Genomic DNA, 115,343 nt, shown 5'->3' on the forward strand with positions numbered 1-115,343 from the left:
CTGGAACGCATTGCATTTACGTGCCCGTTCAGTGTCTGGTATATCAGGGGATTTTAGACTTGACGCATTTGCAACTCGATTGGCTAGTTTCGATGGAAGTCAACTTTCATTGGAAGGTATATTGAGTTTAGTTGTTGAGAAACCACCACGAGATTGGGTTGACAGACACATTGATGCAGCCTACCTGGAACTTGCCAAATTTTCACGTCGCTTTCGTGAAACAGAAGCATTTGTATCGATACAGGGCCGTGAACCACATAGTGCGGCCATTGCGTTGGTGATCGGTGCGGGCTCAGATACTAGGACAATCTCTCGCTCATTCTTAGTATCTGAACAATACAATCAGGCTATTGATAATAAAGTAAAAGAAATCAATAATATATTGGAGGTCGGTGGTTTAAATCAAGAAGTACTATTAGCAATATTGGCTAAAGTTGGCATTAAGTTACTCTTGGATGATAAGGAAGTAGCCAATGGTTGAGCGACATGTTCTTGGCATTTCTGGTGGTAAAGATAGTGCTGCGTTGGCTGTTTATATGCGTGCTCATCACCCTGAAATCGATATTGATTATTTTTTTACTGATACAGGTGAAGAATTGCCTGAGGTTCAAGAATTCCTTGGAAAGCTTGAAGGTTATTTAGGTAAACCAATTATAAGGTTGAATCCGGGTAGAGATTTTCGATTTTGGCTTCGGCAATATAATAATTTTTTGCCAAGCCCTCAGACACGTTGGTGCACAAGACAGCTTAAACTTGTCCCTTTCGAACAATGGGTGAAACCTTGGCTTGCTGCTGGGGATCATATTATATCCTATGTCGCAATACGTTCAGACGAAGAATATCGAGAAGGGTATTCTTCTAAAGCAAGCAATTTAGTAGTTAGAATGCCATTTCGTGAAGCTGGTATCAACAAGACCGATGTTATTGATATTTTGGAAAATTCGGGTGTTGGTTATCCAAAATATTATGAATGGCGATCTCGCAGTGGCTGTACTTTTTGTTTTTTCCAACAAAAGATAGAATGGGTTCGCCTTCAAGAAAGACACCCTGATGCTTATGAAGAGGCCAAGGCATTAGAGAAAGATGCACTTGAACATGGTTCTCCTTTTACTTGGTCTAAAGGGGAATCCCTCGCTGATATGGAGAATCCAGCGCGAATAGCTACAATAAAGTCGGAATATGAGAAACGGCGTGCATGGGTGCGTAAAAGTATTCCTGTTAATCCGTTGAGGCCGATAACATCAGTACCCGAGGATATTGATGATGTATATGGAGAAGATGAAGGTAACGGCTCCTGCAATATTTGCCATAAATAAAAATTTAGCAATATTTTCTACTTCTTATTTTAATAGCGCCCTATTAGGCGCTATTTTACCTTGAATAAATATGTGAATTTGATAAAACTAACCTAAATAAATAAATAGAACTTTTATTTTATTTTTAATTAAATTACCTAAATGAATTTCTTCTATCACATGCGTAGCCTCTGGTTCTGAAAAACAATCTTTTAGAAAGTAAAGATTATCGCTGGGTGAGTCTTGTGTGAGTCGTAGTTTATTCTTGTTGGGAATAGAGACACCACTAACCAATCTGTCAAAAACATCTCCATGTAAATCGAGCGTTGAGACAATAAGTGTTGCTTGGTCGGGGGAGAAGTTAATAATAACAGTACTACTGCTAATCGCATGCCCTTCACCTGAATTGAATATTTTTAGCTCTCCTTGCTCATTAGAACCTGCAATTAAAAACTTTAAATCGAAAAGATTTGGAATCCGTATTGTAGCGACCCTACTTATTTTTGCAACATAACGGTTTAATATATATTGTGTTTGTTCAGATCTATGCTGTCCAATGATCTCGTATTCTTCGAAGACATTGATAAACGAGAAGATAGATGGTGTAAAAGGCCTGGATAAATCCCAATTTATATTTCGCCATGAAGAGTCAAGAAAAATTGCAGTAGATATTGCTGTTTTATATGAGCTATTTTCCCGCATGCTCATATGTATGTCATTTCCATGCATTAAAAGAAGGTTTACGCCATCCATCTTATTATTTTTTAGGTGTGCAATATCACAAGGTTGAGTTAAATTAATTAATAAATTCCTATTTTTTTTATTTCTTAACACAGTACCAAATCTTAGATTTCTCTTTATCCAATTAAATTGGTAGTTATACAATGCAGGTAAATCATAGGCTGTAAAATTAGATAACGGGAAATTACCCAAAATCTTAAACCAATTTTCCTCATGCCAACTTGAATCTTTTAATAGCATTTTGAGGACATTTCTAGAATCTTGAACTTCATTACCAGGACTTATCAGCTGATCACTTTTTAAGGCCATCTCTAAATCATTACCTAGCAAACGAACATGCTGTTGGTGATCATCTAATGAGTTTTCGAATTCGGCTAGTACCTTTTTAAAAATAATCTCAGAAAAATAATCAGATAAACTCATACTATCTTCTAGGGCTGTTCTCCTCATAACATCTATGTTATGAGCATCTAATGCCCATAGTGTTTTAGATAAATTTTTAGTTGCTGATTCAAAATGTAAAATCCAATTATTTATGAAAGATTCGATATGTTTAACTAAGTATTTTTGCTCAAATATTTGCTTAAATGTAGCTTTCCAAGTTTCCTCGTTTCCCCCGGTAGCTAAAGTCGGTTTTTCCATGATCCTAAAACGAGAGCTAGTCATTTCAAGTTCTGATTTTATTTCAAGAAAATTTTCAGAAATTTTTCCACTATATGATGACATTAAGATAAAAGAAGGGATTGTACCTAAATTTTCAATCCTTTCTTTAATGGTTTTAATAAAGGGGATAGTTTGAGATTCTGAATCGTTAACTAAAAGATAATCTACTAAGATTAAATCATAAGATAAATTATCTTTAGTCAAAAAATTTTCTGGGCAAGCGAATCTATCAATGTCTATATCCGTAATGCCCAGATTTGCATCACATAACCATTTCATAATACTAATCACGGGAGCAATTAAGAGAGTTTTCCTAGATAAAGCCTCAGTTTTTAATTGCTGAATTTCAGGTGGCAACGAAGTTGATATTTCAGAGTCGTTTATATATCTGACAACATCATCAAGTGAATGAAAGTCTAATCCTAAAATGGTTAGTTTGGTAGTTAGATCTTCATATTCTTGGGATGTTGAGTCTTCTAATTGATCAATTAGATCATTGTTATCAACGCGACGTAAATCACTTTCAGTTATTTCATCAGAAAAATCATCATCAACTACAGCGATTTTATATTTCATTTTTCATCACCCTTAGGTAATTCAATAACAAATCGTCTTAGTCGCCCATCTTCGAATGGATTAGCATCTAAATATATATTGGAGCCATAATTAAATGAAACTTCTTTTGCTATATACAGACCATAACCACCACCATCTTTTCTAAGAGAGAATCCAGGATTAAAAATTCGGTCTTTATCAGTGGGGGAAATTCCAGGCCCATTATCATAAACCTCAATAACATTCGTCAGCGAATCAATATTAATATATATTTTTGATTTATCATGACCTGCTAAGTAATTTCCTGTTTTCAACCAATAAATCGAATTCAAAATTAAATTTTCTAAAGTTAAACTTACAAATCCTTTAACCATTTTTACTATTAATTTTTCTTTATTCACTGGAGCGTCATTTAGTGTTAATAAAAAGTCAATATTATGTCTTTCAAATCTCGATTTATAGCCACTAATGATAGTATTTATAAGCCCAATAAGGTCGAAATCTCCTTTTCTATTCCTACCACTAGTGCTTAAAGGATCAAGTTGACTTAGTCTAATATTCAAGGACTTGATTTCTGACTCTAATTTTTTTAGAAGATCTGCTGTTTCCGCATCGGCTTTCTCTGCTACTTTATTTAATAATGTGCGAGTCTGACTTGTTGTTCTATTAAGTTCATGCATGATACTACGCATTACGTTGCCTACGCCGGCAAGCTCAAGTATATCTTCTCTCCTCTCTTGTAATTCTGTAATAGCAGTTTTAAATTGTTTGACACTATTGGTTATAAACTGCATATTCTGGTGCAAAGATGTAACTTGTTTTTTTGCATTAGGCGACAAATTTTGAATTTCATGTATGATCTTTTCTGACTCATATAGCCTAAGTTCAATAGAATTTATTCCATCATCTAACAGCTGATTTTCTAATTCTTTTTGTTGAATCTTCTCTTCTGATTGAGCATGGTTTCTTAGTTCTGTAAGCGCGAATTTTTGTATAATATTTCTTAATAAATCAAACATGTCACTATCAATGAGTCCTTCGCGGTTAGAACGGTCTATCAGCTTCGGATTATCATTTTTTGAAATTTCGAGTGCTCCTACTGTCTGTATTCTATTTAAAGTAAAGCCTCGCCCTCTAAATGCTTGATTATCGATACCCAGCCAATCTCCATCTTTACTAGAACCCGATAAGCCGATGCGAAAACCATCTCTATAGATAGCTATGCCGCCATTCCATAGATCTAATTCATCTCTATATTTTTTTAAGTCGGAGCCTAATCCTTTCTTGGCTAATTTTGCTCTGTTATACCATTTTATTTTTAATGTGAATGGCCCTAATGATTTCAGGTCATCTATACTACAATCAAATTTATTTTTCATATCTCTAACAGTTCTTGATTGAGGAACCATTGAGTCTTTCCGCCCGGGTATTTCGATAGTACTTTTCAATATTTCACTTGAATCAGCGGTTGCATTTTCTGGAAAAAAATTCATGACGAAGTCCCTATCCGCCAATTCAAGAAGTTTATTGTCAATTTGCTTGATGGGAAACCTTTTGGAATTATTCAAATATAAATCTACTGGGAATCTTTTTGAGTCTTTCTCAAATGGATTGTTTAATCTTCTTAAAAATCTATCAACAATTTCATTGTCTATGCGTTCTTTGTACCAATTTGAAGTGAGGGAATAGATGGATATTTTTGTTCCGCTGACGTTTTTTTTCCCTACATCGATAATTAAGGGGAAATTTATTTGGTCGAGTAACAAGTCAGAGGAATCAAAGTCACTCCAGTTAAATTCAATTTTGTAGGTATTTTCATCTTTTGCACTCCATGTCTCAACTAAAGATGAACCACCTAATCTCATCATAGAAAGTCGTCCTATTCCTTTATTTCCTAAGACAGGAGTGCCATCCTCTTTTGAGCTATGCGTATTCTTATATGATGTGCCGATTTTTAAGAATGCGTCAATTAAATTAGTTGCATCCATTCCACTACCTGAGTCTTCAACTTCTATGCGATTTAAAATAGAGCAAGATTTCATCAGGGATGGTATGTTTATAGACTCTAATATTTGATTAGTTTGTTTCTCGAATTCTATTGGTTTCCCCAAATTATCTAGCAACGTCCAGCCTTCTTTTAATCTTTTTAAAATATTCTTTTTAAGAACCTCAAATTTTTGATTATGTTCATCAAAACTTGAGATTTCTTTTATACATTCTTTCAATGTGTTCTGTTCGACGGGGACAAAAAAATGGATGGAGACTCTAGAAGAACCTGCATCAAATGCGTTTTTGATCAATTCGTAAAGCGCTACCTCATCAGAGGTGATCAATTCTGAACCTAGATGGAGTAAGGTTCGAGCTGTAACTTCAAACTTGGCCATTGTTAATCTCACATTTTTGTTGGATTAGGCTAGCTTCTTTAGATTGATAGTTCTAGAAAAAGTGATTTATCACATGTTAATCATATTATGTATTTCATTCATTAGTAAAGACTTTATACCTCATCTTTCTCTGCGCCTAAATCGTTGCCCGTCATGCCGAGGCTATACCTAAACCCCATTTCACCGCTGTAGAGCAAGGGGCGCCTGCGTTCTGGTATGCAGCGACAGCTTTTTTCTCCAGTGAGTTTTTCGTTTCTGTACTTGCTTCCGGCTAATCGTTTCCCAGCACAACCCGTCCCACAAGGGTAAATGGCACGCATTCTGCGCCCTTGCTGGCCGGAACGATGCCAGGAAAGCGGACCGTCAGGCGATACGAAGACGAAAATCACACCACTGATGGAGAAAAAACCATGTCCATTTCCCTGCATATCCAGACCAGCGCCCCTAACACCGCCGCGGCGACCAGCGTATCCCCGCTGGACCCGTCAGGCTCCTCAAAAACGAAATGTACAAAAAACAAAACCGATATTTATCAGACCGTAACAGACAGCATCATTGCAGCGCTGGAAGCCGGAGTTAAGCCGTGGTCGTGTCCGTGGCAGCGAGTTCCAGGGATGTCCGGATTACCCACTAATCATGCCACCGGCGTGGCCTACAGTGGCATGAATATTATGTTGTTGTGGTGTAGTGCTTCAAAACAGGGATTCAATGATTCCCGCTGGATGACCTACAAACAGTCGAAGGCGGCAGGGGGACAGGTGCGTAAGGGAGAGCACGGAACGACAGCCATTTTCTATACCACGCTGGAAAAAGAAAGCGAAGATGGGGAACTCGAACATATCCCGATGCTGAAAACGTTTACGGTGTTTAATGTTGAACAGATTGACGGCCTTTCTCTGGCGACTGAGCCGGGCAATTCAGCAGAGACGTTCGATCCGATGCCGCAGGCTGAAAGCTTGTTCAGAAATAGCGGTGCTAAAATCATCGAGAAAGGACAAAACGCCTTTTTCAGCCCGTCAACTGATGAAATCTGGCTGCCGGAGCGCCGCCTTTTTTCTGATGCTGCTAATTTTTATGCCACTGGCTTGCATGAACTGGTTCACTGGAGTGGCGCCAGAAACCGTCTGAACCGCGAAATGAGAGGGAAGTTTGGCAGCGAGGATTATGCTTTTGAGGAGATGATCGCCGAACTGGGAAGCGCGTTCCTGATGGCGGATCTGGGGATCGTCGGAGAGGTTCAGCACGAGAGCTATATCGCTTCCTGGCTGAAAGCATTGAAAAACGACAAACGCTATATTTTCAAAGCCGCCAGCGCGGCCTCAAAAGCGCATCGTTATTTGATGGAGAAGATTTGAACGGAAATAGAGGAAGCTGCAAAGGAATGCGGCTTTAATCATGCATTCGCATTCCAGATTATAAGTGCTTACTGTATTTTCTGGTGACGGTAGATATACCGCTCTTTTACTGAAAACCGTTTAATGGCATTTAAACACCCCAGAACATGAGATTGATAGCATTTTTGATATCATCGGCACAATGGCTTACATCCGCGATAATTTCACCAATGACCTCAACGGAAACGCTTGATAATTCAGTTGTCATCAGACGGTAATTTTCGCCGTCGATGCGGATCAGGGGGAACAAGGTTTTATTCACCTTTTCAGACAGATGATGCGATTCTATCAGCGGGATGACCATTCGCCGCCCTGGCGTATCGACAATATCACTTTGCACATCGACAATCATTTTGTAATGGCTGGCCCGCTTATACTGATAAACAGTAAATTGCATGATCACCAGTTCCTGTTTTCATCGGCGAAAGAGCCATTCTGGGCGATAAATCTGGCGACTTCCTCCATCCCTTCGTGGTTCTCTTTCTTCCATTCTTCAGCCTTTATGCGACGGGCTTCCTTGCCGATGACTTCATTCACCAGACCAGAAATATTGACGCCGGCAGCATTCAGAACCTGATAATTATCTTTGTCCACGGTAACGCTGACTCTGTGTTTCATGGTCGTGCTCCTTTTTGTGCATACTGTGAGTATATACCTTAAGTAGTTACTCATCAATCGACCACGCGGCAGGCTTACCGTATGGGTAAACCTGCCAGCACAAAAGTACTGGCTTAAGCGTAGTGATGCAGCTCCAGTTGGTGCAGTTCGTCGAGGGTATAGACACGAAAAACATGGCGGTGGCGTGCTTCCAGCGAGATATGCTGATGGTTAACGATGACGTATTTTATACTGTTGAACAACAGTTCAATGGCGCGTTTTTTCTGCGGGTCGGGCACGATATAAAAAACGTAAATCCAGTCTTTACGGGTCCGGGCTAGTAAATGGCTGGCGATGATCGATTGGTAACGGGCTTTGGTTTTCAGACGGCGCTCAGTCTCAATCGCGATGACGGTTCCGTCTGGGAGGGTGATTAGCCCGTCCGGACGGTGACTGACCTGATAGCGATTGAGGAAGGTCGTACGATCACCGTTTATCCATCCGGTAGCGCCTTTTTTCTCAAGGATGATCCGGGCCACCTGATTATCAAGGTGGTGCTCCAGCGTCCAGCCGGTAACTTTTGATAGCTCAAACCGCACCGGGAAAAGGTCATCGTCAGGGGTTAACACGACGGCCAGCCCGTCGCTGGTTATTCCCCACAATGAAATTTTCATCGTCCGCGATTCAAGCACATGTTTTTGTATTAACCCCATTCCCTCGACTTTTGACAGCAGCGTATACAGTGATTTGTGATCCCTGAAGCCGAAAAGCAGCATCAGCGTTTTAAAATCGCTGTAGGTTTCTTCTTTCAGGAAATTCAGCAGTCTTTTTATTTTCTCGCTATTGCGTGCGGTGCGCTCGCTATGCGTGGCGATAAGCATTTGGCCTCCTAAAAATCGAGAAGGGACAGTTTTTCTTCTTCGTCAGGCGTCGGCTTTGTGGTTTTATTGTCTTCATCCGTGAAGAAAAGATCGGGCCGGGTTGCCATGACATTCAGCGTTGATGTTGTGGGTACGGGTGTGTTTTCTTCCTCGCTGAAATCTAGCGAGACTTTTACCGATGCCGCTGAGGCGGCGATTTCAGGAGAAACTAAAAAAATCTCAAGATTGCGCTTTTTCACCTTGATCGGTGAAATTAATGATGCTGACGGGAGTTTTTTGGTCGTAAAGATGAAGCTGACAAAATCGGGCAGGTTCAGGATCATATTGCTGTCAATAAAGAAACGCTCCGCCTGTCTGATTGTGCGTTCATTGTCGATGGTTTCTGTCAGCATAGTATCGGTTTTCGCTTTGCGGACTTCATCATCCACTAATATGGTGCCTGACATTCTTGCCACCCATTCGGCGGTATCGGGGTCCATGACACGATAAACCAGTTTGAACTTGGCATTCTCAACGACTGCGCCGACAACGGCGTCACCTTTTAAATCTGCCGGGCAGTCTTTTAGATCGGCGACGGATTGATGCGCCATAATAATATGAACACCTTTATCCCTTGCCGCCCCCAGTCCTTCGAGTGCGGGTTTGGAAAGATGGTATTTCAGTTCATCAAGGAAGATGGCAATGGGGCGGGGGATATCATTTACCCGGTCACGCCGTTCGGCCAACTGATAGAGGCGAACCAGCAGCATTCGCTGTGCGGTAATAATTTTGCTGTTTCGCATTGAGCCAATCACATAACAGCAACCGCCTTCATCAAAGATATGTTTAAGTGAAAATCCCGTCGGCGCGTTGATGGCATTGAGTAATGCCAGTTCCTCAATCTTGCCGAAAAAAGCTTTGATGTTTTCCGCAATACCCTGAACATACTCGCCGTTATAAATATCACGGATGGTTGAGTCTGGATGGTGACTGACGAATTGCGACGCCATGCGCGCGGCCTTTCTGTCGTCGATGCGGTAAAAGTCAGATTCCTGACCTTTTTCCGCCAGGCTGAACCCAGCGACGAAAAGTTCTTCCAGTTCATCGGGGGTAATATCTTCAATCAGATTTAATTGGTATTGCTGTTTTCGCAGGTCAATTAAGGCGAAGGGTTTGTCTGCATCCTCACAGGCTTTCCGGTAAAGGTGCGGCGCCCATTCATCATCTTTGGGGTCCATGACAAAGATGCCTTCACCGGCCAGGATACTTTGATAAAGTAATATCCCGGTAGCCACCCCTTTACCGGCGCCGGTCGTGCCGATAATATCCGCGTGTTGTCTTTGCCAGTCTTTTAACGGGAGATACATCGGTTGTTTCTCCCGGTCCACCCCGATAAAAATGCCTTTGCTCAGGTCGATATAATCCAGCGGATCATAATGCAATGTTTCCGGCAGTAACGATTTCACCGTGCGCACATCGGTGCGTAATTCCCGTTCAAGCGTTGACTTTTTGACGAGCCGTTTCTTTATTTTGTCCAATTCTGGCGTTAATACCCTGCGCAGCAGAATATGGAAAATAAAACCTGCTACGGTGAAGGCAATCAGCACCGACCATGCCAGAACGGGAATGCCGGCGACTATCCGGCTTTTATAAAGCCACTGAAAAATCCAGATAACAACCGGGACCATCGTACCGAAAAGAAAACACAGCATGGCAAAAGCAATAATCCCCTTTTGCCAGAACGGGGCTTTTTGCCGTTCATCGCTTTTCATCGACGCGAAAAATGGCATGGACAGCCCCGAGAGCAACGCCAGCATCAGTTGATGCTGTTGCGTAAAATCAATAAATGTAAGCGCGCCATTCACTATCGGCGACAGTGAAACGGCCAGCTTATTTAAGATCATGATGCCTCCTTCGTCAGCAACTCGACCCATGCTTTCGCCCCGCCTTTTCGCCCAACACCGTGGGGCGAAAAGGCGGGGCGAAAGCATGGGGCTCGTGAGGTGGCCGCGTTGCGGCCATGTGCCGGAAAGTACACTTCCCGGCCCGAACGGCGTCCGCCAGTTCAAGCGGGCTGGACGCCCTTATGGACTGTCGCATGGGGGTAATGTCGCGGCTGGACGCCGCGCCAAAACCCCCAACGTCAACGGCGGCACACCGTCGCCCGCTACGCGCGACCACCCCCTTTGAGACGCCGTTTTTCGCCTATTTTTTCTTTTGTCCGTTCCGGCCAAGCGAAAAAATGGGAAAACGCCTTCAAAGAGGGTGGTCGCGCCACGCTACCGGCTTTTGGCCGGAGACTTAGCCGCGACGGTGTGCGGGGCTGACGCCCCCCAAATAAACCGACGCGTGGGCGCGTCTTTTTGCTCGCTGGGGCGGCAAAATTTATTCGGCTCCCCCGGCCAGCTCGGTTCACCTGGGGGTGAACGCTCGCCAGTGGGTTCGGGCGACGCAAATTAGCAATTTCTTCGAAATTGAATTACTCGCCTCACGCTACTTTTAATCCTATGCTGGAGCCTAGGATTAAAAGCCAAAAAAAACCGTCTGTGAGTATCGTTATTACCATTACTGGTTGACGTTTTAGATGCGATGAAATTAACAATCTTGTAGATTGAATTTCAACGCTGAGTTCGGTAGTAATGAAAATATAATAGCCTTCGATTTGAAATTTTATGGATAGATATAATTCAATGCGGGCAAAAAAAATTTGCGCTGGTGAAATGCGAATTACGGCAGCGTAATTATATATTGAAAAGACAATCAACCTCAAAGTAATAACTTCGATCCCTATTCCTGTGCCGGAATTAATAATTAATATAGTGGGGTTGATTTTCACGGCTAAAACCGTTGCGCGAAGATCTCACCCTTGGTAAAATATCTCTGGCTTTGAATGATGATAAAGTCATTGTGGTAATGTGATTTTTCTTGGAGAGTGTTTAATTTTTGCCACATATGTTTTATTGTCCTGACATTCGATGATGCAAATTCTTTTTGCGCTTTATTTTATGATATCCACGAAGTTCTTATATTGGCTGTTTTTGTCATATCCTTTTATTTAAAATGCGCCTTTACTCTTTTATACTATCAGCATTGTATTATCGGCAAATACTCAGGTGTGTTTGCAAGCATGACTCCAGCATTTGTGGGGCTTAATCTGGTGCGAGGGGCAGGGCTGTGCCGGATTTTACTTTGCTCATCACTACCCAGGTAGTAAAACTACGTACGTTCTGTTCGGCCATTATGACCTCTTGCGTAAAACGTTCATAATCCAGAAGATCGCGGCAGACTACCGTCAAAATAAAGTCATACTCTCCGGTGACGTAATAACACTGTTGGACTTGTGCTTGCTTAAGCATCGCTTGTTTGAAAGATTTGATCTGTTCGTTGCGTTCTTCAAGCAAATCGATACCCACCAGGCAAGTCACGGGGTAGCCGAGAGCGTGAGGGTTCAGTGTAGCGGTTTCCTGCTCAATGATGCCATCCGTGCGCATCCGTTTAAGCCGCCGTTGCACCGCAGCAGCCGACAGGCCAACCTCTTCACCGATGCTTTGCGCAATATGGCGGGTATCGCGTTGATAACGCGCCAAGATACGGCGGTCGAACTCGTCGATAGCGGTTATGCTGTGGCTCTGTTGCGGTTTAGCCGCTTTTTTATCGCTCATTTATCCGTTAGTCCGCAAGAAAGTGCCTGAATATGCCGTCACCAGGCGCTGCAACGCCGTTAAACTACGTTAACACTAACGGCAGAGGGGGAAAAGATGTCCAGAGTGCTCACCATTATCACCGACAACGCGCCGGGATTGCATGGCATTGCCGGTCCGGTCATTGATTTCGATTCCGAACTGCGGCGGATTATCGGCGATTTGCAGGCCACGCTGGCGGATTTTCGCCTGGGGGCTGGTTTTGGCCGGGCGATGGCCGCGCCGCAGGTTGATATCCCGCTGCGGATTATCGTGCTGCAACTGGGCGCCCGTCCTTTTGCCATGATAAATCCCCGTATTTTATGGCGCAGCGACGCTATGCAGGAAGTCTGGGATGATTGCCTGAGCGTACCGGAGGCGATCGTCAGGGTGCTGCGTCATATGAGCATCAGCGTGGCATGGCAAGACGAACAGGGTTTCTCTCATCAATGGGATAAGCTGCCGCCGGATATGTCGGAACTGATCCAGCATGAAATCGATCACCTCGACGGCATCTTGATGACCGACCGGGCGATAGGTGCCGATGCCATCCGACCCATAGCCGAACGTTCAGCCCTGATCGACGGACAGCGGCCCGCGCACCGGCTCAGCCTGGACCATATTCGCCAGGCGCCCGATGCCATCGACCCGGTATTCCTTAATTCGCCGCAGTACGAATGCCCCCAGTTATCGGCTCAGCTCGGGCGCGCCGTATGGCTCAAAGTGGAAACGCTTAATCCGCTGCGCTGCTTTAAAGGGCGCGGTGCGGGCCTGGTTATCGCCGGCGCGCTTGCCCGTGGCGAATTGCGTCCGCTGGTCTGCGCCAGCGCGGGCAATTGGGGTCTGGCGCTGGCGTACTATTGCCATAAGGCCAGCCTGCCGTTGACGGTATTTGTCGCGCAAAATGCCAACCCGCTGAAAATTGGGGCCATTGCAGCCTATGGCGCCGATATCAGGCAGGTAGGCGTCGATTTTGATAGCGCCAAGGAACAGGGCCAACGATATTGCGCCAGTATCGGCGGCTGGTTTATCGAAGACGGCCTAGAGCCGGAAGTGAGCGAAGGGGCCGGTACTATCGGTCTTGAGCTGTTGTCAGCCTGTGTTCCGTTCCGTGCAATCTATATCCCGGTCGGCAACGGTGCGTTGGTTGGCGGTGTGGCACGCTGGATCAAAGCGTCGGCGCCGGATATCCGCATTATTGGCGTGTGTCCGCGCGGCGCTGACGCCATGTACCAAAGCTGGCTGACGAATCGGGTAGTGATCGGCGAAGCGGTGAATACCCAGGCCGACGGCCTGGCTGTGCGCGTGCCGGTGCCGCAGGCACTGGAAGATATGCGCGATGTGGTGGATGAAATGATATTGGTTGAGGAGGAGCAGATAGCCGTGGCGACACGTTATGCGCTTAAGTATGCCGGGCTTATATTAGAGCCTTCCGGCGCGGTATCCCTGGCTGGCATTTTGTCACATTTGCCAGAGGAACCTGCGTTACGCTCTGGCCCGGTCGCTGCTATTCTGACCGGAGCGAATATAGCATGTGACTAAGCGTCATTATCTGACAATATTTTTGTATATCAAACCGCATGGAAGCCAACTTTTTCACTGGCAATCAAACCGAGATCCCTAATGTGTGCCGTCGGCGAAACTATTGTGATAATGCCGTAGCCGAATTGTCCGTTAAAAAAAAGTCGTGGCGATATCCGGCAATGTAAGATGAATATTGTACAATTTGTTAAAGTACCTTTTTTTGAGGTTAAAAATGGCCAAGTTTGCGGCTTTATCTGTTGAACGTCATCGCTATCAGGTTTTAGCGATTTTTTTGGTGGTGCTATCGACTCTTCTTTATGTCATTGGATATTCAATATCCAAAGTAATGGTAACATCGTATGGATTCCCAGCCATACAGGTCACTTTCTTGAGATGCAGCATTGTGCTTATAAGTGGACTGTCATAAACCCAGGCAGCCTCAACCGGAATTACCTGGCGTCGAATCTAGTTATTGTTCGTTCCTTGGAACAAAGAGCAGCGGCTGCGGCGTTATTATGCGACTCATCCATGAACTCAAAGCGGCAAAAAACTATCAATCGATAGTTAAAGTTGATTGTATTCGACTGTTTTTCAGACAATTATATACTTGAGAAATACAGCCTATTCCTCGCCGGTTACAGCGGGGGGAATAGTCATCCACACTGCCGCTTAGTGAGTACGCTCGGCGTATGAGCGTTCTTACCCGGCCTGTACCTGTACCCGGTGAAAGCTATCAGAAAATGCAAAACGAGAGGGACTGATTCGATGTTTTACATGGCTGAAAGAAAGGATATTGACACCATCGCAGAAATTGTTAGGGAGACCATATCCTCTACTTATCCGAAATATTATCCAGATGGCGTGGTTGAATTTTTTTTGAATTATCATTCTACTGACAGTATCAGGGATGCCGTTGATGCTGGAGGGGTTTATATTCTCACCGCTCAAGGAAAAGCAGTCGCCACAGGGAGCATAAAAGATAATGAAATATGCAGGCTGTTTGTTTTACCATTATTTCAGGGTAAAAGACTGGGCAGTTACATGATGGACAAGCTTGAGACACTGGTGTTCGGTTACAGTAACGAAATCAGACTGGATGCATCTTTACCTGCCTGTGGTATGTATCTCAAGAGGGGCTATAAGCCCGTTTCTTTTGAGTCGGTTCTGACCACATATGACCATCGGCTTTGTTATTTTATTTTAAAAAAACAAAAGATAACTGATCCGGCGACTAAGGAAACCGGAAGCTAGAATCCTTTAGCGAGAACGACACACCATTCATGCGCGGCGCGATAACGCTTTCAGGGGGGCTTGATCACGAGCATGAGAAGCGCCAGTCAATTCAGCGTTTCGTCAAACCGCCATCAACAAAGTACTGGCTACCGGTGACAAATGAGGCGTCGTCCGACAGCAGAAAGAGGCCGACAGCCGCCGCCTCTTCAGCCGAACCCACCCGCGCCAGCGATAATCGATTTACCACATCGGCTTCAAACTCTCTTCGGAAGTTGTCGCTCATGAAATTCCGAAAATTCGTGTCGATGGGGCCGGGCACCAACGTATTAACGCGGATACCGCGCTGACCCAGCGCTGATGCCCAACAACGAACAAGCGATATCAATGCGCCTTTGGCTGCCGCATACAAGCTTGCCATCGCTGCGCCTTCATAGGCCGATGTCGACGCGGTGACGACGACGGATGCCCCATTATTGAGATGGTCGGCTAACTTTGCCAACTGGAGCACGGGACCTCGTACATTAGCCGCCATCAACGCATCAAATGCGGCGGCGTCTATGTGCTCAAACTTGCCGACCGTGGCATATCCCGCATTAAGCCAGAGTCCATCAATTCGCCCATGTTCGCGGATTTCGTACGCCAATGCGTCAGCGGCAGTTGGATCTGACGCATCGTTCTGGAAAACCACCGATCCATCGGGCAACAGAGTACGCAACTTTTCAAGCCGTTCGGGATCGCGTCCCGTGGCTATGATCGAACCTCCTTCACCCGCAATGCGTTTAACTCCCGCCAGACCAATACCGCTGGTGGCGCCAGTGACAAGGATTCGTTTTCCAGAGAACCTGTTCATTTTTTGTTTCCCGCTTTGTGAAGTCTCTACCGGGAATGGTAAACCTTGTTCTTTTGTTTGATAATAACCTTTATATCAATCGAACTGTTTGAGAATTCAAGCATAATGCGCGGTAGCGAATACGCAGAACTCAGGGCTTTTGCGGCAGTTGTTGAGCATGGCAGTTTTTCCAAGGCTGCGGCCCATCTCGGTATCACTTCCTCGACGTTAAGCCTCACTATCCGCAAGCTTGAAGAGCGTCTGGGGGTTCGTCTGCTCCATAGGACAACGCGCAGCGTGGCGGTGAGTGATGCGGGGTTACGAATGATGCAACGGCTGGGACCTGCGCTGGAAGAGCTGGAAGGTGCAGTGACCGATGCGGTTCAGGAGGCAGATCGCCCGTCTGGCCTACTGCGGCTTAACGTTGCGAGAGTGGCTGCAATACACTACCTGGCGCCAATATTAGGCGGCTTTCTTAGCGCTTTCCCGGATATCACCGTGGATGTGGTGACTGATGACCGGCTGATTGATATCGTGGCCGAACGTTTCGATGCCGGGATACGGCTTGGTGAAAAGCTGCATCGTGATATGGTGGCTGTCAGGCTCAGCGGCGATCTGGAAATGAAAGTCGTTGCCAGCCCTGCTTATATAGCGAAGGCAGGGTATCCACGCAAACCGCAGGATCTGGTTCGTCACCGGTGTCTGACTTATCGCCGTCCAAGCGACAACAGCGTTTACCGGTGGGAATTCCAGCGTCAGAGTGAACAACTGGAAGTGAACGTCAAGGGTGCGCTGATTGTCGATGAACCGGCGATGCTTACTCAAATCGCACTGGATGGTGCAGGAATAGCGTATCAGTTTGCCCACCAGGTCGATCCCTTTCTGGAAAATGGACAACTGATACAACTTTTAAAAGACTGGACGCCCGCTTTCCCTGGTTTTTATGTGTACTACACCAGCCGCCGGCAAATGATCCCACCATTACGGGCATTTCTTGATTTTTTGGCAAAGCGTTCCATCTCATAGCCTTGACGTCATAATCAGCTCACCCGGCAAACGTGCCGGTAATTGATCAACTGCGTATACGGCCAAATTTATTAATAATCTGGCCGATAATTGCCGTGTCGGCTGACTGACATTCGAGCAAAAAGGCTTTACGGGCATCAGCAGTATGGCTGGGGAGAAAGCCGTGTTTGTTCTTTTTCACGATATTAAAGAAAGAACGTTCAGCAGAGCTGCATTCTTTTCCTCCGCCATTTCCCGTCGCCTTACCATACATGCATAAAACGACCTCACAGGCATCAGCGGCCATCGCAGGGGAAGACAATAACGACGCAATACAGAGAAAAAATGCAGGTAGCATGATCGATTTCATGTTAATTACCTCTGAGTGGGAATGGACTATTGAATCGACGGGATGGGCTATCTGGATAAGCTGAGATGTAAATAGAGTTAACGATAAAACTCAATTTCTGTGGTATTACAGGTCAGGCAATTATTCAGTTTTGGTAGGAAGGTAATGACACCGGAGTAACCGTTTTTTCGTAGCCAGGCTTTCGCCCTGAAATAACGTTCACCATCCGATGCGTTAACGATAACCTGACTGGAATGGACTACGGCATACCAGACGTCGGGCGGGTAAACCGCATCAGGGGTGAGAGTCATTTTTATTGACCAGTGGTCGTCGACTGTGGAAGACGGCAAAATAACCCGGTTCTCTGACCACTGTGGAAGACTCGTATTCATTTCCACGCCGGGTTTTCCCCATTCGGGCTGCACAGGCTCTGGTGGGGATGAACAGCCAGAAAGGATAACTATCATCGCGCTGGTTAAAAATAGGTCAATTGTTCGCATCGTTGAAGTCCTCCTTCATTTTATCCAGGTGAAGATATTTGTAATAGATATCACCCATCCGGCGGATATCGCCGTGAATATCAATACTGACGATAATATCCACGCTTTTAAGCACCTTGCGCAGCAGCACCGCAAACGGAATATTCTGGCAATCAGGGTTTTCAAAGCAGCGGTCAATAATGCCTTCAATACAGTCTTGCGGACTGCCCGCGTGTAGCGAGGTGATAAGTCCTTCATGACCGGAGCCGACGATTTTCAGCGCGTCCCAGGCTTCCCTGCCACGAATTTCCGCCAGCAGAATGCGGTCCGGGTTCATCCGGTAATTGGCCCGGATAAGCCTGCCGGGTGTGACGATGGCGTCCTCCCCGGCATCCGCCGGATAAAACAGATGAACATAGTTGGCGTGGTGATAAAACTGGATTTCGGGGGTGTCTTCAATGGTGATGAGTCTCAGGTGTTGCGGTATATAATACAGCAGCGTTTTCATATAGGTGGTTTTGCCGGAGCCGGTTTCTCCCACAATAAAAATTGTCCTGCCATATTCAACGGCCTTTTCAATAAAGCGGGGGACATCCCCGCTGGTATAATATCGGGCCAGTTCATCGTCCTTGCTTTCAGTTCGCTCCTTACCCGTCACCCGGTTATAAAAACCGGCATCAATCCAGGACTGATGCGTTTTCTGCTCGAATGACGGTTTGCGCAGCGTGATGGAAACCGTATTCCGCTCGCAGGCCGGGGGAATAACGGCCTGAATACGTTCACCGGAACCCAGCGTGGCGGAGAGGATCGGCGACGTATCATCCACGTTGTCCTCATTCCATGAAGCCAGCACTTTAGCAAAGGCATGACACTGACGCAGCGTGACCGGGGAATCGTGCATCTGCCATTTTCCCCGTATTTTGGTGTGGATCTCGCCGGGACGGTTAATGGCGATGTCGGTCAACCCCCCCATTGGCAGAAAATCACCGAAAAGCTGATTTTTCATAAAATCAAGAGACAGGTTTTCAGTTGTCATATACCCCTCTTTGTTTCATGCGCAGTTGATAGACAGAGGAAAAATCAATATCGGTGCCGGTCATGATGCTGATAATGTCGCCCTGGTTCAGATACATGGTGGGTGGAATATTGATGCTGTTTTCTAGCGTCGTTTTCGCCATTTCCGACGCTGCGGCGCGGGTGTTTTCGGTATAGTCGGTGTTGCGGTCTTTTCCCGGTGCTGAATCCGCCGCTGCCGCAGCCACATCCTGCACGGTGCTCAGCATCAGGGCATTACCGAAACGCGCCCAGAAATGGGTATCAATCCAGCCCGAAATACCCGCTTCACCCAGCGGGCCGGTGGCCCCGGTATCCGTGAGCGGGATTTGCAGACTGCCGGGCTCCGGCGTGCGTAACTCCGTCCAGATGACAAACATCCTGCTGCGTCCGTGTTGCAACGCCCCTGAGCGGTATATTCCCCTGGCGACGGTGCCCGCCGGGAGCAGCTTCACATGGTTGCTGGCGCTGTAGATATCCTCGCTGATAAGGCACGAAATCGCGCCGCCCACATCGGAGACAAACCGCCGCATCATTGAGCAAGGAATATAGCGGTCAACCGGAATATAAAGGTCAGGATCGAGAATCAGTCGCTTGACGCCGGTGACCTTAGCCACCCCCGGACTGTCATTGTTACCCTTGGTCACGGAGGCGGTTGCCTGACCGCCGGTCGGCACCGCGCTGTCGCGCGGTTCGATTCGGGTGGTTCGCGTATTGCCTCGCTGCGCGGTCCCGGTGGCATTGCTCAGCCCGTCAGCCAGCGCCGTCGCCTTGTTCAACGAGGGTAGTTCCTGTGGTGACGGTGGTACGGTGGTTTGCGCGTTGCCCTTGTCCGCCGTCGTTTCCGGCTTGTTCTGTCCGAACAGACCGAACGGATTGCTGTCCATTCCGAGATTGGTACGTGTATGTTGTCCCGCGCCGGTCGAAGGCGGAGGCGCGGTGTCGGCCTCCTTTTCGTCTTTGTTTTTCAGCGCCCCGAGCAAGCGATCGCCGCCGAGCGCCAGTGCAATCAGTAAGGCCAGGCTAACCAGGCATACCAGCAGCGTCCGGCGACCGGATGATTTACGAAAGCGGGTCACTTCGGGCTGACCGGGCGGCGTTTGTTGTTCCGACTCCGGGCTCGCCATCGCTAACCGGGCGTGCTCGCGGGCTTCTGCCTCCAATTCTGCCGTGGTTTTTTGCGCTTCTTCCGGGGTAAGTTGGTCTGTCATTTGGCCTCCAGCGTGACGGCGGGGGACACGGTGTCGCCACTGGCGACCGTGGCTTGCCCGTATGCTGCATTTTCAATCCCGACCACGGCATTGCCGTAGCGCAGTACCAGGCGCGGCGACAACGCCCGTACCACCATCACGGTGTAATTGCCCTGGCTGACAATTCGGGGCGTGACCGCCTGCTCCTGACCGTTAACGACCAGAAACGCAGAGGGGAGGATTTTGACGGGTGAAAAACCGATATAGGTAAAGCGGCCATCATCGTAAGTGAAGTCTGGCGCTATTGACGCCGAGCCTGCCGCCACCCGTTTGGTATAGCGCCAGTTGCGTGGTATCGTGGCTCGTTTAAATGCCGTTGCTATCCGCTGTTTTTCCTGTTTTTCCCGCAGCATTTTTAGGCGGGTCGCGCTGGCAGCGTCTGATTGCCGGCGGGCCTCTTCCGGATAGCGATAGCGGATAACAAAAGCCTGAGAGGGCGAGTCGTTATCCAGCACGTTCAGTTCTAGGCTGTAATCACGTTTTGACGTCACGACAAAAAGATTGGTTTTCCAGTCCTTTGCGGTAGGGAGAAAGACCTGACTGACGTTATTGCCGCTGGCATCCGTCACCGGCTGGGTGATGGGATTCGGACTGATGCCCACCCGGTTATCACTTTTCGTGACTGTCCAGCCTTTGGGAAAGCCCGCCTGCGCATCAATAACCTCCTCATCATCGTCGAACAGCAGCGTGGTGACGTAGCCGGGGCGGGTGTTGACGACCGTGGCGTTCTGGCTGTTGTAAAAGACGTTCTGCATCCGGCTGTCCCAGGTACTTCCACGCGGCATGGCCACCCCCCAGGCAACGCTTGACGCCAGGATAAGGGTAAGGCCCAGACTATTTTTCAGCATCATTCAGTCCTCAGTTCTTTATCGCGCTGGTAGCTGGTGACGATGAAGCCCATCGGGTTCACTTCGCGCTGGCTGTCGGTGAGTTGTTTGCGTGGGAGGTGGCGGTATGTCAGGCGAATATTCCAGACATCCGTTTTGACCGAGTTATCCGCAATGCGGCGTATAGTGCGTCTGATGCGCAATGTCGCCAGATGATCGGGCGCTGTGGCGGAGGCGTGAACGTTAGAAATAATGTCAATATACACGACATATTCCGCTTTATTGAAAATGACATCCGGCGCCTGGTCGCTGTTAAACTCTTCCAGAAAATCTTTATTCACGCTGTCGCTGTTAAATAACTGCACATCGTCATAATCGCGCTGGAGCGAAAAATAGTTATACCCTTCGCGGAGTCTGACGTAATGCGCCGCTAACGAATGCGCAAGGGCGTCTTCCGCCGAAATATCCCGCTCTTTAATCCGGGTCATGTATTCATAACGACCGGTCTGTTTGTCCACCGACCATAACTCAATGTCGGTGGTTTTCAGTGGCAGCAGGATAATCAGGGCCGCAATGGTCATCGCGGCAAGAATAAAGCCGACCGCTGCCATCAGCCAGGCAACCTTTTTTTCACGCGCATCCTTTTCCAGAATGACGGTTTCAAAATTTCGGGATGACGCAATGACGTTTTCTGTTTCAGGCATGGTTTGTCAGCTCCGGGATGATGGACGGGGAATTAACCGGTTGTGGTTCGCCGGATACCGGCGGGAGAGTGGCGTTATGCTGTGTGCAGCCCATGAGCGCGCACAGCATCAGAAGGAAGATGCTGAGTTTCATATCAGGCCCTTTATTTAACGGATGCGGTGGCGTCAGTGTTATTGTCACGACGCGATACGAGTGCGGATGTGATGAGCGGGGAAGAGATTTAGTGTTAACACAGTTTCTAGTTGCGAGCTTAAATCTAATCTGGAAGTTGGCACCATGCCAGAAGCGGACTTCCCTGCTTTGGACCAACACAGACGATGAGCCGAAGTACTTTTGTGATAAAAGAGAGTATTCGGGCAGTTATGCCTTAAACCTGACGGAGCAGTAAATGAGAACGCAAAAGCGATGCATGGGGTACGTGGCCGTGGTGGTCGACGACTACGACCGCGCGATTGAGTATTACACGGACAAGCTAGGCTTTACCCTCGTTGAGGATACGCCACAGCCGAGGAAACGCTGGGTGGTGGTCACCCCGAATCCGGAAAGCGACTGCAATATTCTCCTGGCCCGCGCCTCAAATGAGATGCAGGGAGTCTTTATCGGCAATCAGTGCGGCGGCAGGGTATTCCTGTTCCTGCAGACCGACGATTTCTGGCGCGACTACAATGGCATGAAGGCGAAAGGGGTTCATTTCTGCCAGGAGCCGCGTGAGGAAGAGTATGGAACGGTGGTTGTGTTTGAAGACCTCTATGGCAACCGCTGGGATCTCTACCAGAACACGCAGAACTGAAGCACCAAGCTCCATTATGTGCTGCTAAGTACGCTTCTCGTTCATAACCGCCCGAGGCCGTTGTTGCGGGCAGTTTTGTGCAAGAAGCGGTAAGTGAAGTAAACCAAAACAGTACGGTTGAAATCTGTTACACGCTAGGAAGTGTATTTTTTTTTGGCGAAATAGACGCCACTGGAATTGAATGGCATAGTTGTAAAGAAAATTTCTGATAGAGCCTGGATGCTATTCAGGACGAAACAATCCGTGGTGCTTTTGTCATCCAATGAACAGACTGGATAAACGCATAGAATACAAGAGGGATATTTATGACAGATAATTTAATTGCACTATTTGCTATTGGGGCCGCCATTCTTTTTGGCGCGATGAGCCCAGGAGCCAGTTTCCTTCTCGTTGCCCGTACGGCTATGTCCAGCTCGCGACGGGCGGCAATATACGTGGCGGCAGGTATGGGATGCGGTGCGCTTGTCTTCGCCGTTATAGCGCTGGCGGGGTTGCATGCTCTACTGACTTTAGTTCCGTCACTCTATACAGCTTTAAAAATTGCTGGCGGCTGTTATCTTTTATGGCTTGCTTTGAAAATGTTTCGACGTCCTTCAAACAGACTTATTGATTCGGCCAGTGTAGGGAAAATGAGCTTTTTAAGAGCTTTTACGACAGGCATAATTACACAAATTAGCAATCCCCACACGGCGCTGGTATTCGCCAGTATTTTTTCCGCAGCACTTACAACGAATATACGACCCGCCATGTATATTATTTTGCCCTTAATGGCGTTCGCTATTGATATACTCTGGTACGCAGTTGTCGCAGTTTTATTATCAACCGATAGACCACGCCAGGCTTATGTTAAGTATCGTAAATTCATAGACAAATTAAGCGGAGGGATAATGGCCGGGCTAGGAATACGGTTGCTGTTAAAGTAATTCGCTAAGGTCCGTTTCTCGCTCTCAGCAGACCTTCAGCGTAACGTGTTTGTCTGCTGTGTGCAAAAACCGGAAGTTGCCAAAATAACTTTGGCAAAGGTATGATAATCTAGGTGTTAACTAATTATGACCTATTAAATTAGAAGTGCCTAAGTAAAATATATAAGGTGTTTCTATAAGATAATTGTTAATTATTAGGTTAAGAATAAATGGAAAAATATATAATCTCACTTTTAAATATATTGCAAATTTATGAGAGGTGTGAATGGCTACGATTGCGTCTTATTTACCAGAGTCACAGATTATAACTTTAAGCAAGGATTTTCCAGCGCTTTCTGACCCTGAAAATTTAGCGGGATTTACAAATCCGGTGCAATTCGGTGTTTTCTTTCATGAATGGATTCACTTCCTTCATAATATTTCTACAATTAATGGTTTCTCTCTTTTTTGCACGCAAATCACCCTGTGGTCTAATTTTCGTTGGGCAATGGACAATCAAGATGTATGTATTGGTTCGTGTGGAATGGATCAAGGAAACATTGAATTTAACAAAAGATTTTACAGCTACATTTATTCTAATAGGAAGTTGAACACTTGTGGATTGCCTACTCATGTAAAAGTAAACGACTTGTCTTTTGAATCGGCAAAAATACATGATATGGAGGTTGCTGACGATAGCGTTGTTTGCACATCATTAATAAAATGCACCATTATTTATTCCGAAAGCAAGTATAAACTAGATATAGGTGTGCTTGAAATACTTGAATCTGCAGCTTTTATGCTTGAGTGCAAATGTATAAGTGCGATGAATGGATCACCTCAGGAAGCACCCTTTCACCCATATCATACTATCAAATGGTTAGCAGGGGAAATTGCACCTTCATTAAACGAGGAAGACATAATTTGTTGTATGTTATCCGCTCTACAATCCAATAACCCTCCTCATGTCTTATTTAATCTACTAAAAGAAAGTGAAACATTACATGCTGGTTGCAGGTATGAAAATCTTGTGTCACATGTTAAAAAACAATTAAACGAACAAGATGAAACCATAAGCAATTCACTTAGCCAAATATATTCAATGTTTCCTATTGATGAACCGATGGGTAAATTTATAAAGCTTACTCTTGATAGAATAAATAAGAATTTAATCTATAGAAAGGAAAATCCATTTTTTGAGTTAGACATAATAAAAAAAGTAACAGAAAAAACTGAGCTTATGAATGAAATAATTCAGCAGTTTGGTGCCTGCACTATCATCCAGGAAAAACATGAGGATGATGAGAGACCACAGTGTGATATTATGTATGATTTTGCATTGCCTGAAAATGATGAATTAACCTTGTTCGGATCAAAAATGTTACGCACCTGCTTTCACTTTATTTTTCGGCACTATAAATCTTCTGGTGAAATTATAAAAACAGAAAGTTTAGTTGATTCATTGAATAATAAATGCCCATTTTATACTGTCTGCTGTTCATCTATTCGGACTAGTAATAGCAATGTTTGCTCTAAATCTCCTTGGAAATCAATGCGTATAAATGATAATGAGAGTTGTTATTATGCAGCAGCGATTAAAGCAACTAATCCGCCAGCTTAACCTTTTTAGGGATGACGCCTTTTCTGATAAATTAAACAATAAATATGGTTGTGTTAGGTCCGATGATCGCTCATATCGGACTATTCACATCAGCATGTCTGCTTCGTGCTGTGAGTTCAACGGGTCGACGCAACGCTATCCTTAAACAAGGGGGGACGTTGCCATGAAACGAAGAACGCGCATTTACTACACGCCAGAACAGAAAGCGATTATCTGGGACAGGTATAAGCAAGGTGATTCCCTGCATGATATCGCCAGAATGTTCGACAGATATCACTCTTCTGTTATGCCCACTATTCACCAAACTGGTGGTTATCGCCCTTCTGTCAGAAAGCGACACCGGCTGGCTCTTTCACTTGATGAAAGAGAGGAAATATCCAGGGGGCTGGTAGCAAAAAGTAGCATCAGGGACATCGCCGACAAATTATCAAGAGCCCCTTCAACTATTAGCCGCGAGATCAAAAGGCATGGAGGTGCAAAACATTACCGAGCTGCAAAAGCGGATAAGGACGCGTGGGACAGTGCCCTGAGGCCAAAACCTTGCAAGCTAATTGGATGCCCCGCATTGTGTAAAATCATTGCAGAGAAGATGTATCAGGACTGGTCGCCGGAACAAATCGCCGGTTGGCTTAAACGCTGTTATCCGGATAATCAGGAAATGCAGGTGTCACACGAAACGATTTATAAAACGCTTTTTATACAAACCCGGGGAGCTTTAAAAAAAGAGCTGCAGCAGTGCCTAAGAAGCGGGAGAGTAGTACGTAAATCCAGAACGACATCACTTAAAGGAAAGGGATTAGGCTCAATACCGGATGCAATACCCATCAGCGAAAGGCCATCTGATGTTGCAGACAGAGCTATACCAGGTCACTGGGAGGGAGACCTAATACAGGGCTCTAAAAACTCATATATTGTCACGATGGTAGAACGCCATTCCCGCTTTGTTATGCTTGCCAAAATCAGTGATAACAAGACAGCCACAGTCATATCCGCACTAATCAAACAAGCCCGGCAGCTGCCTGTTGAACTTTATAAAACATTAACTTGGGATCGAGGGGCGGAAATGACTAATCACACCCTTTTTACTGTAGCAACAGAAATTGAGGTCTATTTTTGTGATCCACAATCTCCCTGGCAACGCGGCTCCAATGAAAATACGAACAGATTGCTTAGGCAGTATTTTCCAAAAGGAACTGACTTATCGGTTCACAGCCAGCAAAGACTAAACAGTGTTGCCAGGCAGCTCAACGAGAGGCCAAGAAAAACGCTAGACTATGAATCACCCGCAGAGCGTTTTAACCAATGTGTTGCATCCATCGGTTGAACTCACAGCCAAAAGCGGACATAGCTGACATCAGGGTGTATTAATGAACTGGGGTAGGTTATGATTAATTATTTCTTCAAGTGTTGGCTCAGGAATTCCAAGCCTAATCAGTAATGCTAATTTTGTAAGTTCCTCTGTAGTATTCATATGCTTGTAAATTTTTTCAGGTGTTTCCAAAAATAATGGTTGATGTATGATTTTGTTGCGAGAATTACATATCTCACTGATATTTATATCTTTAATATTCAACCTTTCGACCACTATCTCGGGAAGGTTTTTTATAAAATGATGGATGCAACTTTCAGTATTTTGCTTGCTTTTGTTTGCTCTTTTTATTGCTCTAAAAAATTCGCTAAGAGATGTGCTGGGGAATTCTTTTGCTAATAATTTTCTTGATCTTTTAAGTAAATTTGACAACCGTTCCGCATCTACATAACAAGATTTTTTAGCTGTCATTATTTCAATTATTCTATAGAAACCTAAAAATTTCTCTTCATTATCATGAATCATAGAATATGTCATATATTTTTTTATTAGCTCTTTAATTTCATTATTTTTGGGATTATAATAGTTTTCCCAAACCGACTCGGGAAAACTATTCTCTGAGTCATCACGATAAATAGTAGAGTAGGGTAAAAGCATGCTGATATCGATAGCTCTCTTACCTTCTTTTTTTTCTGCTAGATAGAACTGAGTATAATTTCTTCCATAATCAGAACAATTCTGGGTTTTGACATTTGAAATCATTAGTGGACTACCAATAAAAAACCTTAATATCATATACAAATCAATGTAATGTTCAATTAACTTATCGAGACAAATAGGTGTCTCAAAGGTAATGGTAACGTGCGGTTCAACACTCATTCCGACTGTGTGCAAACCATTTAACCCACCGTATCTATATGAATAATATAACCCAATAGCCCCAACGCTGGGAATGTCTTTTTCAAATTCTACGCAATCTTCCTTATCAGGTAATTTATTGCCAATTCCACACTCAATTATTTTATCTAATTTACGGGTGTAGCCAGACCATTTTTTTATATTCTCTCCGTAAATACTTAAATTTGCAAATAAAGTATTATTTTTTAATTCCCCTTCTGAATACAAGAACCCTTGAGCGAAGAATGTATAATCGTCGAAGCTTTCATTGGTTCCTATTGTCATAAATGAACTTTCATTTAACTTCAAACCGAACAAAAGGTACTGTCCATTCCCCTTTTGGAATACAAGTGAATGTAAAGACATCATTTCTATGTAAGTGCGATTTATTTTACTATTAAAATCAAATAGCCGAATCTTTATTTCATCAACATTTATGAATAATTCTGCAGCATAACTTTCATCGTCAATTATGACTTGCCCTTTAAGGCGCTCGCTAATGTTATCTTTATAATAATTAATCTCATCCATAACCCATCGTCCTATGCATGTATTTAGTTATTAACTCGTTAAACCTTATTTAATGAATTTGCAAGTAAATTTTTCAGCTTTGGTGTTTTTATCGACTTTAAACTCTCTTAACCTGACTAAAAATTTCGAATCGACATGAAATTATCAGAAGAATCAGAATTAAACATGACGACTTAAAGATAGGTTAAAGGCAGGGCCGTTTCACCCCATAGCAGTCTGTCAGGTCTAGTCATGTTGTTTCGGGTTGAGTGGTGGCTTAATCCAGATGGGGGTTAGCGGTTACGCTGCTGATTAAAACGTTTCATATTCTCGATAGCGGCGGTGCGTTTTTGCCATGCAGAGATGGCTTTGCCGGTGCTGGCGGCGATGAGTTTGCCTGTTGCGCCGGCAGCACTGACACCGCCTTTCGCCGCCAGTTTGGCTCCGACCGCCCCGATCTTCATCGCCGGTTTGGCTGCGTCAGAGGATTTTTTTACCAGTCCGCCCAGTCCACTCATCACCGCGCCCTGTAATGTGGCCTGGACAGCTGCGCCACTCAGCGCACTGGCAATCTTCGCGGAGAAATAAACGACAACTCCCGACGCGATCCCGGCCAGCAAACATTGCGCCGCCAGAGTCACCATATTGCTATTGCTGGATGTGCCTATAGCGGCATCCAGTATTTTATTCAGGTAATTGATGGCGATCCGGATGGATAAGGCAGAGAACATTATTGTCAATATCGCCGTAAAAATGGTTTTTAGCCAGTTATCAAACATGGGCTTCAGGAAACCGTACAGCAGACAGAAAATAAACAGGGGTGCCGTTGTGGTCATTAACAGTAGGGTGATTTCGGCGAGCAGGTTGACAAACGTTGCGGCAAGTAAAAGCACGATTGCGCCACCCCATACCAGCACTTCGGCGAAGCCCCCGCTCAATTGGACATAAGTGGAGGTATCCAGATTAAACAATGTCTGCCCCAGCGTTTGTGCCTTCTCCCATACGGTATCGAGCAGGACCCAGACATTATCATCGCCGCTTACTCCATCCTTAAGTCCTTCGATGGCCGCGATCACGGCATCCAGCCAGCTATCGCGATTTAACACAAAGGTGGTAATGAGCAACATCCGGCCCACATCCCAGACGACATCTTCAACCGGGGTCTGTAATTTTCCCCCCAGTGTTTGATACCCCCGATAAACGATGAATAAGGTGAAAGAGCTGACAACTATAATGCTTATCATCGAGCCGTAGGTGGAAGACTGACCTTCTAAAACGGCGTTGAGTCCTTCCATGATGTTTTTGTCCATGCCAACAAAAATACCACCGGACATAATGCCTCGCTTGATATAAAAATAGACAGGAAATAAAAAACAGGGAAGCGTCCCTGTTTTTACTGGCGGGGATATTACTCGGTAACGGATTTTATTTTTTTAGCTTCCTGCTGAAACAGTGCTTCGAATTTTTCCTTTATCCCTGGTTTGCCTATTTGCGCGTACATAATGGCTGCCCTTTGGGCAAATTCGCAATTATCGCTGGCCTCGCCATCTTTAAGACATTGTGTATAGACTGTATACGTCTCATCTGGATGTTGCTTATACCAAGCTTCGGACTTTGTCTCTTTACAGCCGGATAATGCGATAATGCCTGAGGCGACGATTAAGGTTAAAAAGGATTTGGACATGTTTAAGCTCCCTATAGAGTGTTCAGATCAGCAACCGGTGCAGTTAACTGCTGCTGCTCAAAGGCTTTCTGTCTTTGCTGCTCCAGCAGTTTTGTTCGCTGCTCAGACTGCCTGAGTGACATCTCCCACTGGCTGGTCAGCGCATTTAATTGTACGCTTTTGGCCGCCACGGCGTTAGCCAGGTCCTGTGACTCTTTCGAGTCCTGCGCGTTCGTTATGCGGTCAGATAAGTCTGATATATCGCTGAGTGTGCTGTTGATCCTGTTTTCCACATTGCTGGTGTTCTCAATGGACACCGCCTGATTGAGAACGATTTGTTTGCAGCTTGCCAAGTAACTCTGTGACGTGCTGGACTGATTGCAGACATCGAAAGAGTTGTATTTACTGTAAAGGCTTTGAAGTTCAGAGGAATATGAACCGTTCTGGTTCGTGAGCAGGTCATTCAGCGAAATGCCATTCTTGCGCAGCGCATCAATATCGGTTTTCAGGCTTCTGGCGTCGCTGAGAAAACCTTGAATATCCCGTACGCCCGTCGCCGTGGCTAATTGCTGCTTGTAGGCGTTAAGCTCGCTTTTATAATGAGTCACGGTTTCTTCCCATTGCTTGAGCTTTTCAGTCCATTGGGTAATGGATTCCGCATTCTGCACGGCATCGAAAACCGGTATTCCGGCGCTTATCGACGGGGCGGAAATAAACAACGATAATGCCAGGATTTTATATCGGGTACGCATTGATTTTATCTCCGGTGTGAATGTTATATTGCCTGTTCAAGAAATGCCTCTTTCCATTCCTCAGGCGTCATGCCGTCCTGATAAAGGGCGTCGAATATTTTCAGGTTGTCTTCGCTCCCGCTCAGCAATTTGGTGATTTTCCCCAGTCCCGACAGGTCCATTTTTGCCATCGACACAAACGGTCGGGTTTCACCGGCGCGCAGGGGCGTTTTCAGTACCACCATGTAGTGTTCGCCCGGATCAAGAGTGCGCACGATGTCATACACACTTTCCGGCACTTTCATTTTTTCCACGTAATCCGCATGGCTGGCCTTCGGGTTGGCGAGGAATAGTTGTGTGCCGCACTGCTCAATGATTGCCGGGGCGATGGGATGCTTAACGATTTCATCGGGCGACTGGGTGGCGGGGACAAAGATGCCATTGAGCTTGCGGATGACTTTCAGCATATTGAGCGAGAATCGGGAAAATTCGACGTCGGCCAGCCACTTCCAGAATTCGTCCATAAACATCACCAGGCGGCGTCCGTCCAGCAGGCTGGTGACGCGGTACAACAGGTAAAAAGTGATGGGGCCGCGGATGTCGTCGTCGTCCAGGAATTCCGTGCCATCAATACCAAAGTTATCAATATCGCTGATAGTGAAGGTATCTTCTTCGTTATCAAATACCCAGCCGAATTCGCCACCCTGCGCCCACTGTTTCAGCCGGATGCGCAGCCCATTGGTGTGGGCGTCTTTGGTTGGCGGCTCCGGCAGCACTTCCAGTAGTCGGGTAATCCCATAACGGCGGTATTCCGGCGGGTAGTCCAGCATGATGGTATCCACGGCGGTGCTGATACGCTCTTCGTCGCGTGGGTCGAGCGGCTTGCCGTTACGGCGACACAGCATCCGGACCAGCCGTTTAATAAAGCTGATGTTTCGCCGGCTCGGCGCCAGTGAAAACGGATTAAACCCGGTGGGGACACAGGTCCGGATGCGGAAGTAACGCCCGCCCATCTGGCGTATCGACATCTCTGCCGCCCGGTCCTTGTCAAAATAAACGGTGGTCAGCCGTTTAATCGTGGCCGACGAGGAAAACGTCGCCGGGTTGCGGTACTTCTGCATCAGTTGTTGCATCATCGTCATCAGCAGCGTCTTGCCGGACCCCGTTTTCCCGATAATCGCCGTATTGCCCGGCGTTTTTTCATTGAAATCATCCCGCCCGGCCTGACTGTCGTGCAGGTTCAGGTAATAACCGCCGCCGCCCGGCGATGTCAGGATGGCGATGGCCTCACCCCAGGGATTGCCGTCCCGTTTGTGAGGATGGAAGTTATGCAGGCTGGCCATATCGGCATAGTTCTGGCTGCTGAGCGCAACCAGCCGGGGGCGCAGCGTATACGCCCCCGGCAGTTGCGCGAGGTAGGCGGCGGGTAATGACAGGGTGGACAGGGCTGTCATGATGCCGAGGTCGGCAAAGGGCTGGGCCAGCGCGTTGGTGTCTTTTACCACCTGGTCGGCGTTGTCTGAGGAGACCAGCAGGGAAAAGTGATATTTCCCGCACGAGATATGCCCGGATTGGAGCAGGTCACGCAAGACAATCAGCTCTTCACGCTGCAAAAGGGCGTCATCATCCGCCGAGTTCAGGCGCTTTTCCGCCAGGCGGATGTGATTTTGCGCTTCATCCCTCGCCATGCAGGTGAAGGATTGCGTCAGCACATACTCGCTTTCGGCATACAGCAGCGCATCCAGTAAACCCGTATGGGTTTGGGGTGAGTAATCTTTGATTTCCAGACTGCGGAAAAAACGGGAGCCGCCGACCGTCTGGCACTCGGCGGTGTCGGTACTAAAGAAGACATCCGGTGTGCTGAGCGTGTCGTAAAACGGTGAGCGGGTCACCGCCACCTTCTGCCATTTGCCGGTGATCAGGCGATGATAAAACGCCAATTGTGAGGAATACACGCGCCCATTTTCTTCATAAACCCCCAGTGGGGTCGCCATATAGCGGGACAGGGCGGACGTCAGCGCCTCCTGATGTTCCAACATTGCTTTCAGGGCGTTATCCAGCGCAGCGTGTCTTTTCCCGACCGGCTGCGTCTTCATGACCTTTTTCTCAAGCCGCGAGAATGGCGCATAACAGACGGTGAAAAACAGCCGGTGCCGCCAGAAGGGTTTTTCTTTAATCGGCCGGTAATAATGCGCTGAAACCTCATCCGAAAAAGGAATACCCGAATGGGCCTCAAACGTATCCCGGTATTGTTCCCGAATGCGGTGAATATAGAAGGTGACCGGCAGCCCTTCATACGAACGAATAACATTGTTGAGATGGGTTGCCAGAAAGGTCAGGTGGTGTTCATCCTCGCATTCAAATACGGCTCCAGCCAGCTCCCAGGTGGCAACCAGGTCGCCATGGCGGTTCCTTATCACCTGGGGGTGAATATGAGAGGAATACGGAATGTATTTATCCAGCGTGATGCGCTCGTTTAGCTTCATCTTATGGGTTAACTCCGACACATCGACGGCATCATAGCGATTGGCCAGCATGGCGTTCGCGCCGTAATGCCGGTTGGTGGCGAACCGGCCACGGGTTTTAAACGCCAGCCAGAGCAGACCGAAATAATGGATATCCGTCCGGGCTTTGGCCTTCATTTCCATCCAGGCCGGTATCAGTAACAACGCCAGGTAATAGTTGAGATAGACCGACAGCAGGACAAGAGTCCCGCTGACGATAACGAACGGCACGAGGGGAATGCCCATGATGGCGGCGGGGCGCGTCAGCGCCTTGTTGAGCGTGGTCATTCGTTCCCCCTACGCCGCCCAGTAGGCCCCGAAGCCTGACGCGCCGACAATCAGGATGGCGCCAATAATGACGTTGCGCATGTCAGAAAGACTCTTGCCATCAAACAGAACCTTGTAGCCAATCCACATGGTGGCCAGCGTGATGGTGACGGCGGCCAGCCCCAGCAGGCCGGTGGAGGTGTTGCTCAGTGTATCGCTGGCTTTATCAAATCCGCTGTCCGCCGCCAGCACGCGGGAAGCGGGTAACAGGTAAGCGACCGCAGGCCAGTATTGACGTTTTTGCATGGTCATTTCTCCTCTTGGGTAACAGGGATGGGTAAATCGCCGCGAATAAGGGTGTTCGGATAGCGCAGGGTTAGCTGCGCTGGCGTGGAGTTGTCGGTTATGACACCGCGCAGGACGGTAGCGGGATAACGCATCTCCGGCCCCGCTTTTATGGCGGCCTGGAGTTGTTTATCTTCCTGTGTTGACGGGACGACGTAGCCAATACGCTGCACATAGCTGGACTGGTTAAAGGCGGATTCCGGCTGCTGGCCGGTATTGAAATTGCCGGAGTAGTAACAACTGAGTGCACGCTTCAGGGAGCCGCCGCGCCGGTAACAGTCGGTGAGGATGCGCTCAAAGACGGAAAGATTGGTGCAGGGGTCAAGCAGGTCACTGGTGGTCACGCCGTAATGGCGGAAATTGGTGCTGGTGATTTGCATCAGCCCAATCGAATAGCGGCGGCCCTGTGCCGCCAACCGGTTGACGACGCGAAGAGCGTCCGCCTTGTTAGTGGGCAGATAAGAAATAACGCCGTTGCTGCCGGGCGCTCTTTCACTCTTGGGTACAATTTCAGCGATGGCGTAAGGGTTAAAACCGGATTCGACGCGGGCCACATCGAACGATGTGGACGGATGAACACTGGCGGCGCACTGCATGGCCGCCGCCAGAAAGGCAGTGGGGGAAAGCATGGTGGCCTCGGTAAAAAAAGTCTGGCAAAGTGCACAGCTATTTGATGCGCAATGCCGGGTGAAGGAAGAAAGGCGTTGTGATGTGGGTTGACCTTGTTCTGGTGCTAGCTGGGCTGGATTTCCTGCGGGGTATTGTTATCGTCTCTGGGCTCAAGGAGGACCAGCTTGCCGGAGACGGCAATACCGGGTGTCAGCCACACGTTCAGGCCGGGTTTGCCGTTATGAGTAAACGCCACGCCAACTTTCGTCCAGTACGTGGTTTTTTCACCTTGTGGATCAGGCTGGCTTTCTTGGGTGACATACACATGATAAGTGGGTTTTCGCATCTTGTTTCCCTCGAATGAATAAACAGCAGTGGATGAAATAAATGGATCACATCCCGATCCTGCATTCCGGTTTCAACGGGTCAGCGAGGACATTCAGCGGCACCCTGAATTGTGGTTACGTGACAGCCCGACCCTGTTGTTAAAGAGCGAATACCCGGCCCGGACGAATAAACGTCCATAAGGCCTGCCAGCGAATGATGGCGTGGTCAGGGTGCGCTTTCTGATTCAGGCGGGTAACAATAAAATCAAACGAGGAATTAGAAGAAAAATAGCGAGGAATTAACGGTGTTTGAATTTGATTAAATACTTGAGTGAAGGGGGGGCTGAAATATTCAGACGGGTTCTTTTGTATTTGAATCAATGCAAATATGCATAGTGATTTAAGCAGATAATAAAAAGCGTGCGGATAAGAATATCGCTCCGCACGCAAAGCGTCGTATTCTCAGCGTTGACAGCGTTCGAGTACTGTCTGGCATTCAATACAGGTTGTCACGCCCGGCAAAGTCTGACGCCGCTTATCGGGAATGGACTTACCGCACAGGCGACAGTTGGGCAATGATGGCGTTGCTGTTGATTTGAAACGGTTCTGTTCAATCATATCCTCCAGACGCTGTTCATTAAATTCCTGATCGCGATCGATTTCATCCGGCATGCGATGACCTCCTGTCCAACGCTTCTTTTTCGCAAAGCGTAATACGGTTCAAGACGGCAGTGAGGGACGGACCATTCCCCTGTGAGGACAACTCTTCGGTTACCTGCATCATGACATCCAACGCGTCGAGCGATGCGATATTTCCCGGATGGCGTTTCTGCCATTGCCGCCAGATCTCGGCATCGGTCTCTTCATCTGGTATGGGCGTTCGGCCATGAGGGATAGTGATCCCCAGCAACCGGCGACGGATGCAGACTTCATTGGAGGTGAGGCCAAAATACTGGTTCAGCAGCGCAATTGAACCACCCAGAACGATGGCCCGGTTAATCTGTTGCTGGCGCTGAACCTCCTGATGCGACAATGCCAGAATTTGGTGTAAAGCGTCATGATGGACAGTGACAGCCATAAACTGCGCTGATGCCCGGCTGATGATAAACAATTCATCCAGGGACAGCCGATTGAGGGCGTTCATTTCGTCGAAAGTGAAACCCAGCGCTTCGCAGTGGCGAATGTTGCCTTCCTTAAGGGCGTGCAGGGCGTCGATTAATACAGCGTAATTCAGAGACGGGAGCATAATTTCGTCTCCTCAAACAGTTTAACGAGGAGCCTGTAAAACAGGTGAATTGCAATGGGCTTACCTGAAGTGGCAAGAAAATATGTGCCTTGTCTGTTTTTCATAAATATTCTCCCTCAAATATTTTTAGCGACTCTCTAATTTAAGGTTGATCCATTCGTCAATCTCAGATTCGAGCCAGGCCACGCTAGTCGGGCCAATCTTGATTGAACGAGGAAAGATGCCGCTTTTCATATACAGATAGATTTGCGAGCGTTTCAGACCGGTTTTTTCTTCAACCTGTTTCAGGCGTAATAACTGATGGGATGTCATAGCTACCTCCAGTGCGGAAATGGGATATGCTCGGAGATAACAAAAAACACAAGGAAGGACTAGGGGGAAGTGAATGAACCCGTATTACGGGTTTCGCGATCCTTAATACGGGTTTTCATATCGAATGGAGGTCATTTTTAATTTTTCGCCGAGATAGATGTGGGTGAACCACGCTCAAGCGCAGTTTTCAGCGTGTCCCCACTGAGCCGATCGGTAATGCCATCGGTGGATGCCCATTGCTCAAAAATGGACAGGAGCTTATAAGGTTGCCTGATTAACGGGCTAATAGTTTCATTATGTTTACAGGAGAGCCAGAATAGGCGGGATAATGGCGTGGATATGCGTGTAGGGGAAGCCTGGTTACCCTTGCCTTTGACCGGCATATTGAGTAGTTTCTCAAGTTCTGCATAACGGATAACAAAACAGGCATCTTGCGGTAAGTCATGTATGGGGAAATAATCTTTGTGGCAGTCTCCTTGCATGCTTTGCCGCGAAATAATTTTATAAATATTTGGCGAAATATTTTCAGGTAATTGCATGATTTGCCGTTTTAATCTTTCCTGCCATGTAACCTTTTCGAATATCTGAAATACTTCCCCTGCTAGGGTGACTGAAATACCATAATTGATAACCTTTGCCCCCACTACAGGTAATGGAATTCCTAAAGCGCGTGCAAGTAATCGCTGAATCAAAACATATTCATATCCCACCAATGCAGTATCAATTACTCTTTGAGTAGAAGTTACATATGAACCTATGGTACTGGCGATTAATGTCCGCCCACTGATAAAGCAGTTACGGTCTAACAAGCAAATTCGATGAATCAAAGAGTTATCTATTGAATGAAGATATACCTTAAAATTTGATATTTTTACTTTTCGCAACATGGTAGGAGACTGAAAATAAATGGAGAGGGTAATGTTTCCATATAAAGCATGGCGATAGATGTCACTATCTTTTATTTTTGTACTGGTTAACTCATTCGCTATCTTAACGGCTTCTCGTATAGTCACCCAATCTGGTACTTTGTTTTTGGTATTAAAGATGATATTATTTTTTGACATAACGTATCTCCTTTCATTCGACAATTTTGAATAAAATAAAAACTGATTGTGTTATGTGTGAGCTTTTAATATATTTTTGTAGCTGAACTCAAAAGTAGATTGAGTAGGAATGTCTTATGATTGGATGGATGTTTCTTATTTGTTGGTAAAATAAATTGGTCATGTAAAAAATAATAGGATGTTGTTATTTCATGAAAATTATTGTGAATAAAAGATTAAATGGATCTGTGATGCAAATGAAGATAAATTGAATGTTTGCTTTGGAAAGAGAATCTGAGCGATTAGATGCTAAATTCTATTTAATGAATTTTTCTCTTGAAGAAAATATTCAAAAATTTTAAAAATTATTGATTCAGTGTCCATGTAATTTATTTTGGCTGAATTCATCAACTTTATTTTCTGCGGCCAATTAGTGGATGCAACCAGTTAGTTAACTTTTAGGCGCCGTAGAATATTTTATGGTAAAAAAGCAATGGTTGAAATAAATACTTTCAAGTCCTTAACTCTTTATTTAGAATGAATATGTGCTCACTAATAATAAAAAGTTATCCGATAAAAGATAAGATGAAATAAATCCCCACCCCCGACATTACAGCTAATCCAGCATTATGGAAAATCCGTAATACAAAAATTGTTATTACTATTCCCACTAGATAGCTTAGCAAAGGTGTAGAACCTGTATTTATAGCATTTTGGAGACCAGGCAGAATCGTCACTACGGTAATTGCGGCCAGCAACGACGGTCCTAGGGCTGCCGCCATCGATGAATATTTATCTGGTTCGGACAATTTCGCTTTAACTTTCCTGAATAAAAATGGCATTGCTCTAGTGAAATAGGTAATGAGGGCCATGCCCGCTATTGCTAACCAGGCTTTATCAAATGACAGCATCATGTAATATTTCTCTCAGTAGGACTGCACCACATCCACATAATGCTCCGGCCAGTAAGCCTAGAGCCATCATGCCCTGGAAATAAAAGATCGCAGTGACGATAGCTGAGATCATTACCGGTAGCCTGGAATCTTGATTCAAACTTTCGTAAACTAACACAATAAATAATGCCGGCAAGGCAAAATGCATGGCAGTAGCAAGTAACGGCATTTCTATGCTTAACTTAACACCAGCAAATACTCCCAATGCTGTACCCATGATCCATGATAGATAGCTACAGATGCCAAGCCAGCTCAGCCAGTAACTCCTTTGTGTTCTGTTGATTACAGTCATCCTCACGAATGCGGTTGCAAAAACTTCATCTGTCAGTGTGAATGCCAACATCAATTGTCGTTTTAGACCTGATGGTAATTTAGGGATTAACACTGCCCCATATAATAAATGCCGCGCATCCATCAACCCACATAAGCCTAGGACCAATAACCAGGATGTACCGGAATGGATCGCGGCTAGCAGTATAAACTGACTGGCACCGGCAAATATAAACATTGACATACCAAGTATAATCATCGGAGGTAATCCATTAGCTATACCCGCCATACCGAATGCAAAAGATATAGGTAAATACCCGATAATCACTGGGAGAGATGCCTTAAAGGCATTTCGCTTAATAATACTAAGATTATTCATAATTTGCTGAGAACAAATAAATGCGTTCCAGCGTCCCAGTCTTCCCTACCACTGGTAGCATAAATACGCTGATGGTGACTCACACTGAATCCTGCGGAACAGGCCAGATCTGCGAAGCATTGCGGATTTGTTTTTTGTTCAACTTCATAGTCAAAACCGGCGACCAGAGCTTCTAGCTCCAGTAAATGTAGCCGATAAAATGATAATAATGGATGGTGCGATTTAATAGGTAGTGCCAATAGTCTGAGGGATTCAAATAAATGGCGGCAACGATATTCTGCCCGGGTTAGATCATCTGTCTTGGCTTCAAATAAAGCCAACGGGATATTATTTTGAATTTCTCGGACAAGCAGATTTTCCTCTGGGGAAAGGCCATTAGTATCTATCGGAACCAAGGTATCTGCTATGTACTGGAGATGGTGTTTTATCAATTCAGTTTTACGCTCAAGACTATCGCTGAAGGGACTTATCATTTCATCTGCAACAATAAAAATGGCCCCTGATGAGAGCTGATTTCTAACAGATGAGAAAAAATCTAATGTGTCAAGATGATGGGACGCACCAACAGATATTGCTGCTGGGTAGGGCTTTTTCGGACCATCAAGCTCAGTAATACTGGCTTTCAATGAGTGGACGTTTGTGTATCCCTTAAACAATTTTTGCTGATGTTGGAATGCTGTTTGGCTAGGATCTACTGTCGTCACTTCCAATTGAGGCATTAACTCAAGCAACATCTTCAGCGGTAAACCTGGCCCTGTACCAATATCGAGTATATTTCCGGGTTGTCCCTGGAAAAATTTTTCTAAATGCTGCGCTATAAAAACCGATTGTTGTGCATAAGCTGGATGTACAAGTTCATATGCTGCGTAGGCATCAACATTAATACGATCTTCAAAAAGTACCGCGTCATCCTTTTTTTTCTTTGGCAGTTCCGTAAGCATATACTCTGGAGCGGCACGTAACGGGACTAAAGGATACCCATGCCGTGTTAATGTCTCAGCTGCCAGAGTAGCCAAACAAACAGTATTCGTTTGGGCAAGTGAATTTAATGCTGTTATCTCTTCTTGTTGTAGAGGTGTCCATAATGAACTACTGCGATTACAAAGCTCCATTGCTTGATTTAGCAATGTATTTTTCTCTGAAAATTCGGTAAAAAGTGTTTTGCGCCCCTGTCTGGAGAGATTAATAAGCATGGGTTCTTGTTCATCAACCACGAAACATTGAGTACAAGGCTTGCCAGGATAAGCAAGGAATGTCATTTTCTCTTTGAGTTGCGATACCGCAGCGTTTCTATCAGCTGGTAATTGCTTAAAACTCAGGCGAACTGCAGCAATGCCTTGCCGGCTTTCCAATGCCATACGCTCTGTCTGATGTCTTAGGCCTATCCAGTCATCTTCAGATAAAGGCCAGTAACGTTGGACGTCGTTATTTCCCAAGGTGATTTCAGAAATAACAGGATAAATAACGCTGACAAGAAGCGAAGAGAACTCATCCAAACTTTGGTAAAGATGCGGAACATCACCCTTGAAGCTATGACTTTTGCCGGTTGACACAAAAGCCGGCTCAGCCATACTGCCTACCAGAACCTGCCCTTTGAGCACCACAATGTTTTCTTCAACTCCGGGCATATGTTTATCAGCATGGCGTTTTGTTCGTGGGGCCAGTTCCATAATATAAGTTTCAATAACATGCGGACTGCTTTGGCGATGAATTAGCCTGACACTGACCCCTTTAGACATTGAAACAACCGTCTGCTCATCGTCGGACTCAATTAACTCCCCAAAAGGAACATCCAACGCTCTAGCAAGTCGCCAGACAGTTTCAATGGTGGGATTTCCTTTCCCTGCTTCAATACCCGATAACGTTGCCTTACCTATACCGCTGATTTCTGCCAGACCTGATAAGGTCATTCCTCGTGACTGTCTGACCTTTGCGAGATTTACCGAGACGGAAGAACGAATTTCGCTGATCGTAGCAAATGATGTATCCATTTCCACATTCCATATAACGAACGATTTTTTTCACTATACTGATCGAGTTCAAATGTTGTCAAGATCTAGATCTTGATACTGAAAATCTGACTGATTTCCCGAACAAAACAGGGTCTAGCTGGGTAGATTAGTCAGATTGAAAACTCAAAATGGCAGTTGTACTAAGACTCTAAAAGTGACTGCTTCAAAGCCCATCAGGATCGCATCGAGTCCTCAATCAAAAGATAAAAAGGATAATTATTCTATAAATTTGAATAAAAATAGATATTTAATTCAATTATATAGTTAAATTTAGATTAATTATCTTAATTACAAATGAGTACTTGAAAAATATTTTTAAAGGATTAGGTTGAAAAAAAGCCTATGTGTTCGCTTTAATGAACGGAGCCATATTCCCATGAACAAATTTCCATTGAACGAACTACAAGTTAATGAACTGGAAAGAAGGTTTGGAACTCCATTACACATCTATTTTGAAGGCTTTATAGAGGAACAAATTAGTGAGTTGAATAATGCATTCTCATGGTGTCAATCATTTAAAAATTATTTTGCTGTTAAAGCCACCCCCAACCCTTATATCCTAAATTATATTTATAAAAATGGCATGGGGATGGACTGTAGCTCTTTAACTGAACTTATCTTGATGGAGAAGATTGGCATAAGAGGTGAAGATATTATTTTCACCTCCAACGACACACCTGATGAAGAGTTTATTAAGGCATATGAGCTAGGCGCAACAATTAATCTTGATGATTATTCACATATTTCTCGCTTAAAAGAGCTGAAGATCGTCCCCAATATAATTTGCTGTAGATATCTTCCAAGCGAAAAAAAGGATGAAGCTTTTTTCAATGGAATTATTGGCTCTCCCGTCCAATCTAAATTTGGTATCCCACAAAACCAAATCATAGATTCATATGCAGCTCTTAAGGATTTAGGTGTGAAACGATTCGGCATTCATACAATGCAAGCGTCGAATGAGAAAGATGAAAATTTCTTCATTGAGACCGCAGATGAAATGTTTAGGTTAGCTAAAAAAATTAGTTACACACTTGATATAAATATAGAGTTTATTAACCTTGGTGGTGGTCTCGGTATTGCTCAGCATCCAGATGAAAAAAAATTAGACATAATTAAAATTGGAAGTGAAATAAAGAAGCTTTATTATTCCCATTTTTATGATAACAGTTCAATTTTACCAGAAATCTGCATGGAAAATGGTCGGTTTATAACGGGCCCAGCAGGATTTCTAGTAACTAAGGTTCGGCACAACTCAGTCAAACATAAAAAATTTATTGGAGTGGATAGTTGTATGTCGGATTTAATGAGACCTGCTTTATATAAAGCATATCATCATATTAGTACCTTTAAGGATCATGACTGTAATAAGTATACTTATGATGTGGTAGGGTCACTTTGTGAAAATAATGATAAGTTTGCAATAGACCGAGAACTTCCAAACCTTGTCAGAGGTGATTATTTAATAATTCATGATACAGGTGCTCACGGTTTATCTATGGGTTTTAATTACAATGGGAAATTAAAATCTCCTGAGGTAATTTTCTCAAAAAATTTAGAATATTATAGGCTAATAAGACGTAGAGAAATCCCAGCTGATTTGTTTTCAACATTAAATTTGGAGTAAAAAATGCCAAAAAAAAGAAATATCGAGACTTACAACAATAGCGTGAACATCCCAGTTTATAACAGTGCGTCGTATTACTTTGATGACCGAAAGCAAGTTATTGAAGGTCTTCATAAAAGGGAACTCCCGGTTGGTCGTTATGGAAGGTATAATAACCCCACTTGGGTTTATGTCGAGAAAAGGCTATCGGAGCTGAGCAAAGCGGAAGATACTCTGATTTTTTCTTCCGGCATGGCCGCACATTTCACGACATTTATCTCTTTATTAGAATCGGGAGACCATGTTATTTTTCCTGCCGAATGCTACAGGCAAGTAAGGAATATTTTTCATAAAATTTTACCAAAATTTGGTATCATCGCACATGAAGTTTCCATTGTTGACCCTGAAGAATTCATTAATCAAGTATCAATTTTAAGTAAGAAACACAATATTAAATTAATTCATCTTGAGATGCCATCATCACCTCATATGTATCTAATAGATCTTTGCAAAGTAAAAGCAGTTCTTGATAAAAAAACGATCGTAACAATGGATAGTTCATTTGCTCCTCCACCAAATTTTTATGCTTTAGACTGGGGTGTAGATATTGCTATATTTAGTGGTACAAAATATCTTAGCGGCCATGGAGATATTATTGTTGGAGTTGTTTCTGGTAAAAAATATCTGCTTGAGAAGATCAACTGGTATAGGGACACCACTGGCCCGATACCTGACGGTCAAGTAGCTTATTTATTAAACCGAAGCTTACATACCTTGAATCTTAGAATGAAGGATACAAATGAGAAAGGCTTAAAGGTCGCAACATTTTTACAATCGAGGTCAGAAATAAAAAATGTGCTTTATACAGGGCTCGAAACACATCCTCACTTTTCCTTAGGTAAAAAATATTTAAATGGACATGGTGGTGTAATTACGTTCACCTTAGATCTAAACGAGGAAAGAACTGGACACTTTGTTGATAAGCTGAAAGAGCCTTTTATGGCCTCAAATTTTGGAGCTCCTCAAACTCTAATAGAACAAAGCACCTTCTTCACTTATTATGAATATAGTGAAAAAGAACTTGATGACATAGGAGTTTCATATGGAACCGTTCGATTGGCGCTTGGCTTTATAGATGATATAGATGTGATAATTGCAGATATAAGAAAAGCTTTATCTTCACTATAAAAAAAAGGGTTATACCAATGATAAGTACAGAAAGATTATTTGATCACGCACCATATGATTCAACTTTCAAAGCTAAAGTTATAAGTATTGGGCCGGACTATTTGGTATTGGATAGAACGCTTTTTTATCCCTTATCAGGAAATCAGGTCAACGACAGTGGACGCATCAACAACATTGATGTTACAAACGTGTTATGTAAAGATAACAATGTAGGAGATTATATTTCATTAGAATCTCAAATTTGGCATTATATGGATATCTCTAGTTTTCATATAAATCAGGAAGTCGATGGTATAATCGACATTCAAAATAGATTGTTAACTATGCGACTTCATTCTGCAAGTCATCTTGTCGAGCATTTTATTTCTAAATTGTCTGGCTTTGTTTCAGTAGAAGGTTCTTTCGTTAATTATGAGAAAGACAGAACAGACTATAAATTCACGACCTCTTTAACCATAGATGATTTGAATAATGTTGGAGAAGAGGTTAATAATTTTATTGCGAAGCATATAAAAATTGAAACAAAGATCAGCAATGGAATTAAACAATGGATTTGTGGTGACATCAAAATGCTTTGTTGCGGCACTCATGTAGATAACGTGAGTAAGATTGGTAAAGTCAAACTCAAAAGGAAGAATAAAGGCAAAGGTATTTATAGAGTTGAAACGTATTTACTGGAAGAAAATAATGTTTGAAATTTTAAGAAAGCGATCCCATGCAATTGGTATTTTATGCGCTGTATTGGCAGCGATAATCAATTCGAGTATTGGTATCTTAAATGAATTTGCTTTTTCGAAAGGTGTTAAATATCAAGATGTGGCATTTTACAAAACACTGATTGCTTTCATAATCATTACATTATACCTTGTGATAAGCCAGCAGTTTAGAGCTCAAGTTTTCTACTTGCGTAAGAGAGTCAAAGAGTTATTGATCCTAAGTTTTACAGGCGTATTTTGTTTATATTTTTTTGAGACATGGGCTTTTTCAGAATCTAACATTCCCCTTACAGCGTTTATGATTTATGCTCCCGGGATAATTACTGTCATTTTAAGTGTTGTTTTTCTTAAAGAAAGAGCAACTTTAAAAATGTTATTTTCCGTTTGTATGGTTTTTGTAGGGTGCTATTTATTAGTCGCTGGGAATGTAGTCCCAGTTTATGGGGAAGGGATTCTTTACGCTTTTATCGGTGGCCTAGGTTATGGATTTTTCATATTCCTATCGAAAATATTTAAGATTGAATATGCTTTTGCAGCACTCTGGTGGTGTTTTTTATTTGGTTCAATATTGCTTTTTATCCCCTATTATTACTTAAATGATTATAAAGTGATTTTTTTCCCTCTAAATTCAATGATTTATATAGTATTATTGGCTGCATTTCCCACTATTTTAGGTTTTTTATTAACAATGTATGCGGTTCGACATGCACCGGCTAGTTATGTACAGATCTTGGAGACCAGCGATCCTCTTTTCGCTTCAGTCGCTGCATATATTATATTCAGTCAAACATTATCAAATATTTCTCTACATGGCTCTGCCTTAATACTTATTGGATTATTTATCCTTTCATTCAGCAAAAAAAATAAGGAGTTGAAAAATGTTAATGACTTCTAATCCAAAAATAATTAATACAAAATTCGCTTTAATTGGTGAAGATGCTAAAAGCACTATACCTTTTCTATCGCATGCTGGAATCACTTCAATTTCTTATTATCACAATTATGATGAATTTAATTATAGTGTCGAGGTGGACGTTGTTTGCTTATCTGGTAGAGATGTTGTGCCCGACTTTTTTTTTGAAAAACTTGAGAAGTTATCAGCTGTTGGTTTGATTTCATACACAAATTCTGTTTTAGATTTACACATAAAAAACCCCAGGGAAATACCTGTGTTTAGCTCCAATATGTCAAGTGTTAGGTCTGCTGCGGAATATATTATTGCAGCTGTTTTTTTCATCTTGCGCAATTTCCACAATCTGCATATCAAAAAATATCCCACATATGAAGTTATGGGGAAAACCTTAGGTATTGTTGGTTATGGTAAAGTTGGTTCACAAGTTTCTGTTTTGGCTGAAGCAGTTGGTATGAATGTATTTTTTTATGACCTAGACACCAAACTTAATATTGGTAACGCTAAACAAATATTGAGTTTACCTGATCTATTTAGCAAGTCGGATATTATAGTGTTTACTGTGCCTCGCTCTGAAAATCAACTTTTGAAAAAAGAAGAATTAAAATTTATCAAGGCCAAATCATCTATAATAAATATATCTGGGCATAATATTTTAGACCTGGAATCTATAAATCATATGCTTTCTCATGGAAATCTAAGCACATTTGTAATGGATGTGGAACCAAACTTATCATCCGACAAAAAGAATGTCATAAAAAGTTTATTCTCTCAATTTGATAATATATTAGTTACCTCAGGAGAATCTTATCGAACCATTGAATCTGTTCGAAAAATTTCAAAGGAAGTTATAGATAACATATTATCTTTTCTCGAAAATTCAAGCATTAAAAAAGAATTGGTCGGGTCTGACCTTAAGTCAAAAAACTATAATATTTCATGCTTGTAGATATGATAATTTTTATTTTCTGGATTTACCTTTTCAGTTATCAAAGTATTTTATGCTTTAGAATTCAAAGGATTCTGTTTAATGTGATAATGGCTTCTAACGAAAAATATGACTTTAAAAGATTGACATTTATAAAATGTAAAAATTCATTGGATTCAGATCTGTATATACGATAAGGAAAAAATGATTCTATCAAGCGCAATGCAAAAAGAGGATTAAGCATGGCACACTATAATCAATATTCGTTGCTGCTGAGATTAAGTTTTAATATATCATATTTCAAGAAATTAGCATGAAGTAGCTGAGCGGGAACAATCAGAATTAAACGTTTAAAGATTAATGTTCTCTAGATCAATGTTGTATAAACCAATATTTTTTATTTTATTTTTTTTGTGTGTCGGATCAAAAAAATGATATGGATCTGCGTGAAATTTGTAATGTAAAAATCTTAATTAATTATAAAAATATGAAATATTTTTTGAATGTGTTGATATGTTGATCGAATGATTTTATATGTTTGTTAACGCTTATTCCGCGTGAAGCCGTTTAATGAAATAAAGTAAAAAAATGTAAGGATATCGAAATAAAAAACATACCTATGTGACTAAGGTGAATATATTTCAGAGCTATAGATATTAAAAAATATGCTGAAGTTAAGTTACATTCAATAAAGTAAGTTAATTGTAAGGATACCGTAATGAAATCATATTATGCCGAAACCGGTAAGCGAAATATTTTCCAACTATGGGAATCGAAACTAAGTGATGGAGATTCAACTACACCTTCAGTTTCAAGTCAGAGCTATAGGGAACAAATGGTTTCTATGATCTCTGCGTACATTCCTCTGGGAAACACGAATCGCATCCTGAGTATAGGCTGTGGAAATGCATTTGTTGAGGCTGAATTGGTCAAAAAGGGACTATCTGTCGATGCATTTGATCTACACGAGGAGGCGGTTAGTTATGCACTGGAGAAAGGTGTACATGCTAGACAGGTAGATTTAAATACATGGGAGCCAGAAAAAGAGGTATATCAGCTTGTATACTGTGATGGTATCATGGGACATCTATATCGAAAAGATGGATTGCAAAGTATTCTGAATAGATTACACGTTACTCTATCTGTGAATGGAAAAATAATTATTTCTAATGATCCAAGCACGAATAATAATAATGTTCAGGAGCATCCTTCAGTACCAGGTTTTAAGTGGTTTTCAGAGGAATATATTCAATCACAATTATTAGAGGCAGGCTTCAAAAATATGAAATTCATCTACATTGAATATTTGCGACCGCTTTCTGGTCCCCGGAATCGTCTTATAGTAGCGGCAACAAAATAAAAGAGGCCTATAACCATGAAAACAAATATGGATGGGACCATTTTAGAAAGATATGTCAATAAGCATCCAAATTCACAAAAGCATAATCACCTAGCATTACAAAAACTCCCAAGTGGAGTGAGTCGAGACGTTGTTTATACAGACCCGTTTCCATTATGTATTTCTGAGGGCCATGAGGGATCAGTGACCGATATTGACGGAATTTGCTATGTTGATGTCGTTATGGGTAACGGTGCTCTACTCTATGGGCATTCAAATCCAGAGATATTAAAAGCGGTTAGTACCCAGATTGCGAACGGGACTCATTTAGGCAGTTGTGTTGAACAAGAATATTTGTGGGCGCAAATGGTATGCAATCTACTTCCTTCAGCAGAACAAGTGAGGTTTACTTCTACTGGGTCAGAAGCTACGCAACTTGCAATACGTTTGGCAAGAGCATATACGGGCCGAAATAAATACATCCGTTTTTCAGGCCATTATCATGGTTGGCATGATGGAATCGCTATCGGGAGCAATTTAACAAATAAAGGTGCCGATTCGGCGGGCATCCCTAAACAAATTGTTGAATTAGCGAACATTGTTGATCCTAGAAATTTACAGCAATTGCAATGTGCTTTAAAAGACGATGCTGCTGCCGTTATACTCGAACCTTCAGGGGGAAAAGCTGGTTTAGTACCTTTAGAACCCGGTTTTATTCAGATGTTGCGCGAGGAAACAACCCGTCTAGGAGTAATTTTGATTTTTGACGAGGTTGTATCTGGATTTCGCTGGAGTACTGGTGGTATCCAGCAGGTTATTAATATACAACCAGATCTTACAACACTGGGAAAAATACTAGGAGGTGGATTCAGTTGTGGCGCAGTAGCAGGTAGAGAAGATATTATGGCGCAAATGGCATTTCACAGGGACTTCCCTGGCGCGATAAACAATGTGCGTGTGCATCATGGTGGTACCTTTAGCGCTAATCCGATTGTTGCAACTGCCGGCTTGGCTACATTACGATCATTGGATGATGGAACAGTATTAAAGACCTTAAACCAATCTTCTCAAAGGCTAAGGGAACGACTTAACACAGTGCTGCGAAAACATGGAATAGCCGGAAAAGTATATGGTGAAGCTAGTGTTTTTCATATTCAGTTCGAAAAAAAAATAGAAGAAAAAACAATATCAATTGGGCAGGGAATTTATGATGCCTTAAAGATGGAACTTGCTAATCAAGGCGTTTTAATGCGACGTTTTACAGGAATTTTAAGTAGCGTGCATACTGAAGAGAACATTGAATGTATTGTTAAAGGATTTGATTCAGCATTCAATCATTTAATCGAAGAGCATTTTTTAGTACCACTATGACGGAAAAATATAAAGAGATGATACGATTCAACTTTAAGATGAAGGGGGAGATAAAATGGATATTTTAAAAAGCGCGAGGCTTATAACGGCAATCAAAACTCCTTATTCTAGCAATGGAGAAATAGACATTCATATATTTGATAATCTTGTACAGCGACAAATACAATATGGCGTCGATGGAATAGTAATTGCGGGCACGACTGGGGAGGGGCATCTAATGGATTGGGATGAGCAACTTTCTTTAATATCACACGCCATTGAATATTTTGGTAAGAAAATTATTATTATAGGGAGCACAGGATCTAATAATACACGCGAAGCCATTCATGCTACAAGAGAATGCTTTGCACTAGGAATGCATGCATCACTGCAAATAAACCCTTATTATGGACGCACTTCAATAGATGGAATGCAGGCTCATTTCAATAAAGTTTTAGAGTATGGGCCTACAATATTATATAATGTTCCAATTCGTACTGGGCAAGATATACCAACTGAATTGGTTTTATCTATATCAAAACATCCAAACTTTGCTGGTATTAAGGAGTGTGCTGGAATTGAAAGGATTGCATATTACAGCTCTAAGGGTATAAGAGTCTGGTCTGGAAATGATAATGATTTTTATATCGCGATGAATACCGCTAAATCCTTTGGTGTGATTTCAGTAGTAAGTAATGCTTTTCCTGAATTGATGAGAGATGCGGTTCATTTGAAAAAAGAGTGTGCTGTGAATAAATTGTCTGCATTGATTGACTGGCTGGCCCTAGCTCCTAACCCTATTCCTATAAATACATTGTTGCCAATGTTGGGATTATGTGGACCAGTATTCAGGTTGCCTTATGTTCCTTTGAATGAATCTCAGCGCAGGGAGTGTTTAGATATATTATCAAAACTTGATAATTCTATTTTTGCAAAAAATATAGATGAGTCTGATTTTAAGATATTATGAGGTCGAGTATAGCAATTCATATGTTTGCGCATATTATACAGATTTAGGCTATACAAAATTTGAAACTAAATGCGAAGAGGAAACCTGATGTGCGGAATTTTTTTTGATGCAAATAATAAATGCTTCACCCCTTATTCTTGGGAGTCTTTTATTAAATCAAAGCATAGAGGACCTGACGAAAGTAGATTTTACACAAAGGCAATATTTCTGGGTCGAAATGCTACTAATTGTTCTTATGGCTTCCATCGACTATCTATTACGGATTTGACTGAGTACGGAAATCAGCCTTTTGTGATGAAAGATGGTTCTTTTTGTATCTGTAATGGCGAGATATATAATCGAGATGATCTTGCTAGAAAATACCTTGCGGAGCACATTTTCCAATCGGAATCTGATTGTGAAATACTCTTACCACTATATTGTAAGTTTGGTGAAAATTTTGTTAAAATGCTTGACGGAGAGTTTTCGCTAATTATGTATTTAGCCGACACAAAAAAAATCATAATTGCACGAGATCCTATCGGAGTGAGACCATTGTATTTTGCAGAAACTGAAGGTCATATTCAATTCGCGTCGGAGTTGAAATCTCTAAATGTCGATGGAGCATTGCATTTTCCTCCAGGCTCATATGCTATAATTGATGACTTGCATGATACTATTCATCCAGTCAAATATTTCAATTTGGATGAAAATGATTCAATAGATGATATTTTCATAGATGCTTCTAAAGAAATAAGAACACGTCTCGAGCTTGCGGTGAAAAAACGACTTTCTAGCAAAGTTCCAATTGGCTGTTTACTATCTGGTGGTATAGATTCCAGTGGCATAGCTGTGCTGGCTTCAAAATATTCTAAAGAGCCTCTTGAGACCTTTACATGTTTAATCGAGGGTTTGGAAAATGAAGATGCCAGACATGCTAAAAAGGTAGCAACTCTTATTGGTTCTAAACACCACGAAATAAAAGTAACATTAATAGAAGTTTTTGAAATAATTAATAAACTTATTTATGTTGTAGAAACACACAACATGGAAATGATACCTAACCTAGCTTTGATATACTTAGTTGCGAAATATATTAAAGAGAACACGGATGTTCGTGTAATACTTGATGGCACCGGACCAGATGAATTGTTGGGGGGATACTGGTTTTTCAAGCACGCACCGGATAAGGAATCTTTTGATCAGGAAACCATAAAACAATTGAACGATATGCACAAAACAGAATTATTGGGGGACCGTGCGTTGGCAAGTTTCGGACTTGAAACTCGATATCCATATTTAGATAAAGAGGTTGTATCTTATATTGCCAATCTTCCTGCTCACTATAAACAATGTGGTGATGGATATTCTGGCCATAAGCCTATTGAGAAATGTATACTTCGTCTTGCGCTACAAGATGTTTTGCCTGCATCTATTGTATGGCGCGAAAAACTCGGTATGACTCATGGGGCAGGTAAGAAGTTCGAACATCTTTTTGATGAGGAAATTAATTGTCGCTTGGACGGGATGAAATGCGAAAGCCAAGCCTTGTCTCATGATAGAATTATTGGCCTAGAGGGTTATTATAAAAATATATTCAATAAATATTTCCCTTATGCCTCAAATCTAGAGATTAGTGTAACACCATCATACTGGAGAATAAATGATCCTCTTGCTGTTTGGCGATAAGAAGTTCTACTATTGTTTTAAATTTACTTAATGGAAAACCAGATATGAATTGTAGTTATAAAACTATAAAAAATTGCAAATCCATTGTTCAATTAGGCATGCCTATATTTGTGGCCCAGATGGCAGTGCTCTTTTGTGGCATCTCGGACTCTATCGTTGCTGGGCATCTCGGTGCATCGCAACTTGCTGCGATTGGGATAGGTTCAAGTATTTGGATCGCTATATTTGCTACTTTCCTCGGTGTAGTACAAGGAATAGCGCCAATGATTGCAAAACAATTTGGCGGTCAAAAATTTGCTGAAATTGAAAATAGCATAGCTGCGGGATTATTAATTGCTGTATTATTGTCATTTATTGGAATTTGGACATTAATCCATTCATCTACTTTACTCACCTTGATAAATGCACCTTTAGATGTGAGACTTCTGGCTAAAGGTTATTTGGATGTATTCATCTATGCGCTACCTGCTGCAATGTTAGTACGAGTATTTTATGCTTTTACCCCAGCTGTTGGTATTTCGCATCCTGTCATGTTTATAAATATTGTCGCCTTTTTTATTAAAGTTCCTTTAAGCGTTACGCTTGCATATGGGTATTTTGGTTTTCCTCAGTTGGGAGCTATCGGATGCGCAATAGGATCTGTGGTTATGTTCTGGACCATGTTGGTGGCTAGTCTAGTTTACGTATATTACTCATCACGGTATAGTATCATAGGCATACGTTTTCCTCGTCGCTTGCCAACTTTTAATATTTTATTCTCAACGTTACGAGTTGGTATACCAATGGCAATTTCGCAATTTTCGGAAATTGGTTCTTTTACTATTCTTGCCTTATTTATTGCCAAATATGGTGCCAATACATCTGCTGCGCATCAAATTATTGCAAGTATTACAAGCGTTTTTTATATGATACCGATGGCTCTTGGTATCGCAACACAAGCATTAGTGTCGCAAAATAGAGGTGCTGGTGAATATTCTAACGCCAAGGGAATTGCTCTAGCCGGTTTAGTGCTGACACTATCCCTGGCCATGATATCTGCAGTTATATTACTTACAATCGGTATGGTGTTACTTCGTATATATTCGGATGATTTAAAGGTCGTATTACTTGCTTCTATTATCTTGCCGATATCCGCAGGCTATCATTTATGTGATGCAGTTCAATGTGTAACTTCTAGCATTTTACGAGCATATGAAAAAAATGTTGCACCGACGATTTATTACGTACTGTCACTCTGGGGGATTGGTGTTGGTTGCGGCTGGTTACTATCGAACTATGGAGTGGAATTATTGAGGTTGAATTTGTTCCTAGATCCCATGGGGTTTAAAGGGTATTGGATTTCGTCAACTGCAGGTTTGTTATTGGCTAGTATAATAATGTTAATAATGTTAGCAAATAAAATCAAATACGACGTAAAGAGTTGTCATTTGTCTACCACAACATCATTATAATTTGAAATTGTATTATTTAGGAGATTTTATGGAAAACAAATATATTTTTGAAAAATCATTACTTTCTGCATGGCCAAATTATTTATTTGAAAATAAAATTGAGCCAGATATTGAATATGATTTTTTCCAAATGAAAATGAAAATTGCCCATCCTGAGTATCCAGATGTTATATACCCTCCTCTCATTTTTGATCGTGAATTCGTATGCAATTTGCAAAATGTTGCTGTGCAACTTTTAAGTTTAATTACATCAATACCAGATAGAATTTTTTCTGGAAATCATGAGGCTTGGATGTCTTTTTTAAAGTTTGATAAAAATGAGATTGAGTATTTATTGCCAATGTGTACGCCACGTTTTTTATCTATGGCAACACAATTTTCAAGGCCTGATTTTATTTTGACAAAATATGGGTTTAAGGTGGTTGAGATAAACGTAGCACCACCTATTGGTGGTCTGGGTATTTATGATAGAATGGCGCAAGAAATTTATAAAATGCCGTTTTATAATTATTTAATAAAGCACCGAGAGTTTTGCACTGCTCCAAATATGACAACAGTTTGGTTAAAGGCAATTAAAGCAATTTCACGTGTTAGTAATGCTTATGAAAATCCTATTTTCTTCGAAGGAATGGCAAATCCAAATGAAAATTATGCTGCTGATTTCGGTCGACCTGACTTTGTTCGGATGATTGAAAGTTGCGGTTATAAAGTTGTCACAGGACCAATGAGTGAGCTTACTGTCTCTGACGCTGGAGTTTACTTCGAGGATATGAAGGTCAATACTGTTTTTACATGTTCAACCTACTATGAAATGACTAGCCACGGTGTTGCAGACTCTTTAATCACGAGTTTAACCAAGGCTGACGAGGAGTTTTTAATAGATTTTGTTTGTCCTCCAACAAATACATTGTTTGATCATAAATTGAATCTTGAGATTCTCACCTCACCTGAATTTGAATCATATTTTTCTGCTGAAGAACTCTCTATTGTGAAGCGGTATGTTCTCTCAACCCGTCGTCTTAATACTGATAACTTGTCTAAGGCTTTGAGCGAAAAGGATAGCTGGATACTAAAACCAGCTTCTGAATTCGGTGGAAATGGTGTGATAATTGGAGAGGCTGTAAGTGGCGTTACATGGAGAGATAAATTAAATGCAGCCTTATCGTCAGAATCAACTTATGTCTTGCAGGAGAAAGCAAAAGATATGTGGAGTTATGAGACTACTCATCATGGAATTACGAGGAATTTTTCAGTTTGTCTTGGGCCGACAATTTTTGGGCATGAATATGGCGGTTTATATTTACGGCAGTCAGAATTTAACGGTGTGGCTCGGGTTATCAATGCAGCGCAGGGTGCAGCGGTTGGAACAGCATTTGTAGCGGAAAAATCCACTGATGCTCCAATATCTGGCATATAAGTTTATGCTTAGTTAATCATTTACTTGGCTTCTTTTGCCTTATGGAGTTTTATATGACATCGAGAAACGTAGTTATCGTCGATCCCTATTCAAGTGGAACATTGTTAGCGCCTGAATTCATTAAGCGTGGGTTTCAATGTATCGCTGTCCATTCTAAGCCATTGTTAGGTGACACGTTGTCATCTTCATATCGCTCGGTAGATTTTATACACGAATTTTTTTTCAATTCAGATCTGGAGCAGCTTTGCGAAAAAATTTCTTCTTTTTATCCTATTTGTGTGGTACCAGGGACGGAATCTGGCGTGTTATTAGCTGACGAACTAGCTTACAACCTAGATTTACCTCATAATTCAATTCTACTTTCAAGTGCAAGGAGGGATAAATTTTTGATGCAAAATTGCATTAAAGCGGCTGGTCTGCGGAGTATTGAGCATTATGTTACCGAAAATCTACAGGATGCACTCTTATGGCAAGCAGGTCAGGCTAATGGAATAGTAGTCGTTAAACCCCTCAATTCAGCTGGCTCAGACAATGTTAGATTGTGCGAGACAGTCGAGGAAATGGAAAAAGTCTTCTTAAAAATCCTTTCATCACCTAATCTTTATGGTGAAAAAAATGAAAGAGTATTGCTACAAGAATATATACAAGGAGAAGAATACGTTGTAGATGCAGTGAGTAAAAATGGAAAGCATGTAGTTACAAATATATGTAAATATACAAAAGACATTGTTAATGGGTCATTCATTTATCGTGAAACACGATATTTACCTGCAACTGGTAAAATAGCATCTATACTAACAGATTATAACGACGCTGTATTGGATGCGCTTGATATTCTTTTTGGTGCATCCCATAGCGAAATAATTCTTACTGATAAAGGCCCTGTATTAGTTGAAGTTGGAGCACGACTTCATGGTGGTATTACCAGTCCTCAAGTGATAGAAAGTTGTTCCGTAAAGGGGCCAGTAACGCTTCTAGTTGACTGTTATACAAATGAAAATGAATTCCATAAGTGTACTGGCTTACCCAATCTTTTTAATAGCCACGCCGTGGCATTTACCTTTGCTAATAAAAAAGCCGGAATTTTAACCGAAATACCTGCAATAAAAATTTTATCAAACCTTTCTTCTTTTTTTAGCTTAAAGTTAAATGTAAAAAATGGAGATTATTTGAAATTTACTACTGACCTTTATTCCTCTCCAGGTTGGGTGGTTTTGAAAAATAAGGATGAAAATCAGTTAGAAATTGATCTTGATTTTGTTAAAACACTTGAGAGAGACGATAAACTATTCACTGTTAGATAGAAACATCTTGGTGATGTAGTATTTTTTCAATATTTAATGACGGCGTAGTCTTCGCTATTAATTAAAAAAATGGCACAATCAGCCATCGAAACGTTGACAATTTATCAATCGGATAGGTCAGACGATGCATTGCTGTATATTGAGAGGCCGGACATCTCTTGATGTCCTCCCAGTAAACTGATTTCTTGCCAATAAATTGGATCAGGATATGAGAGAGGGTCAATGCCGTGAGAGATCTAAATGCGAATGGTACGATTATGTGGGATGGTGACACTATCGCCAGTGTCTTTAGCAAGGTTTAAATATATAGTTCATAGATTTTAGGACGTTTTAATAAAAATTTCATGGGTCCATAATAAACAAATTGAGGCATCTTATAAAGCAAAAAAGCAAATCCTGATGAAAGGGATCTGCTTTTTGCCCGCTAATTGTCATTCGGCCGCTTTATGCTGCCGGGCATAAATATACGGCGCAACATATCTCTCACGATTTACGTGCAGATAATCGGACCACCATTGCATCATTTCCATCCGTGCTTCCAAATGCTCCGCTTTGTGCACATAGGCTGCCCGTACGCCGTTACGCTCCTTATGGCTCATCTGACGTTCGATGGCATCCCTTGACCACAGCCCGGACTCGTTTAAGGCGCTACAAGCCATTGCCCGGAAACCGTGGCCACAAACTTCGGTTTTGGTGTCATAGCCGATGGTGCGCAGCGCTTTGTTGATAGTGTTTTCGCTCATCGGTTTATCCAGAGAACGTACACTTGGAAAGACAAATTCCGAGTCTCCAGTAAGCCCTTTAATCTGTTTCAGCAGGTTGACCGCCTGCCGGGACAGCGGCACCAGGTGCTCGTCCTTCATCTTCGCGCCACGCTCTGAAAATCTCACGCCCTTTACGGTTTCGCGCTGCGCGGGCACCGTCCAGATACGTGCTTTAAGGTCGAACTCTTCCCAGCGGGCGAAGCGCAACTCGCTTGAGCGTAGAAAGACGTGCAGATTCAGTTCCAGCGCCAAACGGGTCAGTACCCGGCCTTGGTAGTTTTCCATGTTCACCAGCAGTTCAGGCAAGCGTCGCAGTGGCAAAGCGGGAAGATGTTGGGTCACAATCGGCGTCACGACACCGCCCAGATCGAACGCGAGGTTGTATTTGATTAGGCCCTGTTGCACGGCGTGACGCATGATTTTGGTCAGATACTGGCGCATCCTGCCGGCCACGTCATGCACGCCTTTGTCGTCGATGGCCTTGATAAGCTGTGCCAGATGCCGTGTTTCGACTTCCGCGATATCCATTTCGCCCATGTCAGGGAAGGCATAGCGTTTCAGGCAGGTCAGAATTTTATCCGCGTGGCTTGCCGACCAGTGCCTGAGGCTGCTGGTGTGCCACGAGGTTGCGATGTGTTTAAAGGTGCGGGTTTCGTCTACAGCGGTTTTTTCTGATTCGCGGGGCAGGGAAGGGCAGATGCCGGATGCCAGCAGCTTGCGCGCAGCGTCGCGCTTTTCTCGGGCCTCCGCCAGCGTTACCTGCGGATAGGCGCCTAAAGCCAGGCGGGATTCTTTGCCGCCGAAGCTGTAGCGGAAATACCACAGACGCGAGCCGCTGGTTGATACCAGTAGATACAGACCGTAGGCATCGGTGATTTTGTAGGATTTTACAAAGGTTTTAGCGGCGCGGATTTTACTGTCAGTCAGAGCCATGTGGGGGTCTCTCCATTCATCGAACTGAATGACCCGCAATTTGACCCCACATTTTCCGGATACCTAGGGATAAATCAAAACGTATCGGAAAGGGTTTTTACGCTAACCTATTGAATTTCAGATACATAAAGATTCATAAGAAAGCATAAAAAAGAAGAAGTGGTGCCCGGACTCGGGAACATTCAGTTATCTATTAAGTTGAATTTCATCATAAATTCTATCCCCGCCGGTTGACCCGTATTTTTGCTTGTAGATCAAACGGTGGGAGAAATCAAAGCTTCAATTTCAGCCTTACATTGCTTGAGAGAGGCAACCAGGAAATCAAAATTTTCATCGAATCGCGATGCTGGCACTGCCACAGAAATGGCATAATTTTCGTTCAGGGAATAGGGGATGCTTACGCCCAGACCACAAACGCCTTTTGCGTGTTCTTCACGATCACTAGCAAACCCTTCTGAGCGTATTTTTTCAACTTCATCAAGAATTCCGGCCACTGTTCTCAGAGAAAGTGCCGTTCTTGTTTCAGGTTTTTGTGTGTATATCAAAGATATCTGCTCGTCTTGTAAACCGGCAAGCAGAGCCTTACCAGTCGCAGTGCAGTGGCAGGGAAAAGCAGTGCCAACGGGCGAAACGACCCGCAGTTCCTGATCAGATGCGTATTGGCTAACCAAAAGTGCATGCGACCCGCGATACACGCAAAGATCGACCGTTTCCCGTGTTCGCCGGCCAAGTGTCTCAATCGACGGACGCGACAGTGAAATGACATCCGTATGAGCGGAGGCTGCAAGACGTGCAAGCGCCGGACCAAGTCGGATCATGCCTGAGCTGTTGAGTAATAACTGTTCGGCTTCGAGAGAGGCAACCAGTCTGTGAACGGTTGTCCGCGGCAGTCCCGTACTTCGTGAGAGTGCGGAGATAGTCAAACCCTGAGGTTGTTCTTCAACCGCTTTGAACAATTTTGCGGCTCGGGCAATTACCTGGGAACCCGTGCTATCTGTATCAGTTTCCATAGATCCTCTTTACAGTTGTTATAGATTTAGAAACATTTATCTTACATTTTGCGCATTGACATAATCCGACAATACCATGAAAATTATATCCTAATAATGGTTAACATATCCATATAGTGGACAGTTGGAGTTTGTATGCAACAGATAAACAAGGCAGGAGGATTTACGCTACTTGCTGTAGCCTGCCTAACCATCATGGTGGGATGCGTGATTGTACCAGGCCTGACCACTATCTCCACGGCACTTGATGTTAAGGGTGCAGAGAGCTGGCTTGTTACCTTGCCGTCTTTGGGGGTGGTGGTGCTCGGGCCATTAGTGGGGAAACTTGTTGAAAAGGCTGGTCTTTATAAAACCCTCTGTCTCGGGCTTTTCCTTTACGGGCTGTTGGGTGGTGCCGGTGCATTTTTGTCGGGTTATTCATTTGTTTTTGCGGATCGGTTTTTGCTCGGTGGTGCAACGGCGCTGGTTATGTCGGCTGGTACCGGCTTAATCTCCGTTTTTTATGACGGCGCGAAACGGATGAAGATGATTGCTCGCCAAGGGATGTCGATTGAGCTTGGTGGTGTAATATTCCTGTTTATTGGCGGGTTGCTGGCAGCCGTCGGCTGGCGCTGGCCATTCATGCTTTACCTTTTCGCCTGGCTTATGCTGCTCATGGTGTTGGCGTATGTACCCCGACCGGGCAAGTTGGTAATATCTGATGAAAGCACTCATGAGATTCATCTCGGAGGACCGTCTTCAGCAATGGTACTGACGTGGGTGGCGGCACTTTTTTCCATGATCGTTTTCTTTACCGCTATTGTCCTGCTGCCGCTACATTTGCATGACAATGACGTTACTGAGTTGCAGATCGGCTACTTCCTTTCATTTGTCTCGCTTGTGGCGGTATTTGGCGCATGGCTGATGCCGAAACTGGTCAGTCGCTTTGGTGATTTTCCAACATTATCCATCGCGTTTGGCTTTTACACCGTTGCTCATCTTATTTTTGCGGTAGCTCCTTCCATGCCCGTCTTTGTGATTGGCGGGATTGCCCTCGGGCTGGGGTTCGGTTTTTCCGTTCCTCTCGTGAACCATCTTATTGTGGATCTGAGCAGCACGACATTTCGGGGACGGAATCTTGCTCGGCTTTCAATGGCAATATTTCTGGGACAGTTTCTATCGTCTTTTATGGGATATTTCCCGGGTACCCTGCAGTCTGTTTTTCTTTTTGCTGCGGGGATTGCACTGGTTTTTACTTTATTTGTTAGGGTACGTAGCCGTGCGCTAACGATGTTTAAAGTCTGAATAAATCCTTAGCTCAGTCCTCTTCGCTGGGGTCATTAGCAGTCAAGTTTTTCAATTTTTCACTATTCCTTTGCCGGGAAAGATGGATTGGCTACATACGCAATGTGGGTGGCCTTTGTGAATTTTAGAGAAAACACGAAATGAGCAAAAAAATCTTTGAAATGACCAGAGGCCGTGGCGTTGGTCACGTAGTAGATATTGGCGGGCCGGGTACGCTTCATCAGCTTATGGACGCTGTGCGCATTGGCGGGGAAACCGCTTTAATTGACGATTTCCGGCATCGCAGATGATGTACCTACGGGCGCAATCATGGGCAAACAGCCCACCCTGCGGGGAATTACCTTAAGTAGCGAAGAGCATCAACAACAAATAATCCAGTCATTTGAAAAGTCAAGGGTCCGTGCAGTCATTGATTCCGTCTGGTCGCTGAACGAAATAAAGGATGCATTCCGACATCTACGCATTGGTAAAAATATAGGGAAATGAGGGTGAAGATTTGACGTGAACGCGGACTTTTGTCGGCGTTTATTGAGTAAAAATGCGCAATGCTTCCAAATCATCAACACTCTGTTGACTAAGTCGGTTTTCGCCTTAAAATTAAATCATCAAGTGATGATTTAAAAGGATGCGTTATGAAAATCACAGATCTGAATGGCTCCTATCTGTCGCGTCGTTCGCTATTAGCGGGCGCTGTCAGTATGGCAGTCACTAACATGATAATGCCTAGGCTCTCTTTTGCCGGGGCCGTCAGTCAAAATGGGGAAAAGATTATGCTCAAAACACGAATTTATGGTGATGCAGCATACCCCGTCTGGTACCGCCGTCCGCTTCCACTGAATGCACCGCGAGCGCGGTACCCTGGATTTGCACCGGGTATCACCGTTCTGAAGAAAGGTACGGTGCGCCGAGAAGGTGCGAGACCACTGCCCTGCGACATCTTGTTTGAGCGTGACGTTGCTCTTAAAATGCGCGATGGAATAACTATTTACACAGATGTTTTCCGCCCGATAAAAGAGGGGAAATACCCCGCCTTGGTGGCATGGAGTCCTTATGGCAAGGAGATTGGCGGGCAGTGGCTGGACGATATCCAGGAACGTTCCGGTGTACCGCTGGATTGGGTGTCAGAACTGCAAAAGTTCGAGGGACCAGACCCGGCATTTTGGGTTAATGAAGGATATGTTATTCTCAATCCCGACCCTCGAGGCGCCTATAAGTCTGAGGGGAATATCTCTTATTGGGGACGTCAACTGGCTGAAGACGGCTACGACTTCATTGAGTGGGCGGCCCAACAGTCCTGGAGCAGCGGAAAAGTCGGTATGGCGGGCAACTCCTGGCTTGCCGTATCTCAGTGGTTCATCGCGGCAGAGCAGCCGCCGCATCTTACTGCCATAGCTCCCTGGGAAGGTTTTGTCGATCACTTCCGCGAAACCGGTAACCGGGGAGGCATACCTGCACCAGCATTCCCGGAAGTTATCCTGAAATCATTTGCCGGGGGAAATCTGGTTGAAGATCAACCCAGAATGATCATGGAGACACAACTGATGGATCCTTACTGGGAGGATAAAAAAGCACGGCTTGAGCGCATTAAAATTCCCACTTATGTCGTGGCCAGTTATACAAACCATGCACACACTCACGGATCATTTGCCGGCTATCGTCAGATAGCCTCGGAGGAAAAATGGCTCCGAGTGAACAATACCAATGAATGGCTGGATTTTTACACGCCAAAATATGCACATGAGCTGCTGGCATTTTTCGATCATTACCTTAAAGGCGCTAATAACGGCTGGGAGCAAACGCCTCGCGTCCGTATATGCGTACTGGATGCTGGCGGAACCGATATCGTTGACCGGATTGAAGACAGCTGGCCACTGCCTAAGGTGCAGATGAAGCGAATGTTTATTAGTGGCAATGGCCAGCTTGACACATTCGGTCAGAGCTTGTCTGCATCCCTGTCTTATGAGGTGTCAGGCGAAGGAAAAACTGAGCTGCATTACACCTTTACTCAGGAAACTGAGATCATCGGCTATATGAAGCTGAAACTCTGGGTGGAAGCGCGGGGATCGGAAGATATGGAACTGGAGGTTGGCGTTGAGAAGCGCGATAAAAACGGGAAACCCTACGAGCGTCTTCTTGGTGAGGGGGTAAAAGGTCCTGTTGTTGCCTCGGGTTTACTAAGGGTTTCCCAGCGAGCCCTTGATCCTGAGCGGACAACGAACGAAGAACCCTTACTGCTCCACACACATGAAGAAAAACTCAAACCCGGCGAGATTGTACCCGTGGAAATTGGCATCTGGCCAATGGCCATGCGTTATCATCCCGGTGAAGAATTAGTGCTGACCATTGCTGCACAGCGTCCTATCCCAACCAGTATCGATATGGGTTTTGGCTCAGCTATTATCACCTTACCGGCGTCGGGGGGGACGTTTACGCCCGGTAACAAAGTGAAGCGTCTAGCGCTTGGCGGGGATCGCTCAACCCTGCTATCGTTTGTTAGTGAGCAGCAGGTCCAGGCGCCCATGAGCCGTAATGCTGGGACTCATGTCATTCATTTTGGCGGTAAATATGACAGCTATCTACAAGTCCCTTTTATGCCAAAAGATGATATGGTGTCTTGACAACAGACACGTCAGCACCGGCTAGTCCCGGTGCTCTCAATAGCGTAGCATAATGAGTTCAGTAGAAATCAAATCTCCCATGCGAGGCCGCCGGCCCGGCGGTAGAGTATCTGGTCGTGAAGCGTTGCTTCCGGTTGCTACCCGATTTTTTTCACGATATGGCTATGAGGGTGCGTCATTGCGCAAAATAGCCAGCGAGGCAGGTGTCGATATGGCACTGGTGGCACGCCTTTTTGGGTCGAAATCGGCTCTCTGGGAGGCCGTACTCGAATATCTTCTTGAAAAACAGCGCATTCATCTTGCTGAAATAAGGGATATTGATGAGCACTTCAGCACCAATCCAGAAAATTCATTCAGGCGTTTCATTCGCCAACTTATCACCATTAGTATAGACATTCCTGAATTTCCGTCACTGCTGCTTAATGAAGCGGCCAGGGGCGAAGTGCGTCTGGATCATCTCCTTCGGTATCTGGTGTCGCCTTTTCGTGAAAGTTGCCTTCCGGTGATAAAGCAGGCAATCGCCCATGACATCATTAATGGGAAACAACCGGAAATAATTTTTGCACTACTGATTTCGGCCATTTCATTGCCAATTATCACGCCCGGCCTGATAAGCCAGGGTGCGGAGCAATCGTCTTCATTTCTTGATGACATGGCGGACGAAGCTATCCGTCTATTCGCCGGCTCGCAGATCATCTTCTGATACATGTGGAAAAGACTTCAGTATTTCGCAGGTGAACTCCGCAGCTTACCTGTCTGGCGCGCTTAACGTCCGGGTTGTCAAAGCAAAATATACGCTTTGGAACGGTTACCACCAATCCGGCGCTTTCTGCTTTTTCTGCCCAATAAAGCAATGGCAATATGCGGGACAGGGATGTAGGTTCGCAATGGCTGTGTTTCAGCAGCCCAGACTGATTATGTCGGGGTAATCTCTTCTGTTCAACGGCTTCTTCACTCAGTACGCTGCAGGGCCTCGGCGGAGGTCGGCGACGGATACCTCATAGGGATATCATGGATCTTACGCCGAGCGTGGGCCCCATTGCAGCCGACCTCGCGGATACGGTCTTCTTTATACAGCGGGTTGAAGCCCGCATCCGCCTTCGCCTGCAACAGCCCGCTGAACCCTACTGGGATAACGCTTACGTAAATAAAATGGAAACGACGATAGAGTTAAAGGAATATATCATCTGATGATGATATATTTGCCACATGAATTTATGCTGGTTCACCTTTTTGAAAAACAGAGTGACCGGAATGTGATTTTAACGAGCTATTGATGTTAACTAGGGGAAAATGATGATAAGAGGAGTACTGGCGTTAGGCCTGACCGCCGCAATGAATGTTGTGTGGGCTGCCGATGTGCCTGACAATTTTCTGTGGGGTGCAGCATCAGCCGCTTACCAGGTTGAAGGCGCAAACAATGCAGACGGGAAAGGCCGGTCCGTATGGGACTATTATCTTGATGAAAAACATCTTGCAGGGCCAGGCATTTCAGGAAATGTAGCCATTAATTTTTATGATCGTGCCCAATATTTGAAAGATATTGAGCTATTCAAATCGCTCGGTCTGAACAGCTATCGCTTCTCTATTGCCTGGACCCGCATTATCCCAGATGGTCAGGGACCAGTGAACTTGCAGGCCATCGCCCATTATCGCCAGTTCATTGCGGACCTTAAGGCGGCCGGTATTGTACCGCTTGTGACCCTGTATCACTGGGACATGCCAGAGTCGCTGGCTGCGGCCGGAGGGTGGGAAAATCGTGAATCTGTAGAGTGGTTTCGTCGCTATGCAGAGGTCATCTTTGCCAACTTCTCAGACCAGGTCGACCAATTCGTTCTGATTAATGAGCCGACCGTTGAGGTCGCAACAAAAATCATGGCCGAGAAACGGATAAAGGGTGAAGAGATTAAGTTTCCTCCCATCGTGCCAACGCTGCCTTACCTTGAGACTTCGCTCAAGTCATACAATCACATCCTGCTGGCATCTGCCGCCGCAGCGGAAAGTTTTAAAGCGAAACAGTATAAAGGCCGTCTGGGCATTGCGCTGCCTTTCTTTCCTGTGCTGACGGGAAAAAAAGCGTCAAAAGAGGATAAAGACAACGCCCGGCTCGTTGACGGTATTTTGAACCGCTGGTTCCTTGATGCAATGTACAAAGGAACCTATCCGGCTGATGTCCTACAACTGGTGTCAGCATATCATCTGGATATAGATGTTCAGCCTGATGATGCCAGACGAATTCACGACGCTGGTTTGGGCTTCCTTGGTATTAATTATTACGCCCCTTTTTTCATTCGCCATCAGCAAAGCAGTAACGAAAGCTACGCCCCTGAACTTTTCTTCCCGCCTGATGAAAAACTTGCTTTTAATGGCGCGGTCAGACCCGATCAATTTTCCGCTCTGCTTGAGCGCGTGAGGGATGAATATGGTAACCCACCTGTCATCATCACCGAAAATGGTGCAGGTTTTGAGGGGGAGGACAAGTTAATCAATGGTAAAGTTACCGACGTAAATCGCTGTCTCTACCTGGTCGCTCACATCGCTGCCATGAAACGATCAATTGCGAAGGGCGCTAATGTCCAGGGTTACCACGTCTGGTCCAGTCATGACAATCTTGAATGGCTGAGCGGGTATAAAAGCCGTTTCGGCATGATCTATGTGGATTACGACACGCAGAAGAGAACGCCAAAATTAAGCGCGGAGGTCTACAGCAAAATCATTCATGGCGAAAGAGTCAGCGAAACTGACTGTAAAGGGAGTTAATGCCGGCAGGCAGTAAAACTACATTCAGCAGCTGTGACGGATGTACAGGCACATAGTTACCCCGCGCAATCCGTTATGACTGCTCCGACACCATCAGAATTAACGAGGAGGTCCGTATTACCCCAGGCATTGCGGATATTCTGTTTAGTAGTACATTCTTTTTTTTCTAAACAAATAAACAAACCTAGGAATATTATCTGTTATATCAACACTGCTTTATGTAATTATGCTGGTAATGTCCGTATCAGGTTCATTAAAGCACATGGAGATCTACAGAAGTTTACATTTAATGAAGTAATGGTAATGTCTAAAGAAATAATCATCTTTTTAGTATCGAAAATAAACTATTTAAATAAAATATTGCCATATTGATGAAGCATCTTCGAAAAAATATCAATTGGTTCACAAATGTCCCTTGATACTTTGTTTTTTTTCAACACTAGTTGATAATCATCTATCTTATTTAATAAATGATCAAAATAATAAGTGCGTTTTACGGGATTTTTTGTTTTTATTAGATTAGATGCGGTCTTTCTTATTTGTTTATGTAAATGCAAAAATTCTTTATTGTCTGGGACCTCTGTCCGTAAAAATCTTTGATGTGCAATTATTAATAAAATGGCCAGACGATACTTCTGTATATCGTTTGGAAATGACATCATCATATTATTTAGCCGTGAGTATAAATAAGGTAGGCGATTCTCGCTTCGCTTGGCGGTTCGTGTTGTTAATGCCGTTACAGCACTAGTAACAAAACTATCAAGTAACCTCTGTCCAACCTTTTTATGAGCAAGATTAGGGATAAGAGTAAACACTACCAAAGCGACACAACCGCCAATGAGCTGGCCGGCTGCACTATCAATAAAAGTGATCATATCAAATTTCATGGGATTTGATAGTACTAATATATTTACGGATCCCAATAGCATGCCAAGCATACCCATACGTCTTTTCTGGATTTCAATGCCCGAGAAAAATGTGAGTACACCCAGACTCAGACATAATAGTAGAAGGCTTTGTTGAGTTGAGGGAATTATAAACAAAAAATAGAATGATGCTACCGGAACTGCTAGGGCAAATCCTACAACAAAATCCAACGCTACCAAACGTGGATTATTGGTGCGCATTGCTAATGTTGTCACTACCGCAATTGCCAACATAAAACCACTTCCTGAAGACCAACCGGTCCATAACCACAACAAGCAGCCAAAAGAGGTCGCCAACCAGGTACGTATGCCATTGACTATGGACTGATGCCAGTCTCCCGAATTTTTTTTAATCAACCGCTCACGGCTTAAGACATCTTCTTCAATAATACTAATTGAGCTATTGGTTTGAATACCTTTACCTATTAATAAATAACGTGTAGCAACACCAGTCCAATCAACCACCGGTTGTAATACCTCCTGAATACCATGATTAGCCAGCTCTAGCCGCAAGACCTTTAGGCGAGAATGCACATCTTGCCGGGTTTCCACCGGTGCGCTAAATAAATCTTTAATATTACTTGATAGCTGACTGGAATTATTGAGCAGTACAAAGTAAGTTTCACAAGCATGAGTAATCATCGCCAGTGATAAACTATGAAGGGCTTCGATACGACGTGTTACTCGATGCCAGGCAGAAGATTCAAGTAAAAGATTAGTACGCATTCCCGTAAGACTATTACTTTCATGGACTAGCCTATTCCAGCGTCTGTCAAGTTCACTTTCTTCCATGCTATCCCCGCTTACGCAGAGCTGCATTAAACGGAACTGATCCACTATTAGTTTATCTGCCAAACGGTCGATATCTTTTTTTATCGACCGAGGAGAGAACAGCACATCTGCTAATATAGCACTTAGAATGCCCAGTACGATTTCAGAACAGCGTTCTACCGCGAACTGCGGGGCCAGTAAAAGGTTGGACGTGCTGCTAGCGCAGGTTACGATAAGAATGAGGGAAGTATAACCGGCAAGCGCCCAGGCATAAGAATTTTCTAGAGAAATACGTGAAGAGAAGTAGGAGCAGATGCCTGCCCAAATACAACACACTAGTAGCATGACCATTGGTGCACGAGCGCTTGCAATAATAATCGCCAGACCGAAGGCCGTACCAATAAAGGTTCCTACTATTCTGAGCCAACCTCGATGCCGAATGGCACCAGAGAAGGGTTCTCCCCCCGCGCTAAGAGCGGAACCGCCAGCGACGATTATTGCGGTCATTGCTGACCAGCGTGGGGTTTGTAAATTTAATTCAAATCCAACTACCAACGCGAAAAGCACGGCAAAACTTAACTTAAAAGCAAAACGCATTCTGATCAGAGCTGAAATTAATGACATCAAATACCCTTATATATCAGTGATAACTTTAACAGTGAGGTTGCTATGTTCAGCATCAAAAACAAGTGATGAGATAAAAAGACTATGTGCATGAGACTTTTCCTTATAGTGAATAATTTAAGGAATAAATCACTTGTGCTTTGCTAAATATTGCCAGGTATCATGTTATAAAGTAATGAAGTTAAGAAATATGACGAATCATTCTTTTTGATAATTTATCTCGGAAAGGATTATATGATAGTTTTAATTATAATCATAATATATTATTTTTATCAATCAATCAGTATTAATGATGACTACTGGAATGCGATACTCAAAAAGACGAATTCTATCAAGTAACGATGAATTGATAACTAGGTTTTCTTAATATACTTAAATATGATAAAGCGGTATTGCTTATAAAAAATAATCAAAGAAAGTAGAATTTTACTTACTGTCATTATTGATGTGGCAATATGTTAATTTGTTGAAGTAAATGGCTAAGCCGAATGAAAAAACCATTAAGTTAAAAAAGTATTGTAATAGTACATGAATAAATATTTTAAACCACAAAGAGGTAAGGCTTTATATACTTTCTCTGCGTTTACCCAAGTTCGGCGACGAGGTAACAGGCCTAGAATTTAAGTATGCTTGTCAGAAATTAATATTTACTTGTCGTGCTGGAACCTGTCACGGTAACATTAAGAGTGAAGGCGTCGACTCCATGAATTGTTAAAAATTCTCATGGAAAGGTATCGCAAAAAAACTTATTTAATGAAATTATATGGCCTTAAATAAATTTTATGAATTTTCTATCCCCATCATTCTTAATATTAGAAGATATTTACTTATAACAATAATCTGTTTAGTCAAATGAGAAATAACAGAAAGTTGAATGCATCTTGTATTATATTATACAGTAACACTTAAGCGTTAAAGATATAAAAATTTATATGTTATTCTGGTTATAAGTGAAAATTATTGTTATAATTAAATCATTCATCCAAAGTTAAGATAGCTAATCATGCTTATTAAATCCCCCGAAAATTTAGAGCTACGCCATTTGCGATATTTTTTAGCTGTAGCGAGTGAGTTACATTTTGGAAGAGCCGCTCAGTTGTTAAATATTGTTCAACCGGCCCTTAGTATGCAAATTAAAGCATTGGAAGGTGTTCTCGGGGTTCGTTTGTTTAACCGTACTAATCGACATGTCGAGTTAACGGAAGCCGGCCGGATTTTCTTCCATGAAGCTAAGATGATTCTTGAAAAGGTGGATCACGCTGCACTGTTAGCTAGTCGTGCCGGTGCAGGTGAGATAGGACAACTCAACATTGGATTTTCAGGCAATTCTGCTTATTCTGGTGTTTTATCTTCAACTGTACGTTCTTTTAGACAGCAATATCCTCAGGTGGACATTAGTTTGAATGAAATGTCAATTCGATCACAATTGCAAGGATTACAAAAAAGTCAACTCGATATTGGTTACGTTACATTGTATTCAGTTAGCATCCCCGAGTCTATCAAAATTGCACAAGTCGGTGCATGGCCTTGGATGATTGCATTACCGTCCGACCATGCCATGGCCAACCAAGAAATTATAGATTTAGCGCTATTAGCCGATGAAACATTTTTTGTGTTTACAGATTCGGAATCCAATTTTGAACTCCTTCCTATATTGCAAAAAATATGTGGTTTTATCCCCGAAAAAATCAAACCTGTGAGGAATGCCATGGCCATTATGACGATGATCGCGGGAGGACTCGGTGTTTCTATCTTACCTGAAACATTAAGTAGGATAAAGCTTGAAAATATCATCTATCGTAAGTTACCAAAAAATGATCAAACTGCAAAATTGGCGGTGGCTTGCCGTATCGATGAAGACAATCCAATCATAGAAAATTTTCTCCGTCTAGCCATGAAAAAAACCAATAATTAATAGTTTGCGCCATACTTCGTGTTAATTTTGGCACTATAAAAACAGTTAGTTTAATCGGTTTTATTATCATGTTCGGGTATTATTGTGTTGAAATTCGGTCCCTAGTAAAATTAATTTTTGATACAAAGCATGATAGTGTCCTTATGAGAAAGAAGTTTATTAAAGATGGTGTATGACATTCACTACGCATATTTTACTGGCCTTGATTATTAGGCCGTTACATTAGCTGTTTATCTATAATTACGTGTAATAAGAAGATATTCCCAATATCTCATTGAAAACTCATTTTCTTTCTGTGACCAGTCCCTTGTACTAAGCCATTCTGGCCAACACCTCACGCTAGCGCAACCAGTGATCAGCCTATCTTGTTGGCTTGATTCGAGAAACACTCGCGCAAGCCGTTGGCAAACCGCTGAAATTCCGGCCAGTTCAGTTGCGAACGAGTGGCCTTGGATTCGAATGCGCCATTTCACGTTCATCTCGGTGGCGCGCGGGTTCACTAAAAGGAAAAAAATGTTATCAATACCGTGGTGGAACCGGTGCTGTATCCTTCGCCGCTTCCACTAACGCATCGACGAAGGCGCGCACCTTCGCAGGCAGGTAACGCTTCGAAGGATACATAACCGAGATTGGCACCTCTTCCGTACGGCACTCGGGCAGGACCTGTATGAGTCGTTTCGCTTCAAGATGCTGTTCGAACAGAAATGCGGGCAGATATGCGATGCCCATACCAGACAGGGCGGCCACCAGTAGCGCCTCGCCCCGGTCCGACACGAAACGTTGCCTGCCGGATATCGAACGCCACGATCCGTTGGGACACCTTGTCAGCATCCTGCTCGTTGTGCTCGCGACCGTAACGGCACTAACCGCCATTGTCATCTTTATTGCGTTACGGGGGACCGGACGCGCAGAGGAACTATCGCATTCATCTGACCCCTGACGACATCTTTACTGTCAACTGAAGAGTTCGAGGGGGAATAAGTCTGGAGTATCCGTCGCCTTGTGTCGTGCCACAATGACATGTGCTCACGATCCCAAGGGCAGTCCAATTTCGTTGTTGCCGGTCTTATACCGACGAAACAGCAGGGTACGGGCCGAAGGCCAGTTTCTTTTCTTTGCTCGCGTAACTCCATCCGTCCGTTCAGTGTCTGGGAAAAGCTTGATGCTCACTTTTGCTGATCCAAATAATCAGCTATCCAGTCGGTGAGATTTTCAATATGGACAGCTGCTTCCTTTCCAGATTTTGTTAACTCATATTCCGTATGAGGGGGCATAATCTGATAAACCTGTCGGACGATCATTGAATCTTTTTCTAGCTCATGTAGTGTTTTAATCAGCATCCTGTCTGTAATACCACCCATTTTTCGCTTCAGTGCACCGAAGCGGTGTGGACCATCTATCATAGTAATCAGTGCCAATGTCCCCCAACGACTCGTGATATGGCTGAGCAGCCGCCTGTGAGGACAGTTGGCATCAAACGTTTCACGGCGGCGGAGACGTTCTGCCAGCACATTTTTCATTTAGCAGCATCCTTTATAGATACAGACATTTTTGTAGGTACTTACCTGAATTGCTTAATAGCGCTAAAGTCAGCCGGTCAATATAACTGAAATAGGGAGAAAAACACGACATGAAAGCTGCTCAACGAGGTCAGACAGCCGGTATTGATAGCCTCTCGATTATCGATATCCCGGATCCGGGCAAGCCAGGAAAAGGCGAGATCAGGGTCAGAATTCATAATGTTTCACTTAATTTTCATGATTATAACGTGGTTGCAGGTATTCTTCCCGCCGCTCCCGGACGGGTGCTTATGTCTGACGGCGCCGGCGTTGTCGAGAGCACCGGAGAAGGCGTTTCCGCGTTTAAGCCGGGGGACTCGGTGATATCGACATTTTTTCCGGACTGGGAGAATGGGGAATGTCCTGTTAGCGGATTCAGTCGTACACCGGGCGATGGGCTCGACGGTTATGCAACAACCTTTGTCGTTAGACCAGCACATTATTTCACGCTTGCGCCTGAAGGTTGGTCCCATGCCGAAGCTTCAACACTTCCGACTGCTGCAGTGACGGCGTGGCGTGCACTGGTGGTTGAGGGACGTATCAAGCCGGGTGAGGATGTGCTAATACTCGGTTCAGGCGGTGTGTCTGTTTTTGCTCTTCAGATTGCCAAGATGGCAGGAGCAAGAGTTTGGGCAACATCTTCCTCACCGGATAAAATGATCTGGTTGCGAGACCAGGGCGCTGCGGGCGTTGTGAATTACCAACAAGAACCGGAATGGGGTGAACGAATCTTTGAAATGACAGGAGGCCGAGGTGTCGATCATGTGGTTGAGATTGGAGGTCCGGGCACTCTTGCACAATCTATTAAGGCTTCGCGCATCGGAGGGAAAATCACCTTGATTGGTGTCTTTACCGGTATCGCCGGTGACGTGCCAACCGGAGCAATTATGGGTAAGCAACTGACCGTCAAGGGCATCACAGTGGGTTGCCGCACGCATCAACAGGACATGATTCGGGCCTTAGAAAAAACTGACGTCCGCCCGATGATTGATTCTGTTTGGCCGCTGGACAAAATTGTTGACGCTTTCCAATATCAGCTCAAGGGTAAACATACCGGAAAAATTGTTGTGGAGATTTAATGAAAACGTAGGTGGTGATCTGCGCCCCAATTGTTGGACATCGGACCAGTTTATTTGATGGAGGGGCACAAATGCCGAAGTTTGCATTAGAGTTCAAACAGAAAGTGGCGGAGTAGTATTGGATCATCAAGGGGCAAATACAAGTATCTCCAAGGGAAGCTCAGCCTTGTGTCAGTTGCTGAACTTCATGTTATCAGTCCTAGCACCGTGAGGAAGTGGGTCTATATATATCGAGAGCAGGGCATCGGAACCCTGACGGGGAAGAAGGGCCGCTATATAGCCACAGCCGATTTCAAACTTATCGTCATCAGCGAAATTTTACACAATAAACTCTCGATTCGAGAAGCTGCTGTAAAGTATGGTATTCCTACATTCTATACTGTATCGCTCTGGCTAAAAAATATAATAAGTCAGGAGAAAACGCCTTCACCCGAAAAAAAGGAAAAGCCAGAAGCTTGCCTGAAACGCTGCAATCATTACCATCATCACAGCCATCATTGTTGACCGGCACAGAGCGGGAAGAACTTGAACAGTTGCGGGCTAAGAATGCTAACTTAAAAAAGTTGCAGGCCTTGGTTCCGCAAAAAATCACGTTCATTACCAGGGGAAAAGTAAAGATCGTGAATGAGCTAAGGCATAGGTGGTGGTCACTGCCCCGGCTGTTAAAGGCAGCAGGGCTGCCGCGTAGTACATTCTACTATCATCAGAAAATAATGATCCTCCCGGATCGCTATGAAACCGTAAAGGCGCTGATCCTGAGACTGTATCATCAGAATAAAGGGCGATACGGATACCGACCCCTGAGACTTGCGTGACAAAATGAAGAAATATTGCTTAATGGCAAAACGGTCCGTAGACTGATGCCCGGACCGCAAGGGGGTTCACCCGCAAACGCATCTGGCCGGGTTCAGCGGACTGTTGCAGGGGAAGGAGGATGCGGATGCGGGCTTCAACCCGCTGTATAAAGAAGACCGTATCCGCGAGGTCGGCTGTATGGCCCACGCCCGGCGTAAGATCCATGATATCCCTATGCGGCATCCATCACCGACCACTACCGTAGCCCTGCAGTGGATCGGTGAACTGTATGCGATCGAAGCCGACATCCGGGGGCGTCCGGCCGAAGAACGAAGGCAGGTGCGCGAAGCGCGATCCTGGCCGTTACTGATGAGCCTGGAGAGCTGGATCCGGGAAAAACTCACCACGCTGTCGCGCCTGGCCGATACGGCGAAGGCGTTCAACTACCTGATGAACCACTGGCAGGCACTGTGTTATTACAGTACCGATGGCTGGGCGGAGATCGACAACAATATCGCCGAAAACGCGCTGCGGGTGGTGAGCCTGGGGTCGCAAGAACTCTTATGACCTTTGTCAAGGATTTCGCCCGTACTTATCCCGCACAGCCTGGATCAGCTACGCTGTAGACAGTAACTGGCGTCATGGTGCCTGAAGCGACCGGGCTGTATCCTGAATTTAACAGACTCTTATTTGGGGATGGTTTGCCCCACGATGGTTTTCGTCATGAGCTGGCCTCTTTCTACCTGCTGGTATCGGATTACTGTTTACCGACCTAAATTCTTGACGAGGATCACTCATTCCGTGCCCGGCGCGCTTCAGGGTTTAACGCTGTACCGTTAACTGGATTGTCGGGCTGTCAGGTCAATGTCCCATATAAATCCTGTCAGCTCTCGAGCGACGGCGGTAATGGCAACCTGTGATTTTTTTCCTTTCTGGAGCAATTTTTTATATCGGGAGCAAAGCCGCTGCTGAGCTTTCCAGGCGATATCCTTTGAGTCCTGGGTGACCGAATCAGGCCGGTAGGTTATCAGCCATGCACCCACCTTGGCGGGAGCCCGGTAAGACCAGGCGGATTCATAAAGCAATCTGCGCAGTTCGCTGTTGCCGGTTTTGGTTATTCCCCTGGGCCGGGTTGTATTACCGCTGGAATGCTCACCAGGAATTAACCCCAGATAGGCCATGATTTGTTTGGGATTGGCAAACCGGGAGAAATCACCCAGTTCGGATACCAGGGAAACCGCGATGATTTTCCCCACGCCTTTCAGTGCCTGTAACTGACAGACCACATTGTACAGAGACCACTCTGGCAGCAACCGTTCAATTTCTTTATCCAGTTGCTCAATCCTATTTTCAATTTGTTCCAGGCTCTGGCAATAGTGCTGAAAAGCAATCTGTTGCTATGGAAGGGGGAAAGACTGATCCGCCAGCCACACCCGGTGATTATATCCCCAGGGCTTTTTATCGTAGCGCCTATCGGTACGAAGCAGCATGCTCTGAATACGTTGCCGGGCGATCCTATTATCTAATTTGGCAGCGGTTCTCGCCCGAACCAGATCCCGCATGGCTTCATGAGTCAGATCAGGTATCCAGACCGGAGTGAGTTCGCCGGCACGCAACAGCCGGGCAAGACCGACCGCGTCACGATGGTCATTTTTAATTTTGTCGGTGGGTGATTTGGGAATACGGGAGGGAGCAACAACGATGCATTCGACATTCATCTCAGTAAGTTGGTGATAAATGCCAAATCCACATGGGCCCGCCTCATAACAAGCCGTGATATACGGATGTTGTTTTTGTAGCTTCAGAAATAAATGATGAATGCTCTGCTGCTGATTTGGAATATTCCCGTAGAAGCGGATTTCGCCAAGCCTTTCAGGGTTGGCGATGGCTACAGCCAGCGACTCTTTATGAACATCCAGACCTACATAAACTGATGGAGTACTCGATGCCATGATGACCTCCGAATAATGCACCAATACCAAAGCGATTATATCAAGGTCATACCATCTATCTGTTCTTCGGTTCGGAGAGCGGGCGGCGCGGATGTACACGCTGATCGGCAGTTGCAAACTGAACGGCGTGGAGCGGGAAGCGTATCTGCGCCATGTGCTTGCCACTATCGCGGATCACCCGATCAACAAAATCACAGATCTCCTGCCGTGGAACCTCAACATCCCTGCTGAATAAGCGTCAATACGGCCCTGAGTTGACGCTTATTTCTTAAGCGTAGGCAAGAGATTTTAATTTGATTGAATGGTACTTGGCATGCGTGGTATGCGAAGTGTGACTTGATGGTATCTCCATCTGGCCTGAGTGATACCCTCCTTCATAACCCCGAGTACTGTCGCTTCCCTGTACGAGTTCCGCTAAGCTTGAAACTTGAAATTCGTAAAAAAGATCGGAATGATGCTAGGTGGACGCCAGCAAAATGTTGGCGACAAGTTCTCAATATGAGGTGTGCAATTGGCACATCATGCAAGACTGGCGAGGTAATTTTTCCAGCCCCCGAAAGCAGTAATATCCAGGGCATCCGCCAGCGCATAATTTTCACAGATAAAACCTTTGACCGCACGCCCATCTGCAAGTATCAGCGTACCGATACCAAGGGGGGCAGGGATTTTGTCGACAAACTCGCCGAAGCGCGCCAAAGGAATATCCCAAAGTTCGATTTCGATACTTCGCCCATTTTCCGCCTTCGTCAGGCCCGGTTTAGGCGGTAGTGTCGCGGCCAGCGCGTAGAGACGATACTGCGGAGCGGTGCTGCCTGTCTCGACAAAAACCGCACCACGAGAGGTCAATTGTTCATTAAGCGGCATACCGCGCAGATGGGCGCCGACCACCGCTACCCTGACATGCAAAAGTGAAGGTTCTCTGAGAACCGGCCGTTGCGCCGGTATGGCGCGGCCGGTCGCACCGAGCGGCAGGTTCAGCCCTTGTTGCCAGCGCATGCCGAAATCGGCCAGCGCCCGGTCATGCCAGGCGGGTGCGATAAGCGTAATACCTGCCGGTAAACCGTCGTCGCGCAGTGATGAAGGCAACGCCAAAGCGCACAAATCCGCCAAATTGGTAAAATTGGTATAAATACCGAACTGTGAATTGTAATGCACCGGTTCCTGTTTCATCTCATCAATAGTACGAATGGTGGGGGAGGTAGGCACTAATAGCGCGTCAAAGAGGCGCAGTGTCTCATTGATACTCCTGGACAACTCCGCTCGCAGATACTCGGCCCGCCAGGCATCGCAAGCGCTATAGTCCAGCCCTTTAGCGATAATGCTTCTTACCACCGGATCCAGGCTGGCGGGATCATCTTGCAATCGGGAACCAATGATGACCGTACGTTCTGCCACCCATGCGGCCTCATAAAGCTGCTCGGCCAAGCTGCTGAATGGAGTATAATCAATGACCTCCAAAATTGCGCCGCTGTCTTGCAGCTTTTGCAGCGCCTGCCGAAAAGCTTGCTCGCTGGCTCGATCGCCAAAAAACTCCACCTTGTCCGGCACGGCTAAGCGCGGCGCGGCCGGCATCAGCGCCGGCGTGGTGCCCGGATGATGCCGGGAATAGGCGTCGTTAACGCTATAGCCGCCGGCAATTTCGGCAATAGTCCAAGCATCGGCAGCGGTCAGGGCAAAGACCGAAACACAGTCATTCAGCCGACAGGCGGGCACCACACCGTGAGTGGAAAGCCAGCCTTTGGTGGGTTTTAGACCGACGATATTATTAAAACCGGCCGGAACACGCCCCGAACCGGCAGTATCGGTGCCCAGGGCAAAGGGTACCAGACCGCGAGCCACCACCGATGCCGAACCTGAACTGGATCCGCCGCTGACATAGTCTGGGTTAAAGCTATTGGTCACCGCTCCGTACGGCGAGCGGGTTCCCACCAGTCCGGTGGCGAATTGATCCAAATTGGTCTTACCGATAACGATAGCGCCCGCCGCGCGTAAGCGAGCAACGACTTGCGCATCACGGGATGCCTCATAGATAAATTCCGGACATGCGGCGCTGGTCGGCCAGCCGCCGACATCAATATTATCTTTGACCGCAAAAGGGATACCGTACAGCGGAAGGGCAGAACGATTGCCTTTGATACTGGCAACGCGTTTTGCAAGCTGGTCGCATTGAAGGGCCAATTGCTCTGGCGTTGCAAGATAGATCCATGCGGTATCCGGTCCACCGAGTCTGGCAAGTAAGGATGTCAAGGTATCCCTTACCGTCTCAGGTTTGCTCTGATAATGCGTTTGCCATTCTTGCACGGTCGCGCAGGTGATATGTCGCATACATAAGTTCCTATTGGGATGTGAGGATTAACGCTCCCGGCCTCTAATGGAAGCCGAGCCGTCATCGTTATGACCAGATATTGACTTCGATGGGCGTAGGCTGGTAGCCGTTGCAGGGATTGTTAAGCTGCGGGCAATTGGAAATCAGCACTAGCACATTCATTCTGGCCACAAGCTCAACATATTTACCGGGCGCTGAAATGCCATCTGCAAAGGTGAGACCTCCTTGAGCGGTTACCGGTACGTTCATGAAAAAATTGATATTATGGGTTATGTCGCGTTTAGTCAGACCATATTCGGGATGTTCGGCCAGCGCCAGCATCCAACTGTCGCGACAGGCATGCATGTGGCGTTTTTCCAGGGAGTAACGCACCGTATTGCTTTCGGTGGCGCAGGCCCCGCCTAAAGTGTCATGACGGCCGCAGGTATCGGCGACAATCTCCAGCATGGGGTTATCGTCGTTAGAACGCAGCACGCTGCCGGCGGTAAGAAAAACATTGCGTTGTCCACGCAGGGTATCCATCATACTGTAGCGTTCGGCAATATCATCGGCGTTAAAAAATAAGGTATCAACCGCCTGGTTACCTTCACTGTCGCTTATGCGCAGCGTATGACCCGACTCCAGGCGGTACAGCCAGTAGTCTCCTGCGTCAATCCTGCGGTGATAACGGGAATCCTGCATCTCTAAGTCGCTGGTCTTGATCATGTGACTTTCCTCAACGAATAACGGGGCTGATGCCTGCCTTGGCAGTCGGCGCCCGGTTGTCTTGCCTATCGCCGAAAGGGGCTGGCGAAGCCGCATAATACAATTGATTATTGGTAAGTCCGCGGCGGTTCTCATCGCGGTTCAGGCAGGCTTCGGGCAACGGCGCGGTGTCGGCCAGCAGGGCGATTTCCACGGGGGCGCGGGGGTAGCTGACAGCTTGTGTCAAGGGATGGGGGCACGTATGCAGTATTACCAGCGAATCCATGGCGAATCGCAACGTAACCGAACTGCCGGGCTGTGAATGCGCCACTAACCGGATTGCGCCCTCATCATTAACCTCCACCCTGGAAAACAGATTGAGGCAGGCTGCCATATCCCGTTTGCCGAGGCCGTATTTCTTAAGTTCGACCAAAAAACTATCATAGCCGTTCTGATGGCGTTCGTTGAGCGCCTGCTGATAATTAGCTAGACCGAAACGCTGTTCGGTCAGCGCGGCGTTCATGGTGCCGCAGACCGTATCGTGCCAACCGAAACTGTCTTTTTCGATACCGCAGAATATCCGGCCCATATCGGAATAGAGACAGTGGCCGGTAGTCAGGCGGAACGTGTGCTGGCATTTCAGCGTATCGGGGGCGTTATAGCGCTCCAGCAAATTTTCCGGGTTATAAAACAGCATCCCGACGTTGGCACCGCCCTGGCTGTCGTTGAGGCGCAGGGCGGTACCGCGCCGCAGACGAAACGACCAGTGGGAACCGGCCGGTAGTAGGGTGCTGTAAAATTCCCCGGTGTTTTCAGCTGTCATGTTTTCTACCCTTTTCTGGTTACGCATTGCTGCGGATGAAGCGTGCCGACGACCGGTTATCACAATCCGGAAATCTTGGCGAGGCGCAGGCCCAATAAGCTAGGTCTCCATGACGCTATTAACGCAACGTAAAAACGCCTGGAGCGGCAGGGATAATGGCGTCTTTTTATCGCGGTAGATAAGTTTGAAGAGTGAATGGCGGCTGATGCTATCCGGCCGCAAGGAGACCAGTTCACCCGAATCCAGCCAGCGCTGGATATAATGTTGAGGAAAAAAACCGATATATAGGCCGGTGAGCACCAGTATCGCCGATGCCTCCAGATTGCTGACGCTGGCTGATACCGTATCCTTGACAACCTGCAACGGGAACTCGTTATTGGTCAGAAAGGTGCGGATCACCCGCGGTGTGCCGGGCAGGGCACTGATGATATGCTGGGGATTATCCACCTCGACCAAGGGATGATCTTTGCGGCATACCAGAATATCCTGTTCGTCATAGAGCGCTTGGTAACAGAGACCGGGCAGGCGTCCGGGGAAGATACTGATCGCCGCATCGAGACTATGGTCCAGTACTTTTTTTTCCAGTTCAGGGGGCGAGAGCGTTTCCAATTCCAGATGAAGCGTATTTTGCGGTAACTGCATCAGCATCTCTATTGCCTGGCAGAGCGGATTTTTCGGGTCAGTAACTACATTATCCAGAAAACCGATACGCAGTGTACCGGTCAGGCCGCCCTTAAGCGCAGTGCTGCGCTCCTGAAATTCGTGTAGCGATTGCAGAAATTGCAGCGTGTATTGATAGAACGCTTCCCCTTTAGCGGTCAGTAGAAAACCGGCACGCCCGCGCTGGCATAACCTGAATCCCAGCCTGACCTCTAACTGCGACATCTGTGCGCTGATGGTGGATGGCGCGACATTCAGCAGGGTCTGGGCATTGGAAAAGCCGTTGGATTCCACCACAGTTTTGAATACCTTCAACAGTTTTAAATCAATATTGCTGATAACCATCCCAGCCCCCTGTTAACAAAAATCGCCATCACGCATTGTCCCCGTGCTTGTCCGGAAGGCAACACGCGGAACTCCGCCATTCACTTCTGCAGCGGCGCGGGGGTGGTTCGTGGCGTCAATGAGGCGATAAAGTGTCGCGCCGTTGATACGGTGGCCATATAGCCGCCCTCGATTTTAAGCAATCCGATTGCCATCGCATGGTTAAGCGGATCGGGCTCGGCGCAGCAATCGCTGAGCACCAGAACGCTGTAGCCGCGATCGCTGGCTTCACGTGCGGTGGACGATACGCATACGCCGGTAGTCACGCCGGTCAGTATCAGGTTACGGATGCCTTCGTTGACCAGGATATGGTGCAGATCGGTGCCGTGGAAAGCGCCGGTACCAGGCTTATCGATTACCGCTTCCTCGCCGCGCGGTTGTAATTCCGGCACCAGTTCCCACCCCGGTTCTCCGCGGATCAACAGCCGTCCCAACGGGCCGCGCGCGCCGATTTCAGCCCCCGCCCTGGCGGTCTTGAGCCGTTTGCTTAACGGTAAATCGGACAGGTCGGGGCGGTGGCCCTCCCGGGTATAAATAATTTTGATCCCGGCACGGGTGGCGGCGTCGCGCACGCGTTCGATGACGGGGATGATCGCCCTCGCAGCGGAAATATCATCGCCACGATGGTTCATGTATCCCCGCGGATCGCAAAAGTCGCGTTGCATATCGATAATCAATAACGCACTGTCCGTCGTTGCCATATCACCGGAAATCGGAAAATCGTACGGCTCGCCGGCGATAATCATCGGCCCTCCTGAATTACCAATGGACGGGGCGGGTAATGAGGCGGCTGATGCTGATGCAACTGCCGCGTATAATCCCGTATCCGCAGTTCTTCGGATTGTAATCTGTCCGGCGTCAGCAATCGTTTTTGCTTGAGTAATCGGCTCAACGCTTCTATCCAGCAACTGTAATACTGTTCTTCGCCGGTGATGGCCTGTCCTTGTGCTTCCAATTCGCCAATGCTGCCGATCAGGCATTGCTGAAACTCTGTCAGGGTAAACAAACGTTGTTCGGCGGCGGCCAGGGTCAATCCAAAAGCTCTGGCCGCCCAAGGATTGGGAAAAGCGACGGATTGCAAAAATTGCCGGTCCGTCAGCGATTGAGTTAAGAAATCGGTCGGGTTCATCAGTTGCCGTCCTGGTTAATGGGTGCCTGTCGGGCTGCGCCGAGTGTTGCCGGCGCGGCTGGCGCGGCTGGCGGGGCCACGCGGGCTACGCCAATCATGGCGTCCCGGGTCACCAAAGCGGCCAGGGCCGCCATATCCAGCCGTTCGGTTCCCGGAGGCCGCTGGGGCAGCACTAGATAACGGATTTCCGAAACGCTATCCCAGACGCGTACAGTGACCTCAGGCGGTAACTCCAACCCCATCTCCGCCAGTACCCGGCGAGGTTCCCGCACTATCCTTGAACGATAGGCGCTGGATTTATACCAGGCCGGCGGCAGTCCGAGAATCGGCCAGGGGTAGCAGGAGCACAAGGTGCAGACAATAACGTTATGGAGATCGGCGGTGTTTTCCACCACGGTCAGGTATTCGGTCTCTGGACCACCGATGCCGAGTTCAGCGCAGGCTGCCAGGCCGTCGTGGAGCAGGCGTTGTTTAAAAGCGGCATCCACCCAAGCGCGGGCCACCACGCGCGCGCCGGTCTGCGGACCGACCTTTTCCTCGTAGTGCCGGACTATCCTGTCGACACTGTCTGTTTGAATGACCCCGATTTCGGCCAGCAGGCTCTCCATCGCTTCAGTGCGGACCGCTTGCCAGGGCTTTTCGTGGTTGTGATTATCACTCATGCTTATCTCCTGCTATGGGTTCCAGATGATCTTCGCTCAGATCAACATGGTTAAATACGTCTGCTTCCGCCTGTGGACCCCATAGGGTTTTGGCGCAGAACTTTACGCTGTAAACGGGCTGTAGCTTCTCGCCCAGGTAGTGGGCCCGGGTATCGGGAAAAACCCATGCCTGCTCGTGAACATTGACGATAATGCCTTCCTTGCCGCGGATATAATTGGCTACCCGTGTATGCCCCGCCGGGTGGATGTTCCGTACCTTGACCTGCTGGTCCAACTGATAGCGGGGCGTCACGGTCGCCTCCTTGCGCCAGGCGCCCCAGCGGACTTCGGCCGACGCCGGCAACGGCCAATTGCGCTGTCTGGCAGCGGATTGGCTGTAGTGGCGGACATCGGCCCAGTACTCGGCAATCCGGTTTTCAAGTTCATCGTTGAATACGATGCCTTTACAGTGCAGCAGTCTTTCCATGGCAAACAGCCATCGGCCGTAATAGCCGGCGTCCAGATAATCCGCCGGCCGCATCAGTTCAATTTCATGGCGGTGTTCGTCCAGATTCCATATCCCCAGCGTATCGATGAGCTGGGTGATGCAAAAAACGCGGCTCTCCCATTCGCTGTGGAACACCGGTTCATCCGCTTCAACCTTGACCGGGCCGAAACCATGTAATCCGCCCATGTCATGAATACCGTTCATCGCCACTCCTTAATCGATAATGGATTCGATTTCCCGTTGCAGATCGAGAAACACCGTCGAGTAGCGATCGCCGAAGGCCCCGGCGCGGGTCTCGCGTTCAAGCAGAATCCGTGCCGGCTGCCCGCCCAGCACAATCACCCGATGACCGAGCGTAATGGCCTCTTCAACGTTATGGGTGACCATGACCATCGATATTCGCCGTTCCTCCCCCAATTGCTTGAGAAACAGCTGCATCCGCCGGCGCAGGCTGATGTCCAACGCGCTGAAAGGCTCATCAAGCAGCACCACTCTGGGGTTGGAAACCAGCGCACGCGCGATGGCGGTGCGTTGGCGCATGCCGCCCGAGAGCTGGAACGGGTAGCGGTGGGCCGCGTCGAGCAGGCCGACGGTGCCCAGCATCGCTTCGATGCGCAGTTGGCGTTCCCGGCGTGATAAAACATTCCCGGAGAACCGTAGGCCGAACTCTACGTTGCGTCTGACCGTTAGCCAGGGGAATAGATTGTTTTCCTGAAAAATCATTACGCTATCGGGGTTAGGGCCTTGCAGCGTTTTTCCCTGGAAAGTAATGGTTCCCTGGGTATGGCCGACCGCAAAGCCGCCCAGGGCTTTAAGCAGCGTGGTTTTGCCGCAGCCGGATTTGCCCAAGATGCAGGTAATGTCCCCCCGATTCAGCGTCAAGGATAATTCTTTCAGCGGTGAGGCCCCGGCGTAGGCAACGCTGAAGCGATCGACATGGAACAAGGCGTTATCGGCGTCGGCGGCCATGGTTTACACCCTCCACCAGAGCAGATATTTGCCAATGTAAGCCAGCAAACGATCGACGATAAAACCGGACAGGCCAATGACTACCATGCCGAACATGATCAGATCATTATTGAACAGATTCCGCCCCATCATAATGATAGCACCCAGGCCGTCGTGTAATCCCACCATTTCCGCCACCAGCACCGCCATCCAGGCCGCGATAAAATTGGTGCGCAATAGCGTGAACGCGCCCGGCAATACTGCCGGCAGCACTACCCAAAGCCAGCGTTGCAATGCGTTTGCGCCCAAATCCTGGGCCACAATCAGGAACTCTTCCGGCAGCCGGCGGATTTCGGCCAACGTCCCGATGGTCAGGATAAAATAGACCCCCATAAAAACAATAAATATTGCCGTATCGTTGCCAATGCCAAACAAAGTAATGGCGGCGGGGATCCAGGCAATGGGCGCGATAGGGGACAAGAGATAGATAACCGGGCTGATAATCCAGGTGGCCGCCTGCGATAGGCTAAGCAGCGCCGCGCTCAATATCGCGGCGGCAAACGCGAGAGCCAGACCGCAGAAAACCCGGGCGAACGTTGCCAAAACAGAATCAATTATTGGCGAGGATTGGCTGCCCAGTCCGATCCGGAAATCGCTCTCAGCAATGGTGCGTAAAAAATGGCTGGGCGGCGGCAATACCGCCGCCAGGGACGAGCCCCCATCCGCGCCGGCAAGCTCCCAGACCATCACCAGCGTACCGACGGACGCAGTACCGACCAGTACCGGCAGGCAGGCTTGCAGGCGCGTTATAAACCGGCTCATTGCTTCTCCAGGCCGCGGATGGTATCCAGTCGGAAAATATCTTCGGCGCGTACGCCGGTTTTGATATAGCCGAGACGGCTCATATCGTCCACCACGCTTTGTATGGATTTTAGATCCGGGGTAAAACTGATTGGCGCCGATGCGGATTTCAGCGCCTGTGAGAGTACCGCGGACGAAACCCGGAAATAATGTCCTTTATCTAAATAGCTCACCGCTTGATCCGGGTGTTCATTGATGATTTTTGCGCCGCAGATCAGACCGCTGAGGAATTCCTTAACCACCGGGCCGCGCTCGGTCAGGGTTTTATCCAATACGCTGACTACCGTATTGGGTGAATTTAATGACCAGGTTGAGGCATTATTGGCTAGTAGCGATGCGTTTTTATTTACTACCATATCAGTGGTATAGGGTTTTATATGGCTTAGAATATCAACTTGACCGCCGCGGAAGGCTTCAACCATTGCCAGCAGATCGTTGAAATACACCAATTCCACACTTTTGGGATCAATGCCGCTTTTGGCGAATTGCCGATCCAGAATTAATTCCAGCGTGTCGCCTTGCAAGGTGGCTATTTTCAGCGGATGGCCGGGATGTTGTTGAATATACCTTTTCAGCTCAGCCATATCATGTAAACCCAATTTGCCTTGCGCCACAACCTCCATGACGCCCCAGCCGCCGCCGGCGGAAATCACTCGGATCGGCACGCCGCTGTTAGCGGCGAAAAACGGCAGGGTGAAGGGCAGAAAGCTGAAATCAATCGCGCCGCCCGATAATGCCGCGTTATTGTCGCCGGGATTGGCGAAAAACATTGTTTCCACATCCAGTCCCTGCTGTGTAAAACAATCGCTTTCCTTCGCCACGAAAAGCGGCGCCATATCCAGCGCCACCATATGGCCGACTCGGATATGGGTCAATTTTTCCTGGGCCCGTAAAGGCGAAATTCCGAGACCCAACAGGGTGGCTGCGACAATACATCCGCTGGCATATTTCATATTCTCTCCTTTTAAGAATAACATCTCTTTGCCACAGTGAAGAGTCACCGGGCGTTTCTCATTTCATTATTATTAGCTTGTCTTGCGTCATTGGATAAATAGCGGTGACTCCATGTTTACATCACTTTTTTATAAAGTAATTAATGGGGCATTAATGGCTTTTCAAACAGATGCTGCTTGATAATATAATAAAAACATGTGCCGCCCGGTGAACATACACTACGTCATGAATTAATCAGTACTGAATAACTGCCTGTCTGGCGGTTGCGCACCATATCCACACCAGGAATCATTTCCTTTTGTCTCGTCAGCGCGCGGTGAGCATACAGTGGCGTAACGGCCCCCCACCGGATATCAGGTGGTATTAGGAAAGAGAGGTTCCAGTTGGTAAAACCGGTGGGCGGGATAACCAGGGAACCGCCTGGAAAGGGCGAATCGGTTCGATTGGCGCAGACTATATAGACACGGTTATCTTCGGCTTTGGTCACCGCCAGTAGATTACGCTGGTTCGGGTGTTCCCAGGCGCAACTCCATAAGATGATATCGGCGCCAAGGAGGGTCAGCACCCGGCTCGATTCAGGGAACATGCCGTCGTAATCGTTCAGTAACCCTATCCTGCCGTAGCGGGTATCAAACACCGTGAAGCCTGCTTCGGCGCCGGAGGCCCACTGAGCGGCGCGCGGTCCGTTATGCACCTGGGGCTGGCGTCCCATAATACCGTCCGGGCCGATTAACAGCAGCTCATGCCGCAGTTGGCCGTTCTTTCCCGTGGTCGAGGGCAGGGCAACCAATGCCTGGTGGCGTTTGCAAATGCCGGTAACGGCATTCATAACGGTCTCAGCCTCCCGTGCCAGCCGCCGCGCCTCATCCTGGTCCGGGCACCAGACGGGAGAGGCGAAGCAGGCCGGCAGCGCCATGACCTTGACGCCCAGCTGCGCCGCGTGCTCTATCATTTCCAGGGCATCGTCAAGGGTATGGGCGGCTGAAACATGGGCTTGCACCGCGGCGACTTTGCTGCTGCTCAGTGCCGCCACCAGCGGTTCGCGTAATAAAACTGACAGTGGCGTAGTCTCGAATGGCTGCGCGATAATACCGTAGGCCGGCGGACGCCGGTCCGCCATCTTGTCTCCGCCGAACGACCATGGACTGGCCGCGTTGCCAGCTAGCTCCACCCGGGCGGTCACCACGCCATGGGTATCGTAAGGTATTCGGGCCTGCACCCGGCCCTGCGGATCAACAATCATACTGCCGCCGGGATAATAGATACTGCGCTCCACGCCGGACTTGGTGGCGGCGATAATCCAACAGCCATTTTCGTAAGCGCGGGCCGGCACCCACAATTCGGCCTGATCCATGGCGAAAAAATTAGCCATATCAATGACCACATCGACGTTTTGCGCCGCGAGACAACGGGCGATTTCAGGGATACGTCCGTCAAAACAAATTAATAATCCCAACCGTCCCAGTTCGGTATCTACCCAGGGATTGCCTTTAATGCCCACTTCAAACCAGTTCTGATCATGGGTTGCCAAAAATTGCTTCTGATAATGGCAAATCAGCACCCCTGTTGGGTCGAACAAGACTCCCGAATTATAGATTTTGCCGTCGTCGCCCAGTTCAGTCATGCCGGAAGCGATAAATACGTTATATTCGATACAGAGTGACGCCAGCGCCCGGCAATATTTGCCATCGACCGGTTCGGCCAATGCCCGGCAATGCTGCGCCGAGTCGAACAAATAGCCGGTGTTCATGCATTCCGGCAAAACAATCAGTTTTGCGCCCTGTCGTACGGCTTCTTTCACACCGTCGGTAGCGAGAGCGATATTGGCTTTGAGATCGCCGAGCACCGCAAGGGTCTGTACCACGGCGGCATTAAACGTTATTGGCATGGGGTTCTCACTTTGCAAAGTCTGAGTTACGCAGGATCATTGTGCTGACGTCCATCGGGGTCTTCAGCACGCCTTCTTTTTCAAATACATTCACCAGCGCCTGATAAGAGTGAATATCCTCGGGACCAATGTCTTTCCAGGCGCGTAGGTAGGGTTGCGCCACCAGCGCAATCTGATCTTTTTTAATCGGCGTATAATTGGCAATGACCGGACGATAAGCGGCGAAACGTTCATTGGCCAAACGGGTCGCCTCGTCAAGCACCGCCACGACTTTTTTGGCGGTTTCAGGGCGCTCTTTGAGGAACTTGGTGGTGAGTAGCGAGACGCCGGAATAAAACGGGTCGGCTATCAGCGTTTCGGCGGGATTAGTCAATGCCCGCTGTGCGTCGCCGTTCGCCACCGCGATAGAGCCGACCGGTTCAAGAGATAATGTGGCATCGACGCTCCCTGATACCACCGAGGGCACCTGTAAGCCGGTAGCTATATCCTGCATGTGGATATCTTTATCCGGATCAAGCCCGGCCTGGCGGACCATATAACGGGCGATGGTTCGCCACTGTACACCAGGTAATTGCCCCAGGGATTTGCCTTTGAGATCGGCAAAGCTGTTAATCGTCGAGTCATTGGCGACAATCAGCGCATCATTGATCCGGTGGTATTTGATGCTGCCGCCCTGCAGTCCGAATACTTTGAACGTGCCGGGAAAACGTGATTCCGCCAACACCGCTATACCGGCGGCGGAGCCGGGCGCGCCGACATCGGCCTGACCGGAAACCAGTGAATCAATTATTTGATTAGGATTTTCAAATTTAACGGCGGTTATATCAATACCCGCTTTCTCAAATAATTTATCATGCATGGCAATATAAAAGGCCGTGGTTTGCATAATGGGTAGCCAAGCGACGGTTACTTTTTCATTGGCCTGTGCAGAAAGCGAAGAAAACAGGACTGCGGCCGTAGCTATCGACAATAAAATAACGCGTTTCATAATATTTCCTTCAGCGATAATAATATTATTTTCCAGACCATTTAATGAAATGGCGTTCAATGAGCAGGAAAAGTAAGTTGATGAGATAACCGATACAGCCGGTGACAATAATGGAGCTGTACATTTCAGCCAGGTTATAAACCTGTTGCGCATCAATAATCCGGTGGCCCATGCCAACGGAGGAGCCGATAAACATTTCCGCGACGATAATCACCACCAGTGCATAAGAGACGCCTAGCCTTAAGCCAATAAAAGTTTGCGGCAATGATTCATACAAAAGCACGTCGCGAAGAATGCGCCAGTTTGAGGCACCCATGACCCTGGCGGCCAGGATGCGCGTCTGGCGCGCATTCATCACGCCGTACGCTACGTTAAAAAGAATAACCAGGCAGGCGGAAAACGCCGCGATAGCGATCTTCGATTCCTCGCCGATACCGAATATCAGCAAGAACAGCGGGAATAACGCGGTCGCGGGTGTGGATCGAAAAAAATCGATAATGAATTCCACGCAGCGATAAATGCCGGTATTCGCTCCTATGGTAATACCGACCGGAATACCGATGGCGGCGGCGATCAGAAAAGAGTAAACCGTCCTTAATACCGTGCGGATGAAGTCCGCCCACAAACCGCCGTCTACGACGCTTTGCGTAAAAGCATAAAACGTCTCCAACGGGCCGGGCAGAAGCCGCGGGGTCACCCAGTGGGCGGAGTGGGCCAGACTCCAGAACGCGATTAATACTATCGGACCGATAATCCCCGGCCGTAGCAGTCGTAAAAAGAGCGAGGAAAAATTTGGCTTGTAGGTTCGCGCCGACTTTGCGGCAATAAAAAAAGACTGTTTCATGGCCGGCGAACCTCCTGTTGGAAAATTTCGAGGCTATGCCGTTTGGCTTCAATAAAATCGGGATGCAGCAAAGTCAGATCATTTCTCGGATAAGGCAAATTAACCGGGATCATTTCAACCAGACGGGTCGGGCGTTTACTTAACATCATCACCTGTTCAGCTAAAAATACCGCATCTTCTAGATCGTGCGAAACCAACACCATGGCAATCTTGCTTTGTGCAAATATCAGTTGCAGCTTTTCCCGGATGAATAGAGTCATTTCATAATCCAGAGCGGAAAAGGGCTCGTCGAGAAAGATGATTTCTGGTCGGGGCGCCAGGGCTCTTAAAATGGATAGCAATTGCTGCTGCCCGCCCGAGAACTCGTAAGGGTAACGCTCCAGGTCAAATTTGATATCAAATTGTACTATCAATTCATCGACGCGCCGACGGCGTTCAGCGGCCTTCATGCCTTTTATCTTCAACGGATATTCAATATTTTCCCTGGCTTTCCACCAGGGAAACAACGCCTCGCGATAATTTTGAAAAACGTAGCCGATAGTGGTTTTGCTGACATCCTTGCCATTATAAAGTATTTGGCCCGCGTCATAAGGGGTGAGCCCGGCCATCATATTGATTAATGTCGATTTGCCACAGCCATTCGGACCAAAAATGGCGGTAAACGTACCGGGTTTGAACTCATAATTGAAATTATCGTAAATAACGTCTGCACCAAAACATTTGCGGAGATTTGTTATCGTGACCACCGGAGGACGTATCCCTGTGGAATAGGAATTAGCCGAGTCATATACCATCGCGCGCATTTCTGTCCCCTACCATTAACGTGAATACGGTTTTGTTTAACCAGTGGATTATGGTTTTTGTCCTTTGGTTCCGTCAGCCTTAACTGTTATAGATTTATAAAGCAAACTATGGGCCAAACGGTGATGAATGGAGTAAATAAATATATAATTTTATAAAAATCATAAGGTTGTTGATATATAACCGCGTAAATACAGGAGTCAATCCTTGTTGGGGAGGTCGATTTATTACTCAAATTTTATTGACAAATTAATAAATTATTAATAATTTTTAAATTTTCACTTATTCACCGCGCCGCTGAGAAACTCACACTTAACGTCGCGCCCACCAACATCGCTCCCCGGATCATTTTCTCAAAAAGAGAGGATAAGACCATGCAACAACCCCATATCGCGCAGGTACCCTCCGCGCGAGCAGAACTGACTACGGAAGTGCATGTCAATGTCGACTGGGCTCAGCACGAACTGTTTTTTCGCCGGGAGATGGCGAAAATTCTCATCCGCTATACCGATACCGACGAAAATCTTCGCGAGGTTTTCCATTTGCTGTCGGAGATCCTGGGGCTTAATCGAGGTCGGTTGTTTATCTATGACGATAAAAGCGGCTTGCTCTCCATCCGCTGCGCTTATGGATTGACACTGCGGGAAAAAGCGCGAGGCCTATTGCAGCCAGATGAAGGCGTCACCGGCAAGGTATTCTTGTCGGGTCAGATGACCATTGTTCAGGATATCGATTCAGAACCTAATTATTTATGGCGTTCAGTGACCAGGGATGCGTTACCCAGCGGCGTCACGTCGATGTTTTTCTTCCCCATCCTGCTCAACGGCAGAGCCCGAGGAGTATTTTGCGCCAATCGCTTTCGCGGTATCTCGCGTAACCTGACCGCGGATATTGAGATTTTGCGCGAAGTGGTGGGTCATATCGCTCAAATGCTGCGCATGGAAGATCTTATTGCCGAGCGGGTCCAAATGCATACCGTGGCGCTGGAACATGAAAACCGTACGCTACGACAGGCCCTGAAGCATGACATGCTGGAATATGGCATTTATGGCGATTCGGATAAAATTCGCGCCGCCATCCGCCAAATTGAACAGGTGGCAGGCAGTGATGTCACGGTACTCCTGATCGGCGAATCGGGCACCGGCAAAGAGCTGTTTGCCAGGGCGGTGCATATCGCCAGCAAACGCAGTGGACAATATATCAAAATGAACTGTGCGGCCGTGCCGGAAAACCTGTTTGAATCAGAGCTGTTCGGCCATGAAAAAGGCGCGTTTACAGGAGCGGACAAAACCAAGCAAGGGCATTTTGAAAAGGCGGACAACGGTACATTATTCCTCGATGAAATCGGTGAATTGCCGTTGAATCTGCAAGCTAAATTATTACGGGCATTGCAAGAAAAAACGATTCAGCGAGTCGGCGGCGGGGAGGAGCGGTCGATCAATGTCCGTATAGTCGCCGCGACGAATCTGGACCTTCGCCAGCAGGTCGCCGAGGGGAGATTCAGGCTGGATTTGTTCTATCGGCTCTACGTGGTGCCGATATTTTTACCCTCGCTGCGGGAGCGTCCGGAGGATCTGTCTACGCTGATTCAGCATTTCATTGAAGAGAGCGGCGCGCGTTTCCAGCGCCGGGTGCAATGCTCCGCGGAGGCGCTGGCCGCGCTGATCCGTTATACCTGGCCGGGGAATGTCCGCCAACTGCAAAATGTGGTTAACCGATTGGTCTTACTGTCGGAATTACCCATCATCGATGCCCAGCACGTTGCCGCTTTGTTGGAACATGAACAAGCCGCTGCGACGCACCAGCCTGCGGACGATCCTCTTGACGCCGCAGGGAGCTCCCAGGCGCACCTTTTTTCGTCCCGTATCGAACCCAGCGATGCCAACTCCATCCAACTGGCACTTTCCCACTGCGGTGGTAACAAGTCACGAGCCGCGCAGCGGCTGGGAATAACTTTGAGCCAACTCATTTATAGGATGCGCAAGCTTGGGCTGACTGCCACCTGACGCATGCCAGGCTTTATTGAACGGTCATGGTGTTGAGCGAGGACAAAATGATGGGTCTTGGTGCTGCCGGCATGGGTGATAGCGCTGGAAAATGTAACGCGCAGGCCTTGCGTTGAGCAGGGGAGCTCATCGGCCGGCTCCGGAATGTTACCGTTGACGCTGGCTCGCCAAGCGAGTTTGTGCGTTCACAGTGCGAAGTATCGCGTAAAATGAACTTTTTTTGTGCAAAGAATGTTAAACGTAACTAAGGTTGTAGCGCAGGGGCAAGTTCATTTTCTCTGCGTTTCCGCATTTCCTTCGGAATTTTAACCAGGTAATTCTTTGATAACACAATCATCTTGTTTGAATAATTTTTAATTAGACGAGGGGGTAACCCTGAAGGTGTCGAATGCCCAGTCGGTTGGCATGTTGTTTGCTTATTAATTACTTACTGACAGCAAATAATACAAATGTCTCTTGAATTGAGATTGCAGACCTCTCATAAGGGTAATATTTATATTAATCAATTAGTTATAAGAAAGATCAAAAGGAAAGCCAAATGCAATTAATCGATTTGAGCAGAGAGATAAGCCACAAAATGCAGCGGTTACCCAATCATCCCACCGTAAGCATTACCCCATTTACCACCCATGAGGAGAAGAGGGCAGCGGAGGGCTATCTATTTTCAACGGCAGTGAATCTGCTGGTCATGGGAGAGCACAGCGGAACACATGTCGATGCCCCTCACCATTTTGATGATTCATCACAGGCGAAATCTATCGACGAAATGCCCCTGGAGAACTTTTATACCGAGGCGGTTTGCCTGGATTTATCTCACAAGCCGCTGAACAGTGATATCAGTGTGAAGGATTTACAAGATGCCATCGTGAAGGCCGGCGTGGAAATAAAAGCGAAAGATACCGTACTGCTCTATATGGCCTTCAATCAACGAACCCTGGGCACGCCCGGGCACATTACCGATTTTCCGGGATTGACCAAAGATTCCGCAACCTGGCTGGGGCAGCAGGGCATAGCTATGTTCGGGGTCGAAGCCATGAGCCCCGGGCGGACGGGACGGAATAATTTCGAAGTTCATCATGTATGCCGGGATATGGGATTCACGCATATGGAAGGGCTGGAACATTTAGAGTTATTGGTCGGTAAAGGCCGGTTTAAATTTATCGGTTTCCCGTTGAAAATAAAAGGCGGTACGGGAAGCCCCATCAGAGCGGTGGCGGTGCTGGACTGATGATGAACGAACAAGGAAAAGGCCGTAATACGGTGAATATCAGAGAGTATAACCGCAGCCTGATCATTCATGCTCTGAGCCGGCATGGAAGGATGTCACGTTCGGATATTGCTAAAACCCTCAGTTTATCCGAGGCGGCAATCTCCCGTATTGTCAGGGAATTGATCGAGGATGATTTAATCAGTGAAGCTGCGCCGCAGGGACAGGCGCAAGGACCCGGCCGCCGGCAGGTGCCCCTGGCGCTCAGCGTCACCTCAAAGTTTATTATTTCGGTGTGCCTTACCGCGTTTGAGCATTGCGTATCGATAATAAACCTGCGCGGCCAGCAACTTGCCCGCAGCGATCTTACCGATACTCTTAAAGGCTCCGGCAATACCGTGGTTGAGGACCTGATAGATAAAATTGACGGGGTATTGTCTGAAAATAATATCAGTAAAAATAAAATCATTGGTATCGGAGTAGTGACCATCGGTGCGGTTGATAAAAGACAGGGTAAAATTTGTATTTCTTCGATCCATGTTCTTAATAATCAATTAATTACCCATAAGCTGGGGGAGTTCTTTAAGGTTCCTGTTTATCTGGGAACCATTGGCGAAGCGCTGAGCATAGGGGAAAAGGTGTTCTCTGAAAAGCGGCCTCTGGAATTCAACTCCGTTGCGCCGGATCCTTATAAGAGCAAGGACGCGACGCTTCTGATCTATATCGCCTTCGGTATCGGGGCGTATGTACTGATTAACGGCATTGCCCATGGAAATATCAACGATGATCGGCTGATTGCGCACATTCCTGTTCTCGGTGCCGACGATCTCTGTCTATGCGGTGCTAGGGGATGTTTATTGACGAAAGCGTCCGGTTATTCACTGGTCAAGCAAAGCAGCGGCGATGAGTACCGATTTGCACCGATATTACTGGATGAAATCGAACCCGGAAAATTATTGAATTTAATTTCCCGGCTGAATGCCGGTGATAAAAAAATCGAAGACAGTTTTTTTGCGGCGGGTGTTGTGCTCGGCGAAGCCATATTTTCCCTTTCAGTTTGCTTCACGCTTAAAACTATTGTGCTGTCCGGCGTAGTGGGACAAGTACAGGCGTATCAAAGGGGGGTAAGCGAGGGGGTGAAAAATATGTGGCGGCGATTAAATATTGAACCGCCTTTCGTCAGAATCAACGATCTGGGCTATGGCGCCATCGCGGAATTATATAGCCTTGAACAGGTATTATTTGGTGAGGGCGATCCTATAAAAACGTCAATTGGGATAACGTCGGTATGAGTAAAATCAAGTCAATAGAAATATATCCGGTCCGTTTGCCGCTTAAGCAGGCGATGAAGCTTGCCAGTGAGAAAATTGAATCCACTGTGAACGTCTTCATCAGGGTGCTTTCATCGGATAATCACCATGGCTGGGGGGAGGCGAGCATTGCTGCGACCATGACTGGGGAATATTTGGTTGATGTATTATTTGCACTAGATTATTCCCTTATTCCGCATTTAATTGGCGAGGATACCGATAATTTTACCGCAATTGAATATAAGATCGACCGGCTTATCGCTGGAGCAACAACCGCCAAGTCCGCACTGTGCATGGCGATTGCCGACCTGGTCGCTCGTCAGAAAGATATCCCGCTGTGGCAACTGCTTGGGAATAAGAGAAGGGATAGTATTCCAGCGTTAAAGATATTAAGTGGTTCCGGCCAATCGCAGGATGACGCAACGTTAACCGACGCAATCAGAGCAGGATATCGCTATTTTAAAATAAAGGTTGGTATCGACGATCCGCTAGAAGATGCTGAACGGATTTGCGCCATCCGCGCGACCCATGGCGATAAAATTGCATTATCGGCCGACGCCAATATGGCCTGGGACGTGGATAAGGCTCTTCAGTTTATGCGTCACGCTTCCCCAGCGGGCCTGCAATATCTTGAGCAACCGTTGAAACCTGCGGATGACGATGGACTGAAAATGTTATTGGCTCACTCCTCGCTGATGGACATCGCGGCGGATGAAAGCCTGCATACCGACGCCGATATTTTGCGGGAACGTCATCTCGGCGTGATGTGGTTCAATCTTAAATTATTGAAGTTTGGTACTTATAACCACATTTTAGCCGGCGTTCTGAATTGTGACAGTACTAACGGCAATGTGGTGCTGGCGTGCAAAATAGCGGAGTCCAGCGTGGCTTCCAGCGCGATGGCTCATTTAGCCGCCACCGTGTCGCGGTTAAATACTGGTGTAAGTTTTACTCAGGATTATTTAAGCCAGGACGTGACTTCTGCTCCGCTTTCCGTTAGAGGCGGCATGGTAAACATTTCAGACACTCCGGGCCACGGGGTCGAAGTCAATCTGGATATTATTAAATCATTGCAGTTGAAAATATAATCTTCGGCTTATCTCATCATTTCCATTAATTAAGCGTAAAAGTTGGGAGAAACACACATGTTGACCAGAAGAACCTTTCTTAGTGCCATCGCCGTTTCGCCGTTACTCGTAAAAACGGCGAATAGCGCCGAGATAAGCGGTAAAAATGAATTGACTGAATTTGAATTATTGGGAGTGCGGGATCCGCAATTAGGCATGCAATTGGCCTTGGCTGATTATTTTAAATTATTTCAGGCTCAGGGCATTGATGTCACTATCCGCTGGCAACAGTCTAGTGGCGACATGCTGACCATTATGGGCGGCGGATTTCCCATCGGCGTCGGCAATCCGCTTAGCCAGATTATTTTGGCCTCCCGTAACATACCGGCAAAAATACTCTGCGCCTTCGCTGATATATCCGGTGGACAAGGGCTGGTATTGGCGCCAGGTTTTCATCCGGAGTCACCGTCTGTGCTTGAGGGCAAACGATGCGCTTTCACCGAAGGCGCGAATAACCCATTAATTTTATCTCATCTGGCTGAAAAGTATCATTTTGACGTCAGGAAAATCCGGATGATGAATATGGAACCGAGCGAAGGCGTAGTCGCGGCCAGTCGCGGAGACGTTGATATGCTATTGTCTTGGCAACCCTTCTTATATCGATTACAGCAATTAAACGGCACGCTCTATGCAACGGGCAATACCCTCTATTTTACACAGCCGCCGACAAAATTATCAGAACGCGACAAGCTATTATATCAGCATTCGACTCTTATTGCGCGTCAGGACTGGGTAAAGCAGTATCCCCGCACCACGGCGTCGCTGCTGAGGGCATTGATTAATGCCGAAAACTATTTTTATTCCCATAAAGAAGAATCGTTGGCCGCCCTTGAGAGCGTGCTGAAGGTACCTGCCGGTCCGCTGAGGGTGATGGTCGACAACAGCGTTTATAAACTCTCGCTATCCGATGAATTGGCGGATACCTTTAGATCAACCGCACAGTGGGCGCTGGCCAATAAACGGGTTTCCTCATTGCCGGACATGGCGAAGGCCATCGATCCCATGCCTCTGGGTGGTGTGGATCCCATCAGAGTGCACTGGGGCCCAAGCCATGCATAACGCCCACGCTCATCGATCACATCTGCTCAGGACCGGGATTGCCGTTTGCGTTTTTTTATTGATTTGGATAGCGGTAACCTGGGCGAATAAAGCCGGTCTGAACTTTGTCAATCCACTGCTGCTGCCTTCACCGATGGACGTTATCGATGCCGCTGTCGACTCGATCCGTTCCGGTGAGCTTCAGGTGGATATTGGGGCCAGTCTGTTCCGCATCCTTGCTGGCTTTGTTATTGCGGCGTTCGCCGGTATTGGGCTCTCACTGCTGGTGTGTATGAGCAAATCGGCTGGCTTCTTTATCGAACCCTTGTTTGAAATATTGCGCCCGATACCTCCACTGGCATTCTTACCGATGCTGGTGCTGTGGTTTGGCATCGGCGAGCTGTCGAAGGTGACATTTATTGCCTATTCAGCTTTTTTTCCCATATTCACCGCCTCGGTAGATGGCGTTAAACATGTGGATAAATTGTTGTTGCGGGCAGGTGCAAGCTTAGGCGCCAATAAAAAGCAGATGTTTCGCTATGTGGTATTACCGGCAGCAACACCATTCATCTTCACCGGCCTGAAGCTTGGGCTTTCTTTGTCTTTCTTTGTTATTGTCGCGGCGGAATTTCTTGGCGCCGACTCCGGGCTGGGTTATTACATCAATAACGCCAGAACCTATTTTTCCGTCTCTCAAATGCTGCTTGGGGCTGCAATCATTGGTTTTTTTGGCTATATGGTCAATTTATTCCTAACCATGATTGAGACCAGGCTGCTGGGTTGGAGAGACTAACAAGGATTTTAAATGCTTAGCCTACAAGACACTATTAGTGTACCGGATGATGCGGAAAACCATCACAGGATTTTTATTAAAGGCGTCACTAAAAAATATGCAGATCATCTCGCGCTTGATCGGGTGGATTTGGAATTAAAACAAAACAGCTTTACCTGTCTGTTGGGGCCATCAGGCTGCGGTAAATCTACGTTATTAAATATGATTGCCGGGTTTATCACGCCAACCAGCGGTGAAATTTGGGTAGATGGCACGCGGGTTACCGGTCCAGGGCCCGATCGGGGGGTGGTCTTTCAGGAATATGCATTATTTCCCTGGCGAACAGTGATGGAAAACGTTGCGTTTGGTCCCATGTTGAAAGGGCACTCCCGGTTGCAACAAAGAGACATTGCGCTAACGGTGCTGGAAAGAGTGGGGTTGCTACCGTACCAGGACCGCCTGCCCCGGGACTTATCGGGTGGCATGAAGCAACGGGTGGCCATCGCCCGCGCGCTGGCGAATAACCCGACAGTATTATTAATGGACGAACCATTCGGGGCGTTGGATGCGCAAACCCGCGAGTCGTTGCAGGAAGAGATGAAGCGGATCTGGCAACAAGAACGCAAGACGGTGATTTTTGTCACCCACAGTATTTCAGAAGCTATTTTTTTAGCGGATAAGATCGTGGTGATGGGAACCCAACCTGGCCATATCAAAAAAGTGATAGACGTTAATCTTATTGATTCCGGCAACCCGTTGAGTCAGGACTTTGTGGCATTAGCGGCAGAACTCAGAAAGCTGATAAAACATGAAGCAGCTAAAAATGCTGATGCATAGTTTACGATGATTATTGAGTTAACCCGAGTCTGGCCGGGGATATTATTTTTCTAGCCGATGTGTAGGCGGCGGCTTTGGAGTATTTATTTAAATAATCAATATATATTGCTACAATGGGGAATGTCTGCCCGTGGATAAAAATAGATTATGGGAGCTTGATGCTTGTCAGTTGGCTGGCGGATATCAACAGGGTCTTTTTACGCCGGAAGATACTTTGGCGGCTATTGAGAAAAGAATTTCACACATCAATCCCATTCTTAATGCTATTGTCACTCAGGATACCGGACTATCCTGGCGCGCTGCCAGGGCGTCTTCTCTGCGCTGGCAATCAGGCCGACCGTTAAGCCAATTAGACGGCGTTCCTTTTACGGTAAAGGACAATCTTTATTTTGGCGGCCTCAAGGCCACGTGGGGGAGTGAATTATTCAGGGATTTTATCGCGCCGCGCAGCGATATTGCCATCGAACGGTTAATCGCGGCGGGCTGCGTTTTTGTCGGTAAAACCAACACTCCGGAATTGGCGATGGCGGGATATACCGGTAACCGTTTGTTCGGCATCACCAAAAATCCCTGGGATACAACAAAAACCCCCGGCGGTTCCAGCGGCGGAGCGGCGGCTGCCGTTGCCTCGGGCATGTGTACCTTCGCTATCGGCACTGATGCTGGCGGGTCGATCAGGAAGCCGGCAGCCCATACTGGTATCGTCGGGTTTAAGCCGTCAATCGGAACAGTGGAACGGCGACACGGTTTTCCGCCGTTGGCCAACGATCTCCAGGTGATTGGCACGCTAACCCGCAATGTCGCGGATCTTAACACCGTAATGTCGGTACTCAGCGATACTATCGGATTGGCGACCTCTAGCAGGGGACTTAATATCGCCTGTTTCGATGTCGTAACGGACAGCCGCGCCGGCTGGTATATCGATAAGAGTGTGCTGACCGCAGCCACGTTGGCCAAACAGGTGTTGCGCACGCTGGGCCATACTGTCCATGAAGTCAGGCCCTTATGGAATCCGGACGAGGCTTATCGCCTCTATTCCACCTTAGTAAATGCCGGCATCGCCAGGGTGATGTCAGGGCAACAGGATTGGCGAAGCAAGGTGAGCGACGCGGTAATGACCATGGCGGAGAAAGGGCGGCAAATCACAGCGGGCCAATATGTGGAAGGCCTGGATGCCGTTACTGCGCTGCGCTGGGCTTTCAGGGATATATTCAACCGCTATGATCTGATCATGACTCCGGTAACCCCTACCGCCGGCTGGGACTGCGCCGCCGCCAATCCGGCTGTTATCGGCGGCCGTCCCGCCGTTGCTGGGGCGGTGGGGATGTTTACCGCCGCGGTCAGTCTTGCCGGTTGTCCCGCGATAGCCCTGCCTGCGCCGGAACATGCCGACGGGCTGCCGACCGGTATCCAACTGGTGGCCCCCCAGGGGAACGAACGGCGGTTGATAGATACCGCCGCGCAGTATGAGAATGCTGCGCCCTGGCAAAAAATTTCACCTTTTAGCCGGCCGGGTTCATAACCAAGTGGATTGGCATTACCGATGCCGTACGTCCAGCGGCTAAAAGCCGCTCGCATGGCCAAATCATGTTATGCGGATACAAGGCGGGTAAGCGGCGAGTGGGGTGGACATCGCCGGCCCGCTCATTATCCCACGGGGTTTTAGTTCTCCTTTGTCGCGAATGCAGTAAGTACAGCGCATAAAGGCCCCCTACAATTGAGCGGTGGCATTATCCTTGCACGAGAGCATTTTTTAATAGCCAGGATGCAGGATACGCTGTTGCACCAATAGCGCCGCCTGCTGTTGAACAATCCTCAGATAGCTGTCAGCTTGCGTCAACCTCTGCAGCATAGCGTTGTTGATAACATTATACATTGGGATGTGTTGACGTAGCCGGGTATCAATACCTAACCGACAATAAATTGGCTACGTTATTGGCTGAAAAGGCATACAATTGATAGATAGCTTGCGCAAGGTTCACATAAAAAAGCGTGATATGGCATCTTGATTACCTGGGAAAGGCGTGGCGGGCGCCTTTCCACACTACGATCAGCGCACCAAGTACCGCAAGCAGTGAGAACACCGCAAGACTGTCGACTCCAAATACGCTGATAAGAAAACCTCCAATTGCGCTGCCGCCAAAAATTCCGATGTTGTAGATTGTTGTCAACATTGCCGTAGCGAGTTCGGCATCATTTCCTGAGACTTGAGCAGTTGCGGACTGAAAGATCGTTGGAAGTCCACCAAACGATAAACCCCATGAAAAATAAGGCGACAACTGACATAGGGGGGATGCCCTTACGCTGCAAATAATCTGGCGCTCCGCAGATCAAACGCCGATTCTCGCCAATGGGGCGGGCTATCAGCGTGTTGTCGGCAAATGTGCCGTATCGGACTGCGAAATCAATTCCCTGGCTCACCAGATCCACGAAGCTGTCGGTCAAACTGAGGTCGATGGTGACATGGGGATGTTCTTCGAGAAAGCGGTCGAGAATGGGCACGATACGAGTCTGTCCCAGATCGACGGGCGCGGTCAGTCTAACGTGGCCTGATAGTTTTTGCGTCCCTGATTTGATTCGGCTCTCCAGTTCCTCCGCCTCGGCGAGCAGACGCCGTGCGCCTTCGGCTAGGACTCTTCCTTCATCGGTAAGACTGAAAGAACGGGTCGTTCGTGTGAGCAAGGTCGCACCGTAGTATGACTCCAATATGGCAAGGCGCTCTGAAACTGAAGCTGGCGAAAGTCCGAATTCCCGGCCCGCCGCCGACAGGCCGCCCTTTTCAATAATCATCAGGTAAAGCTGCAGGTTCGCTAATGTTCTTCGGAATTCCTGAAATATATTTTCGTTATTTAACCAATTATCAATATATTCCGCAAGGTTTATACTGTTTGCTGTGATGGGAAGGGCGGTAATGCATCCTCAGACGCGCGCGTAGTTACCACGCATGCATGGGGCAATTGTGCCGTCGAACTTCGGTGAGCCTCTCGGGAACAACTCTATGGACTTCACTGATAGTACGTTTTCAGTCGTAGTGGGAGGCAAATAAGCAGATAATGACGACTCGACCTAACCTGCTACCTGCCGCCGTGCAGACAAAGCAGCTATCAAAAGCCACGGTCTTACTATTCGCCCTTGCCTGCGGTGCCACAACGGCTAATGTTTATTACTCTCAATCGATTGCGGGGCCCATCGCAGCCAGCCTACAGTTGCCCGCGAGCCTGGCCGGGCTGATTGTCACCACGACTCAACTCGGTTACGGGATCGGGCTCTTCTTTCTAGTCTGTGTGGCCGATCTGGTGGAAAACCGCCGGCTCGTTTTGATCACTACAACCGGCACTATACTTAGCCTTTTCGGCGTGGCCAGCAGCAGTGCTCCTGGCCTCCTCATCACATCCCTTGCGCTTGGCATGTGCACCGTGGGCAGCCAGATCCTGGTTCCACTTGCCGTGCAACTTTCGCCGGCGACGAAGCGCGGCCAGGTCATTGGCAACATAATGGGCGGTTTGGTGGTGGGCATCATGCTGTCCCGCCCATTAGCAAGTTTTCTTACGGCCCATTGGGGATGGAGAGCAATATTTATCTTTTCAGCCGTCGTGATGCTCGGCACGTTATTACTTTTGGCTCGGGCCTTGCCACGATGGCGGCCCCGACCCAGCCGAGGCTATGTTGCAACGCTCCGATCCATGCTAGGCCTTCTAACCACGTCGCGTCCTCTGCAGCGCCGCGCAGCCTATCAGGGTACGCTGTTCGCGGTTTTCAACATGTTCTGGACCGCCGGTCCGCTGATGCTGCATGTCCGCTTTGGCATGGGACAGATGGGTATTTCCGCCTTCGCGCTGGCGGGAGCGGCCGGCGCGCTTTCGACACCGCTGGCTGGCATGGTGGCCGATCGTGGCGGTTCAAGATCCGGTACTGGGCTGGTATTGTTGTGCGCCGCCATTGCGCTGCTCATCAGTGGGTGGGGACAAGCTGCAGGATCACTGCTGATTCTGGTGGTCGCCGCGATTATACTCGATGCGTCAACGCAGGCGAATCAGGTGTTCGGCCAGCGCACCATCCAGAGCCTCGATTCAGAGGCGCGCGGTCGCCTGAACGCAGCATACATGACTGTCATATTCCTTTGCGGTGCAATGGGATCAGCATTGGGATCAGCTACCTATTATCTCGGTGGCTGGTTGGCTACCTCCCTCGTAGGAACCACTATGGTAGTGGTCATATTGGGCGTCTTCGCAACCGAATTCCGCACACCACGCATGCCATAGATGCTTCATATTCGCACATTACAAATACCAAGTTTCTGAAAAACAACCTAAGGTCAGAGGGATTTCGACAGTACTAACGCAGCCGTTTTTCAGGCTCAGACGCATAGCGCTGAACCCAGAGGTAAATCGTGGTGTGATCTACGTAGACACCGTGATTGGCCAGCATCCCCTGCAGTTCGCGGTGGCTGATGCCGTATTTGCAATACCGGTTAGGCCATGCCTCCTCACCGCGACGAGGCCCATTGGTGTGCGTTTCCTCGATATTTCCGAGCCCGAGACGCCTATTCCGTATGACGTCTCTATACTGTCGATAAAGTCCCCGAACCCAATGCGCGACACATTCGTGGAAATCGCTAAATCTGATTTTTTTTGCCTGAGTGGTCATACTGCAGCGCCTAAGTTAGGAAGTAAAAACGGGAATATGTACTCCGGTTGGACGATCTCGAAAAGCCGGCCCGCAAACTGTTGGATGGGGTCAAGGCTTATCGTCTTTCTACGAGTTGTGCCACCATGAATTTGTTGACTGGCTCCAGAAGGCTGATAAAGGAGCAGATAATCTCCTTGCCCTCATCTCTCAGCAGAGCGATTACCATAAGGAGCATGAGTCAGTACAGCTTCTTCGTGAGTTCCGTACGTCACTTAAGTTCAGTAAGTTCAGTCGAGACCATGGGGGCAATGAGGCGAACCTGCATTCTGGAAGATCAAAACGACGCTTTTAAATCCCCAGAATTGAGCAACAGGACTCAGCCCTCTATTTACCGCTATTGTTACCCCAGTGATGAAAGTGGCTTCGTAAGAAGCCAGATACGAAACTGTTGCTGCAATTTCATCAGGTTCTCCAGCACGACCTAATGAAGTTTCTTCGGCAATGCTGCGCATCCGCTCTGGCGGAAGTGGGTCACAGAAAAATCTTGTGTCCGCGATTAGTCCCGGAGCTATCCCATTCACGGTTATCCTTTGTTATCTCTTTCCCTCCCAGCTCGCGGTACGCGGTATAAGCTGCGGACGCTAGCCAGCGGGGAAGCGATACTTAAACATCTTGAGAATACCGGTGATGCTAATCGTAAAGCATATCGCTCAGGGTAACTTAAGGTCTTTTTATCGCTGTCATCAGCGAGGCTGTGCATGATGTCGGGATACGACATGCCTCAATGAAGGCATTCTCCGATATTGCCGGCTATAAGAAGCTGTCAATTATTCTACGGAGAAGCAGGTGAGGTTCTGTCTATCCAACGAGTACCGGTTTTAAACTGCGGCAGCTTTTCATTAGAATTCGCCATTATTGATGCTGACAGCAGTCGGGAACACCCTTCGGGCTTAGCTGCGAATTTTCATCTTCCTGACCCCCGGAACCAACGGAAAATCGCGGGGGAAAAATAGGAAGCGGCATTGAGCTCAGGCAGCGCTCCCAGTGAAGCATTGCTGTTCATCGTCGAGACTATCCTGTCGCCGCAGCGTGCGCTTTCTGACCAATCGAGAGCCATTGGCCACCGCATCGTGCACGATGGGGAACAGTTTACCCAATCTGGGTAATAAATGATGAGGTTTTGCACGGCATCAAGGCGGCGTCGCGATTTTTTTCGCCATTGGCCTATAAAAATATTGTCGTTTTTTGATACCGTATTTCATCAGACCATACCTGAAGCGTCTTATCTTTATGCCTTGCCATACCACTTTTAAATGATATGCAGGGTCGTTTGCTGCCCCCCATACGGCTTCCGCCACGTCCAGCGCCCGACGATTGCGACCATTCGGCGAAAACACTCTGCGCCAGGCCGGCATAAGCGTCAGGGAAACCGTTCTGCATCCGTAGCGGTGCGTTTGCAGTAGGAAAAAAACTTAGGGATCTGCTAGTTCCACCGCACCACCCGCAAACTGAACCAGACCCAGGCAGGTTAGCGTTATCTTGATGCTGTTAAACCCCGCATGGCATCCCTTGCCGAAGCATTTCCCGCCGCACACGGTGTGCTGGATATGATCGAAGGACCGCTGAAATTAGCGCGCCCTGCGCGTTAGGGATATCACCCCTATTAATCTCAAGCCGGTTGTGTTCGCCCTATTAGGTCACATGTTCGCCGCCGCCCGCGACCCCGATGTTTCACCCAGGGCGCGCCGCAGGAAAATCCGGGTACGTTCGTTACGAGGCTGCCTGAAAATCCGTTCGGGATTGCCGGATTCGATGATGTGCCCCGCTTCGGTAAAATAGAGGATATCGCTGACCTCCTCGGCAAACCGCATTTCGTGCGTCACCAGCACGCAGGTTATGCCGTCCCGGACCAGATTGCGGATCACGTTCAGAACTTCTCCGACCATTTCCGGGTCGAGCGCGGAGGTCACTTCGTCGAATAAAATCAGTTCAGGCTGCATGGCGAGCGCACGGGCAATCGCCACCCGCTGCTGCTGGCCGCCGGAGAGTTCCCCCGGATAGGCGGTCTCCTTATGCTCCATATGGACTTTGCGCAATAGCCCGAACGCCCGTTCCGTCGCTTCCTGGCGCGATACGCCCAGCACTTTGATGGGGGAGATCACCAGATTCTCCAGTACGCTCAGGTGAGGAAACAGGTTGTACTGTTGAAAAACAAAACCTACACGCTGACGCAGCTCGACAAATTCCTTTTCCGACCGCAGGGTATGAACCGGAATGCCGCAGACCTCTATCTCGCCCTTTTGTGGCCGCAATAGCCCGGTAATGCTGCGCAGAATGGTCGATTTCCCCGATCCCGAGGGGCCGATGATCGATACCGACTGGCCTTTACGGACGGAAACATCGATGCCTTTGAGTACCTCATTATCATCGAATGAAAGATGGACATTATTAAGCCGCACCAGAGGTTTGTCCGCACCGCTGCGTATAAGTGAGGAGCGGGTATCAGGATCGCGCATGTCGTTTTTCCTTTAGCCTCGTCAAACGGGCAATAGGGTAGCAATAGATGAAAAAGAACAGTAACAGGGTGAAATAGACCAAAACGGTGAAGTTAGTTCGCGCTACGGTATTACTGGCGATGCTGGCCATGTCGACCAGGTCGTGGACCCCCACCAGAGAGGCCAGGGATGTGCTCATGGTGATGCCGGCATACAGGTTCATCCAGGGCGGCAACATGCGTCGCACGCACTGGGGCAGTATGACATAACGAAAAATTTGCCCGCGCCGGAAGGCCAGCGACTGCGCAGCCTCCCACTGTGCGCTGGGAATGGACTGTATGGCGCCGCGGAAAATTTCGGCAATGATGGCGCTGGCGGATAATCCCAGCCCGATAACGACTTTTAACCAGTCCGGAAAGGGCAGGTACCAGTGAAATAAAGTAAATTCAAAAGGAAAAACGTAGGTGGTGAAATAGATCAATACCAGCACCGGCGCGTTGCGGAATACCTGTACATATCCCCGCACCAGGCGGCACAGCAGCCGCGAAGGCGACAAAGACAGCGCGCCGAATATCAGGCCGGCCGCAGTGCCAAGCCCCATGGAAACAATACTGATTTCAATATTGGTCCACATTCCGCTCAACAGCGCCGGCAGCCAGTGCCATAGCAACCTGATGCTTGGCGGCGCAGTGCCGCTAAGCAGCCAAAACAGATTCAGCGCCAACAGCATCAGCAAGGCGATAAACCAGGGGTCGGAACAGACCGCCGAGACAATTTCGCGGCGGCCGGAATTCGCAGCATGCAATTTCAGGGAGACGTCATTGTCCATATCCGGGCATCCTCAGGCGATGTTCCAGCCAGTGACCGACGGCGCTGACCATCCAGGTCAACAATCCGAACCAGATAAGAATCAGCAACAGCAGCTCAAGTACGTTGTCGCGCTGGGACCAAATCATAATTGACGCATAGGTGACATCGCCCACCGCGATAGCCGATGCAATCGCGGTCATTTTTACCAGATCGACCAGATTATTGATAAGCGAGGGCAGGGCGAAACGCGCCGCCAGCGGCAACTGGACATACCAGAAGGTCTGGCGGGGGGTGAACGCCAGTGAACGCGACGCTTCCAGGGTAATCGGCGAAACCGCTTCGATGCCGGCGCGCAGGGCTTCAGCATGGAATACCGCTTTGTGAACCGCCACCACCAGCACCACCCACATCAGCGGGGTGATGGGGCTGGCGCCGCCCGCTATTTTTTGGCCGATCAGCATATTCAGCACCAGAAATGCGCAGTAAAGTTGCACCAGCGCAGGGGTATTGCGGGTAAATTCCACGAAGGCGCTGACCGGAGCGACAATCCAGCGGGATTTGCGCGTCATGGCCGCCGCGATCAGGACGCCGATAAGCAAACTGATCGGAATGGTCAACAGGCATAATTTAAGCGAGACCCATGTACCGGCGATAAAAGCCTGCCGGTCGATGGGATCGAGCACAAAAGCATAATTCAGGCCCAATGGTCTGAAACAAGCCACCAGCCAGGCAAGAAACGACTGGATCACCGCAGACACCCCCGCTGCGCCGATAACCGCTGTCTCGCCCATATTATTTATCCGCCGGTTCAGCCGGTGCTGCGTCGAATTCTCCGCGCAGGGCTTTTTGGTGGGCATCGGTAAAATACTCGTCTGGGACACCGTATTTGTGGGCGAAATCCACTAATAAGCCGGTCTTGTGCCAGTCACGGATCACGCTGTCCACAAAGTTGCGGGTGTCTTTTTCTCCGCGCCGGGTCCAGATAACCGTAGGGGAAGGGATCAATTGATCTTTCGTCGCGATCTGGTAATCGGCCCATTCCGCCGCGCTATCGCCCACCAGTACCTGATGCATGGCCGGTGAGATATGTACCGAGGCGACACAGGTGCCACCTTTCAGCGCCAGCAGCGATTCGGGAATGCCGCGCAGCCCTTTGACAATGGCGCCGTATTCCTCCAGTGGCTTGGCAAAGTTACTGCCCTGGGAGACACAGGCCACTTTGCCTTTAAGATCTTCCCACTTGGAAATACCGCTTTCTTTACGCACCAGCGCCGCGCCGCCGACCAGATTATAGGGTGTAGGGGCATAACTTAGCGACTCGCTGCGCTCCTGGGTCCACTGGATATTGGCAATCAGCAGGTCGACTTTGCCGGACTGCAGGAATTGAACTCGCGTAGAGGCGGTAACCGGCACCACCTCCAGCTCGACTCCCAAGCGGTTGGCAATATTGCGGCTAAGCTCGGTTTGAAAACCGCCGGTCTGGTTGGTCGCGGGATCCAGAAAGCCGAACGGCGGGCTGGCGCCGTCCACCCCCACCACTATTTTCCCACGATCCTTGATTTTACCCAGCGTCGCGTCCGCGCTGGCCACCGGGGAAATAAACGGCAGCAGAACGGCCGCCAACAGCAGGTGAAGCGGAAAAAGTGTTTTCATAACATCCCACTAAGCCAATTTTCGTTTGGTTAAAAAGTTAACTGCCCTGGAATTTTTTGTGCAATTCCTGTAATAACGGTTGCGGCGGGGTAATCCCCAGTCTTTTTTCCGTTTCGATTAACCAGCCGGTCCGGTGCCAGGACTGAATTACCCGATCAACGGCGGTAATGGTGTCCGTTTCGCCTTTGCGCGTCCATACCACCGAATCGGCGGGCAGGATTTCATCGGCAATCGGCGCGTGATAGTCCGCCCATTCCCCGCCTTTGCGCACCAGGGGCTGCAGCAATGTGGAGTCGTGAACGGCCGCCACGCATTGCCCGCCTTTCAGCGCCAGTAGCGAATCGGCGGAACTCTTGAAGCCCTTGGTCACGGCACCGTATTCCGTTTCCAGCGGCCTGGCGAAACTGCTGCCCTGGGACACGCAAACAGTTTTTCCGCGCAGGTCCTCCCATTTGGCGATGCCGCTGTTTTTCAGCGTCAGGGCGGTTCCGCCTACCCGATAAAAAGGCGTGGGGGCATAGCCCATACTTTCCGCTCGCTCCGGATTAAGCTCCATGGAAGCAATCAGCAAGTCGACCTTGCCGGCAATTAAAAATTGCGTACGCGTGGCGGTTTGCACCGGCACCAATTCGACCCCGACCCCCAGATCCTTCGCCAGTTTGCGTGCCAGCTCCGGATTCCAGCCAATCAACTGTCGGGTTTGCGGATCCACTGAGCCAAAATCGCCGCCATTCACCAAAACGCCAATCGCCACGTTGCCGCGCGACTTTATTTTATCCAGGGTAGCGTCAGCCCTGGCGGTAACAGGTAATAATGCCGCCAATGTCATAGCCGCCATCAACTTTAACCACGTGCTGGCCGGATGGGTTATTTCCTTATTCATATTTTTGCATCTTCCTCATTTAATTTCACACCATCCAGCAGGCGCTTATAATACGAATGACCGGTATTTAGAGCACCGATGGGATTGTGGGCCAGGACACGATCCTTCACTATCAGATAAGTTACCGGCGCGTCGGAATTCTTGATAAATAATGAATCATGCCCGACACACAGGCCGCTGATAACATTAAGATCCGTTTGTTCCAGATTGCATAATTTAGCCTGCATAACAGGGTTGCACATGGCCTCGTAATTGCCTGGTTTGATTTTATCCTGCTCGGCAATACCGACGTCGCACTTGTCTTGCGCACCCACTTTACATAAAACGCCGAACACGTCCAAACCATTGGCGCGCAGTATATTGGCAAAGATGCGGTTTTCCTTGATTAATCCGGCACAGGATGCCACACCGATTTTTTTAGCGCCGATTTTTTTGGCAAATACAATAATTTCTTCTACTCGGGTTAATTGGCCGTAATATTGACCTTCAACCTGTGCGGATGCCAGCATTATCCTCGATATCATCGGATCGTCGTGATACAAGTCCAGGCTTGCACGCAAAACGGCTTCATTATCCGCCGACGTGGTCAAACATTTTCTGGGGAATTCTTTATCCCGAGTTTGGCAGTTAAGAAAGTTACACTCGGTGCACGTAAATTTATTCGCCATAACGGTTTTCTACTTTCCCAGAGAATCACTATATTAAATATAAGGAATTTCTCAGCGAAACCAACCAATCTTTCCGCATATCGATATGAAAATAATGAGCATCATGCGTGGGTAACATATTGTTCTATCACCACTAAAATTTAACAATGAGTGAAATTAATTAACCTGAATATAGCGATGTCAACTCATAAAGTCCGGTGGGGCATAACTGTATGATGCGAAAAAAAAGAAAATATTTCAATCGGGTGATAATATGCTATCTAATAACATTAAGGTTTCTCGTTATTATCTATTGAGAAAATAGCATTTCATTATTTAAAATTGTTCTTTGACACGTATTAAAGTCCATGAAAAGGTGAAGTCCTACTAGTTACCCTATAAAATGATTAACTACGGAATGATAAGGATAAGATGTGACACAGATAGGCATCGGCGAGAAGGCACATAATTTTGTGTTTGCATCTCCTTGGGACGGTAAAAAAGATTTTTTCACCGAGACCAAAAACCAACGGTCGCTGTTGTTATTCCTGCGTTATTTTGGCTGCACAACCTGCCAATTGGAAATACATAATCTTATTCTGGATTACCCGAAGTTCAAGCAGGCCGGCGTGGAAGTGTATGTGGTATTGCAAAGCAGCGCCGCAACCATTACCAGCGAGCTCAAGCAGGAAGATATCCCCTTCGTGCTGGTATTGGACCCGGAACAGACCTTATATAAAGCTTACGGGATTGGATCGCGGGATCCCGACAACGGCAGGACATTGGAACATCAAGCCAGGGTACAAACGGCCAAAACGCTGGGTTTTACCCATGGAAAATATGAAGGCAATGAGCTGCAGTTGCCGGCAACCTTTATTATCGGACCGGAGCATATTGTCGAGTATGCTTATTACGGCAAAGAAAGCTCCGATATCCCCGAGCATAATGTCCTGATAAAAAAGATTGGGGATGCATTAGCATAGATGCACCTGCTGAAGGTTTATTTTATGGGGTACGATAAGCATTATGATGCAGGTAAATAATATCACCAAGCATTTTGGTAAACAAAAGGTTATAAATAATATCAGTTTCGCGATTAAAAAAGGAGAGGTGGTGGTGATTCTTGGCCCCAGCGGGTCGGGCAAAACGACGCTGTTACGCTGCCTGAATTTTCTTGAGCGCGCTGACACTGGAAAGATGCGCATCGGCGATGCGGAGGTCGATATCGGGTCTTCAGGTAAAAAAGACATCCTGCGGTTCCGTCGTAAAATCGCCATGGTCTTTCAATCTTATAACTTATTTAATAATAAAACCGCCTTACAAAATGTGATTGAAGGTCCGCTTGTTGTACAAAGACGCGGACGGGAAGAATGCATCGCGCAGGGGAAAAGCCTGCTGGATAGCGTGGGCCTGTCAGCCAAATACGACAGCTATCCGTCAAAGCTGTCGGGCGGCCAGCAGCAGCGGGTCGGTATCGCCAGGGCAATGGCGTTAAATCCGGATGTCATTTTATTTGATGAACCGACCAGCGCGTTGGATCCAGAGTTAGTCGGCGAAGTATTATTCGTTATGGCCAGGCTGGCGAAACAGGGCGTCACCATGATTGTAGTGACCCATGAAATGCAATTCGCCAGGGAGATCGCCACCCGCATCCTGGTAATGGATCACGGCCACATTATAGAACAAGGGCCACCGGCGGAAATTTTTAATGCGCCGAAAGAGGAGCGCACCAAAAAATTTCTCAAACGTACTGCCCCATTGCTTACCTATGAGATCTGACGCCGGCTTTGCCGCCAGCCATTATATTGATGACAGCCAGGGTAAAATAAATGAATAATTTCATAAAGAAAATAGCGCCTGTAGCGCTATGCGCTATAGCGTTTTCCGCTCTGTTGGCTAATGCCGCCCCTGCCCCCCGGGACATTATCGTCGGCGCCCGCAATGGCTTCCAGGGGGTGGCGTATGTGGATGAAAACGGCAATTACACCGGCCTGGAAGCGGAAGTGTTAAAACGTGTCTTCAAGGAGCTGCCGCAATATAAATTTGAAATCCGTTATCTCGAGCAACGCTCGCTGTTTCCCAGCCTGCTGACCAATAAGGTGGATATGGTGCAAGGCAATCTGCGACGCAATGAAGTACGCGAAAAAAATGCTATCCGCACCCGCGTTGCCCACAACTGGACGCCTTATGTAATTACGGTGCCGCAAGCCAATACCCAGATTCATTCTTTGGCGGATTTAGAAGGTAAACGCATCGCCCAGAATAAAAACTCAGGCCAGGCGGGCATAATGGAACAGTATATTAAATCCCATAATGCCAATATCGAGATTGTCTATAGTCCGGAAATGCTGACGTTGCTTGCCGACGGACAGGTCGATGCCGTTATTTCACCGGTATTTAATGTGCCGCAGTTTAATGCGGTCCATAAAAATTATAAATTAAAGTACGTTGGCGAGCCGGTGGGGGGTGTGGCAGGCACGCCGGATAATGATCCAAACGCATATTTTTGGTTCAGGCCGGATGATAAGCAATTAAGGGATGATGTCAGTGCGGTCATTGCTCAACTACGGGCGGACGGTACGCTGAGCCGGCTGTCGCGGCAGTTTTTAAGCGAAGATTATCCGGCCAGGATCGACCTGCAGGCGGAAAAAAACCTGACGCAATAATCTATGGGATAATTCGATGATCGGCCTATAAATCCTTCAGCCAAAAACAATATCGGCATCAAATAAACCGATAAGAGAGCCGTTATATGGGACAGCTATTTGAAATACATTATGTTTTTGCCGCTTTTCCACGGCTGATCCCCTTTATACCCGAAACTCTTTTCTTATTGTTTATTTGCATTGCCGCCAGTCTGGTGCTGGGCGTCTTATTCGCCTTACTGCAAATCTTCCCGTTTCCAGTATTGTCCAGGCTGGTAACGCTAATAGTGTCATTTGTCCTTGGCATGCCGCTGCTCACCTTGCTGTTTCTGTTTTATTTTGGCTTGCCGGAAATATTCCTGCCGCTAGGTATCGATTTCACCAGAACCAACGGGATTTATTTTGTGGTTCTGGCCTTTGGTTTGCATTACGCGGTTATGGTGTCCGAGTATATCCGCGGCGCGGTTAACAGCGTAGGCAAAGGCCAGTTTGAGGCAGCCTTTGCCATCGGGCTTACCACCTTGACGGCATTAAGGCAAATTATTATGCCGCAAGCCATGCGGGTGCTTTTGCCCAATTTGGCGAACACGTATTTGCGCGCCATCAAAAGTACCTCGATTGCTTTTTCCGTGGGCGTCGTGGACCTGATGAGCCAGGCGCAGGTTATCGGACAATCTACCGGACATAATTTTGAAAGCTATCTGGCGGTAACGGTTATCTATTATCTCTTTTATCTCATCCTGAGTTCATTTTTTAAAGTGATGGAAAAGTGGTCGCTGCGGCTGAGTTATCAATAGCGGTATAAGACGTCGTCAATCAGATGTGTGGATTACCTGGAGTTAAGCAATGCGTTTTGACCTGGATTTTATGTTATTGGTGATGAAAGAAGTTATTTACAAGCTGCCGGTCAATATCATGTTGGCAACCAACGCTTTTGCGCTGGGATTACTCCTGGCCGTGGTGATTACGGTGATCCGGTTTTATCGGCTTCGTTTTCTGATTAAGGTAATTGATTTTTATATTTCCCTGGCGCGGGGAATTCCCCTTTATCTGCAAATCGTATTGTGCTTTTTTGGCCTGCCGATATTGCTGAAAACCTTGGCCGATGCGCTGGGCATGGAATTCAGCGTCCGCCATTTTTCACCGGCGGTGTCGGTGGTGGTTGCGCTGACCTTTAATGTCACCGCTTCGCTGTCGGAGTCGCTGCGTGGCGGTGTTGCCGGCATCAGGCGGGGGGAAATCGAAGCCGGCCATTCCGTCGGCATGACGATATGGCAAATTTTACGCCGGGTAGTGGTCCCCCAGTCCGCCGTGCTCTGCCTGCCCAATTTCTGCGTCTTGTTTATCGGCCTGGTCCACAGCACCACCCTGGCGTTTGGGGCAACTATTATTGAAATGAACGGGCAGGCGAGCCTGCTGGCCGATGACAACGGCCGCTATTTTGAAGCTTTTCTCGCCGCCGGGATGTTTTTTTGGGCCATAACTCTTTTTATCCAGAAAATTTTCAAGCTATTGGAAAATCATTTTATTGCCAAGACAAGGTTGAATTATGCCAAAGCGCATTGAATTCCATCAAGCGTAACCGCGAATGCTTTTTAGCGACAGGTATTTTATACGGCATTGTAAACCCTGAAATCCCGCCTGTTATCCAGCGGATAAATACTATTATGACATTAGAGGTCCCTGTTATGAAAATTACGCAAGTTGAAGTATTGCATATCCACGAAATTGCCACCGATGGCCACAAGGGGCAGCGTCCCGTGCTGGTGCGCATCGATACCGATGCGGGCATTTACGGTTTGGGGGAAGTGGGCCTGGCATACGGTTCGGCGGGCAGGGCGGCGTTCGGCATTATTCAGGATTTAGCCAGGCACATTATTGGCAAAGATCCATTTAATATCGAAGCCATTTGGGAAACGTTATTTAAAGAAACCTTCTGGGGGCAGGGCGGGGGCGCGGTCATTTTTGGCGGCATCAGCGGCATAGATATCGCCTTATGGGATATCAAAGGCAAAGCTCTCGGGGTGCCGGTATATCAATTGTTGGGCGGTAAAACCCGCGATAAAATCCGCAGTTACGCCTCGCAAATACAATTGGGATGGTCATCCCAGCGCGTGCCAGCCGTACATCCGGAAGAGTATGCCGCCAACGCCAGAACCGCGCTAAATGCGGGTTTTGATGCGGTAAAGGTGGACGTAATCATGTTTGATCAGCAGGGGAAAAACGCCGGCAGGCTGGAAGGGCCATTGCCGAACGCCACCCTGCGCCTGGCGCGGGACAGAGTAAAGGCTATCAGGGAAGAAGTCGGTCCCGACGTGGATATCATTATTGAAAACCACGCCCGTACCGATATCACCAGCAGCATCCAGCTGGCTAAGGCCATCGAGGAATTTTCTATTTTTTATTATGAGGAAATTAATACGCCGCTGAATCCTAAACTGCATAAACTGGCCAAAGAAAAAATCAATATCCCCATCGCCTCCGGCGAGCGTATTTATTCCCGCTGGGGGTTCCTGCCTTTTCTTACCGACCGGTCATTGGACGTTGTCCAGCCTGATTTAGGCACCAGCGGCGGGCTGAGCGAGGTAAAAAAAATCAGCGAACTGGCGCATATCTACGAAAGCACGGTGCAGGTCCATATCGCGGGTTCGGGGGTTATCGCCGCCGCCGCGCTGCATTTAGAAGCGGCAATCCCCAATTTTATTATTCATGAACATCATCAAAAAACCTTAATCCCCGGTTATATTGAGTTATGCGAGCATAATTATCAACCGGTTAACGGACATTTTGCCGTACCTGAACTACCCGGTATCGGCCAGGAATTAACCAAAACCGCATATCAAAAAGCGGACCGCATCACCATTAAGTAAGGGCCATGCCGGCCTGACAGATCATCTTATTTCCCGAACCAGGAGGAAACCGCTATGCTTGCGTCTCAAACCCGCCCGATACGTCCCGATCGTCTGACGCCGCCGCAGCTGCGCGATGAACTGTCCCGCGCCGGAGAGATCGCGCTGCTCGACGTGCGCGAATACGGCTTGTTTACCCACGGGCATCTGCTGCTGGCGGCGTGCGCGCCGCTTTGGCGGCTGGAACTGCTTATCGATCGCCTGGTGCCCCGCTCCACCACCCGGGTGGTATTGACCGACGAGGACGGCTCGCTGCTCGACGCGGCGGCCGACAAACTCCATTATCTGGGTTATAGCGATATGGCGGTGCTGGATGGCGGCACGTCCGCGTGGCGTGCGGCGGGATTTGAAGTCTTTATCGATGAAAATGTGCCCGGCAAGGCGCTGGGCGAGGTCGTTGAAGCGGTAGCGGGAACCCCGCATATTGATGTCGGCGAGCTGCGCCGGCGCCAAGCCGCGGGGGAGAAGCTGGTGGTGGTCGACGGGCGCACGCCTGAGGAATTTTATCATTTCAGCCTGCCTGGGGCGCACAGCCTGCCGAACGGCGAGCTGGCCTATCGTATCCGTGAACTGGCGCCGGACCCGCAAACGCTGGTGGTGGTGAACTGCGCCGGCCGCACGCGCAGCATTATCGGCGCCCAGACGTTGATTAACGCCGGTATTCCCAATCCGGTGGTGGCGCTTAAAAACGGCACTATGGACTGGCTGCTCGCCGGCCATCAGCTGGAACACGCACGGCGAACGGAGCTTCCCGAGCCGACCGCGCAACATATCAACGCGGCGCGCGCGGGGGCCGCGCGCCTGGCGAGGCGGGCGGGCGTCGCGACCATTGACGCGGCAGGCCTGGCTGATTTCGTCGCCGATGCGGAACGAACGTTATACCGGTTCGATATCCGCACCCGCGAGGAATATGAGGCGGGGCATCTACCGGGTTTCCGCTGGGCGCCGGGCGGACAGCTGGTTCAGGCCACCGATGGTTTCCTGGCCACCCGGGGCGCCCGGATCGTGATTGCCGATTGGGACGGCGTGCGCGCCCAGGGCACGGCGGCTTGGCTGCTGCAGCTTGGCGGTTATGACATTTATCTTTATGCGCCCGCCGCGGATAGCATAGTGGAAGCGGGCAGCGAGCCGGTGCGCGTGCGGCGCGATCCCCGCGCGCCGGAGGTAGCCCTGCTTACCCCGCAGCGGGCCGACAGTCTGTTGGCCGACGGATCGGCGGTGTTGATTGATGTCGATAACAGCCTGAGCTTTGCCAGGCAACATAGCGCGGGAGCTAAATTTATCGCGCCGCAGCGGTTACTGGAGTGGCTGCCGCGCTTCGCGCCGCGGCGGGTGATTCTGACCTCCCGCGACGGCGTTTTGGCCCGGCAGATTGCCGGCGAGCTGCGGCGGCGCAATCTGCCGGCCGCGGCGCTGCTGGGAGGCGCCAACGCCTGGGTCGCGGCCGGCTTACCCACGGAGCAAGGCGGGCAAGACGTGCTTACCGGCGAAGACGACGCGCGTTATGGCGGTTATAACGTCAGCGATCCCGAGCGCCGGGAAAGGTTGTTTCGTGATTATCTCGCCTGGGAAATAGGCTTGGTGGAGCAGCTTGGCCGTCCGGGCGCCGAGCTGCAATTCCAGGTTATCAGCGCCACGGCGCCCTAATGGCGCATCGTCGCCGGGCGCCGGGACCATTATTCCCCCGCACCCGCGGCGATAGCCAGTGCGCGATCGATATCCCGCGTCAAATCCTGCGGGTTTTCCAACCCGATATGCAGGCGTATCAGCGCCGTGTTGCCTTGCCAACTGCTATGCTTGCGCAGCGCCGACGAGTCGGCGATGGTCGCCAGGCTTTCGTAGCCGCCCCAGGAGGCGCCGATGGCAAACAGCGTCAGCGCGTCCACGAACGCCGCGGCAAAGTCCGGCGCCGTTTGGCGCACGGCCAATGAAACCAGCCCGCTGGCACCGGTAAAATCGCGTCGCCATAACGCATGGCCCGGATCCGACG

Annotated in this window: 106 protein-coding genes and 7 pseudogenes (2 of these 113 only partly in view); 50 read left to right on the forward strand and 63 right to left on the reverse strand. The window is 47.2% G+C overall.

Features of this window, described 5'->3' with window-relative positions:
- Window positions 1-481 carry the end of an ATP-binding protein gene (locus ACL2XQ_RS09605; RefSeq protein ID WP_413740304.1) on the forward strand. Its footprint begins 2,861 nt before the window's first position, so the window shows 481 of its 3,342 coding nt (coding positions 2,862-3,342); the start codon falls outside the window, past its left edge; its stop codon occupies window positions 479-481.
- Entirely contained in the window at window positions 474-1,316 is an 843-nt protein-coding gene (locus ACL2XQ_RS09610) for a phosphoadenosine phosphosulfate reductase family protein (protein ID WP_413740305.1), read from the forward strand. Before ACL2XQ_RS09605 ends, ACL2XQ_RS09610 begins: the two co-directional genes overlap by 8 nt.
- Before the next feature lie 87 nt (window positions 1,317-1,403).
- On the opposite strand, the gene ACL2XQ_RS09615 is transcribed toward ACL2XQ_RS09610, so the two are convergent.
- On the reverse strand, window positions 1,404-3,275 hold the full coding sequence (locus ACL2XQ_RS09615) for a hypothetical protein (RefSeq protein WP_413740306.1): 1,872 nt from the start codon (window positions 3,273-3,275) through the stop codon (window positions 1,404-1,406).
- On the reverse strand, window positions 3,272-5,638 hold the full coding sequence (locus tag ACL2XQ_RS09620) for an ATP-binding protein (RefSeq protein ID WP_413740307.1): 2,367 nt from the start codon (window positions 5,636-5,638) through the stop codon (window positions 3,272-3,274). Before ACL2XQ_RS09620 ends, ACL2XQ_RS09615 begins: the two co-directional genes overlap by 4 nt.
- 410 nt (window positions 5,639-6,048) lie before the next feature.
- Between ACL2XQ_RS09620 and ACL2XQ_RS09625 the strand changes: the two genes are divergently transcribed.
- Window positions 6,049-6,993, forward strand: a complete 945-nt coding sequence (locus ACL2XQ_RS09625) for an ArdC family protein (protein ID WP_413740308.1) — start codon at window positions 6,049-6,051, stop codon at window positions 6,991-6,993.
- Window positions 6,994-7,123: 130 nt separating this feature from the next.
- Here ACL2XQ_RS09625 and ccdB read toward each other — a convergent pair whose 3' ends face one another.
- The 6 genes from ccdB to ACL2XQ_RS09655 all read right to left on the reverse strand — a co-directional run bounded on the left by ccdB (window position 7,124) and on the right by ACL2XQ_RS09655 (window position 12,151).
- Entirely contained in the window at window positions 7,124-7,429 is a 306-nt protein-coding gene (gene ccdB, locus ACL2XQ_RS09630) for a type II toxin-antitoxin system toxin CcdB (protein ID WP_413740309.1), read from the reverse strand.
- Window positions 7,430-7,431: 2 nt separating this feature from the next.
- Window positions 7,432-7,650, reverse strand: a complete 219-nt coding sequence (gene ccdA / locus ACL2XQ_RS09635) for a type II toxin-antitoxin system antitoxin CcdA (protein WP_113867773.1) — start codon at window positions 7,648-7,650, stop codon at window positions 7,432-7,434.
- A 113-nt stretch (window positions 7,651-7,763) separates the two neighbouring features.
- Complete coding sequence (gene mobC, locus ACL2XQ_RS09640) at window positions 7,764-8,510, reverse strand: MobC family replication-relaxation protein (protein WP_413740310.1); 747 nt, start codon at window positions 8,508-8,510, stop codon at window positions 7,764-7,766.
- A gap of 8 nt (window positions 8,511-8,518) precedes the next feature.
- The gene (locus tag ACL2XQ_RS09645; RefSeq protein ID WP_413740311.1) at window positions 8,519-10,393 is read right to left on the reverse strand and encodes a type IV secretory system conjugative DNA transfer family protein; all 1,875 of its coding nucleotides are present in this window, start codon (window positions 10,391-10,393) and stop codon (window positions 8,519-8,521) included.
- A gap of 584 nt (window positions 10,394-10,977) precedes the next feature.
- Window positions 10,978-11,325, reverse strand: coding sequence for a hypothetical protein (locus ACL2XQ_RS09650; protein WP_413740312.1), 348 nt, complete (start codon window positions 11,323-11,325; stop codon window positions 10,978-10,980).
- Window positions 11,326-11,638: 313 nt separating this feature from the next.
- On the reverse strand, window positions 11,639-12,151 hold the full coding sequence (locus ACL2XQ_RS09655) for an Lrp/AsnC family transcriptional regulator (RefSeq protein WP_413740313.1): 513 nt from the start codon (window positions 12,149-12,151) through the stop codon (window positions 11,639-11,641).
- A 96-nt stretch (window positions 12,152-12,247) separates the two neighbouring features.
- On the opposite strand from ACL2XQ_RS09655, the gene ACL2XQ_RS09660 reads away from it, so the two are divergent.
- The gene (locus ACL2XQ_RS09660; protein WP_413740314.1) at window positions 12,248-13,711 is read left to right on the forward strand and encodes a pyridoxal-phosphate dependent enzyme; all 1,464 of its coding nucleotides are present in this window, start codon (window positions 12,248-12,250) and stop codon (window positions 13,709-13,711) included.
- A gap of 747 nt (window positions 13,712-14,458) precedes the next feature.
- Window positions 14,459-14,944: a GNAT family N-acetyltransferase gene (locus tag ACL2XQ_RS09665; RefSeq protein ID WP_413740315.1), complete on the forward strand. Its 486-nt coding sequence runs from the start codon at window positions 14,459-14,461 to the stop codon at window positions 14,942-14,944.
- A gap of 91 nt (window positions 14,945-15,035) precedes the next feature.
- Here ACL2XQ_RS09665 and ACL2XQ_RS09670 read toward each other — a convergent pair whose 3' ends face one another.
- Entirely contained in the window at window positions 15,036-15,776 is a 741-nt protein-coding gene (locus ACL2XQ_RS09670) for an SDR family oxidoreductase (RefSeq protein WP_413740316.1), read from the reverse strand.
- Window positions 15,777-15,881: 105 nt separating this feature from the next.
- On the opposite strand from ACL2XQ_RS09670, the gene ACL2XQ_RS09675 reads away from it, so the two are divergent.
- Window positions 15,882-16,781 (forward strand): LysR substrate-binding domain-containing protein, encoded by a 900-nt coding sequence (locus tag ACL2XQ_RS09675; protein WP_413740317.1) that lies wholly within the window; start codon window positions 15,882-15,884, stop codon window positions 16,779-16,781.
- Between the two features lie 46 nt (window positions 16,782-16,827).
- Here ACL2XQ_RS09675 and ACL2XQ_RS09680 read toward each other — a convergent pair whose 3' ends face one another.
- The 7 genes from ACL2XQ_RS09680 to ACL2XQ_RS09710 all read right to left on the reverse strand — a co-directional run bounded on the left by ACL2XQ_RS09680 (window position 16,828) and on the right by ACL2XQ_RS09710 (window position 21,555).
- On the reverse strand, window positions 16,828-17,130 hold the full coding sequence (locus tag ACL2XQ_RS09680) for a TrbM/KikA/MpfK family conjugal transfer protein (RefSeq protein ID WP_413740318.1): 303 nt from the start codon (window positions 17,128-17,130) through the stop codon (window positions 16,828-16,830).
- A 77-nt stretch (window positions 17,131-17,207) separates the two neighbouring features.
- Complete coding sequence (locus ACL2XQ_RS09685) at window positions 17,208-17,609, reverse strand: cag pathogenicity island Cag12 family protein (RefSeq protein ID WP_413740319.1); 402 nt, start codon at window positions 17,607-17,609, stop codon at window positions 17,208-17,210.
- Entirely contained in the window at window positions 17,596-18,624 is a 1,029-nt protein-coding gene (virB11, locus tag ACL2XQ_RS09690) for a P-type DNA transfer ATPase VirB11 (protein WP_413740320.1), read from the reverse strand. Before virB11 ends, ACL2XQ_RS09685 begins: the two co-directional genes overlap by 14 nt.
- Window positions 18,614-19,852 carry a VirB10/TraB/TrbI family type IV secretion system protein gene (virB10, locus tag ACL2XQ_RS09695; RefSeq protein WP_413740321.1) on the reverse strand — a complete coding sequence of 413 codons (1,239 nt, stop codon included), beginning with the start codon at window positions 19,850-19,852 and terminating at the stop codon, window positions 18,614-18,616. Before virB10 ends, virB11 begins: the two co-directional genes overlap by 11 nt.
- Window positions 19,849-20,742, reverse strand: coding sequence for a P-type conjugative transfer protein VirB9 (virB9, locus tag ACL2XQ_RS09700; RefSeq protein WP_413740322.1), 894 nt, complete (start codon window positions 20,740-20,742; stop codon window positions 19,849-19,851). Before virB9 ends, virB10 begins: the two co-directional genes overlap by 4 nt.
- Complete coding sequence (locus tag ACL2XQ_RS09705; RefSeq protein ID WP_413740323.1) at window positions 20,739-21,422, reverse strand: virB8 family protein; 684 nt, start codon at window positions 21,420-21,422, stop codon at window positions 20,739-20,741. Before ACL2XQ_RS09705 ends, virB9 begins: the two co-directional genes overlap by 4 nt.
- Window positions 21,415-21,555, reverse strand: coding sequence for a hypothetical protein (locus ACL2XQ_RS09710; RefSeq protein ID WP_413740324.1), 141 nt, complete (start codon window positions 21,553-21,555; stop codon window positions 21,415-21,417). The genes ACL2XQ_RS09705 and ACL2XQ_RS09710 overlap by 8 nt, the downstream gene beginning before the upstream one ends.
- Window positions 21,556-21,811: 256 nt before the next feature.
- Here ACL2XQ_RS09710 and ACL2XQ_RS09715 point away from each other — a divergent pair, with 256 nt between their 5' ends.
- The 4 genes from ACL2XQ_RS09715 (at window position 21,812) to ACL2XQ_RS09730 (ending at window position 26,060) form a co-directional block, all read left to right on the forward strand.
- Window positions 21,812-22,213: a VOC family protein gene (locus tag ACL2XQ_RS09715; protein ID WP_413740325.1), complete on the forward strand. Its 402-nt coding sequence runs from the start codon at window positions 21,812-21,814 to the stop codon at window positions 22,211-22,213.
- A 305-nt stretch (window positions 22,214-22,518) separates the two neighbouring features.
- Entirely contained in the window at window positions 22,519-23,136 is a 618-nt protein-coding gene (locus ACL2XQ_RS09720) for a LysE family translocator (protein ID WP_413740326.1), read from the forward strand.
- A 265-nt stretch (window positions 23,137-23,401) separates the two neighbouring features.
- Complete coding sequence (locus ACL2XQ_RS09725) at window positions 23,402-24,736, forward strand: hypothetical protein (protein WP_413740327.1); 1,335 nt, start codon at window positions 23,402-23,404, stop codon at window positions 24,734-24,736.
- 163 nt (window positions 24,737-24,899) lie between these two features.
- Window positions 24,900-26,060, forward strand: a complete 1,161-nt coding sequence (locus ACL2XQ_RS09730; protein ID WP_013203711.1) for an IS30 family transposase — start codon at window positions 24,900-24,902, stop codon at window positions 26,058-26,060.
- A 30-nt stretch (window positions 26,061-26,090) separates the two neighbouring features.
- On the opposite strand, the gene ACL2XQ_RS09735 is transcribed toward ACL2XQ_RS09730, so the two are convergent.
- The 15 genes from ACL2XQ_RS09735 to ACL2XQ_RS09805 form a co-directional block, all read right to left on the reverse strand.
- A complete protein-coding gene (locus ACL2XQ_RS09735) occupies window positions 26,091-27,473 on the reverse strand; it encodes a HEPN domain-containing protein (protein ID WP_413740328.1) in 1,383 nt (460 codons plus the stop codon).
- A gap of 272 nt (window positions 27,474-27,745) precedes the next feature.
- A complete protein-coding gene (locus ACL2XQ_RS09740; RefSeq protein WP_413740329.1) occupies window positions 27,746-28,786 on the reverse strand; it encodes a type IV secretion system protein in 1,041 nt (346 codons plus the stop codon).
- A gap of 74 nt (window positions 28,787-28,860) precedes the next feature.
- Window positions 28,861-29,136 (reverse strand): EexN family lipoprotein, encoded by a 276-nt coding sequence (locus ACL2XQ_RS09745; RefSeq protein WP_413740330.1) that lies wholly within the window; start codon window positions 29,134-29,136, stop codon window positions 28,861-28,863.
- Between the two features lie 11 nt (window positions 29,137-29,147).
- Complete coding sequence (locus tag ACL2XQ_RS09750) at window positions 29,148-29,867, reverse strand: type IV secretion system protein (RefSeq protein ID WP_413740331.1); 720 nt, start codon at window positions 29,865-29,867, stop codon at window positions 29,148-29,150.
- A gap of 23 nt (window positions 29,868-29,890) precedes the next feature.
- Window positions 29,891-32,638, reverse strand: a complete 2,748-nt coding sequence (locus tag ACL2XQ_RS09755) for a VirB3 family type IV secretion system protein (RefSeq protein ID WP_413740332.1) — start codon at window positions 32,636-32,638, stop codon at window positions 29,891-29,893.
- Between the two features lie 9 nt (window positions 32,639-32,647).
- Entirely contained in the window at window positions 32,648-32,929 is a 282-nt protein-coding gene (locus ACL2XQ_RS09760; protein ID WP_136157281.1) for a TrbC/VirB2 family protein, read from the reverse strand.
- Entirely contained in the window at window positions 32,926-33,591 is a 666-nt protein-coding gene (locus tag ACL2XQ_RS09765; protein ID WP_413740333.1) for a lytic transglycosylase domain-containing protein, read from the reverse strand. The genes ACL2XQ_RS09760 and ACL2XQ_RS09765 overlap by 4 nt, the downstream gene beginning before the upstream one ends.
- 104 nt (window positions 33,592-33,695) lie before the next feature.
- A complete protein-coding gene (locus ACL2XQ_RS09770; RefSeq protein WP_413740334.1) occupies window positions 33,696-33,917 on the reverse strand; it encodes a hypothetical protein in 222 nt (73 codons plus the stop codon).
- A gap of 442 nt (window positions 33,918-34,359) precedes the next feature.
- The gene (locus ACL2XQ_RS09775) at window positions 34,360-34,569 is read right to left on the reverse strand and encodes a TraR/DksA family transcriptional regulator (protein ID WP_413740335.1); all 210 of its coding nucleotides are present in this window, start codon (window positions 34,567-34,569) and stop codon (window positions 34,360-34,362) included.
- Entirely contained in the window at window positions 34,559-35,143 is a 585-nt protein-coding gene (locus ACL2XQ_RS09780) for a DUF2857 domain-containing protein (RefSeq protein ID WP_413740336.1), read from the reverse strand. The genes ACL2XQ_RS09775 and ACL2XQ_RS09780 overlap by 11 nt, the downstream gene beginning before the upstream one ends.
- A gap of 126 nt (window positions 35,144-35,269) precedes the next feature.
- Window positions 35,270-35,455 (reverse strand): AlpA family transcriptional regulator, encoded by a 186-nt coding sequence (locus ACL2XQ_RS09785; protein ID WP_413740337.1) that lies wholly within the window; start codon window positions 35,453-35,455, stop codon window positions 35,270-35,272.
- 137 nt (window positions 35,456-35,592) lie between these two features.
- On the reverse strand, window positions 35,593-36,519 hold the full coding sequence (locus tag ACL2XQ_RS09790; protein ID WP_413740338.1) for a hypothetical protein: 927 nt from the start codon (window positions 36,517-36,519) through the stop codon (window positions 35,593-35,595).
- Between the two features lie 545 nt (window positions 36,520-37,064).
- On the reverse strand, window positions 37,065-37,412 hold the full coding sequence (locus ACL2XQ_RS09795) for an AzlD domain-containing protein (RefSeq protein WP_413740339.1): 348 nt from the start codon (window positions 37,410-37,412) through the stop codon (window positions 37,065-37,067).
- Window positions 37,396-38,100: an AzlC family ABC transporter permease gene (locus tag ACL2XQ_RS09800; RefSeq protein WP_413740340.1), complete on the reverse strand. Its 705-nt coding sequence runs from the start codon at window positions 38,098-38,100 to the stop codon at window positions 37,396-37,398. The genes ACL2XQ_RS09795 and ACL2XQ_RS09800 overlap by 17 nt, the downstream gene beginning before the upstream one ends.
- A complete protein-coding gene (locus ACL2XQ_RS09805) occupies window positions 38,097-40,091 on the reverse strand; it encodes a helix-turn-helix domain-containing protein (protein ID WP_413740341.1) in 1,995 nt (664 codons plus the stop codon). Before ACL2XQ_RS09805 ends, ACL2XQ_RS09800 begins: the two co-directional genes overlap by 4 nt.
- A gap of 397 nt (window positions 40,092-40,488) precedes the next feature.
- Between ACL2XQ_RS09805 and ACL2XQ_RS09810 the strand changes: the two genes are divergently transcribed.
- The 12 genes from ACL2XQ_RS09810 (at window position 40,489) to ACL2XQ_RS09865 (ending at window position 54,956) form a co-directional block, all read left to right on the forward strand.
- Window positions 40,489-41,736 carry a diaminopimelate decarboxylase family protein gene (locus ACL2XQ_RS09810; protein WP_413740342.1) on the forward strand — a complete coding sequence of 416 codons (1,248 nt, stop codon included), beginning with the start codon at window positions 40,489-40,491 and terminating at the stop codon, window positions 41,734-41,736.
- 3 nt (window positions 41,737-41,739) lie between these two features.
- Window positions 41,740-42,903, forward strand: a complete 1,164-nt coding sequence (locus tag ACL2XQ_RS09815) for a PLP-dependent transferase (RefSeq protein ID WP_413740343.1) — start codon at window positions 41,740-41,742, stop codon at window positions 42,901-42,903.
- Window positions 42,904-42,920: 17 nt separating this feature from the next.
- Window positions 42,921-43,598: a hypothetical protein gene (locus ACL2XQ_RS09820; RefSeq protein ID WP_413740344.1), complete on the forward strand. Its 678-nt coding sequence runs from the start codon at window positions 42,921-42,923 to the stop codon at window positions 43,596-43,598.
- Window positions 43,591-44,514 carry a DMT family transporter gene (locus tag ACL2XQ_RS09825; RefSeq protein ID WP_413740345.1) on the forward strand — a complete coding sequence of 308 codons (924 nt, stop codon included), beginning with the start codon at window positions 43,591-43,593 and terminating at the stop codon, window positions 44,512-44,514. Before ACL2XQ_RS09820 ends, ACL2XQ_RS09825 begins: the two co-directional genes overlap by 8 nt.
- A complete protein-coding gene (locus ACL2XQ_RS09830; protein WP_413740346.1) occupies window positions 44,498-45,478 on the forward strand; it encodes an NAD(P)-dependent oxidoreductase in 981 nt (326 codons plus the stop codon). Before ACL2XQ_RS09825 ends, ACL2XQ_RS09830 begins: the two co-directional genes overlap by 17 nt.
- Window positions 45,479-46,175: 697 nt before the next feature.
- On the forward strand, window positions 46,176-46,817 hold the full coding sequence (locus ACL2XQ_RS09835; protein ID WP_413740347.1) for a methyltransferase domain-containing protein: 642 nt from the start codon (window positions 46,176-46,178) through the stop codon (window positions 46,815-46,817).
- Between the two features lie 15 nt (window positions 46,818-46,832).
- Window positions 46,833-48,167 (forward strand): aspartate aminotransferase family protein, encoded by a 1,335-nt coding sequence (locus tag ACL2XQ_RS09840; RefSeq protein WP_413740348.1) that lies wholly within the window; start codon window positions 46,833-46,835, stop codon window positions 48,165-48,167.
- A gap of 55 nt (window positions 48,168-48,222) precedes the next feature.
- A complete protein-coding gene (gene dapA, locus ACL2XQ_RS09845) occupies window positions 48,223-49,116 on the forward strand; it encodes a 4-hydroxy-tetrahydrodipicolinate synthase (RefSeq protein ID WP_413740349.1) in 894 nt (297 codons plus the stop codon).
- Between the two features lie 87 nt (window positions 49,117-49,203).
- Window positions 49,204-50,784, forward strand: coding sequence for an asparagine synthase (glutamine-hydrolyzing) (asnB, locus tag ACL2XQ_RS09850; protein WP_413740350.1), 1,581 nt, complete (start codon window positions 49,204-49,206; stop codon window positions 50,782-50,784).
- A gap of 44 nt (window positions 50,785-50,828) precedes the next feature.
- Window positions 50,829-52,235, forward strand: a complete 1,407-nt coding sequence (locus ACL2XQ_RS09855; protein WP_413740351.1) for an MATE family efflux transporter — start codon at window positions 50,829-50,831, stop codon at window positions 52,233-52,235.
- Window positions 52,236-52,263: 28 nt separating this feature from the next.
- Window positions 52,264-53,652: a hypothetical protein gene (locus tag ACL2XQ_RS09860; protein ID WP_413740352.1), complete on the forward strand. Its 1,389-nt coding sequence runs from the start codon at window positions 52,264-52,266 to the stop codon at window positions 53,650-53,652.
- A gap of 53 nt (window positions 53,653-53,705) precedes the next feature.
- Window positions 53,706-54,956, forward strand: a complete 1,251-nt coding sequence (locus tag ACL2XQ_RS09865) for an ATP-grasp domain-containing protein (RefSeq protein ID WP_413740353.1) — start codon at window positions 53,706-53,708, stop codon at window positions 54,954-54,956.
- Between the two features lie 431 nt (window positions 54,957-55,387).
- Here ACL2XQ_RS09865 and ACL2XQ_RS09870 read toward each other — a convergent pair whose 3' ends face one another.
- Entirely contained in the window at window positions 55,388-56,653 is a 1,266-nt protein-coding gene (locus ACL2XQ_RS09870) for a tyrosine-type recombinase/integrase (protein WP_413740354.1), read from the reverse strand.
- A 254-nt stretch (window positions 56,654-56,907) separates the two neighbouring features.
- Complete coding sequence (locus ACL2XQ_RS09875; RefSeq protein WP_413729945.1) at window positions 56,908-57,663, reverse strand: IclR family transcriptional regulator; 756 nt, start codon at window positions 57,661-57,663, stop codon at window positions 56,908-56,910.
- Between the two features lie 135 nt (window positions 57,664-57,798).
- Between ACL2XQ_RS09875 and ACL2XQ_RS09880 the strand changes: the two genes are divergently transcribed.
- The 5 genes from ACL2XQ_RS09880 (at window position 57,799) to ACL2XQ_RS09900 (ending at window position 62,268) form a co-directional block, all read left to right on the forward strand.
- Window positions 57,799-58,947, forward strand: coding sequence for an MFS transporter (locus tag ACL2XQ_RS09880; protein ID WP_413729946.1), 1,149 nt, complete (start codon window positions 57,799-57,801; stop codon window positions 58,945-58,947).
- A gap of 140 nt (window positions 58,948-59,087) precedes the next feature.
- Window positions 59,088-59,237 (forward strand): hypothetical protein, encoded by a 150-nt coding sequence (locus ACL2XQ_RS09885; RefSeq protein WP_413731070.1) that lies wholly within the window; start codon window positions 59,088-59,090, stop codon window positions 59,235-59,237.
- Between the two features lie 19 nt (window positions 59,238-59,256).
- Window positions 59,257-59,433, forward strand: a complete 177-nt coding sequence (locus ACL2XQ_RS09890; RefSeq protein ID WP_413731040.1) for a zinc-binding dehydrogenase — start codon at window positions 59,257-59,259, stop codon at window positions 59,431-59,433.
- 146 nt (window positions 59,434-59,579) lie between these two features.
- Window positions 59,580-61,565 (forward strand): CocE/NonD family hydrolase, encoded by a 1,986-nt coding sequence (locus tag ACL2XQ_RS09895; protein ID WP_413729947.1) that lies wholly within the window; start codon window positions 59,580-59,582, stop codon window positions 61,563-61,565.
- Between the two features lie 52 nt (window positions 61,566-61,617).
- Entirely contained in the window at window positions 61,618-62,268 is a 651-nt protein-coding gene (locus ACL2XQ_RS09900; protein ID WP_413729948.1) for a TetR/AcrR family transcriptional regulator, read from the forward strand.
- Between the two features lie 257 nt (window positions 62,269-62,525).
- Here ACL2XQ_RS09900 and ACL2XQ_RS09905 read toward each other — a convergent pair.
- A pseudogene (locus ACL2XQ_RS09905) lies at window positions 62,526-62,690 on the reverse strand (IS66 family transposase); the annotation flags it as partial.
- Between the two features lie 168 nt (window positions 62,691-62,858).
- Between ACL2XQ_RS09905 and ACL2XQ_RS09910 the strand changes: the two are divergent.
- The gene (locus ACL2XQ_RS09910; protein ID WP_413729949.1) at window positions 62,859-64,325 is read left to right on the forward strand and encodes a glycoside hydrolase family 1 protein; all 1,467 of its coding nucleotides are present in this window, start codon (window positions 62,859-62,861) and stop codon (window positions 64,323-64,325) included.
- Window positions 64,326-64,669: 344 nt separating this feature from the next.
- On the opposite strand, the gene aaeB is transcribed toward ACL2XQ_RS09910, so the two are convergent.
- A complete protein-coding gene (aaeB, locus tag ACL2XQ_RS09915; protein ID WP_413729950.1) occupies window positions 64,670-66,646 on the reverse strand; it encodes a p-hydroxybenzoic acid efflux pump subunit AaeB in 1,977 nt (658 codons plus the stop codon).
- Window positions 66,647-67,649: 1,003 nt separating this feature from the next.
- On the opposite strand from aaeB, the gene ACL2XQ_RS09920 reads away from it, so the two are divergent.
- Window positions 67,650-68,561 (forward strand): LysR substrate-binding domain-containing protein, encoded by a 912-nt coding sequence (locus ACL2XQ_RS09920; protein ID WP_413729951.1) that lies wholly within the window; start codon window positions 67,650-67,652, stop codon window positions 68,559-68,561.
- 519 nt (window positions 68,562-69,080) lie between these two features.
- On the opposite strand, the gene ACL2XQ_RS09925 is transcribed toward ACL2XQ_RS09920, so the two are convergent.
- Together ACL2XQ_RS09925 and ACL2XQ_RS09930 are read right to left on the reverse strand one after the other, a co-directional pair.
- Window positions 69,081-69,440, reverse strand: coding sequence for a LysR substrate-binding domain-containing protein (locus tag ACL2XQ_RS09925; protein WP_413732576.1), 360 nt, complete (start codon window positions 69,438-69,440; stop codon window positions 69,081-69,083).
- A 287-nt stretch (window positions 69,441-69,727) separates the two neighbouring features.
- The gene (locus ACL2XQ_RS09930) at window positions 69,728-70,081 is read right to left on the reverse strand and encodes a winged helix-turn-helix transcriptional regulator (RefSeq protein WP_413729953.1); all 354 of its coding nucleotides are present in this window, start codon (window positions 70,079-70,081) and stop codon (window positions 69,728-69,730) included.
- A gap of 110 nt (window positions 70,082-70,191) precedes the next feature.
- Between ACL2XQ_RS09930 and ACL2XQ_RS09935 the strand changes: the two genes are divergently transcribed.
- The 3 genes and pseudogenes from ACL2XQ_RS09935 to ACL2XQ_RS09945 form a co-directional block, all read left to right on the forward strand.
- The gene (locus ACL2XQ_RS09935; protein WP_413729954.1) at window positions 70,192-71,199 is read left to right on the forward strand and encodes a zinc-dependent alcohol dehydrogenase family protein; all 1,008 of its coding nucleotides are present in this window, start codon (window positions 70,192-70,194) and stop codon (window positions 71,197-71,199) included.
- A 168-nt stretch (window positions 71,200-71,367) separates the two neighbouring features.
- On the forward strand, window positions 71,368-71,703 hold the full coding sequence (locus ACL2XQ_RS09940) for a helix-turn-helix domain-containing protein (protein ID WP_413729955.1): 336 nt from the start codon (window positions 71,368-71,370) through the stop codon (window positions 71,701-71,703).
- 360 nt (window positions 71,704-72,063) lie between these two features.
- A pseudogene (locus tag ACL2XQ_RS09945) lies at window positions 72,064-72,558 on the forward strand (IS66 family transposase); the annotation flags it as partial.
- Window positions 72,559-72,830: 272 nt separating this feature from the next.
- Here the strand turns inward: ACL2XQ_RS09945 and ACL2XQ_RS09950 are convergent.
- Window positions 72,831-73,946: pseudogene (locus tag ACL2XQ_RS09950) on the reverse strand (IS110 family transposase).
- Between the two features lie 73 nt (window positions 73,947-74,019).
- Between ACL2XQ_RS09950 and ACL2XQ_RS09955 the strand changes: the two are divergent.
- Window positions 74,020-74,181: pseudogene (locus ACL2XQ_RS09955) on the forward strand (transposase domain-containing protein); the annotation flags it as partial.
- Between the two features lie 284 nt (window positions 74,182-74,465).
- Here the strand turns inward: ACL2XQ_RS09955 and atzF are convergent.
- The 15 genes from atzF to ACL2XQ_RS10030 all read right to left on the reverse strand — a co-directional run bounded on the left by atzF (window position 74,466) and on the right by ACL2XQ_RS10030 (window position 88,387).
- Window positions 74,466-76,271 carry an allophanate hydrolase gene (atzF, locus tag ACL2XQ_RS09960; RefSeq protein ID WP_413729956.1) on the reverse strand — a complete coding sequence of 602 codons (1,806 nt, stop codon included), beginning with the start codon at window positions 76,269-76,271 and terminating at the stop codon, window positions 74,466-74,468.
- Between the two features lie 67 nt (window positions 76,272-76,338).
- Window positions 76,339-76,977: an urea amidolyase associated protein UAAP2 gene (locus tag ACL2XQ_RS09965; RefSeq protein WP_413729957.1), complete on the reverse strand. Its 639-nt coding sequence runs from the start codon at window positions 76,975-76,977 to the stop codon at window positions 76,339-76,341.
- A 10-nt stretch (window positions 76,978-76,987) separates the two neighbouring features.
- Entirely contained in the window at window positions 76,988-77,779 is a 792-nt protein-coding gene (locus tag ACL2XQ_RS09970; protein ID WP_413729958.1) for an urea amidolyase associated protein UAAP1, read from the reverse strand.
- A gap of 99 nt (window positions 77,780-77,878) precedes the next feature.
- Entirely contained in the window at window positions 77,879-78,784 is a 906-nt protein-coding gene (locus tag ACL2XQ_RS09975) for a LysR family transcriptional regulator (RefSeq protein WP_413729959.1), read from the reverse strand.
- Window positions 78,785-78,864: 80 nt separating this feature from the next.
- Window positions 78,865-79,569 (reverse strand): cysteine hydrolase family protein, encoded by a 705-nt coding sequence (locus ACL2XQ_RS09980; protein WP_413729960.1) that lies wholly within the window; start codon window positions 79,567-79,569, stop codon window positions 78,865-78,867.
- Window positions 79,566-79,952: a nitrile hydratase accessory protein gene (locus ACL2XQ_RS09985; RefSeq protein ID WP_413729961.1), complete on the reverse strand. Its 387-nt coding sequence runs from the start codon at window positions 79,950-79,952 to the stop codon at window positions 79,566-79,568. The genes ACL2XQ_RS09980 and ACL2XQ_RS09985 overlap by 4 nt, the downstream gene beginning before the upstream one ends.
- Window positions 79,952-80,614, reverse strand: coding sequence for a nitrile hydratase subunit alpha (gene nthA / locus ACL2XQ_RS09990; RefSeq protein WP_413729962.1), 663 nt, complete (start codon window positions 80,612-80,614; stop codon window positions 79,952-79,954). The genes ACL2XQ_RS09985 and nthA overlap by 1 nt, the downstream gene beginning before the upstream one ends.
- On the reverse strand, window positions 80,607-81,305 hold the full coding sequence (gene nthB, locus ACL2XQ_RS09995; RefSeq protein ID WP_413729963.1) for a nitrile hydratase subunit beta: 699 nt from the start codon (window positions 81,303-81,305) through the stop codon (window positions 80,607-80,609). Before nthB ends, nthA begins: the two co-directional genes overlap by 8 nt.
- Window positions 81,306-81,314: 9 nt before the next feature.
- Window positions 81,315-82,070, reverse strand: a complete 756-nt coding sequence (locus tag ACL2XQ_RS10000) for an ABC transporter ATP-binding protein (protein WP_413729964.1) — start codon at window positions 82,068-82,070, stop codon at window positions 81,315-81,317.
- Between the two features lie 3 nt (window positions 82,071-82,073).
- On the reverse strand, window positions 82,074-82,871 hold the full coding sequence (locus tag ACL2XQ_RS10005; protein ID WP_413729965.1) for an ABC transporter permease: 798 nt from the start codon (window positions 82,869-82,871) through the stop codon (window positions 82,074-82,076).
- Window positions 82,868-83,863 carry an ABC transporter substrate-binding protein gene (locus tag ACL2XQ_RS10010; protein WP_413729967.1) on the reverse strand — a complete coding sequence of 332 codons (996 nt, stop codon included), beginning with the start codon at window positions 83,861-83,863 and terminating at the stop codon, window positions 82,868-82,870. Before ACL2XQ_RS10010 ends, ACL2XQ_RS10005 begins: the two co-directional genes overlap by 4 nt.
- A 224-nt stretch (window positions 83,864-84,087) precedes the next feature.
- Entirely contained in the window at window positions 84,088-85,752 is a 1,665-nt protein-coding gene (locus tag ACL2XQ_RS10015) for a carbon-nitrogen hydrolase family protein (RefSeq protein WP_413729969.1), read from the reverse strand.
- A 7-nt stretch (window positions 85,753-85,759) separates the two neighbouring features.
- Complete coding sequence (locus ACL2XQ_RS10020) at window positions 85,760-86,740, reverse strand: ABC transporter substrate-binding protein (RefSeq protein ID WP_413731041.1); 981 nt, start codon at window positions 86,738-86,740, stop codon at window positions 85,760-85,762.
- A gap of 25 nt (window positions 86,741-86,765) precedes the next feature.
- Entirely contained in the window at window positions 86,766-87,584 is an 819-nt protein-coding gene (locus tag ACL2XQ_RS10025) for an ABC transporter permease (RefSeq protein ID WP_413729970.1), read from the reverse strand.
- A complete protein-coding gene (locus ACL2XQ_RS10030) occupies window positions 87,581-88,387 on the reverse strand; it encodes an ABC transporter ATP-binding protein (protein WP_413729971.1) in 807 nt (268 codons plus the stop codon). The genes ACL2XQ_RS10025 and ACL2XQ_RS10030 overlap by 4 nt, the downstream gene beginning before the upstream one ends.
- A 372-nt stretch (window positions 88,388-88,759) precedes the next feature.
- Here ACL2XQ_RS10030 and ACL2XQ_RS10035 point away from each other — a divergent pair, with 372 nt between their 5' ends.
- The 8 genes from ACL2XQ_RS10035 to ACL2XQ_RS10070 all read left to right on the forward strand — a co-directional run bounded on the left by ACL2XQ_RS10035 (window position 88,760) and on the right by ACL2XQ_RS10070 (window position 98,204).
- Window positions 88,760-90,391, forward strand: a complete 1,632-nt coding sequence (locus ACL2XQ_RS10035) for a sigma 54-interacting transcriptional regulator (protein WP_413729973.1) — start codon at window positions 88,760-88,762, stop codon at window positions 90,389-90,391.
- A gap of 538 nt (window positions 90,392-90,929) precedes the next feature.
- Window positions 90,930-91,619 carry a cyclase family protein gene (locus tag ACL2XQ_RS10040; RefSeq protein ID WP_413729974.1) on the forward strand — a complete coding sequence of 230 codons (690 nt, stop codon included), beginning with the start codon at window positions 90,930-90,932 and terminating at the stop codon, window positions 91,617-91,619.
- Window positions 91,619-92,890 carry an ROK family transcriptional regulator gene (locus tag ACL2XQ_RS10045; RefSeq protein WP_413729975.1) on the forward strand — a complete coding sequence of 424 codons (1,272 nt, stop codon included), beginning with the start codon at window positions 91,619-91,621 and terminating at the stop codon, window positions 92,888-92,890. Before ACL2XQ_RS10040 ends, ACL2XQ_RS10045 begins: the two co-directional genes overlap by 1 nt.
- Window positions 92,887-93,996 carry a mandelate racemase/muconate lactonizing enzyme family protein gene (locus ACL2XQ_RS10050; RefSeq protein WP_413729976.1) on the forward strand — a complete coding sequence of 370 codons (1,110 nt, stop codon included), beginning with the start codon at window positions 92,887-92,889 and terminating at the stop codon, window positions 93,994-93,996. Before ACL2XQ_RS10045 ends, ACL2XQ_RS10050 begins: the two co-directional genes overlap by 4 nt.
- A gap of 57 nt (window positions 93,997-94,053) precedes the next feature.
- Window positions 94,054-95,094, forward strand: a complete 1,041-nt coding sequence (locus ACL2XQ_RS10055) for an ABC transporter substrate-binding protein (RefSeq protein ID WP_413729977.1) — start codon at window positions 94,054-94,056, stop codon at window positions 95,092-95,094.
- The gene (locus ACL2XQ_RS10060) at window positions 95,087-95,866 is read left to right on the forward strand and encodes an ABC transporter permease (protein WP_413729978.1); all 780 of its coding nucleotides are present in this window, start codon (window positions 95,087-95,089) and stop codon (window positions 95,864-95,866) included. Before ACL2XQ_RS10055 ends, ACL2XQ_RS10060 begins: the two co-directional genes overlap by 8 nt.
- Before the next feature lie 12 nt (window positions 95,867-95,878).
- Window positions 95,879-96,682 carry an ABC transporter ATP-binding protein gene (locus tag ACL2XQ_RS10065; protein ID WP_413729979.1) on the forward strand — a complete coding sequence of 268 codons (804 nt, stop codon included), beginning with the start codon at window positions 95,879-95,881 and terminating at the stop codon, window positions 96,680-96,682.
- Between the two features lie 214 nt (window positions 96,683-96,896).
- On the forward strand, window positions 96,897-98,204 hold the full coding sequence (locus tag ACL2XQ_RS10070; RefSeq protein WP_413729980.1) for an amidase: 1,308 nt from the start codon (window positions 96,897-96,899) through the stop codon (window positions 98,202-98,204).
- Between the two features lie 671 nt (window positions 98,205-98,875).
- Here ACL2XQ_RS10070 and ACL2XQ_RS10075 read toward each other — a convergent pair.
- On the reverse strand, window positions 98,876-99,595 hold the full coding sequence (locus tag ACL2XQ_RS10075) for a LysR family transcriptional regulator (RefSeq protein WP_413733195.1): 720 nt from the start codon (window positions 99,593-99,595) through the stop codon (window positions 98,876-98,878).
- A 140-nt stretch (window positions 99,596-99,735) separates the two neighbouring features.
- Here ACL2XQ_RS10075 and ACL2XQ_RS10080 point away from each other — a divergent pair, with 140 nt between their 5' ends.
- Window positions 99,736-100,944 carry an MFS transporter gene (locus ACL2XQ_RS10080; protein WP_413729982.1) on the forward strand — a complete coding sequence of 403 codons (1,209 nt, stop codon included), beginning with the start codon at window positions 99,736-99,738 and terminating at the stop codon, window positions 100,942-100,944.
- A 76-nt stretch (window positions 100,945-101,020) separates the two neighbouring features.
- Here ACL2XQ_RS10080 and ACL2XQ_RS10085 read toward each other — a convergent pair.
- Window positions 101,021-101,206: pseudogene (locus tag ACL2XQ_RS10085) on the reverse strand (hypothetical protein); the annotation flags it as partial.
- Between the two features lie 392 nt (window positions 101,207-101,598).
- Window positions 101,599-101,892: an SDR family oxidoreductase gene (locus ACL2XQ_RS10090; protein ID WP_413729983.1), complete on the reverse strand. Its 294-nt coding sequence runs from the start codon at window positions 101,890-101,892 to the stop codon at window positions 101,599-101,601.
- A 441-nt stretch (window positions 101,893-102,333) separates the two neighbouring features.
- On the opposite strand from ACL2XQ_RS10090, the pseudogene ACL2XQ_RS10095 reads away from it, so the two are divergent.
- Window positions 102,334-102,624 (forward strand): annotated as a pseudogene (locus tag ACL2XQ_RS10095) (hypothetical protein).
- Window positions 102,625-103,008: 384 nt separating this feature from the next.
- Here ACL2XQ_RS10095 and ACL2XQ_RS10100 read toward each other — a convergent pair.
- Genes ACL2XQ_RS10100 through ACL2XQ_RS10125 form a run of 6 tightly spaced genes read right to left on the reverse strand, consistent with a single transcriptional unit; the run spans window position 103,009 to window position 107,820 of the window.
- Complete coding sequence (locus ACL2XQ_RS10100; protein ID WP_413729984.1) at window positions 103,009-103,827, reverse strand: amino acid ABC transporter ATP-binding protein; 819 nt, start codon at window positions 103,825-103,827, stop codon at window positions 103,009-103,011.
- Entirely contained in the window at window positions 103,814-104,635 is an 822-nt protein-coding gene (locus ACL2XQ_RS10105) for an amino acid ABC transporter permease (RefSeq protein ID WP_413729985.1), read from the reverse strand. The genes ACL2XQ_RS10100 and ACL2XQ_RS10105 overlap by 14 nt, the downstream gene beginning before the upstream one ends.
- Window positions 104,625-105,407: an amino acid ABC transporter permease gene (locus ACL2XQ_RS10110; RefSeq protein WP_413729986.1), complete on the reverse strand. Its 783-nt coding sequence runs from the start codon at window positions 105,405-105,407 to the stop codon at window positions 104,625-104,627. Before ACL2XQ_RS10110 ends, ACL2XQ_RS10105 begins: the two co-directional genes overlap by 11 nt.
- Before the next feature lies 1 nt (window position 105,408).
- Window positions 105,409-106,269, reverse strand: a complete 861-nt coding sequence (locus tag ACL2XQ_RS10115) for a transporter substrate-binding domain-containing protein (protein WP_413729988.1) — start codon at window positions 106,267-106,269, stop codon at window positions 105,409-105,411.
- Window positions 106,270-106,306: 37 nt separating this feature from the next.
- Window positions 106,307-107,152, reverse strand: a complete 846-nt coding sequence (locus ACL2XQ_RS10120) for a transporter substrate-binding domain-containing protein (protein ID WP_413729990.1) — start codon at window positions 107,150-107,152, stop codon at window positions 106,307-106,309.
- Window positions 107,149-107,820, reverse strand: coding sequence for a DUF1847 domain-containing protein (locus ACL2XQ_RS10125; RefSeq protein WP_413729991.1), 672 nt, complete (start codon window positions 107,818-107,820; stop codon window positions 107,149-107,151). The genes ACL2XQ_RS10120 and ACL2XQ_RS10125 overlap by 4 nt, the downstream gene beginning before the upstream one ends.
- A gap of 413 nt (window positions 107,821-108,233) precedes the next feature.
- On the opposite strand from ACL2XQ_RS10125, the gene ACL2XQ_RS10130 reads away from it, so the two are divergent.
- The 7 genes from ACL2XQ_RS10130 (at window position 108,234) to ACL2XQ_RS10160 (ending at window position 115,000) form a co-directional block, all read left to right on the forward strand.
- Window positions 108,234-108,782, forward strand: coding sequence for a peroxiredoxin-like family protein (locus tag ACL2XQ_RS10130; protein WP_413729992.1), 549 nt, complete (start codon window positions 108,234-108,236; stop codon window positions 108,780-108,782).
- Between the two features lie 43 nt (window positions 108,783-108,825).
- On the forward strand, window positions 108,826-109,578 hold the full coding sequence (locus tag ACL2XQ_RS10135; protein ID WP_413729993.1) for an amino acid ABC transporter ATP-binding protein: 753 nt from the start codon (window positions 108,826-108,828) through the stop codon (window positions 109,576-109,578).
- 50 nt (window positions 109,579-109,628) lie between these two features.
- Window positions 109,629-110,465, forward strand: a complete 837-nt coding sequence (locus ACL2XQ_RS10140; RefSeq protein ID WP_413729994.1) for a transporter substrate-binding domain-containing protein — start codon at window positions 109,629-109,631, stop codon at window positions 110,463-110,465.
- An 86-nt stretch (window positions 110,466-110,551) separates the two neighbouring features.
- Entirely contained in the window at window positions 110,552-111,241 is a 690-nt protein-coding gene (locus ACL2XQ_RS10145; protein ID WP_413729995.1) for an amino acid ABC transporter permease, read from the forward strand.
- A 49-nt stretch (window positions 111,242-111,290) separates the two neighbouring features.
- Window positions 111,291-112,010 carry an amino acid ABC transporter permease gene (locus ACL2XQ_RS10150; protein WP_413729996.1) on the forward strand — a complete coding sequence of 240 codons (720 nt, stop codon included), beginning with the start codon at window positions 111,291-111,293 and terminating at the stop codon, window positions 112,008-112,010.
- Window positions 112,011-112,132: 122 nt separating this feature from the next.
- A complete protein-coding gene (locus ACL2XQ_RS10155) occupies window positions 112,133-113,314 on the forward strand; it encodes a mandelate racemase/muconate lactonizing enzyme family protein (protein WP_413729997.1) in 1,182 nt (393 codons plus the stop codon).
- 54 nt (window positions 113,315-113,368) lie between these two features.
- Entirely contained in the window at window positions 113,369-115,000 is a 1,632-nt protein-coding gene (locus ACL2XQ_RS10160; protein ID WP_413729998.1) for a rhodanese-like domain-containing protein, read from the forward strand.
- Between the two features lie 29 nt (window positions 115,001-115,029).
- Here ACL2XQ_RS10160 and metC read toward each other — a convergent pair.
- Window positions 115,030-115,343, reverse strand: a pseudogene (metC, locus tag ACL2XQ_RS10165) (cystathionine beta-lyase) (it continues 904 nt past the right edge of the window).

The organism is Sodalis sp. RH14 (assembly GCF_047324285.1).
In the GTDB taxonomy this organism is placed as follows: domain Bacteria; phylum Pseudomonadota; class Gammaproteobacteria; order Enterobacterales; family Enterobacteriaceae; genus Acerihabitans.

Bases quoted from the DNA above. Each gene is read 5' to 3' on its own strand.
- ACL2XQ_RS09610 (WP_413740305.1), top strand. From the start codon at position 474: ATGGTTGAGCGACATGTTCTTGGCATTTCTGGTGGTAAAGATAGTGCT.
- ACL2XQ_RS09615 (WP_413740306.1), bottom strand. From the start codon at position 3,275: ATGAAATATAAAATCGCTGTAGTTGATGATGATTTTTCTGATGAAATA.
- ACL2XQ_RS09620 (WP_413740307.1), bottom strand. From the start codon at position 5,638: ATGGCCAAGTTTGAAGTTACAGCTCGAACCTTACTCCATCTAGGTTCA.
- ACL2XQ_RS09625 (WP_413740308.1), top strand. From the start codon at position 6,049: ATGTCCATTTCCCTGCATATCCAGACCAGCGCCCCTAACACCGCCGCG.
- ccdB (WP_413740309.1), bottom strand. From the start codon at position 7,429: ATGCAATTTACTGTTTATCAGTATAAGCGGGCCAGCCATTACAAAATG.
- ccdA (WP_113867773.1), bottom strand. From the start codon at position 7,650: ATGAAACACAGAGTCAGCGTTACCGTGGACAAAGATAATTATCAGGTT.
- mobC (WP_413740310.1), bottom strand. From the start codon at position 8,510: ATGCTTATCGCCACGCATAGCGAGCGCACCGCACGCAATAGCGAGAAA.
- ACL2XQ_RS09645 (WP_413740311.1), bottom strand. From the start codon at position 10,393: ATGATCTTAAATAAGCTGGCCGTTTCACTGTCGCCGATAGTGAATGGC.
- ACL2XQ_RS09655 (WP_413740313.1), bottom strand. From the start codon at position 12,151: ATGAGCGATAAAAAAGCGGCTAAACCGCAACAGAGCCACAGCATAACC.
- ACL2XQ_RS09660 (WP_413740314.1), top strand. From the start codon at position 12,248: ATGTCCAGAGTGCTCACCATTATCACCGACAACGCGCCGGGATTGCAT.
- ACL2XQ_RS09665 (WP_413740315.1), top strand. From the start codon at position 14,459: ATGTTTTACATGGCTGAAAGAAAGGATATTGACACCATCGCAGAAATT.
- ACL2XQ_RS09670 (WP_413740316.1), bottom strand. From the start codon at position 15,776: ATGAACAGGTTCTCTGGAAAACGAATCCTTGTCACTGGCGCCACCAGC.
- ACL2XQ_RS09675 (WP_413740317.1), top strand. From the start codon at position 15,882: ATGCGCGGTAGCGAATACGCAGAACTCAGGGCTTTTGCGGCAGTTGTT.
- ACL2XQ_RS09680 (WP_413740318.1), bottom strand. From the start codon at position 17,130: ATGAAATCGATCATGCTACCTGCATTTTTTCTCTGTATTGCGTCGTTA.
- ACL2XQ_RS09685 (WP_413740319.1), bottom strand. From the start codon at position 17,609: ATGCGAACAATTGACCTATTTTTAACCAGCGCGATGATAGTTATCCTT.
- virB11 (WP_413740320.1), bottom strand. From the start codon at position 18,624: ATGACAACTGAAAACCTGTCTCTTGATTTTATGAAAAATCAGCTTTTC.
- virB10 (WP_413740321.1), bottom strand. From the start codon at position 19,852: ATGACAGACCAACTTACCCCGGAAGAAGCGCAAAAAACCACGGCAGAA.
- virB9 (WP_413740322.1), bottom strand. From the start codon at position 20,742: ATGATGCTGAAAAATAGTCTGGGCCTTACCCTTATCCTGGCGTCAAGC.
- ACL2XQ_RS09705 (WP_413740323.1), bottom strand. From the start codon at position 21,422: ATGCCTGAAACAGAAAACGTCATTGCGTCATCCCGAAATTTTGAAACC.
- ACL2XQ_RS09710 (WP_413740324.1), bottom strand. From the start codon at position 21,555: ATGAAACTCAGCATCTTCCTTCTGATGCTGTGCGCGCTCATGGGCTGC.
- ACL2XQ_RS09715 (WP_413740325.1), top strand. From the start codon at position 21,812: ATGAGAACGCAAAAGCGATGCATGGGGTACGTGGCCGTGGTGGTCGAC.
- ACL2XQ_RS09720 (WP_413740326.1), top strand. From the start codon at position 22,519: ATGACAGATAATTTAATTGCACTATTTGCTATTGGGGCCGCCATTCTT.
- ACL2XQ_RS09725 (WP_413740327.1), top strand. From the start codon at position 23,402: ATGGCTACGATTGCGTCTTATTTACCAGAGTCACAGATTATAACTTTA.
- ACL2XQ_RS09730 (WP_013203711.1), top strand. From the start codon at position 24,900: ATGAAACGAAGAACGCGCATTTACTACACGCCAGAACAGAAAGCGATT.
- ACL2XQ_RS09735 (WP_413740328.1), bottom strand. From the start codon at position 27,473: ATGGATGAGATTAATTATTATAAAGATAACATTAGCGAGCGCCTTAAA.
- ACL2XQ_RS09740 (WP_413740329.1), bottom strand. From the start codon at position 28,786: ATGTCCGGTGGTATTTTTGTTGGCATGGACAAAAACATCATGGAAGGA.
- ACL2XQ_RS09745 (WP_413740330.1), bottom strand. From the start codon at position 29,136: ATGTCCAAATCCTTTTTAACCTTAATCGTCGCCTCAGGCATTATCGCA.
- ACL2XQ_RS09750 (WP_413740331.1), bottom strand. From the start codon at position 29,867: ATGCGTACCCGATATAAAATCCTGGCATTATCGTTGTTTATTTCCGCC.
- ACL2XQ_RS09755 (WP_413740332.1), bottom strand. From the start codon at position 32,638: ATGACCACGCTCAACAAGGCGCTGACGCGCCCCGCCGCCATCATGGGC.
- ACL2XQ_RS09760 (WP_136157281.1), bottom strand. From the start codon at position 32,929: ATGACCATGCAAAAACGTCAATACTGGCCTGCGGTCGCTTACCTGTTA.
- ACL2XQ_RS09765 (WP_413740333.1), bottom strand. From the start codon at position 33,591: ATGCTTTCCCCCACTGCCTTTCTGGCGGCGGCCATGCAGTGCGCCGCC.
- ACL2XQ_RS09770 (WP_413740334.1), bottom strand. From the start codon at position 33,917: ATGCGAAAACCCACTTATCATGTGTATGTCACCCAAGAAAGCCAGCCT.
- ACL2XQ_RS09775 (WP_413740335.1), bottom strand. From the start codon at position 34,569: ATGCCGGATGAAATCGATCGCGATCAGGAATTTAATGAACAGCGTCTG.
- ACL2XQ_RS09780 (WP_413740336.1), bottom strand. From the start codon at position 35,143: ATGCTCCCGTCTCTGAATTACGCTGTATTAATCGACGCCCTGCACGCC.
- ACL2XQ_RS09785 (WP_413740337.1), bottom strand. From the start codon at position 35,455: ATGACATCCCATCAGTTATTACGCCTGAAACAGGTTGAAGAAAAAACC.
- ACL2XQ_RS09790 (WP_413740338.1), bottom strand. From the start codon at position 36,519: ATGTCAAAAAATAATATCATCTTTAATACCAAAAACAAAGTACCAGAT.
- ACL2XQ_RS09795 (WP_413740339.1), bottom strand. From the start codon at position 37,412: ATGATGCTGTCATTTGATAAAGCCTGGTTAGCAATAGCGGGCATGGCC.
- ACL2XQ_RS09800 (WP_413740340.1), bottom strand. From the start codon at position 38,100: ATGAATAATCTTAGTATTATTAAGCGAAATGCCTTTAAGGCATCTCTC.
- ACL2XQ_RS09805 (WP_413740341.1), bottom strand. From the start codon at position 40,091: ATGGATACATCATTTGCTACGATCAGCGAAATTCGTTCTTCCGTCTCG.
- ACL2XQ_RS09810 (WP_413740342.1), top strand. From the start codon at position 40,489: ATGAACAAATTTCCATTGAACGAACTACAAGTTAATGAACTGGAAAGA.
- ACL2XQ_RS09815 (WP_413740343.1), top strand. From the start codon at position 41,740: ATGCCAAAAAAAAGAAATATCGAGACTTACAACAATAGCGTGAACATC.
- ACL2XQ_RS09820 (WP_413740344.1), top strand. From the start codon at position 42,921: ATGATAAGTACAGAAAGATTATTTGATCACGCACCATATGATTCAACT.
- ACL2XQ_RS09825 (WP_413740345.1), top strand. From the start codon at position 43,591: ATGTTTGAAATTTTAAGAAAGCGATCCCATGCAATTGGTATTTTATGC.
- ACL2XQ_RS09830 (WP_413740346.1), top strand. From the start codon at position 44,498: ATGTTAATGACTTCTAATCCAAAAATAATTAATACAAAATTCGCTTTA.
- ACL2XQ_RS09835 (WP_413740347.1), top strand. From the start codon at position 46,176: ATGAAATCATATTATGCCGAAACCGGTAAGCGAAATATTTTCCAACTA.
- ACL2XQ_RS09840 (WP_413740348.1), top strand. From the start codon at position 46,833: ATGAAAACAAATATGGATGGGACCATTTTAGAAAGATATGTCAATAAG.
- dapA (WP_413740349.1), top strand. From the start codon at position 48,223: ATGGATATTTTAAAAAGCGCGAGGCTTATAACGGCAATCAAAACTCCT.
- asnB (WP_413740350.1), top strand. From the start codon at position 49,204: ATGTGCGGAATTTTTTTTGATGCAAATAATAAATGCTTCACCCCTTAT.
- ACL2XQ_RS09855 (WP_413740351.1), top strand. From the start codon at position 50,829: ATGAATTGTAGTTATAAAACTATAAAAAATTGCAAATCCATTGTTCAA.
- ACL2XQ_RS09860 (WP_413740352.1), top strand. From the start codon at position 52,264: ATGGAAAACAAATATATTTTTGAAAAATCATTACTTTCTGCATGGCCA.
- ACL2XQ_RS09865 (WP_413740353.1), top strand. From the start codon at position 53,706: ATGACATCGAGAAACGTAGTTATCGTCGATCCCTATTCAAGTGGAACA.
- ACL2XQ_RS09870 (WP_413740354.1), bottom strand. From the start codon at position 56,653: ATGGCTCTGACTGACAGTAAAATCCGCGCCGCTAAAACCTTTGTAAAA.
- ACL2XQ_RS09875 (WP_413729945.1), bottom strand. From the start codon at position 57,663: ATGGAAACTGATACAGATAGCACGGGTTCCCAGGTAATTGCCCGAGCC.
- ACL2XQ_RS09880 (WP_413729946.1), top strand. From the start codon at position 57,799: ATGCAACAGATAAACAAGGCAGGAGGATTTACGCTACTTGCTGTAGCC.
- ACL2XQ_RS09885 (WP_413731070.1), top strand. From the start codon at position 59,088: ATGAGCAAAAAAATCTTTGAAATGACCAGAGGCCGTGGCGTTGGTCAC.
- ACL2XQ_RS09890 (WP_413731040.1), top strand. From the start codon at position 59,257: ATGGGCAAACAGCCCACCCTGCGGGGAATTACCTTAAGTAGCGAAGAG.
- ACL2XQ_RS09895 (WP_413729947.1), top strand. From the start codon at position 59,580: ATGAAAATCACAGATCTGAATGGCTCCTATCTGTCGCGTCGTTCGCTA.
- ACL2XQ_RS09900 (WP_413729948.1), top strand. From the start codon at position 61,618: ATGAGTTCAGTAGAAATCAAATCTCCCATGCGAGGCCGCCGGCCCGGC.
- ACL2XQ_RS09910 (WP_413729949.1), top strand. From the start codon at position 62,859: ATGATGATAAGAGGAGTACTGGCGTTAGGCCTGACCGCCGCAATGAAT.
- aaeB (WP_413729950.1), bottom strand. From the start codon at position 66,646: ATGTCATTAATTTCAGCTCTGATCAGAATGCGTTTTGCTTTTAAGTTA.
- ACL2XQ_RS09920 (WP_413729951.1), top strand. From the start codon at position 67,650: ATGCTTATTAAATCCCCCGAAAATTTAGAGCTACGCCATTTGCGATAT.
- ACL2XQ_RS09925 (WP_413732576.1), bottom strand. From the start codon at position 69,440: ATGACAATGGCGGTTAGTGCCGTTACGGTCGCGAGCACAACGAGCAGG.
- ACL2XQ_RS09930 (WP_413729953.1), bottom strand. From the start codon at position 70,081: ATGAAAAATGTGCTGGCAGAACGTCTCCGCCGCCGTGAAACGTTTGAT.
- ACL2XQ_RS09935 (WP_413729954.1), top strand. From the start codon at position 70,192: ATGAAAGCTGCTCAACGAGGTCAGACAGCCGGTATTGATAGCCTCTCG.
- atzF (WP_413729956.1), bottom strand. From the start codon at position 76,271: ATGCGACATATCACCTGCGCGACCGTGCAAGAATGGCAAACGCATTAT.
- ACL2XQ_RS09965 (WP_413729957.1), bottom strand. From the start codon at position 76,977: ATGATCAAGACCAGCGACTTAGAGATGCAGGATTCCCGTTATCACCGC.
- ACL2XQ_RS09970 (WP_413729958.1), bottom strand. From the start codon at position 77,779: ATGACAGCTGAAAACACCGGGGAATTTTACAGCACCCTACTACCGGCC.
- ACL2XQ_RS09975 (WP_413729959.1), bottom strand. From the start codon at position 78,784: ATGGTTATCAGCAATATTGATTTAAAACTGTTGAAGGTATTCAAAACT.
- ACL2XQ_RS09980 (WP_413729960.1), bottom strand. From the start codon at position 79,569: ATGATTATCGCCGGCGAGCCGTACGATTTTCCGATTTCCGGTGATATG.
- ACL2XQ_RS09985 (WP_413729961.1), bottom strand. From the start codon at position 79,952: ATGAACCCGACCGATTTCTTAACTCAATCGCTGACGGACCGGCAATTT.
- nthA (WP_413729962.1), bottom strand. From the start codon at position 80,614: ATGAGTGATAATCACAACCACGAAAAGCCCTGGCAAGCGGTCCGCACT.
- nthB (WP_413729963.1), bottom strand. From the start codon at position 81,305: ATGAACGGTATTCATGACATGGGCGGATTACATGGTTTCGGCCCGGTC.
- ACL2XQ_RS10000 (WP_413729964.1), bottom strand. From the start codon at position 82,070: ATGGCCGCCGACGCCGATAACGCCTTGTTCCATGTCGATCGCTTCAGC.
- ACL2XQ_RS10005 (WP_413729965.1), bottom strand. From the start codon at position 82,871: ATGAGCCGGTTTATAACGCGCCTGCAAGCCTGCCTGCCGGTACTGGTC.
- ACL2XQ_RS10010 (WP_413729967.1), bottom strand. From the start codon at position 83,863: ATGAAATATGCCAGCGGATGTATTGTCGCAGCCACCCTGTTGGGTCTC.
- ACL2XQ_RS10015 (WP_413729969.1), bottom strand. From the start codon at position 85,752: ATGCCAATAACGTTTAATGCCGCCGTGGTACAGACCCTTGCGGTGCTC.
- ACL2XQ_RS10020 (WP_413731041.1), bottom strand. From the start codon at position 86,740: ATGAAACGCGTTATTTTATTGTCGATAGCTACGGCCGCAGTCCTGTTT.
- ACL2XQ_RS10025 (WP_413729970.1), bottom strand. From the start codon at position 87,584: ATGAAACAGTCTTTTTTTATTGCCGCAAAGTCGGCGCGAACCTACAAG.
- ACL2XQ_RS10030 (WP_413729971.1), bottom strand. From the start codon at position 88,387: ATGCGCGCGATGGTATATGACTCGGCTAATTCCTATTCCACAGGGATA.
- ACL2XQ_RS10035 (WP_413729973.1), top strand. From the start codon at position 88,760: ATGCAACAACCCCATATCGCGCAGGTACCCTCCGCGCGAGCAGAACTG.
- ACL2XQ_RS10040 (WP_413729974.1), top strand. From the start codon at position 90,930: ATGCAATTAATCGATTTGAGCAGAGAGATAAGCCACAAAATGCAGCGG.
- ACL2XQ_RS10045 (WP_413729975.1), top strand. From the start codon at position 91,619: ATGATGAACGAACAAGGAAAAGGCCGTAATACGGTGAATATCAGAGAG.
- ACL2XQ_RS10050 (WP_413729976.1), top strand. From the start codon at position 92,887: ATGAGTAAAATCAAGTCAATAGAAATATATCCGGTCCGTTTGCCGCTT.
- ACL2XQ_RS10055 (WP_413729977.1), top strand. From the start codon at position 94,054: ATGTTGACCAGAAGAACCTTTCTTAGTGCCATCGCCGTTTCGCCGTTA.
- ACL2XQ_RS10060 (WP_413729978.1), top strand. From the start codon at position 95,087: ATGCATAACGCCCACGCTCATCGATCACATCTGCTCAGGACCGGGATT.
- ACL2XQ_RS10065 (WP_413729979.1), top strand. From the start codon at position 95,879: ATGCTTAGCCTACAAGACACTATTAGTGTACCGGATGATGCGGAAAAC.
- ACL2XQ_RS10080 (WP_413729982.1), top strand. From the start codon at position 99,736: ATGACGACTCGACCTAACCTGCTACCTGCCGCCGTGCAGACAAAGCAG.
- ACL2XQ_RS10100 (WP_413729984.1), bottom strand. From the start codon at position 103,827: ATGCGCGATCCTGATACCCGCTCCTCACTTATACGCAGCGGTGCGGAC.
- ACL2XQ_RS10105 (WP_413729985.1), bottom strand. From the start codon at position 104,635: ATGGACAATGACGTCTCCCTGAAATTGCATGCTGCGAATTCCGGCCGC.
- ACL2XQ_RS10110 (WP_413729986.1), bottom strand. From the start codon at position 105,407: ATGGGCGAGACAGCGGTTATCGGCGCAGCGGGGGTGTCTGCGGTGATC.
- ACL2XQ_RS10115 (WP_413729988.1), bottom strand. From the start codon at position 106,269: ATGAAAACACTTTTTCCGCTTCACCTGCTGTTGGCGGCCGTTCTGCTG.
- ACL2XQ_RS10120 (WP_413729990.1), bottom strand. From the start codon at position 107,152: ATGAATAAGGAAATAACCCATCCGGCCAGCACGTGGTTAAAGTTGATG.
- ACL2XQ_RS10125 (WP_413729991.1), bottom strand. From the start codon at position 107,820: ATGGCGAATAAATTTACGTGCACCGAGTGTAACTTTCTTAACTGCCAA.
- ACL2XQ_RS10135 (WP_413729993.1), top strand. From the start codon at position 108,826: ATGATGCAGGTAAATAATATCACCAAGCATTTTGGTAAACAAAAGGTT.
- ACL2XQ_RS10140 (WP_413729994.1), top strand. From the start codon at position 109,629: ATGAATAATTTCATAAAGAAAATAGCGCCTGTAGCGCTATGCGCTATA.
- ACL2XQ_RS10145 (WP_413729995.1), top strand. From the start codon at position 110,552: ATGGGACAGCTATTTGAAATACATTATGTTTTTGCCGCTTTTCCACGG.
- ACL2XQ_RS10150 (WP_413729996.1), top strand. From the start codon at position 111,291: ATGCGTTTTGACCTGGATTTTATGTTATTGGTGATGAAAGAAGTTATT.
- ACL2XQ_RS10155 (WP_413729997.1), top strand. From the start codon at position 112,133: ATGAAAATTACGCAAGTTGAAGTATTGCATATCCACGAAATTGCCACC.
- ACL2XQ_RS10160 (WP_413729998.1), top strand. From the start codon at position 113,369: ATGCTTGCGTCTCAAACCCGCCCGATACGTCCCGATCGTCTGACGCCG.